Annotated in this window: 107 protein-coding genes, 1 pseudogene and 1 riboswitch (2 of these 109 only partly in view); of the genes and pseudogenes, 51 read left to right on the top strand and 57 right to left on the bottom strand. The window is 69.9% G+C overall.

What is annotated here, in order from left to right; genetic code table 11:
* The 3 genes from MRBLMX7_RS12540 to MRBLMX7_RS12530 all read right to left on the bottom strand — a co-directional run.
* On the bottom strand, positions 1 to 848 hold the 5' portion of the coding sequence (locus MRBLMX7_RS12540) for an ABC transporter permease (RefSeq protein ID WP_363368990.1). Its footprint begins 184 nt before the window's first position; 848 of the gene's 1,032 nt are visible here — the first part of the coding sequence; the start codon lies at positions 846 to 848; the stop codon falls past the left edge of the window.
* Entirely contained in the window at positions 848 to 2,350 is a 1,503-nt protein-coding gene (locus MRBLMX7_RS12535) for a sugar ABC transporter ATP-binding protein (protein WP_050722230.1), read from the bottom strand. The genes MRBLMX7_RS12540 and MRBLMX7_RS12535 overlap by 1 nt, the downstream gene beginning before the upstream one ends.
* A 229-nt stretch (positions 2,351 to 2,579) precedes the next feature.
* The gene (locus tag MRBLMX7_RS12530) at positions 2,580 to 3,449 is read right to left on the bottom strand and encodes a sugar phosphate isomerase/epimerase family protein (RefSeq protein WP_363368988.1); all 870 of its coding nucleotides are present in this window, start codon (positions 3,447 to 3,449) and stop codon (positions 2,580 to 2,582) included.
* A gap of 170 nt (positions 3,450 to 3,619) precedes the next feature.
* Here MRBLMX7_RS12530 and MRBLMX7_RS12525 point away from each other — a divergent pair, with 170 nt between their 5' ends.
* The gene (locus tag MRBLMX7_RS12525; RefSeq protein ID WP_363368986.1) at positions 3,620 to 4,621 is read left to right on the top strand and encodes a LacI family DNA-binding transcriptional regulator; all 1,002 of its coding nucleotides are present in this window, start codon (positions 3,620 to 3,622) and stop codon (positions 4,619 to 4,621) included.
* A 156-nt stretch (positions 4,622 to 4,777) separates the two neighbouring features.
* On the opposite strand, the gene MRBLMX7_RS12520 is transcribed toward MRBLMX7_RS12525, so the two are convergent.
* Positions 4,778 to 5,743 carry an aldo/keto reductase gene (locus MRBLMX7_RS12520; protein WP_363368984.1) on the bottom strand — a complete coding sequence of 322 codons (966 nt, stop codon included), beginning with the start codon at positions 5,741 to 5,743 and terminating at the stop codon, positions 4,778 to 4,780.
* Positions 5,730 to 7,025 (bottom strand): L-fuconate dehydratase, encoded by a 1,296-nt coding sequence (locus MRBLMX7_RS12515; RefSeq protein ID WP_363368982.1) that lies wholly within the window; start codon positions 7,023 to 7,025, stop codon positions 5,730 to 5,732. The genes MRBLMX7_RS12520 and MRBLMX7_RS12515 overlap by 14 nt, the downstream gene beginning before the upstream one ends.
* Before the next feature lie 132 nt (positions 7,026 to 7,157).
* Between MRBLMX7_RS12515 and MRBLMX7_RS12510 the strand changes: the two genes are divergently transcribed.
* Both MRBLMX7_RS12510 and MRBLMX7_RS12505 read left to right on the top strand, forming a co-directional pair.
* The gene (locus MRBLMX7_RS12510; RefSeq protein ID WP_363368979.1) at positions 7,158 to 8,018 is read left to right on the top strand and encodes a fumarylacetoacetate hydrolase family protein; all 861 of its coding nucleotides are present in this window, start codon (positions 7,158 to 7,160) and stop codon (positions 8,016 to 8,018) included.
* Complete coding sequence (locus tag MRBLMX7_RS12505) at positions 8,015 to 8,773, top strand: SDR family NAD(P)-dependent oxidoreductase (RefSeq protein ID WP_363368977.1); 759 nt, start codon at positions 8,015 to 8,017, stop codon at positions 8,771 to 8,773. Before MRBLMX7_RS12510 ends, MRBLMX7_RS12505 begins: the two co-directional genes overlap by 4 nt.
* A gap of 100 nt (positions 8,774 to 8,873) precedes the next feature.
* Here the strand turns inward: MRBLMX7_RS12505 and MRBLMX7_RS12500 are convergent, their stop codons facing one another.
* On the bottom strand, positions 8,874 to 9,845 hold the full coding sequence (locus MRBLMX7_RS12500; protein ID WP_363368975.1) for an amidohydrolase family protein: 972 nt from the start codon (positions 9,843 to 9,845) through the stop codon (positions 8,874 to 8,876).
* Positions 9,846 to 9,892: 47 nt separating this feature from the next.
* Here MRBLMX7_RS12500 and MRBLMX7_RS12495 point away from each other — a divergent pair, with 47 nt between their 5' ends.
* A complete protein-coding gene (locus MRBLMX7_RS12495; protein ID WP_363368973.1) occupies positions 9,893 to 10,570 on the top strand; it encodes a FadR/GntR family transcriptional regulator in 678 nt (225 codons plus the stop codon).
* 27 nt (positions 10,571 to 10,597) lie between these two features.
* On the opposite strand, the gene MRBLMX7_RS12490 is transcribed toward MRBLMX7_RS12495, so the two are convergent.
* Positions 10,598 to 11,260, bottom strand: coding sequence for a transaldolase family protein (locus MRBLMX7_RS12490; RefSeq protein ID WP_363368971.1), 663 nt, complete (start codon positions 11,258 to 11,260; stop codon positions 10,598 to 10,600).
* Between the two features lie 106 nt (positions 11,261 to 11,366).
* Here MRBLMX7_RS12490 and MRBLMX7_RS12485 point away from each other — a divergent pair, with 106 nt between their 5' ends.
* The 5 genes from MRBLMX7_RS12485 (at position 11,367) to MRBLMX7_RS12465 (ending at position 15,300) form a co-directional block, all read left to right on the top strand.
* Positions 11,367 to 12,320, top strand: coding sequence for a ribokinase (locus MRBLMX7_RS12485; RefSeq protein ID WP_050722222.1), 954 nt, complete (start codon positions 11,367 to 11,369; stop codon positions 12,318 to 12,320).
* A 51-nt stretch (positions 12,321 to 12,371) separates the two neighbouring features.
* Entirely contained in the window at positions 12,372 to 12,776 is a 405-nt protein-coding gene (gene rbsD / locus MRBLMX7_RS12480) for a D-ribose pyranase (protein WP_363368968.1), read from the top strand.
* Between the two features lies 1 nt (position 12,777).
* Complete coding sequence (locus tag MRBLMX7_RS12475) at positions 12,778 to 13,581, top strand: GntR family transcriptional regulator (protein WP_363368966.1); 804 nt, start codon at positions 12,778 to 12,780, stop codon at positions 13,579 to 13,581.
* Between the two features lie 37 nt (positions 13,582 to 13,618).
* Complete coding sequence (locus MRBLMX7_RS12470; RefSeq protein ID WP_363368963.1) at positions 13,619 to 14,677, top strand: PLP-dependent cysteine synthase family protein; 1,059 nt, start codon at positions 13,619 to 13,621, stop codon at positions 14,675 to 14,677.
* A gap of 116 nt (positions 14,678 to 14,793) precedes the next feature.
* A complete protein-coding gene (locus MRBLMX7_RS12465; protein WP_363368961.1) occupies positions 14,794 to 15,300 on the top strand; it encodes a glycine cleavage system protein R in 507 nt (168 codons plus the stop codon).
* Positions 15,301 to 15,411: 111 nt separating this feature from the next.
* On the opposite strand, the gene MRBLMX7_RS12460 is transcribed toward MRBLMX7_RS12465, so the two are convergent.
* Entirely contained in the window at positions 15,412 to 16,107 is a 696-nt protein-coding gene (locus MRBLMX7_RS12460; protein ID WP_363368959.1) for a FadR/GntR family transcriptional regulator, read from the bottom strand.
* A gap of 167 nt (positions 16,108 to 16,274) precedes the next feature.
* On the opposite strand from MRBLMX7_RS12460, the gene MRBLMX7_RS12455 reads away from it, so the two are divergent.
* The 4 genes from MRBLMX7_RS12455 to MRBLMX7_RS12440 all read left to right on the top strand — a co-directional run bounded on the left by MRBLMX7_RS12455 (position 16,275) and on the right by MRBLMX7_RS12440 (position 20,811).
* On the top strand, positions 16,275 to 17,510 hold the full coding sequence (locus MRBLMX7_RS12455) for an aminotransferase class V-fold PLP-dependent enzyme (RefSeq protein WP_363368957.1): 1,236 nt from the start codon (positions 16,275 to 16,277) through the stop codon (positions 17,508 to 17,510).
* Positions 17,511 to 17,614: 104 nt separating this feature from the next.
* A complete protein-coding gene (locus tag MRBLMX7_RS12450; RefSeq protein ID WP_363368954.1) occupies positions 17,615 to 18,931 on the top strand; it encodes an ABC transporter substrate-binding protein in 1,317 nt (438 codons plus the stop codon).
* Between the two features lie 3 nt (positions 18,932 to 18,934).
* Positions 18,935 to 19,900: a carbohydrate ABC transporter permease gene (locus tag MRBLMX7_RS12445; RefSeq protein ID WP_363368952.1), complete on the top strand. Its 966-nt coding sequence runs from the start codon at positions 18,935 to 18,937 to the stop codon at positions 19,898 to 19,900.
* A complete protein-coding gene (locus tag MRBLMX7_RS12440; RefSeq protein WP_200903823.1) occupies positions 19,897 to 20,811 on the top strand; it encodes a carbohydrate ABC transporter permease in 915 nt (304 codons plus the stop codon). Before MRBLMX7_RS12445 ends, MRBLMX7_RS12440 begins: the two co-directional genes overlap by 4 nt.
* 134 nt (positions 20,812 to 20,945) lie before the next feature.
* On the opposite strand, the gene MRBLMX7_RS12435 is transcribed toward MRBLMX7_RS12440, so the two are convergent.
* From MRBLMX7_RS12435 to MRBLMX7_RS12425, 3 genes are all read right to left on the bottom strand, one after another.
* Complete coding sequence (locus MRBLMX7_RS12435) at positions 20,946 to 21,959, bottom strand: aldo/keto reductase family protein (RefSeq protein ID WP_363368950.1); 1,014 nt, start codon at positions 21,957 to 21,959, stop codon at positions 20,946 to 20,948.
* A gap of 76 nt (positions 21,960 to 22,035) precedes the next feature.
* Positions 22,036 to 23,652 (bottom strand): DUF4407 domain-containing protein, encoded by a 1,617-nt coding sequence (locus MRBLMX7_RS12430; protein ID WP_363368948.1) that lies wholly within the window; start codon positions 23,650 to 23,652, stop codon positions 22,036 to 22,038.
* A 74-nt stretch (positions 23,653 to 23,726) separates the two neighbouring features.
* Positions 23,727 to 24,296, bottom strand: a complete 570-nt coding sequence (locus MRBLMX7_RS12425; RefSeq protein ID WP_363368946.1) for a TetR/AcrR family transcriptional regulator — start codon at positions 24,294 to 24,296, stop codon at positions 23,727 to 23,729.
* 64 nt (positions 24,297 to 24,360) lie between these two features.
* On the opposite strand from MRBLMX7_RS12425, the gene MRBLMX7_RS12420 reads away from it, so the two are divergent.
* Complete coding sequence (locus MRBLMX7_RS12420) at positions 24,361 to 24,999, top strand: NAD(P)H-dependent oxidoreductase (RefSeq protein WP_363368944.1); 639 nt, start codon at positions 24,361 to 24,363, stop codon at positions 24,997 to 24,999.
* Here the strand turns inward: MRBLMX7_RS12420 and rlmN are convergent.
* Positions 24,948 to 26,237 carry a 23S rRNA (adenine(2503)-C(2))-methyltransferase RlmN gene (gene rlmN / locus MRBLMX7_RS12415; RefSeq protein ID WP_363368942.1) on the bottom strand — a complete coding sequence of 430 codons (1,290 nt, stop codon included), beginning with the start codon at positions 26,235 to 26,237 and terminating at the stop codon, positions 24,948 to 24,950. The genes MRBLMX7_RS12420 and rlmN overlap by 52 nt on opposite strands.
* 137 nt (positions 26,238 to 26,374) lie before the next feature.
* Between rlmN and MRBLMX7_RS12410 the strand changes: the two genes are divergently transcribed.
* Genes MRBLMX7_RS12410 through MRBLMX7_RS12400 form a run of 3 tightly spaced genes read left to right on the top strand, consistent with a single transcriptional unit; the run spans position 26,375 to position 28,508 of the window.
* Entirely contained in the window at positions 26,375 to 27,013 is a 639-nt protein-coding gene (locus MRBLMX7_RS12410) for a bifunctional 4-hydroxy-2-oxoglutarate aldolase/2-dehydro-3-deoxy-phosphogluconate aldolase (RefSeq protein WP_363368940.1), read from the top strand.
* A gap of 42 nt (positions 27,014 to 27,055) precedes the next feature.
* On the top strand, positions 27,056 to 27,751 hold the full coding sequence (locus MRBLMX7_RS12405) for an ankyrin repeat domain-containing protein (protein ID WP_363368938.1): 696 nt from the start codon (positions 27,056 to 27,058) through the stop codon (positions 27,749 to 27,751).
* Between the two features lie 7 nt (positions 27,752 to 27,758).
* The gene (locus MRBLMX7_RS12400) at positions 27,759 to 28,508 is read left to right on the top strand and encodes a sulfite exporter TauE/SafE family protein (protein WP_363368936.1); all 750 of its coding nucleotides are present in this window, start codon (positions 27,759 to 27,761) and stop codon (positions 28,506 to 28,508) included.
* Positions 28,509 to 28,533: 25 nt separating this feature from the next.
* On the opposite strand, the gene MRBLMX7_RS12395 is transcribed toward MRBLMX7_RS12400, so the two are convergent.
* Together MRBLMX7_RS12395 and MRBLMX7_RS12390 are read right to left on the bottom strand one after the other, a co-directional pair.
* A complete protein-coding gene (locus tag MRBLMX7_RS12395) occupies positions 28,534 to 29,364 on the bottom strand; it encodes an SDR family oxidoreductase (protein WP_363368934.1) in 831 nt (276 codons plus the stop codon).
* Between the two features lie 29 nt (positions 29,365 to 29,393).
* Complete coding sequence (locus tag MRBLMX7_RS12390; protein ID WP_363368932.1) at positions 29,394 to 30,155, bottom strand: SDR family NAD(P)-dependent oxidoreductase; 762 nt, start codon at positions 30,153 to 30,155, stop codon at positions 29,394 to 29,396.
* Between the two features lie 149 nt (positions 30,156 to 30,304).
* Between MRBLMX7_RS12390 and MRBLMX7_RS12385 the strand changes: the two genes are divergently transcribed.
* Positions 30,305 to 31,030 carry an aminoglycoside 3'-phosphotransferase gene (locus MRBLMX7_RS12385; RefSeq protein WP_363368930.1) on the top strand — a complete coding sequence of 242 codons (726 nt, stop codon included), beginning with the start codon at positions 30,305 to 30,307 and terminating at the stop codon, positions 31,028 to 31,030.
* A gap of 10 nt (positions 31,031 to 31,040) precedes the next feature.
* Here MRBLMX7_RS12385 and MRBLMX7_RS12380 read toward each other — a convergent pair whose 3' ends face one another.
* The 6 genes from MRBLMX7_RS12380 to MRBLMX7_RS12355 form a co-directional block, all read right to left on the bottom strand.
* A complete protein-coding gene (locus MRBLMX7_RS12380; protein ID WP_363368929.1) occupies positions 31,041 to 32,060 on the bottom strand; it encodes a Gfo/Idh/MocA family protein in 1,020 nt (339 codons plus the stop codon).
* Positions 32,061 to 32,126: 66 nt separating this feature from the next.
* A complete protein-coding gene (locus MRBLMX7_RS12375) occupies positions 32,127 to 33,428 on the bottom strand; it encodes a hemolysin family protein (RefSeq protein ID WP_363368928.1) in 1,302 nt (433 codons plus the stop codon).
* A gap of 91 nt (positions 33,429 to 33,519) precedes the next feature.
* Complete coding sequence (locus tag MRBLMX7_RS12370; RefSeq protein ID WP_363368926.1) at positions 33,520 to 34,599, bottom strand: TerC family protein; 1,080 nt, start codon at positions 34,597 to 34,599, stop codon at positions 33,520 to 33,522.
* A gap of 164 nt (positions 34,600 to 34,763) precedes the next feature.
* The gene (locus tag MRBLMX7_RS12365; RefSeq protein WP_363368923.1) at positions 34,764 to 35,561 is read right to left on the bottom strand and encodes an energy-coupling factor transporter transmembrane component T family protein; all 798 of its coding nucleotides are present in this window, start codon (positions 35,559 to 35,561) and stop codon (positions 34,764 to 34,766) included.
* Complete coding sequence (locus MRBLMX7_RS12360; RefSeq protein ID WP_363368921.1) at positions 35,558 to 37,018, bottom strand: ABC transporter ATP-binding protein; 1,461 nt, start codon at positions 37,016 to 37,018, stop codon at positions 35,558 to 35,560. Before MRBLMX7_RS12360 ends, MRBLMX7_RS12365 begins: the two co-directional genes overlap by 4 nt.
* Complete coding sequence (locus tag MRBLMX7_RS12355; protein ID WP_363368919.1) at positions 37,015 to 37,671, bottom strand: ECF transporter S component; 657 nt, start codon at positions 37,669 to 37,671, stop codon at positions 37,015 to 37,017. Before MRBLMX7_RS12355 ends, MRBLMX7_RS12360 begins: the two co-directional genes overlap by 4 nt.
* Positions 37,665 to 37,774: riboswitch (TPP riboswitch) on the bottom strand. It overlaps the preceding gene by 7 nt.
* A gap of 82 nt (positions 37,775 to 37,856) precedes the next feature.
* Between MRBLMX7_RS12355 and MRBLMX7_RS12350 the strand changes: the two genes are divergently transcribed.
* Positions 37,857 to 39,353 carry a D-alanyl-D-alanine carboxypeptidase family protein gene (locus MRBLMX7_RS12350; protein ID WP_363368917.1) on the top strand — a complete coding sequence of 499 codons (1,497 nt, stop codon included), beginning with the start codon at positions 37,857 to 37,859 and terminating at the stop codon, positions 39,351 to 39,353.
* 78 nt (positions 39,354 to 39,431) lie between these two features.
* Here MRBLMX7_RS12350 and MRBLMX7_RS12345 read toward each other — a convergent pair whose 3' ends face one another.
* The 3 genes from MRBLMX7_RS12345 to MRBLMX7_RS12335 form a co-directional block, all read right to left on the bottom strand.
* Positions 39,432 to 41,666 (bottom strand): ABC transporter ATP-binding protein, encoded by a 2,235-nt coding sequence (locus tag MRBLMX7_RS12345; protein ID WP_363368915.1) that lies wholly within the window; start codon positions 41,664 to 41,666, stop codon positions 39,432 to 39,434.
* Complete coding sequence (locus MRBLMX7_RS12340) at positions 41,663 to 43,390, bottom strand: ABC transporter ATP-binding protein (RefSeq protein WP_363368913.1); 1,728 nt, start codon at positions 43,388 to 43,390, stop codon at positions 41,663 to 41,665. The genes MRBLMX7_RS12345 and MRBLMX7_RS12340 overlap by 4 nt, the downstream gene beginning before the upstream one ends.
* Positions 43,391 to 43,590: 200 nt before the next feature.
* Positions 43,591 to 44,652, bottom strand: a complete 1,062-nt coding sequence (locus MRBLMX7_RS12335) for an enoyl-CoA hydratase/isomerase family protein (RefSeq protein ID WP_363368911.1) — start codon at positions 44,650 to 44,652, stop codon at positions 43,591 to 43,593.
* A gap of 121 nt (positions 44,653 to 44,773) precedes the next feature.
* Between MRBLMX7_RS12335 and MRBLMX7_RS12330 the strand changes: the two genes are divergently transcribed.
* Positions 44,774 to 46,783 carry an ATP-binding cassette domain-containing protein gene (locus MRBLMX7_RS12330; RefSeq protein WP_363368909.1) on the top strand — a complete coding sequence of 670 codons (2,010 nt, stop codon included), beginning with the start codon at positions 44,774 to 44,776 and terminating at the stop codon, positions 46,781 to 46,783.
* A gap of 63 nt (positions 46,784 to 46,846) precedes the next feature.
* On the opposite strand, the gene MRBLMX7_RS12325 is transcribed toward MRBLMX7_RS12330, so the two are convergent.
* Positions 46,847 to 47,296, bottom strand: a complete 450-nt coding sequence (locus tag MRBLMX7_RS12325; protein ID WP_363368907.1) for a hypothetical protein — start codon at positions 47,294 to 47,296, stop codon at positions 46,847 to 46,849.
* Between the two features lie 197 nt (positions 47,297 to 47,493).
* Between MRBLMX7_RS12325 and MRBLMX7_RS12320 the strand changes: the two genes are divergently transcribed.
* Positions 47,494 to 48,909 carry a DUF222 domain-containing protein gene (locus tag MRBLMX7_RS12320; RefSeq protein WP_363368905.1) on the top strand — a complete coding sequence of 472 codons (1,416 nt, stop codon included), beginning with the start codon at positions 47,494 to 47,496 and terminating at the stop codon, positions 48,907 to 48,909.
* Between the two features lie 100 nt (positions 48,910 to 49,009).
* On the opposite strand, the gene MRBLMX7_RS12315 is transcribed toward MRBLMX7_RS12320, so the two are convergent.
* From MRBLMX7_RS12315 to hemE, 10 genes are all read right to left on the bottom strand, one after another.
* Positions 49,010 to 50,332, bottom strand: a complete 1,323-nt coding sequence (locus MRBLMX7_RS12315) for a glutamate-1-semialdehyde 2,1-aminomutase (protein ID WP_363368903.1) — start codon at positions 50,330 to 50,332, stop codon at positions 49,010 to 49,012.
* A gap of 178 nt (positions 50,333 to 50,510) precedes the next feature.
* Positions 50,511 to 51,488, bottom strand: coding sequence for a porphobilinogen synthase (gene hemB / locus MRBLMX7_RS12310; RefSeq protein ID WP_363368901.1), 978 nt, complete (start codon positions 51,486 to 51,488; stop codon positions 50,511 to 50,513).
* Complete coding sequence (locus tag MRBLMX7_RS12305) at positions 51,485 to 52,276, bottom strand: uroporphyrinogen-III synthase (RefSeq protein ID WP_050722193.1); 792 nt, start codon at positions 52,274 to 52,276, stop codon at positions 51,485 to 51,487. The genes hemB and MRBLMX7_RS12305 overlap by 4 nt, the downstream gene beginning before the upstream one ends.
* Positions 52,273 to 53,286 carry a hydroxymethylbilane synthase gene (gene hemC, locus MRBLMX7_RS12300; RefSeq protein ID WP_363368899.1) on the bottom strand — a complete coding sequence of 338 codons (1,014 nt, stop codon included), beginning with the start codon at positions 53,284 to 53,286 and terminating at the stop codon, positions 52,273 to 52,275. Before hemC ends, MRBLMX7_RS12305 begins: the two co-directional genes overlap by 4 nt.
* Positions 53,287 to 53,296: 10 nt before the next feature.
* Positions 53,297 to 53,971, bottom strand: a complete 675-nt coding sequence (hemQ, locus tag MRBLMX7_RS12295; RefSeq protein WP_363368897.1) for a hydrogen peroxide-dependent heme synthase — start codon at positions 53,969 to 53,971, stop codon at positions 53,297 to 53,299.
* A gap of 82 nt (positions 53,972 to 54,053) precedes the next feature.
* Positions 54,054 to 54,365 carry a hypothetical protein gene (locus MRBLMX7_RS12290; protein ID WP_363368895.1) on the bottom strand — a complete coding sequence of 104 codons (312 nt, stop codon included), beginning with the start codon at positions 54,363 to 54,365 and terminating at the stop codon, positions 54,054 to 54,056.
* On the bottom strand, positions 54,352 to 54,759 hold the full coding sequence (locus MRBLMX7_RS12285) for a phage holin family protein (RefSeq protein ID WP_363368893.1): 408 nt from the start codon (positions 54,757 to 54,759) through the stop codon (positions 54,352 to 54,354). Before MRBLMX7_RS12285 ends, MRBLMX7_RS12290 begins: the two co-directional genes overlap by 14 nt.
* A gap of 2 nt (positions 54,760 to 54,761) precedes the next feature.
* Positions 54,762 to 55,193 (bottom strand): hypothetical protein, encoded by a 432-nt coding sequence (locus MRBLMX7_RS12280; RefSeq protein ID WP_050722188.1) that lies wholly within the window; start codon positions 55,191 to 55,193, stop codon positions 54,762 to 54,764.
* Between the two features lie 185 nt (positions 55,194 to 55,378).
* On the bottom strand, positions 55,379 to 56,977 hold the full coding sequence (locus MRBLMX7_RS12275; RefSeq protein ID WP_363368891.1) for a protoporphyrinogen/coproporphyrinogen oxidase: 1,599 nt from the start codon (positions 56,975 to 56,977) through the stop codon (positions 55,379 to 55,381).
* Between the two features lie 61 nt (positions 56,978 to 57,038).
* Positions 57,039 to 58,058, bottom strand: coding sequence for a uroporphyrinogen decarboxylase (gene hemE / locus MRBLMX7_RS12270; RefSeq protein WP_363368889.1), 1,020 nt, complete (start codon positions 58,056 to 58,058; stop codon positions 57,039 to 57,041).
* A 62-nt stretch (positions 58,059 to 58,120) separates the two neighbouring features.
* On the opposite strand from hemE, the gene MRBLMX7_RS12265 reads away from it, so the two are divergent.
* From MRBLMX7_RS12265 to MRBLMX7_RS12255, 3 genes are all read left to right on the top strand, one after another.
* Entirely contained in the window at positions 58,121 to 59,428 is a 1,308-nt protein-coding gene (locus MRBLMX7_RS12265; protein ID WP_363368887.1) for a glutamyl-tRNA reductase, read from the top strand.
* 194 nt (positions 59,429 to 59,622) lie between these two features.
* The gene (locus MRBLMX7_RS12260) at positions 59,623 to 60,198 is read left to right on the top strand and encodes an HhH-GPD-type base excision DNA repair protein (protein ID WP_363368885.1); all 576 of its coding nucleotides are present in this window, start codon (positions 59,623 to 59,625) and stop codon (positions 60,196 to 60,198) included.
* The gene (locus MRBLMX7_RS12255; protein ID WP_363368883.1) at positions 60,195 to 60,620 is read left to right on the top strand and encodes a DUF1801 domain-containing protein; all 426 of its coding nucleotides are present in this window, start codon (positions 60,195 to 60,197) and stop codon (positions 60,618 to 60,620) included. Before MRBLMX7_RS12260 ends, MRBLMX7_RS12255 begins: the two co-directional genes overlap by 4 nt.
* 29 nt (positions 60,621 to 60,649) lie before the next feature.
* Here MRBLMX7_RS12255 and MRBLMX7_RS12250 read toward each other — a convergent pair whose 3' ends face one another.
* Together MRBLMX7_RS12250 and MRBLMX7_RS12245 are read right to left on the bottom strand one after the other, a co-directional pair.
* A complete protein-coding gene (locus MRBLMX7_RS12250; protein ID WP_050722183.1) occupies positions 60,650 to 61,132 on the bottom strand; it encodes a hypothetical protein in 483 nt (160 codons plus the stop codon).
* A 97-nt stretch (positions 61,133 to 61,229) separates the two neighbouring features.
* On the bottom strand, positions 61,230 to 62,375 hold the full coding sequence (locus MRBLMX7_RS12245; RefSeq protein ID WP_363368881.1) for an epoxide hydrolase family protein: 1,146 nt from the start codon (positions 62,373 to 62,375) through the stop codon (positions 61,230 to 61,232).
* 67 nt (positions 62,376 to 62,442) lie between these two features.
* On the opposite strand from MRBLMX7_RS12245, the gene MRBLMX7_RS12240 reads away from it, so the two are divergent.
* The gene (locus MRBLMX7_RS12240) at positions 62,443 to 63,402 is read left to right on the top strand and encodes a helix-turn-helix transcriptional regulator (RefSeq protein WP_363368879.1); all 960 of its coding nucleotides are present in this window, start codon (positions 62,443 to 62,445) and stop codon (positions 63,400 to 63,402) included.
* 6 nt (positions 63,403 to 63,408) lie between these two features.
* Here the strand turns inward: MRBLMX7_RS12240 and MRBLMX7_RS12235 are convergent, their stop codons facing one another.
* Both MRBLMX7_RS12235 and MRBLMX7_RS12230 read right to left on the bottom strand, forming a co-directional pair.
* Positions 63,409 to 64,794, bottom strand: coding sequence for a glycine--tRNA ligase (locus MRBLMX7_RS12235; RefSeq protein WP_363368877.1), 1,386 nt, complete (start codon positions 64,792 to 64,794; stop codon positions 63,409 to 63,411).
* Between the two features lie 181 nt (positions 64,795 to 64,975).
* On the bottom strand, positions 64,976 to 65,665 hold the full coding sequence (locus MRBLMX7_RS12230; protein ID WP_363368875.1) for a GNAT family N-acetyltransferase: 690 nt from the start codon (positions 65,663 to 65,665) through the stop codon (positions 64,976 to 64,978).
* 115 nt (positions 65,666 to 65,780) lie between these two features.
* Here MRBLMX7_RS12230 and MRBLMX7_RS12225 point away from each other — a divergent pair, with 115 nt between their 5' ends.
* Positions 65,781 to 67,250: a peptide MFS transporter gene (locus MRBLMX7_RS12225; protein ID WP_363368873.1), complete on the top strand. Its 1,470-nt coding sequence runs from the start codon at positions 65,781 to 65,783 to the stop codon at positions 67,248 to 67,250.
* Between the two features lie 18 nt (positions 67,251 to 67,268).
* On the opposite strand, the gene MRBLMX7_RS12220 is transcribed toward MRBLMX7_RS12225, so the two are convergent.
* Positions 67,269 to 68,594: an alpha-hydroxy-acid oxidizing protein gene (locus MRBLMX7_RS12220; protein ID WP_363368871.1), complete on the bottom strand. Its 1,326-nt coding sequence runs from the start codon at positions 68,592 to 68,594 to the stop codon at positions 67,269 to 67,271.
* A 232-nt stretch (positions 68,595 to 68,826) separates the two neighbouring features.
* On the opposite strand from MRBLMX7_RS12220, the gene MRBLMX7_RS12215 reads away from it, so the two are divergent.
* Positions 68,827 to 70,269, top strand: a complete 1,443-nt coding sequence (locus MRBLMX7_RS12215) for an MFS transporter (RefSeq protein WP_363368869.1) — start codon at positions 68,827 to 68,829, stop codon at positions 70,267 to 70,269.
* Between the two features lie 15 nt (positions 70,270 to 70,284).
* Here the strand turns inward: MRBLMX7_RS12215 and MRBLMX7_RS12210 are convergent, their stop codons facing one another.
* From MRBLMX7_RS12210 to MRBLMX7_RS12195, 4 genes are all read right to left on the bottom strand, one after another.
* Positions 70,285 to 70,680 (bottom strand): hypothetical protein, encoded by a 396-nt coding sequence (locus tag MRBLMX7_RS12210; protein WP_363368867.1) that lies wholly within the window; start codon positions 70,678 to 70,680, stop codon positions 70,285 to 70,287.
* A 37-nt stretch (positions 70,681 to 70,717) separates the two neighbouring features.
* Positions 70,718 to 71,641 carry a serine hydrolase gene (locus MRBLMX7_RS12205; RefSeq protein WP_363368865.1) on the bottom strand — a complete coding sequence of 308 codons (924 nt, stop codon included), beginning with the start codon at positions 71,639 to 71,641 and terminating at the stop codon, positions 70,718 to 70,720.
* A 233-nt stretch (positions 71,642 to 71,874) separates the two neighbouring features.
* On the bottom strand, positions 71,875 to 73,839 hold the full coding sequence (locus MRBLMX7_RS12200; protein WP_363368863.1) for a M13 family metallopeptidase: 1,965 nt from the start codon (positions 73,837 to 73,839) through the stop codon (positions 71,875 to 71,877).
* Positions 73,840 to 73,909: 70 nt separating this feature from the next.
* The gene (locus MRBLMX7_RS12195) at positions 73,910 to 74,479 is read right to left on the bottom strand and encodes a DUF1992 domain-containing protein (protein ID WP_363368861.1); all 570 of its coding nucleotides are present in this window, start codon (positions 74,477 to 74,479) and stop codon (positions 73,910 to 73,912) included.
* Positions 74,480 to 74,572: 93 nt separating this feature from the next.
* Here MRBLMX7_RS12195 and MRBLMX7_RS12190 point away from each other — a divergent pair, with 93 nt between their 5' ends.
* Complete coding sequence (locus MRBLMX7_RS12190; RefSeq protein WP_363368859.1) at positions 74,573 to 75,895, top strand: MATE family efflux transporter; 1,323 nt, start codon at positions 74,573 to 74,575, stop codon at positions 75,893 to 75,895.
* 131 nt (positions 75,896 to 76,026) lie between these two features.
* Positions 76,027 to 76,326, top strand: a complete 300-nt coding sequence (locus MRBLMX7_RS12185) for a hypothetical protein (RefSeq protein ID WP_363368857.1) — start codon at positions 76,027 to 76,029, stop codon at positions 76,324 to 76,326.
* 28 nt (positions 76,327 to 76,354) lie between these two features.
* Here MRBLMX7_RS12185 and MRBLMX7_RS12180 read toward each other — a convergent pair whose 3' ends face one another.
* Entirely contained in the window at positions 76,355 to 77,008 is a 654-nt protein-coding gene (locus MRBLMX7_RS12180; RefSeq protein ID WP_363368855.1) for a TrmH family RNA methyltransferase, read from the bottom strand.
* Between the two features lie 84 nt (positions 77,009 to 77,092).
* On the opposite strand from MRBLMX7_RS12180, the gene MRBLMX7_RS12175 reads away from it, so the two are divergent.
* The 6 genes from MRBLMX7_RS12175 (at position 77,093) to MRBLMX7_RS12150 (ending at position 81,066) form a co-directional block, all read left to right on the top strand.
* Entirely contained in the window at positions 77,093 to 78,361 is a 1,269-nt protein-coding gene (locus MRBLMX7_RS12175) for an Nramp family divalent metal transporter (RefSeq protein WP_363370916.1), read from the top strand.
* Positions 78,362 to 78,476: 115 nt separating this feature from the next.
* Positions 78,477 to 78,776: a hypothetical protein gene (locus MRBLMX7_RS12170; RefSeq protein WP_363368852.1), complete on the top strand. Its 300-nt coding sequence runs from the start codon at positions 78,477 to 78,479 to the stop codon at positions 78,774 to 78,776.
* Positions 78,777 to 78,823: 47 nt separating this feature from the next.
* Positions 78,824 to 79,456 carry a metal-dependent transcriptional regulator gene (locus MRBLMX7_RS12165; protein ID WP_363368851.1) on the top strand — a complete coding sequence of 211 codons (633 nt, stop codon included), beginning with the start codon at positions 78,824 to 78,826 and terminating at the stop codon, positions 79,454 to 79,456.
* A gap of 52 nt (positions 79,457 to 79,508) precedes the next feature.
* Positions 79,509 to 80,318: an HAD-IIA family hydrolase gene (locus tag MRBLMX7_RS12160; RefSeq protein ID WP_050722167.1), complete on the top strand. Its 810-nt coding sequence runs from the start codon at positions 79,509 to 79,511 to the stop codon at positions 80,316 to 80,318.
* A 14-nt stretch (positions 80,319 to 80,332) separates the two neighbouring features.
* Positions 80,333 to 80,902, top strand: coding sequence for a YdeI/OmpD-associated family protein (locus MRBLMX7_RS12155; protein ID WP_363368848.1), 570 nt, complete (start codon positions 80,333 to 80,335; stop codon positions 80,900 to 80,902).
* Entirely contained in the window at positions 80,899 to 81,066 is a 168-nt protein-coding gene (locus MRBLMX7_RS12150) for a hypothetical protein (RefSeq protein WP_363368846.1), read from the top strand. The genes MRBLMX7_RS12155 and MRBLMX7_RS12150 overlap by 4 nt, the downstream gene beginning before the upstream one ends.
* Before the next feature lie 25 nt (positions 81,067 to 81,091).
* On the opposite strand, the gene MRBLMX7_RS12145 is transcribed toward MRBLMX7_RS12150, so the two are convergent.
* Positions 81,092 to 82,258, bottom strand: a complete 1,167-nt coding sequence (locus tag MRBLMX7_RS12145) for an anhydro-N-acetylmuramic acid kinase (RefSeq protein ID WP_363368844.1) — start codon at positions 82,256 to 82,258, stop codon at positions 81,092 to 81,094.
* A gap of 211 nt (positions 82,259 to 82,469) precedes the next feature.
* On the opposite strand from MRBLMX7_RS12145, the gene MRBLMX7_RS12140 reads away from it, so the two are divergent.
* Entirely contained in the window at positions 82,470 to 82,733 is a 264-nt protein-coding gene (locus MRBLMX7_RS12140; RefSeq protein ID WP_363368842.1) for a hypothetical protein, read from the top strand.
* Between the two features lie 31 nt (positions 82,734 to 82,764).
* Here MRBLMX7_RS12140 and MRBLMX7_RS12135 read toward each other — a convergent pair whose 3' ends face one another.
* Together MRBLMX7_RS12135 and pyrE are read right to left on the bottom strand one after the other, a co-directional pair.
* Positions 82,765 to 83,667: an ROK family protein gene (locus MRBLMX7_RS12135; protein WP_363368841.1), complete on the bottom strand. Its 903-nt coding sequence runs from the start codon at positions 83,665 to 83,667 to the stop codon at positions 82,765 to 82,767.
* Positions 83,664 to 84,254, bottom strand: a complete 591-nt coding sequence (pyrE, locus tag MRBLMX7_RS12130; RefSeq protein ID WP_363368839.1) for an orotate phosphoribosyltransferase — start codon at positions 84,252 to 84,254, stop codon at positions 83,664 to 83,666. The genes MRBLMX7_RS12135 and pyrE overlap by 4 nt, the downstream gene beginning before the upstream one ends.
* Positions 84,255 to 84,309: 55 nt before the next feature.
* Here pyrE and MRBLMX7_RS12125 point away from each other — a divergent pair, with 55 nt between their 5' ends.
* Entirely contained in the window at positions 84,310 to 85,170 is an 861-nt protein-coding gene (locus tag MRBLMX7_RS12125) for an exodeoxyribonuclease III (RefSeq protein WP_363368837.1), read from the top strand.
* A 63-nt stretch (positions 85,171 to 85,233) separates the two neighbouring features.
* Positions 85,234 to 86,043: a Cof-type HAD-IIB family hydrolase gene (locus tag MRBLMX7_RS12120; RefSeq protein WP_363368835.1), complete on the top strand. Its 810-nt coding sequence runs from the start codon at positions 85,234 to 85,236 to the stop codon at positions 86,041 to 86,043.
* 525 nt (positions 86,044 to 86,568) lie between these two features.
* Here MRBLMX7_RS12120 and MRBLMX7_RS12115 read toward each other — a convergent pair.
* Together MRBLMX7_RS12115 and MRBLMX7_RS12110 are read right to left on the bottom strand one after the other, a co-directional pair.
* Positions 86,569 to 86,988: a hypothetical protein gene (locus MRBLMX7_RS12115; protein ID WP_363368833.1), complete on the bottom strand. Its 420-nt coding sequence runs from the start codon at positions 86,986 to 86,988 to the stop codon at positions 86,569 to 86,571.
* 280 nt (positions 86,989 to 87,268) lie between these two features.
* Positions 87,269 to 87,829, bottom strand: coding sequence for a hypothetical protein (locus MRBLMX7_RS12110; RefSeq protein WP_363368831.1), 561 nt, complete (start codon positions 87,827 to 87,829; stop codon positions 87,269 to 87,271).
* 41 nt (positions 87,830 to 87,870) lie between these two features.
* Here MRBLMX7_RS12110 and MRBLMX7_RS12105 point away from each other — a divergent pair, with 41 nt between their 5' ends.
* A complete protein-coding gene (locus MRBLMX7_RS12105) occupies positions 87,871 to 88,272 on the top strand; it encodes a hypothetical protein (protein WP_363368829.1) in 402 nt (133 codons plus the stop codon).
* Between the two features lie 331 nt (positions 88,273 to 88,603).
* Here MRBLMX7_RS12105 and MRBLMX7_RS12100 read toward each other — a convergent pair whose 3' ends face one another.
* From MRBLMX7_RS12100 to MRBLMX7_RS12085, 4 genes are all read right to left on the bottom strand, one after another.
* The gene (locus MRBLMX7_RS12100) at positions 88,604 to 90,331 is read right to left on the bottom strand and encodes an MSCRAMM family protein (RefSeq protein ID WP_363368828.1); all 1,728 of its coding nucleotides are present in this window, start codon (positions 90,329 to 90,331) and stop codon (positions 88,604 to 88,606) included.
* A gap of 146 nt (positions 90,332 to 90,477) precedes the next feature.
* Positions 90,478 to 91,104 (bottom strand): dihydrofolate reductase family protein, encoded by a 627-nt coding sequence (locus tag MRBLMX7_RS12095; RefSeq protein ID WP_363368826.1) that lies wholly within the window; start codon positions 91,102 to 91,104, stop codon positions 90,478 to 90,480.
* Positions 91,105 to 91,137: 33 nt separating this feature from the next.
* Complete coding sequence (locus MRBLMX7_RS12090) at positions 91,138 to 91,830, bottom strand: winged helix-turn-helix transcriptional regulator (protein WP_363368824.1); 693 nt, start codon at positions 91,828 to 91,830, stop codon at positions 91,138 to 91,140.
* Complete coding sequence (locus MRBLMX7_RS12085) at positions 91,830 to 92,267, bottom strand: VOC family protein (protein ID WP_050722158.1); 438 nt, start codon at positions 92,265 to 92,267, stop codon at positions 91,830 to 91,832. The genes MRBLMX7_RS12090 and MRBLMX7_RS12085 overlap by 1 nt, the downstream gene beginning before the upstream one ends.
* Positions 92,268 to 92,411: 144 nt before the next feature.
* On the opposite strand from MRBLMX7_RS12085, the pseudogene MRBLMX7_RS12080 reads away from it, so the two are divergent.
* From MRBLMX7_RS12080 to MRBLMX7_RS12050, 7 genes and pseudogenes are all read left to right on the top strand, one after another.
* A pseudogene (locus MRBLMX7_RS12080) lies at positions 92,412 to 93,185 on the top strand (histidine kinase); the annotation flags it as partial.
* Between the two features lie 160 nt (positions 93,186 to 93,345).
* Positions 93,346 to 93,681 (top strand): ATP-binding protein, encoded by a 336-nt coding sequence (locus MRBLMX7_RS12075; protein WP_363370914.1) that lies wholly within the window; start codon positions 93,346 to 93,348, stop codon positions 93,679 to 93,681.
* Entirely contained in the window at positions 93,678 to 94,373 is a 696-nt protein-coding gene (locus tag MRBLMX7_RS12070; RefSeq protein WP_363370911.1) for a response regulator transcription factor, read from the top strand. Before MRBLMX7_RS12075 ends, MRBLMX7_RS12070 begins: the two co-directional genes overlap by 4 nt.
* A gap of 37 nt (positions 94,374 to 94,410) precedes the next feature.
* Positions 94,411 to 95,607: a benzoate/H(+) symporter BenE family transporter gene (locus MRBLMX7_RS12065; RefSeq protein ID WP_363368822.1), complete on the top strand. Its 1,197-nt coding sequence runs from the start codon at positions 94,411 to 94,413 to the stop codon at positions 95,605 to 95,607.
* Entirely contained in the window at positions 95,604 to 96,785 is a 1,182-nt protein-coding gene (locus tag MRBLMX7_RS12060) for a hypothetical protein (RefSeq protein WP_363368820.1), read from the top strand. The genes MRBLMX7_RS12065 and MRBLMX7_RS12060 overlap by 4 nt, the downstream gene beginning before the upstream one ends.
* A gap of 117 nt (positions 96,786 to 96,902) precedes the next feature.
* Positions 96,903 to 97,796, top strand: a complete 894-nt coding sequence (locus MRBLMX7_RS12055; protein WP_363368818.1) for an ABC transporter ATP-binding protein — start codon at positions 96,903 to 96,905, stop codon at positions 97,794 to 97,796.
* A gap of 56 nt (positions 97,797 to 97,852) precedes the next feature.
* Positions 97,853 to 98,914 carry an ABC transporter permease gene (locus MRBLMX7_RS12050; RefSeq protein WP_363370909.1) on the top strand — a complete coding sequence of 354 codons (1,062 nt, stop codon included), beginning with the start codon at positions 97,853 to 97,855 and terminating at the stop codon, positions 98,912 to 98,914.
* A gap of 123 nt (positions 98,915 to 99,037) precedes the next feature.
* Here MRBLMX7_RS12050 and MRBLMX7_RS12045 read toward each other — a convergent pair whose 3' ends face one another.
* Positions 99,038 to 102,502, bottom strand: coding sequence for a bifunctional proline dehydrogenase/L-glutamate gamma-semialdehyde dehydrogenase (locus tag MRBLMX7_RS12045; protein ID WP_363368816.1), 3,465 nt, complete (start codon positions 102,500 to 102,502; stop codon positions 99,038 to 99,040).
* 143 nt (positions 102,503 to 102,645) lie between these two features.
* On the opposite strand from MRBLMX7_RS12045, the gene MRBLMX7_RS12040 reads away from it, so the two are divergent.
* Complete coding sequence (locus MRBLMX7_RS12040) at positions 102,646 to 103,554, top strand: LysR substrate-binding domain-containing protein (RefSeq protein ID WP_363368814.1); 909 nt, start codon at positions 102,646 to 102,648, stop codon at positions 103,552 to 103,554.
* Positions 103,555 to 103,676: 122 nt separating this feature from the next.
* Complete coding sequence (locus tag MRBLMX7_RS12035; protein WP_363368812.1) at positions 103,677 to 104,264, top strand: nitroreductase family protein; 588 nt, start codon at positions 103,677 to 103,679, stop codon at positions 104,262 to 104,264.
* A gap of 126 nt (positions 104,265 to 104,390) precedes the next feature.
* Here MRBLMX7_RS12035 and MRBLMX7_RS12030 read toward each other — a convergent pair whose 3' ends face one another.
* On the bottom strand, positions 104,391 to 105,110 hold the full coding sequence (locus MRBLMX7_RS12030; protein WP_363368809.1) for a FadR/GntR family transcriptional regulator: 720 nt from the start codon (positions 105,108 to 105,110) through the stop codon (positions 104,391 to 104,393).
* A gap of 78 nt (positions 105,111 to 105,188) precedes the next feature.
* Between MRBLMX7_RS12030 and MRBLMX7_RS12025 the strand changes: the two genes are divergently transcribed.
* The 3 genes from MRBLMX7_RS12025 (at position 105,189) to MRBLMX7_RS12015 (ending at position 108,482) form a co-directional block, all read left to right on the top strand.
* Positions 105,189 to 106,082: a proline iminopeptidase-family hydrolase gene (locus MRBLMX7_RS12025; RefSeq protein ID WP_363368807.1), complete on the top strand. Its 894-nt coding sequence runs from the start codon at positions 105,189 to 105,191 to the stop codon at positions 106,080 to 106,082.
* A 64-nt stretch (positions 106,083 to 106,146) separates the two neighbouring features.
* The gene (locus MRBLMX7_RS12020) at positions 106,147 to 107,556 is read left to right on the top strand and encodes an APC family permease (RefSeq protein ID WP_363368805.1); all 1,410 of its coding nucleotides are present in this window, start codon (positions 106,147 to 106,149) and stop codon (positions 107,554 to 107,556) included.
* Positions 107,553 to 108,482 carry an acetamidase/formamidase family protein gene (locus MRBLMX7_RS12015; RefSeq protein ID WP_363368803.1) on the top strand — a complete coding sequence of 310 codons (930 nt, stop codon included), beginning with the start codon at positions 107,553 to 107,555 and terminating at the stop codon, positions 108,480 to 108,482. The genes MRBLMX7_RS12020 and MRBLMX7_RS12015 overlap by 4 nt, the downstream gene beginning before the upstream one ends.
* A 124-nt stretch (positions 108,483 to 108,606) precedes the next feature.
* Here MRBLMX7_RS12015 and MRBLMX7_RS12010 read toward each other — a convergent pair whose 3' ends face one another.
* Both MRBLMX7_RS12010 and MRBLMX7_RS12005 read right to left on the bottom strand, forming a co-directional pair.
* Positions 108,607 to 110,067, bottom strand: coding sequence for a nucleobase:cation symporter-2 family protein (locus tag MRBLMX7_RS12010; RefSeq protein ID WP_363368801.1), 1,461 nt, complete (start codon positions 110,065 to 110,067; stop codon positions 108,607 to 108,609).
* A 65-nt stretch (positions 110,068 to 110,132) separates the two neighbouring features.
* Positions 110,133 to 110,801 carry the 3' portion of an 8-oxoguanine deaminase gene (locus MRBLMX7_RS12005; RefSeq protein WP_363368799.1) on the bottom strand. The gene runs 699 nt beyond the window's last position, so the window shows 669 of its 1,368 coding nt (coding positions 700–1,368); its start codon lies off the right edge, out of view; the stop codon is at positions 110,133 to 110,135.

Genomic DNA, 110,801 nt, shown 5'->3' with positions numbered 1-110,801 from the left:
CCGCCGATGATGACAGCCGCGATCGCCTGCAGCTCGTAGCCCATGCCGATCTGCGGTTGGGCGGAGTCGAGGCGGGAGGCGATCACGATGCCCGCGACACCCGTGAAGGCACCGGCGAACATGTAGATGAAGATCGTCCAGCGGCGGGTGTTGACGCCCGAGAGACGCGTGGCCTCCTCGTTGGACCCGATCGCGAAGGTGTAGCGACCGAGCAGTGTCTTCGACAGCACCAGCCACGCGACGACCGCGAGAGCGGCCGTGATGAGCACGGCGTTCGGGATGCCGGGGATGATCAGGCCGAGCGCGATCTTCTTGAAGTCGGGGGCCGAGCTCGAGAAGTAGATCGGCGCGACGTTCGAGATGACGAGGGCGAGACCGCCGGCGATCATCATCATCGCGAGGGTCGCGATGAACGGCGGGAGGCGGAGGAAGGTGATGTTGATGCCGTTCACGAGACCCATCAGGACTCCCGTGAGCACACCGCCGATCACGCCGATCCAGACCGGCAGCCCCATGTTCGTGACGATCACACCGGTCATCACGGCGCAGAGCGCCATGCCGGTTCCGATCGACAGGTCGATGCCGCCGGTGATGATCACGAAGGTCGTGCCGAGGGCGAGGATGCCGATGACGGCCGTCGAGAGCAGCACGGTCGAGATGTTGCTGAACGTGAAGAAGTTGGGGCTCGCGATCGAGAAGAAGATCACGAGCACGATCAGCGTGCCGAACGCGAGGGACTGCTGGACCTGGCGCTTGAGGAACCCGACGACGTCGCGTTTGTCGGTGTTCTCGTCGATGGCCGTCTGGATGATCGTCGTCGTGGACGATCCGTTCTGCGGAGCGCTCATCAGTCTTCCTCTCCGTGGGCTGCGAGTTGCATGATCTTCTCCTGGCTGGCGTCCTCGTTGCGGAGCGTGCCGGTGATGCGACCGTTCGCGAAGACCGCGATGCGGTTCGCGACGCGGAGGATCTCCGGGAGCTCCGACGAGATGACGATGATGGACTTGCCCTGATCAGCGAGCTGCTGCATCAGGCGGTAGATCTCTTCCTTCGCGCCGACGTCGATACCTCGGGTCGGCTCGTCGAAGATGAGGATGTCGCAGTCGCGCATCAGCCACCGGGCGATGACGACCTTCTGCTGGTTGCCGCCCGAGAGGAGCTTCACGACCTGGTTCACCGAGGGCGTCTTGACGCGCAGCTGCTGCACGTAGTCCTTGGTGCGGTTCTTCGCCTTGCCGTCGCCCATCCAGCCGATCGCGTTGGCGTAGGAGCCGAGCGAGGCGAGCACGGTGTTGAACGTCACGTCCTGCTCGAGCATGAGACCCAGCAGCTTGCGGTCCTCGGAGAGGTAGCCGACGCCGTGCTTGACGGCATCCGCGGGCTGGGAGATGCGCACGGAGCGTCCGCCGATCGTGACGACGCCCCCGTCGCTGCGGTCGGCCCCGATGATCGCGCGGGCGGTCTCGGTGCGTCCGGCGCCCATGAGGCCGGCGAAGCCGAGGATCTCGCCCTTGTGCAGCTGGAAGGAGACGTCCTTGAGGAGGGCCTTGGTCGACAGCCCCTGCACATCGAGGACCACGGGGTCGTTCGCATGCTCGCGCGCCTGCGGACGGGTTCCCTCGTCGATCACGCGGCCCACCATCATCTCGATGATCTTCGGGATGCTGACCTCGGACTTCTCCAGTGATCCGATGTATGTGCCGTCTCGGAGCACGGTGACACGATCGGCGAGGCGCCGTAGCTCGTCCATGCGGTGGGAGATGTAGACGATGCCGGTGCCGGCGGCCCTGAGCTGCTCGATGAGCACGAACAGGGTCTCGACCTCGGAGTCGGTCAGCGCCGAGGTGGGCTCGTCCATGATGAGGACCTTGGCGTTGAACGACAGCGCCTTCGCGATCTCGACCATCTGCTGCTCGGCGACCGTGAGCTCGCCGACCTTCTGCCGCGGGTCGAGCCGGATGTTCAGACGCGTCAGCAGCTCGGCCGTCTGCGCGTTGAGCTTGCGCTCCGACAGGAACGGGCCGGACGTGGGCTCGCGCCCGACGAAGATGTTCTGCGCCACGGTGAGGTCCGGCATCAGGTTGAGCTCCTGATGGATGATCGTGACGCCCAGCTGCTGCGCCTGCAGCGGGCTGGTCAGCTCGACCTCCCGGCCCTCGAACGTGATCGTGCCCTCGTCCTTGGTATAGATCCCCGAGAGGATCTTCATGAGCGTGGACTTGCCTGCACCGTTCTCGCCCACGAGAACCAGCACCTCGCCGGCGTGCACCTCGAGGTGCACGTCCTTCAGCGCCTGCACGCCCGGGAATCCCTTGCTGATCCCGTCCACTCGGAGGATGGGGTCGCCCATGCGCTCACCTGCTTCCTTGAAGGTCGTCTCCGCTGTTTCCGGTTCGAGCCGGAAACATCGGATCAATTCTGCGGCCTGCGGTGCCTGCACCGCAAGTTGTATCTAAATGTATCTAACTGACTGCGGAAAGGGAATATCTGTAATAACAAGTGGGTCACAGCTTGTCCGGGACCCGGCGGCCCAGTCTAAGTGAAATCGATTTCAGATCAAGCCCTCACCGATATAGCGCTCAGTGGAGCCGGATCGAGTCCACCGCCACGAGCTTGTCCCGGATGTACGCATTGGCGTGAGCGCCGAGTTCGACGTTGTCGGTCCACAGGTTGCGCCAGATGCCCAGCATCCGGCTCAGATCCGGAGCCACGACGGCCGAGGAGAACGACTCGAAGACGATCGGGCCCTCGTAGCCGATGCGTCCGAGAGCCTTGAAGAACGTGTCGAAATCGACCGTCCCCGTGCCGAGGTAGCCGCGGTGGCTCTCGCCGATGTGCACGTACCGCAGCGACGGTGCCGCGTCCAGCACGGGCGCGAACATGTCCGACTCCTCGATGTTCATGTGGTACGTGTCGAGATGGATGCCGAGGTTCGGCCTGTCCACAGCGGCGAGGTAGTCGATCGCCTGCCGAGCGGTGTTCAGCACGTTCGTCTCGTAGCGGTTCACGACCTCGAGCGCGACCTCGACGCCGCGGTCGGCGGCGTGCTCGGCGACCCTGGCGATCGTGCGGCGGCTGCCCTCCAGCCCCTCCGGCGTCACCGGCTCCATGTACTTCTTCATGGCGCTGTAGATCACCCCGCAGAAGTGGCGTCCGCCGAGCTCGGCCAGCACGTCGACCGCGCGCAGCAGCAGCTCCTCCCCCGCCTGGACGACCGCGGGATCCGCGCTCGTGATGTCCGTGGACTCGGAGAGTCCGAGCGAGGCGCTGACCGCGAGCTCGTGCTCCGCGAGCGCGTCCCGTGCGGCCTCGACGTCGAAGGAGAAGGGGTCCATCAGCGGGAACTCGATGAGGTCGAAGCCGGCCTGCTTGGTCTTCTCGACGGACAGGCGGATGCCCTCGGCGTCGAAGCGTCCGGTCCACACCAGTCCGTGGCATCCGATGTTCATGGCACCTCTCGGAGGCGGGTGTGCGGCACCGTCGCCTCCGTCGATTGGCACGTGCCAAATCGACGTGCGAGTCACGCTACGTGCGCGGCCCCACGACTGTCAAGAACTTTCTTGGCACGTGCCAAGTCCTGCACTAGCCTGGTCACGCACCGCATCAGCAGAGGAGCTCCATGCCCGCCAGCGTCAAAGACGTCGCCGCCCTCGCCGGGGTCTCCTCCTCGACGGTCTCGAACTACCTCAACCATCCGCACGTGCTCGGCGCAGCGAGCGCCGAGAAGGTGCGCGCCGCGATCGCACAGCTCGGCTACGTGCCCAACGAGTCGGCACGGCAGCTGCGCGCCGGGACGAGCAGTACCCTCGCGCTCGTGCTGCTCGACGCGTGGATCCCGTACTTCCAGGAGCTCTCCCGAGGTGTCGAGGACATCGCGCGCGAGGAGGGCTGGTCGCTGTTCTTCAGCAACAGCAGCCGTGACGGCGACCTCGAACGACGCAACATCGACATGTTCGAGGCGCACCGGGTGCAGGGCATCGTGATCTACCCGCTGGGCGACGTCGTACCGCGCCTCGAGCAGCTGGCGGAGCGCGGCATCCGCTCGGTCGTGATCGGGCCGACCAGCGAGTCCGCGGCGGTCGGGTCCGTGCTCTTCGACGACCGCGGGGGCGGGCGCCTCGCGGGCGAGCACCTGCTCGCGCTCGGCCGCCGCCGCATCCTGTTCCTCGGTGCGCCGTCGGTGAGCCAGTCGAACGACCGCCTGCGCGGGCTCCAGGATGCCGTCGCCGAGTCCTCCGCGACCGTCGAGGTCGACGAGGTCGCGCATCTCGCGACGGAGGACGGCCTGGAGGCGGGGGCGCGCATCGTCGCTCTGCCGCCGCACGAGCGCCCCGACGCGGTGTTCGCCGCGAACGACATGGTCGCGATCGGCGTGCTCGCACAGCTGCTGAGGCACGGCATCCGCGTCCCGGAAGACGTCGCACTCGTCGGATTCGACGACGTCGCGCAGGCCCACCAGTCCGTCGTCCCGCTCACGAGCGTGCGGCAGCCGGGGTACGACATCGGTCGCGCCGCGGGCGCCGCCCTGCTGCAGCAGCTCGCGAATCCGGGCGCGCCGCTGCCGGAGCCGACGCCGTTCGCGGCCGAGCTCGTCGTGCGGGAGTCGACCCTCGGGCGCTGACCCCCGTCGGCGCAGGCACCCCGCCGACTCCGGCCCGAGCTGTCGACTCCGTCTGAGATCCGGTCAACCGCGCCAGGTCCGGACGCCTCGCCCTCCGGCATCCGTATCTCGCACGGTTCACCGGATCTCGGCTGGGCGTCCCCACCCCCGCGGGCCTCAGTCTGGGATGAGCTCTTCCGCCGCGAGCTCCTGCCACAGCGCAGCCGGAATGTCCCGCGCTGCGTGCTCCGCGTTCTGCCGCAGCTGCTCCGGCCGGCTCCCGCCCACGACGACCGAGCGCACGACGTCGGACTGCAGGGGATACTGGATCGCCGCGGCAGGCAGCGGAACGTCGTGCGCGGCGCACACGGCGGCGATGCGCACGAGTCGGTCCCAGAGCTCGTCCGGCAGCTGCCCGTACTCATAGCGGCCGTCGCGACGCGGTTCGTCCGAGGCGAGCAGCCCGGAGTTGAAGACGGATGCCGCGACGATGCCCGTCCGGCGCTCGCGGCAGGCCGGCAGCACGTCCGCGGCCGCCGGCTGCTCGAGCAGCGTGTACCGGCCGGCGACCATCACGAGATCGAGGTCGGCTCCCCGGACGGCCGCGGCGAGAGCATCCGACACCATCGATCCGATGCCGACCGCGGCGACCTCCCCGGCATCTCGAAGACCTTCGAGGGCGGGAAGCGCTTCGGCGAGCGCGAGATCGAGGTCGTGCCGTTCGGGGTCGTGCAGGTAGAGCAGGTCGATGCGCTCGATGCCCAGCCGCTCGCGCGACTCGTCGAGGCTGGCGCGGATGCCGTCGGCCGAGAAGTCCCACACCCGCTGCAGATCGTCGGGTACGTGGAAGTCGTTCGCGGTGTCGAGTCCGCCCGCGTGGGCGGGGTTGGGGCGCAGCAGCCGGCCGACCTTGGTCGACAGCACGTACTCCTCGCGGGGCTTGGTCTGCAGGAACGCGCCGAGGCGCCGCTCCGACAGGCCGAGGCCGTAGTGCGGTGCGGTGTCGTAGAAGCGGATGCCGCTCTCCCACGCCGCGTCGAGCACGGCCCAGGCCTCGTCGTCGGTGAGCTCCCGGAAGAGATTGCCGACGTTGGCGGCGCCGTAGCCGAGCGTCGGGACGGTCAGTCGATCAGACCGTGACATGCGCGCCCGTCCACGTATAGTCCGCGATGCTGTCGGCCTTCATCTCCATGCCCGCTCCCGGCGCGGTGGGCGCCATGTACGAGCCGCCCTGGATGTCGGTGGGCACGACGAAGTGCTCGTGCAGGTGATCCACGAACTCGATCATGCGCCCCTCCCTCGTGCCCGTGACGGCGACGAAGTCGAACATCGACAGGTGCTGCACGGCTTCGCAGAGCCCTACGCCGCCCGCGTGCGGGCACACCGGCACGCCGAACTTGGCTGCGAGCAGCAGGTTCGCGATGTTCTCATTGACGCCGGCGACGCGCACGGCGTCGATCTGCATCACGGAGATCGCCTCGGCCTGCAGCAGCTGCTTGAAGATCACGCGGTTCTGGGCGTGCTCGCCCGTGGCGACGCGGATGGGCGCGACGCCGCGCGCGATCTCGGCGTGCCCGAGCACGTCGTCGGGGCTCGTGGGCTCCTCGATCCAGGCGGGGTGGAACTCGGCGAGTGCGTTCACCCACTCGATGGCCTCCGATACCTCCCAGCGCTGGTTCGCGTCGATCGCGATGGGGAAGTCGGGTCCGCACACCTCGCGGGCCTTGCGGAACCGGCGGATGTCGTCGTCGAGGTCGGCGCCGACCTTGAGCTTGATCTGCGTGAAGCCGTCGCCCATGGCCTCGCGGGCGAGTCGTTCGAGCTTCTCGTCGGAGTAGCCGAGCCAGCCGGGGCTGGTCGTGTACCCCGGGTATCCGGTCGCGAGCAGCTCGCGCTCGCGGTCCTCCCGGCCCGGCACGGCGGCGCGGAGTATCTCGAGGGCCTCCTCGCGGGTGAGCGCGTTGGTGAGGTAGCGGAAGTCGACGAGGTCGACGATCTCCTCGGGGCTCATCCGGCCGAGCAGCTGCCACAGCGGCAGGCCGGCGCGCTTGGCCTTGATGTCCCACAGCGCGTTGATCACGGCGCCGATCGCCATGTGCATGACGCCCTTCTCGGGTCCGAGCCAGCGCAGCTGGGAGTCGCCGATGATGTCGCGGAACGTCCCGCCCATGTCGTCGAGCAGCGGTTCGATCTCTCGCCCGACGAGGTGTCCGGCGAGCGCGTCGATCGCCGCGACCTGCACGTCGTTGCCGCGCCCGATGGTGAAGACGAACGCGTGCCCGTCGTGGCCGTCGCCGGCGTCGGTGCGCACGACGACGTAGGCGGCCGAGTAGTCGGGGTCCGGGTTCATCGCGTCGGAGCCGTCGAGGCTCAACGACGTGGGGAAGCGGATGTCGGTCGTGTCGAGGGCGACGATGCGGCTCACGGGTTCCTCTCGGGCACGGATGGGATTCGTGCGGATCTCTTGGAGTGTAAACATCCGATGTCTATACTGTCAACGAGGCCGGCCGCGTCGACGCAGCCGGTCTGCACGACGATCCGACTGAGCAGGAGAGACATGAAGTTCGCACGCCTGGGACCCCTCGGAGCCGAGATCCCCGTCCTCGTCGAGGGCGACGTCCACCTCGATCTTCGCCCCGTGACATCCGATGTCGACGGCGCGTTCCTCGCGAGCGACTTCTCCGCCCGCATCGCCGCCGCGCGCTCCGCGGGCGAGCTCGTACCCCTCGAAGGCGCTGCGGACCTGCGCATCGGCTCCCCCATCGCGCGTCCCAGCGCGGTCATCTGCATCGGCCAGAACTACGCAGCTCACGCCCGCGAGTCCGGCGCCGAGCCACCCACGGTGCCGATCATCTTCCTCAAGACCCCGAACACGGTCGTGGGGCCGCACGATACGGTGACGATCCCGCGCGGCAGCGAGAAGACCGACTGGGAGGTCGAGCTCGGCATCGTGATCGGCGCCCGTGCGGCCTACCTCGACTCCCCCGAGCAGGCAGAGGCCCACATCGCGGGCTATGTCACGGCCGACGACGTCTCGGAGCGGGCCTTCCAGATGGAGGTCTCCGGAGGGCAGTGGTCGAAGGGCAAGATCGCCCCGGGCTTCAATCCGACCGGACCGTGGCTCGTCACCCCCGACGAGGTCGAGGTCGACGCTCTGCGCCTGCGCAGCTGGGTCAACGGCGAGCCCCGCCAGGACTCGAACACCGACGACATGATCTTCGACGTGCGCACGATCGTGCACCACCTGTCGCAGTACGTGACGCTCGAACCGGGCGACCTCATCCTGACGGGCACGCCGCAGGGCGTCGCGTTCGGCGGGAAGTTCCCCTACCTGAAGGCCGGGGACGTCGTCGAGATCGAGATCGACGGGCTCGGGCGTCAACGCCACGAGTTCGTGGCCTGGGAGGCGCAGAAGTGAGCGAAGGACTGAACGGACTCGTCGCGGTCGTCACGGGAGGGGCCTCGGGACTCGGCGCCGCGATCGCCGCGCGCCTGCACGCCGACGGGGCGCAGATCGCCGTGCTCGACCGCGACACCTCGGGAGCGGATGCCGCGTTCGCGGCGTTCACCGCCGACGTGTCCGACCGTACGTCGGTCGACGCCGCGGTGGCCGCGGTCGCCGAGCGCTTCGGCCGCATCGACATCGTCGTGAACAACGCCGGGATCGGTGCGCAGGGCGACATCACGGCGAACGACGACGAGGAGTGGGCTCGCGTGCTCTCGATCAACGTGACCGGCATCGCCCGCGTCACGGCGGCGGCGCTGCCCTGGCTGCGGAAGTCCCCGAGCGCGGCGGTGTGCAACACGGCATCCATCGCCTCGACCACGGGGCTGCCGCAGCGTGCCCTGTACAGCGCGTCGAAGGGCGCGGTCGCGGCGCTCACCCGCGCGATGGCGACCGACCACCTGCGCGAGGGCATCCGCGTGAACGCGGTCAACCCGGGCACGGCCGACACCCCGTGGGTGGGACGACTGCTCGACACGGCATCCGATCCCGACGCGGAGCGCGCGGCGCTCGAGGCCCGGCAGCCCCACGGCCGCCTGGTCGCGCCCGAGGAGGTCGCCGCAGCTGTGGCCTACCTCGTGAGCCCGGACGCGGGGTCGACCACGGGCACGTTCCTCGAGATCGACGGCGGCATGGCGCGGTTGCGTCTGCGCCCCGTCGGCAGCTGACCCCGCCCGATCTGCGGGACAGGTCCCGATCCGCCGACGGCATCAGCCGATCCGTCCGCGGATCGGGACGAGGTCCGCGGATCGGGACGGCCCGCTCACGTCACTCCCCGCGGAGCCACCCCAGGATGCCGCGGCGCGGCCGATCCGACGCATCCGCGGCCTCGCGGCGCTCGCCGATCCGATAGAACTCCCAGGCGTTGCGCCAGAGGATCGCGTCGACGTCGTGACCGCGCTCCTCGGCCCACGCGGTCACGGTCTCGGCCCAGCGGTCGCGACCGTGCGGCTGGTACGCGGGCGATCCGTCCTCCGGCGCATGCGGGTCGTCGTGCTCCGCGGGACCGATGACCGAGACCGGCCAGTCGCTCCCCCACATCAGCCGGTCCGCTCCGAACGCGTCGGCCGCGGCATCCAGGAAGGGTTCGAGCTGCTCGCGCGTCCAGTTCCCCCCAGCCTCGGCCGGGAGCCCGGAGAGCTTGCAGACGGCGAGCGGATGCCGCGCGAGGTCGGCGAGGTCGCGCACCCATTCCGGGGTCGGCGTGAGCGGTGCGTCCGCCGTACCGACCGCGGGCTTGCCGAGGTGGTCGAGCGCGATGCGCAGTTCGGGCACCGCGGCGGCCAGCCGCGAGACCTCGGGCAGCTGGTCGGGGCGGATGCAGGCGTCGAAGGTCCATCCTCGGGCGGCGACCTCGCGCGCACCGGTCACGAATGCGGCCGTCCCGGCGAGTCCGTCGTCCGCGCCCTGCAGGAGGTGCCGCACGCCGACGACGAGCGGCTCGACCTCGAGCCCCTCCAGGTGCGCGGTGGTGTCGGTGCCGCGGTCGAGTCGCACACCCGCCACGATGCCGACCACGTCGAGTGCGGGCGCCAGGCCCGCGACCCAGCGGACCTCGTCGAGGAAGTCGTCCTCCACGGTCTCGGCCTGGACGAACACCGACGCTTCCGTGGTCGCCCGCTCGACGCGGGAGTGCTCGATCTCCGTGTCGGCGAAGCGCCACGCGAGGGGCCCTTCGAGCCAGGTGTAGTGCAGAACCTCGGGGTCCCAGAGGTGCAGGTGCGAATCGAGTACGCGCATGCCGACCATCCTGCCTCAGACATCCGATGAATCGCTAGGATGACGCCATGGCTGTGACAGACGAGGCGATCGAGAAGATCAAGGCGATGATCGTGTCGGGCGAGCTCGCTCCCGGCGATCGCCTCCCGCCCGAGAAGGAGCTGTCCGAGCGTCTGGGCCTGTCGCGCAACTCGATGCGCGAGGCCGTGAAGGCGCTCGAGGTCATCCGGGTGCTCGACGTGCGACGCGGCGACGGCACCTATGTCACGAGCCTCGAACCCCATCTGCTGCTGGAGGCGATCTCGTTCGTCGTCGACATGCACGACGACGACTCGATGCTGGAGATCTTCGCGGTGCGTCGGATGCTGGAGTCGCAGGCCACCGGTCTCGCCGCGACGCTCGGCACGGCGGATGCGATCGCGCACCTCGAGCAGGAGGTCGCCTCGGTCGACGCGAACGTCAGCATCGAGGAGCTCGTCGAGCACGACATCCGGTTCCATCGCGAGATCGTCGCGATGTCGGGCAACGCCTATCTCGCGAGCCTGATCGAGCACCTGAGCAGCCAGACCGTGCGGGCGCGTGTCTGGCGCGGACTCACCGAGGGCGGCGCCGTCGAGCGCACGCTGTCGGAGCACCGGGCGATCGCGGATGCCGTCGCGCAGCACGATCCGATCCTCGCGACGTCCCTCGCGACGGCGCACATCGCGGGCGTGGAACGGTGGCTGCGTCAGGCGGCGTCGGCCTGACACCCCGCGTCGAATCGCTGCCGGGCGTCAGGCCCCGAGCCGCACCATGGCCGCGTCGAACTCGGCGGCGGAACTGTCGCTGACCTCGTGGGACAGCACGGCGTCGAGCACGTCGGGAGCCGCCGTGAAGTAGGGCACCCCGGCGAGGCGGAGGCCGGTGATGTCGTCGGGTGAGCGCAGGCTCGCGGCGAGCACGTTCGATCCGCTTCCGGCGCACACCTCCTGCATCCGCGCGATCACGGCGTCGCCGTCGATCCCGGCATCCCGCATGCGACCCAGGTATGGCGCGATGTACTGCGCGCCGATGCTCGCGCACGCGAGCGCCTGCGCGACGGAGTACACGGCCGTGACGAGCACGGTCGCGCCGTCGCGCACGAGGGCGGATGCCGCCGCGAAGCCCTCCCGCGTCGCCGGCACCTTGACCGCGACGAGGTCGCCGAGCGCGCGGATCCCCTCGGCGTTGCGGAGGAAGGACGCGGTGTCGCCGCCCCAGGTCTGGAAGAAGATCTCGCGCGCGCCCTCGCTCGCCCACCGGGCGTACAGGTCCGGGATCTCGGCGGCGGTGCGCCCGCCGCGCTCGAGGATCGTGGGGTTGGTCGTGACGCCGTGCATGACGCCGGTCGCGAGGAGCGACGAGACGCGCTCGAGGTCGGCGCTGTCGACGTAGAGACGGGGGGACGGCGCGGTCATGGCTCTCCTCGATCGCAACCTGTCGTTACAGGTTCGGATTCGGCTAATGTAATGACAGCCGCGGACGATTGTCAAAGCCCGCGGATCGACGACGATCAGGAGCGCCATGACCCCCGCCGCCTCGGCCGACCGCACCGGAGTCGTGATCGTCGGAAGCGTCACCGCCGACGTCACCACCTTCTCGACCCGACTCCCCGCGCGCGGCGAGACGATCCTGGGCGACGAGTTCACGCTCATGCTGGGCGGCAAGGGCGCGAACCAGGCCGTGGCGGCCGGACGATCCGGGGCGCTCACGAGCTTCGTCGGATGCGTGGGCGACGACCTGTTCCACGACCTCGTCGTGACCGGGCTGAGCGACGCGGGCGTCGACCTCGCGCACCTGCGGACCGTGCCCGGCCCAACCGGCATCGCGCACATCCGCGTCGACGCCTCGGCGCAGAACGACATCGTCATGGTGCCTCTCGCGAACGCGGCGCTGAGCCCCGAGCAGATCGACGACGCCCTCGCCGCGCTCGCGCCGACCACGTCGGTGCTGCTCACGCAGCTCGAGACGCCCTCCGCTCTCACCGCGCACATCACGGCGCGCGGTCGCGAGCACGGCATGACCGTGATCCTCGATCCCGCCCCCGCAGCATCCCTCCCCGACGAGGTGTGGTCGAGCATCGACATCGTGACGCCGAACGAGACCGAGGCGACGCTCATCAGCGGCGTCGAGGTGACGGACGCCGACTCGGCCGAGCGCGCGGGTCGCTGGTTCCTCGACCGCGGGGTCGGGGCCGCCGTCATCACGCTCGCGGGTCAGGGATCGTGCGTCGTCACGGCCGAGGGCGCCACCGTGATCCCCCCGTTCCCGGTCGAGGCCGTCGACACCACGGCCGCGGGTGACGCCTACGCCGGCTATCTCGGGGCCGCACTCGCGAACGGCAGCACTCTCGACGAGGCGGTGCGCCTGGCGACCGCGGCCGGGGCGCTGGCTGTCACGAAGCAGGGCGCGTCGCCGAGCCTGCCGCTGCGCGCCGAGGTCGACGCGTTCCTGTCCGCCCGCGAAGCCGCCGCCTGAGCCGCCGCACCCGCCGCCCGACCCGCAGCATCAGCCGCCCGAGGAGCCCCCATGCGCAAGACCGCCACGACCATCAACCCCGCGCTCTCCCGCGTGATCAGCGAGACCGGCCACACCGACCTCATCGTGGTGACCGACGCCGGCCTGCCGATCCCGCCCGGCTCGGAGCGCATCGACCTGGCGTACCGGCCCGGCGCGCCCGCGTTCTTCGACGTGCTCGACACCGTGCTCGCCGAACTCGTGGTCGAGGGTGCGACGGTGTCGGCCGAGATCGCCGAGAAGAGTCCCGAGGTGCTGGCGGCGCTGCGCGAGCGGTTCGCGGACCAGGACTTCGAGATCACGCTCGTGCCGCACGTGGAGTTCAAAGAGCTCACGCACGGCGCCCGCGCCTTCGTGCGCTCGGGCGAGTTCACGCCGTACGCCAACGTGATCCTGCACGCGGGAGTGGCGTACTGACATGGAGGACTCGATCGACCGGCACTCCGCAGCGCCGATGTACGACCAGCTGCGGCAGCTGATCATCGAGGGCATCGCCCGCGACGGTCTGCAGCCGGGCGATCCGCTGCCCGGCGAGCACCGGCTGTGCGAGCGGTACGGCATCTCCCGCACGGTCGTCCGCCAGGCGCTCGCGCAGCTCGAGCACGAAGGACTCGTCGAACGCGTCAAGGGCAAGGGCACGTTCGTGTCGCGCCCGCGCACGGCGGAGAGCCTGGTGCACACGCTCGTCGGCCTGTACGACGACGTCGAGCGCCGAGGCGGCCACGTGCACAGCGACGTACTGCGGCACGAGCAGGCTTTGGCCGACGACGAGATCGCCGCCGCGCTGGAGGTGGCTCCCGGGACCCCTGTGGTCGTGCTCGAACGTCTGCGGCACGTGGACGACGAGCCGTGGTCGCTGTCCACGACGTGGATGCCGGAGCACATCGGCGGCGTCACGCTCGGCGTCGATCTGTCCGAGGCGTCGCTGTACCGGGTGCTCGCGGACAACGGGATCGTCGCGACGAGCGGTGTCCGCTCCGCCGAGGCGACGGTCGCGACGCACGAGCAGGCTCAGCACCTCGGCGTGAGCGCGGGCTCCGCCCTGCTGCGGCTGCGCAGTGTGAGTCGCGGCGCCGACGGCATCCCGATCGAGTACTTCGTGGCGCACCATCGCGGTGATCGTTCGCGCTTCGAGTTCCAGCTGCAGCAGGAGCAGTCGCAGGCGTCGCTGCTGCACATCGACGACGACGGCGCGGCGTCGAGGGCGGGCACGGTGAGCTGATCGGGCGCCGTCGGGAGCGCCGCGTTACGCTCGATGCATGAGCGACTGGACCAGCACCGCGATCGCCCTGCTGGAAGCCGACGCGAACCGCAGCGCCGACACGCACCTGCACCTGTTCCCGCTGCCGGCCGAGTGGGGCATCGACCTGTACCTGAAGGACGAGTCGGTACATCCGACCGGGTCGCTCAAGCACCGCCTCGCCCGCTCGCTGCTGCTCTACGGACTGGTGAACGGACGCATCACGGCGGACACGACGCTCGTCGAGTCCTCGAGCGGGTCGACCGCGGTCTCCGAGGCGTACTTCGCGCGGATGCTGGGCCTGCCCTTCATCACCGTGGTGCCGCGTTCGACGAGCCAGGAGAAGATCGACCTCATCGAGTTCTACGGCGGCACCTGCCACTTCGTCGAGCGCGCGGAGGACATGTCTCCCGAGGCGCGGCGTCTGGCGAGCGACTGCCACGGCCACTACCTCGACCAGTTCACGTTCGCGGAGCGCGCGACGGACTGGCGGGGCAACAACAACATCGCCGAGAGCGTGTTCAGCCAGCTGTCTCAGGAGCGGCATCCGATCCCCCGCTGGATCGTGGTGGGCGCGGGGACCGGCGGCACGAGCGCGACGTTCGGCCGGTACGTGAAGTACCGCCGCCACGACACGCAGATCGCGGTCGTCGACCCCGAGGGCTCGGCGTTCTACGACGGATGGGCCGGCACCCCCGAGGCACCCGCCGGACGCCCCAGCCGCATCGAGGGCATCGGCCGCCCGCAGGTCGAGCCGTCGTTCGTGCCGACCGTGATCGACGAGATGATCCAGGTGCCGGATGCCGGATCCATCGCCGCGATCCGGATGCTGCGCGAGCGCACCCTGCACCTCGCCGGCGGCTCCACGGGCACGAACCTGTACGGCGCGTTCCAGCTGATCGCCCGCATGCGCGCGGCCGGAGAGACCGGCAGCGTCGTCACGCTCATCTGCGACAGCGGCATCCGCTACGCCGGCACCTATTACTCCGACGACTGGGTCGCCGCGCAGGGTTGGGACCTCGCTCCGCACCGCGCGCGGCTCGACCGGTTCCTGGAGACGGGCGACTGGATCGAGTGAACAGCGCGCCGTAACTCCGGAGAAGCGGCGCGGCTGAGGAGTGCGCGCGCCCCGAGAGACCGGTATTCGCCCGATTCGCCGGAGTTGTGGCGGGAGTGCCCGGGTACGCTGGCCGCATGACCACTCTCATCCTCACCGTCGCGGGTGCTGACCGTCCGGGCCTCGTGGCCGCCGTCGCCGATGTCGTGGACGCCCACGGCGGCAACTGGGAGTCGAGCCAGCTCGCCGAGCTGTCCGGCACGTTCGCGGGTGTCATCGAGGTCTCGATCGCCCCGGAGCGGTCGTCCGAGCTGGAGTCGGCGCTGCGCGAGCTCGACGGCCTGCTCACGGTCGCCGTGCGCACGGGCACCGAGAACGTCGCCGCCCCGGAGCGGATGCTGGAACTGCGCGTGCTGGGCAACGACCGTCCCGGCATCGTGCGAGAGGTGTCGGCCGTGCTGCACGCGCACGCGCTGAGCATCGAGGAGCTGGCGACGGAGACGCGGGATGCGGCGATGGCGGGAGGCCGCCTGTTCGAGGCGACGGTCGCGGCGCGGGTTCCTGCGGACGTCGACGTCGACGCACTGCAGGCCGACCTGGAGCGTCTGGCGACCGAGATCCAGGTCGACATCACGTTCGAGTAGGCCCTCGGGGCGTCCCGATCCGCTGAGCCTTGCCCGATCCGCGGACGGATCGGCCGAGAACGTCCGCGGATCGGGCCGTGGTCCGCGGATCGGGACAGGCCGTGGCGCGGGTCAGGCGTCGGAGTCGTCAGGGGCGTCTGTGTACAGCCGCACCCAGTACTCGGTCGCGGCGACGTGCGACGATGCGGCTGCCGAGGCGGCGACCGGGTCGGCGGCGGCGAGTCCGCGCAGGATGGCCCGGTGCCCGGCATCCGAGTTCCGCTTGAGCTCGTTCGCGTCGTGCGCGTCGGGGATGCGGTAGGCGCGCGAGCGCGAGCGCAGCACGTCGATCAGGCTCGTGAGGGCGTCGTTGCCGGCGACCTCGGAGATCGTCATGTGGAAGGCGTGGTCGAGGCGCGAGTGCTCCTCGAAGTCGTCGCTCGCCTCGATCTCGGTGAGGATGCCGTCGAGCGCCGCCACCGTGTCGGCGTCGATCCGCGCGGCGGCGAGCGCCGCGGCATGCGGTTCGAGCACCCGGCGCAGCTCGGTGAGCTCCAGCACCCCGGCCATGGGCAGCAGCCCGACCGTGAGCGAGAGGCTGCCGATGAGGTCGGCGGCACGCAGCTCGCCGACGTAGCTGCCGGAGCCGTGGCGGGTCTCGAGCACGCCGAGGGCGGCGAGCATGCGGATGGCCTCGCGCAGCGACCCGCGGGAGACCCCGAGCCGCTCGCACAGCTCCCCTTCGCTCGGCAGGCGGTCGCCGGGGCGCAATGCGCCGTCGGCGATCAGCGCCCGCAGGCCGTGCAGCGCCGTGTCGAGTGCGCTCATCGTCATCCTCTCGGCCATCGCCCTGCTCCTCGTGAAGTCTGTCGGAATGTGCCGACCGTGGAAACTCGTATGACAACTATGTTTCATCTTCACCGATCCGTAGCCATTTCCGCACTCCTGTGGCAAAGTTGTGCAACAACTCGCCCCTGACTCACCGATGAGGATCGATGCCCGCACTGCCGTTCCCCGCACCGCTCACGCTGAACTCCGGCCTGAGATCGCGCGACGCCTGGCCCCTCGACCCCGAGGTGATCCACCTCAACCACGGATCCTTCGGCGCCGTGCCGACCGCGGTCGTCGCCCACCAGGACGCACTGCGCCGCCGGGCCGACCTCAGCCCGGTCGAATGGTTCCCGCGCATCGCCGAGCGCGTGCAGGAGGCGCGCGAGCGCACGGCCCCGTTCGTGGGTGCTCGCGCCGAGGACAGCGTGTTCGTGCCGAACGCCTCCGCCGCCGCGACCGTCGTCTACAACGCCCTCCGGCTCGAGGCCGGCGACGAGATCCTCGTGACCGACCAGGGCTACGGCGCCATCACGATGGGGGCAGAGCGCCTCGCGCGCCGCTTCGGAGCATCCGTCCGCACCGTCGCCCTGCCGCTGCTCGCCGCCGACGACGAGGTCGTGCAGCTGTTCGCCGACGCCCTCACCGCGCGCACGCGGCTGATCGTGGTCGACCAGATCACCTCCCCGACCGCCCGCCTGCTGCCCACGCGTCGCATCGCCGAGCTCGCCGCCGTGCAGGGTGTGCGCACCCTCGTCGACGGCGCACACGCGCCCGGCCTGATCGCCGATGCCGCGGCCCAGGCCGGTGGCGACTGGTGGTTCGGCAACCTGCACAAGTGGCCCTGCGCTCCGCGCGGCTCGGCGCTGCTCGTCACCTCCGCCCCCGACCGCGACGAACTCTGGCCGCTCATCGACTCCTGGGCCGCGCGCGAGCCGTATCCCGTGCGCTTCGACACGCAGGGCACGATCGACGCGACGACGTACCTCGCGACCCCGACCGCGATCGACTTCGTCGAGAGCGAGTTCGGCTGGGCCGATGCGCGTCTCGCGATCTCCGAGATCGCGGATGCCGGCGCCGAGATGATCGCCGAGGCGCTGCGTCCCTACGGCGACGAGGACCCGCTCACCCCGCTCCCCTCGCCCGTGCCGTCGATGCGCCTGGTGCGCCTGCCGCTCGGACTCGGCGCGACCCGCGAGGAGGCCGACGCGCTGCGCATGGACCTCCTCGACGCGGTCGGCGTCGAGACCGCGTTCACGAGCTTCCGCGGCATCGGCTACTTCCGCCTGTCGGCGCACCTCTACACGGAGGAGTCCGACTTCGCCGCGTTCGTCGAGCGCTGCGTGCCGCAGATCCTCAGCCGCGCCGGCATCCGCTCTGCGAACTCCCTCATCGTCTCCTGACCGCACGACCCGATCCCCCATCCGCACCCCCCATCGCCCGAACCACCACCACCCGAACCCATCACCACCCGAACCCACCACCACCCGAAATTGAGAGGCACCTCGTGAAGAAGAACCGCATCTTGACGACCGCAGCGGGAATCGGCACCGTCGCCGCACTCGCGCTCACCGGCTGCTCCGGCGGCAGCGGCGGCTCGTCCGCCGACGGCACCGTGACGCTGCAGATGGTCGAGAGCCTGACCAATCCGGCCCGCACCGACCTGATCCGCGGCCTGCTCGACGAGTTCGAGAAGGAGAACCCCGACATCAAGGTCAACCTGGTCTCGCCGCCGACCGAGCAGGCCGACGCGAAGATCCAGCAGATGCTGCAGTCCGGCAAGGGCGTCGACGTGCTCGAGGTCCGCGACATCACGGTCGGCCCGTTCGCGAACAACGGCTGGCTGTACGACATGACCGCCGACCTGGAGAAGTGGGACGGCTGGGACGCCCTGACCGACAACGCGCAGTCCGCGTCGGTCGCGGCCGACGGCAAGAGCTACTTCGTGCCCTACGGCTTCTACGGCCTGTCGCTGTTCTACCGCACCGACCTCGTCGCCGACGCCGGCTTCGACGGTCCGCCGCACAGCTGGAAGGACCTCCTCGAGCAGGCCAGCGCGATCCAGGACCCGTCGAACAACGTCTACGGCTACGCCTTCCGCGGCGGGGCGAACGCCAACAGCAACGTGGTCGCGGCGATCGAGGCCTACACGATCGACGGCCTCGACACCGAGGACGCGTTCCTCATGGAGGACGGCTCGACGATCTTCGCCGCTCCCGAGGCACAGGATGCCGTCGACGACTACTTCGACCTGTTCACCGAGGCGTCGCCGCCCTCGGCCGTCTCGTGGGGCTACCCCGAGATGGTCGCCGGCTTCACGAACGGCACCACCGCGTTCCTGCTGCAGGACCCCGAGGTCATCGCGACCGTGCAGGACTCCTCGCTCACCGAGGACCAGTGGGACACCGCTCCGCTGCTCGTCGGCCCTTCGGGCAAGGCTGCGCAGCCGCTGGCCGTCGCCGGCTGGGGCGTCGCCGAGAACAGCGAGCACCAGGAGGCCGCGGTGAAGCTCGTCGAGTTCCTCTCGTCGGCTGAGCCCGCAACGGAGTTCGCGCAGGCGAACAGCCTCGTGCCGATCATCACCGAGGCGGCCGACGACGAGTTCTACTCGACGGGCCCGTGGACCAGCTACGTCACCATGACGGAGGACCCCGAGACCTACGTGAACGTGCGCCAGCCGCGCGGAGTGAGCTGGTGGACCGAGTGGATCCAGAAGTCCGACCAGGATGTGCAGAACGTGCTGCTCGGCAACATGTCGACGAGCGAGCTGCTCGAGTCGTGGGACACGTTCTGGACCGAGAAGTACGCCGCGGAGAAGGGTTGATCCGTGTCATCCGCTCTTCGTGAGAGGGGTTCCGCCGGCACGGCTTCGAAAGAAGCCGCCGGCGGGGCCTCCTCCCCCGGTCCGCGTCGGCGTCCGTTCCGCGGGCGTCACGCGCTGACCCTGCTGGCCTTCATGGCCCCGGCGATCGTGTTCGTCGCCTGGTTCACGTACTGGCCGATGCTGCAGGGCGCGCGCATGGCGTTCCACGACTGGAACCTGTGGGACCTCACCTCGACCCCGTGGGTCGGCTTCGACAACTTCGTCACGGTCTTCCAGGACCCGGCCTTCCCGGTCGTGGCGTGGAACTCGATCCTCTGGGTCGTCGGCTCGCTCGTGCCTCAGCTCGTGATCGGCTTCCTGATCGCTCTCGCGCTGCGCAAGCGGTTCCGCTTCCGGGGCGTCTACCAGGCGCTGGTCTTCTTCCCATGGGCCGTCTCCGGCTTCCTCATCGGGATGCTGTTCCGCTGGATGTTCAACGCGGAGTTCGGGGTCGTCAACGACCTGCTCATGAAGGCCGGTCTCATCGACGCCCCACTGCCGTGGCTGGCCGACCCGAAGCTCGCGATGTTCGCGGTCATCGTCGCGAACGTCTGGTACGGCGTGACGTTCTTCGCGATCATGATCCTCGCGGCTCTCCAGTCGGTGCCCGACGAGATGCTCGAGGCGGCCAGCCTCGACGGCGCCGGCAAGGTGCGGCAGCTGTTCTCGATCATCATCCCGTACATCTCGGTGACGCTGCTGCTGACGATCCTGCTGCGCGTGATCTGGATCTTCAACTTCCCCGACATCATCTACGCCATGACGAACGGCGGACCCGCGAACCAGACGCACATCATCACGACGTGGATGATCAACTACACGCAACAGGGCAACTACGGCATCGCGAGCGCGATCGGCCTGATCGTCGTGGCGTTCCTGTTCGTGTTCTGCGCGTTCTACCTCATGGCGATGCGGAGGGCCCAGCGATGACCATCACCACCCCCACCGGCACGACCATGACCGAGACGCGGGTGCTGACGGTGCCGGACGCGGCGAAGGCTCCGCGCGGCCGTCGTCGCGTCACGGCCGGCGGCGTCGTCCGCGTGGTCGGCCTCGGCCTCTGGCTCGTGATCACGCTGTTCCCGCTGTACTGGATCGCGCTCACGTCGATCAAGTCGCCCGGCACGATCAACCGGTTCCCGATCGAGTACTGGCCCAGCGAGCCGTCGTTCGAGAACTACGTGAAACTGTTCCAGCAGAGCGCGTTCGCGACGTTCCTCGGTAACTCGGCGCTCGTCGCGATCGTCGCCGGAGCCGTGGCGACGCTGATCGCCCTGTTGAGCGCCTACGTGATCGCGCGGTTCGAGTTCCGGGGCAAGGGCGCGGTGCTGATCGCGTTCCTGCTCACGCAGATGATCCCCGCGTTCATCGCGCTCGGACCGCTGTACTCGATGATGACCGACCTCGGTCTCGTCGACACGAAGCCCGGCCTGATCCTCGTGTACATCGCGATCTGCATCCCGTTCTCGACGGTCATGCTCCGCGGATTCTTCGAGAACGTGCCCGACGCGCTGGAGGAGGCGGCGATGATCGACGGATGCTCGCGCCTCGGCGCCCTGTTCCGCGTGCTCGTCCCCGTGATGACGCCGGGCATCATCGCGGCGTTCATCTTCAACTTCGTGAACTGCTGGAACGAGCTGTTCCTGTCGGTCGTGCTGATGAACACCGACGAGAACCGCACCGTCCCCTCGGCGTTGAACGGCTTCATCTCGACGTTCAACATCGACTGGGGCTCGATGAGCGCCGCCGCCGTGCTCACGATCCTGCCGACCATGGCGATGTTCGCGCTCGCGAGCCGCTGGATCGTGCAGGGCCTCACCGCCGGCGCCGTGAAGGAGTAGCTCCCGCATCCGGCATCCCGCGCCGCATTCGCCGACGCCCCGCCTGGTCGCCGACGCCCCCGCTGAGTCACGTATCTCAGCGGGGGCGTCGGCATTCAGACGGGGCGTCGACGCGCGGGCGTCGGCGGGGGAAGTCAGACCAGGCGGGACTCCGGGGAGACCGAGTACGTGGCCTCGGCATCCCGGTTCACCGTGTCGCCCAAGGCCTCGTCGATCGCCGCGAGGGTGTCGGCGTCGAGCGTGACACCCGAGGCCTTGACCGTGTCGGCGAGCTGCTCGGGACGGGATGCTCCGACGAGCGCCGCGGCCACGTTGGGGTTCTGCAGCACCCACGCGATCGCGAGCTGGGGCATCGTGAGACCTGCCTGTTCGGCGATCGGCTTGAGCTTCTGCACGGCCGTGAGGATGTCGTCCTGCAGGAAGCCCTTGATGAAGTCGGAGCCGCTGTGCGGATCGGTCGCCCGCGAGCCCGCGGGAACCGGCTGACCCGGCAGGTACTTGCCGCTCAGCACGCCCTGCGCCATGGGAGACCACACGATCTGCGAGATGCCGAGCTCCTCGGACGCCGGCACGACCTTGCCCTCGATCACGCGGTGCAGCATCGAGTACTGCGGCTGATTGGAGATGAGCTGGATGCCGAGCTGGCGCGCGAGCGCGTGTCCGTCCTGCAGCTGCTCCGCCGTCCACTCGGAGACGCCGATGTAGAGCGCCTTGCCCTGGCGCACGACGTCGGCGAATGCCTGGAACGTCTCCTCGAGCGGCGTCTCGTAGTCGAAGCGGTGCGCCTGGTAGAGGTCGACGTGGTCCGTTCCGAGGCGGGTCAGCGAGCCGTTGATCGACTCCATGATGTGCTTGCGGCTGAGTCCGGTGTCGTTCGGGCCCTTCGGACCGGTCGGGAAGTAGACCTTCGTGAAGATCTCGAGGCTCTCGCGGCGCTGGCCTTCGAGGGCCTTGCCGAGCACGACCTCCGCGGCCGTGTTGGCGTAGGTGTCGGCGGTGTCGAACGTGGTGATGCCGGCATCCAGCGCGGCGTGCACCGTCTTCACTGCGGCTTCGTCACCGACCTGCGAGGCGTGGGTGACCCAGTTGCCGTAGGTGATCTCCGAGACCTTGAGTCCGCTGTTACCGAGGTAGCGATAGTTGACCATGAGGCCACGCTACTCGCGGATGCCGGGGCGCGGGCCGTTACGGCCGCGCGGCCCCGCCCGCGAGACCGGCGCGCGCTCAGGCCTGCGTCTGCAGCAGCCGCTCCTGATCCTCGAGCGTCTGCGCCTGCGCGCGCTGCTCGGCACGCTCGCGTTCCTCCGCTTCGGCCTTCTCCGCCTCGCGCCGCTCGGCGCGGGTCTGCGGCGCCGCGGCATCCGCCTCCGCCTGGATGCCGGAGGACTGCTCGTTCACGATCGCGGCGCGGTCGCGGAAGCCCTCGGCCGTGACCTTGTCGAGCGCGACCTGTTTGCGGATCGCCAGGGCACGCTCGTACAGCGAGGGATCGCCGTACGAGGTGAGCACCTTCACGAGCACGGGCAGCAGCTCGATCATGAAGAACAGCGCCGCGATGAGGATGTGCGCCCACAGGATCGTGGGCTCCTTCTCGCTCAGGCGGTTCAGCCCGCTGATCTGACTGAGCAGACCGATGGCCCCGGCGTTGCCGGAGGCGACCGACTCGGCCCGGGCGTTGTACGCGGCGAGCGCCGTCTCGTACGAGTCGCGGGCGGCGGGCAGCTGCGACTTCGCCTCTTCGCGGTTCTGGGTCTCGGAGGCGGTGGTGTTCTCCTTGGCCGAGGTGCCCGCGGCGGCGAGCTCCTCGTTCGCGGTGCGCAGCTGTGCGGCGAGCGCGTCGTAGGTCTGCTGCGCCTCGGCGAGCTGGGCCTTCGCGGCGTCCGAACTCGCGCCCTCGCCGTTCACGCCCGTGCAGCCGGGCACCGTCCCCGCGCCCTCGCCGGTGAGCTCGCACTGGTACAGCACGCGGGCCTGGTCGATCACGGCCTGCTGGGCGGTCATCTTGGCGGTGACGTCGTCGACGGTCGCCTGCGCGGCGGACTCGCTCGCCGACGAGGAGTCGGTGCCGGCGACGATGCCCGTCGCGGCCTGGTTCTCGAGCTCGGCGACGCGATCGGATGCCGCATCCAGAGCCTTCTTCTCCGGACCGGTCTCGAGTGCGTCCTGGTCGGACTGCGCCTGGGTGATGTTCGTCGAGGCGACCTCGCGGGCGATGTCGTTGTGGAAGATCTGCAGCACGAGAGGCTCCGCGACGACGAAGCCGATGATCGCGGCCATGACGATACGCGGGATCGCGAGGCCGATCAGGCGCCAGACGTTGCGGGTCGACGTCATGGTCGACGTGAGGAACCGGTCGAGGTTGAAGATGATCAGCGCCCACACGATCGCGAGGGGCACGGCCAGCCAGATCGCGGCCTGCACGCCCGTGGTGAGGGCGAAGAGCATAGAGATCGCCGACACGAGGGCGGTGCCTGCGAGCACGAAGAACATCTGCACGAACCGCGGGGTCTCCCCGGGCACGCGGTCGAGGATCTCGCCCTCCGCGCCGCCGAGGATCGCGAGCGTGCGCAGGCGGGATCCGGGGACCCGCGGCTTCTTCTCGCGGGGCTGACGACGCGGCTTCGGCTCACGGACGGGACGGCATGCCGCGGCATCCGTCTCATCCGTCGTCACCGCGTGCTCGTCGATCGGCGCGGTCGACTGCGCGTCGGCGCTGTCGGCGCCGCTCGGCTCGTAGGCGCGCAGGAAGTCGAGGTCATCCGTGTCGGCGTTCGGGTCGCTGTCGACGATGATCCGCCCCTGCGAATCGAACCGTCCGGGACGGTGAGCGGAATAGGGCATCCCGACAATCTACGAAAGGTCGCCTGTGGAAAACGTGGACGGTGCCTGTGTCTCCGCCGCGAGATCCCGCGGGCTCAGGCGGGGAGCATGCGGCGGAGCGTGTGCTCGTACCCGGCGAGCGCGGCGTCGAGGGGGAAATGCCCCGCGGCGCAGAGCGTCCCGAGGCCGTGCACGAGACCCCAGATCCCCGTGACGTCGTCCGCGGTACCGAGCCCGGCGGAGGCTGCCGCGCGGGACAGCTGCCCCTCGAGTTCGGCGATGAGGGGAGCCATCGTGTCGCTCGGCTCGCCGGGGATGCACACGGTCGGGTCGTAGATGACGTCGAAGCCGTGGGGGTTCTCGACCGCGTAGCGGATGTAGGCCGCGCCGCAGTCGATCGCGGCCGCGGTCGCGTCGGGTGCGCGCCCGATCGCGAGACGCACCGCCTCGACGAGGTCGGCCATGCTCCGCTCGGCCAGCACCTTGAGCAGCCCGCGGCGGTCGGAGAAGTGATGGTACGGCGCGTTGTGGCTCACGTCGGCGGCGCGGGCCACCTCGCGCAGGCTGATCTCCTGCGCCGGACGATCGGCCAGCAGCTGCATCGCCGCGGCCTCGAGGGCGTGCGCGAGGTCGCCGTGGTGATATCCGGATCGAGAACTTGACACGAGCAACATTGTTCCCTATCTTGACAGTGTCCACCACATTGACAGTGTCAACATTGGAGCAGCCATGACCACCGCCCTCGTCCTCGACGGCCACCCCGACGCCCGCTCGCTGACCGCCGAGCTCGCCCGGCGCTACGCCGCCGCGCACGGCTACGCGCGCGTTCTCGCGGTGCGCGACCTCGCCTTCGATCCCTCGCTGCGCTTCGGCTACCGCGAGCGGATGGAACTCGAACCCGACCTCGCCGATGCCAAGAGGATGCTGCGCGAGGCCTCATCCGTCACCGTGACGACCCCGCTGTGGTGGGGCTCCGTACCCGCGGTTCTGAAGGGCTTCTTCGACCGCGCGCTGCTGCCGCAGCAGGAGTACCGCTACTCGACGCTCGGGATCCCCGAGGGACTGCTCCCCGCCCGGCGCGGTCGGCTGATCCTGCTCGCCGACACCCCCTGGTACGCGGTGCCCTTCACGGGCCTGCCCGCGCAGACGCAGGTCGCCCGCAACACGATGCGGCTCTGCGGCATCCGCACGGTCCGCACGCACCGGATGCTGGGCGTCAAGACCGCGAGTCCGGAGCGGATCGCGTCATGGATCGCCCGCGCTGAAGAGCTCGGACGGCGCGACGGCATCCGGGATGCCGCAGACAGGGGATCCGCTCAGGCCAGGGCGGCCGCGGCGGCTTCGTCCTCGGTCGTCGCGACGAGCTGACCGCACGCGCCGTCGATCTCCTTGCCGCGGGTGTCGCGGAGGGTCGTCGGGATGCCGGCGTCGTTGAGTCGACGCACGAACTCGTCCTGCACGTCCTTCTCGGACGAGGTCCAGATCGAGCCGGGAGTCGGGTTCAGCGGGATCGGGTTCACGTGCACCCAGCCCCGTCCGCGCTGATTGAGCTTCTCGGCGAGGAGGTCGGCGCGCCACGCGTGGTCGTTCATGTCCTTGATGAGCGCGTACTCGATCGACACGCGACGACCCGTCTTGGCGTAGTAGTCGTAGGCGGCGTCGAGCGCCTCGTCGACTTTCCAGCGCGAGTTCACCGGGATGAGCTCGTCGCGGAGGTGGTCGTCGGGCGCGTGCAGCGACAGCGCGAAGGTCACCGGGATGTTCTCGTCGGCGAGCTTCTTGATCGCGGGTACGAGACCCACGGTCGAGACCGTGATTCCGCGCGCGCTCATCCCGAGACCGTCGGGCTGAGGGGCGACCATGGTGCGCACGGCATCCATCACGCGCTTGTAGTTCGCGAGCGGCTCCCCCATGCCCATGAAGACGATGTTCGAGACGCGCTCCATGGAGTGGTCGTCGGCCTTCTTGCCGCCCAGCCCGCCGTCGGCGATCAGGCGGTTGGCGCGCACGATCTGCTCGACGATCTCGGCCGTCGACATGTTGCGCGTGAGTCCCGCCTGGCCCGTGGCGCAGAACGGGCAGTTCATGCCGCATCCGGCCTGCGACGACACGCACAGCGTGATGCGGCCCGGGTAGCGCATGAGCACCGACTCGACGAGCGCGCCGTCGTGCAGACGCCACAGGAACTTGATCGTGTCGCCGCGGTCGGTCTCGAGGCGGCGCACCTCGGTCATGAGCGGCGGGAGCATGCCGGCGACGAGCTCCTCACGGATGCCGGCGGGGAGGTCGGTCATCTCGGCGGCGTCCGACGTGTAGTGCCGGAAGTAATGCGTGGAGAGCTGCTTGGCCCGGAACCCCGGAAGACCCAGCTCCTTCACCTTGTCGACGCGCTCGGCCGGCGTGAGGTCGGCGAGGTGCACGGGCGGCTTGCCGCGCTTGGGGCTCGCGAACTGCAGGAGCGGCCGCCCCTCGGCATCCTTCTGCTGCGTCCAGCCCTCGGTCGCCGGACGCACCTGCGTGCCGCCAGTGGCGCGGATCGTGGTCCCCGCGGGACGGGACGACGCGGTCGCGGGGCGCGTCTCGCGCGTGCGGGGCTTCTCGGTCATGTCTCCAGGGTACCGGGGGCCGGGTGGGAGGCGGCTGGGTCGGCGGGCGCGGGGCCTCCCTGCACTGATTGCCAGACGCAACTTGTAATGACAGGTTGACGTCCGCGAGAATGGACGCAGCCCATCGAAGGAGACCCATGTCCGACCGTCTCGACCGCGCCCGCGCCACCGGCGTCCTCGCCGTCCTCCGCGCCCCGTCCCCCGAGCTCGCGCTCGAGGCGTCCGAGGCGATCATCCGCGGCGGGGTGACCGGCATCGAGGTCACGTTCTCGACACCCGACGCCCCCGCCGTGATCCGCGAGCTCATCGCCCGCCACGGCGACGCCGCCTATGTCGGAGCCGGCACCGTCACCACGGTCGAGCAGGCGACGGCCGCAGCGGATGCCGGTGCCGAGTTCCTCGTGAGCCCCGGAAGCCTTCCCGCCCTCACCCGCGCCATGCTCGACACCGGTCGCGTCGTGATGACCGGCGCGATGACGCCGACCGAGGTCATGGGTGCGCTCGAGCTCGGCGTCGACGTCGTGAAGATCTTCCCCGCCTCCCTCGGCGGCCCCTCGTACCTCGGCGCGCTGCGCGGACCGTTCCCCGACGCTCCGCTCATGCCCACCGGCGGCGTCACGCCCGACAACCTCGCCGACTGGTTCCGCGCGGGAGCCGTCGCGGTCGGCGCGGGCGGCGACCTCGCGAACGGCGCCTCCATCGCGGGCTCCGACTGGGCCGACCTCGAGCAGCGCGCTGCTCGCTTCGCCGCCGCGCTCGCTGCCACGCGGAGCTGAGCTCGATCGCCCCCGCTGCCCTCCCCGTGGTAGACCGGAACCATGAGAACCGCCCGGATGCTGCTGTGGGGCGCTCTCGCGACCGTCGTCGCTCTCGGGCTGTCGGCGTGCGCTCCGGCATCCGTCCCACCCGCCCCTGAGGAGTCCGCCATGTCCGATGCCTCCCGTGATCTGCTCGCCGCGGCAGCCGGCGGAGACGCGGATGCCGTACGGGCAGCGCTCGACGCGGGAGCCGACCTCGAGGCGCGCGGCGGGGGCGGCATGACCGCGCTCGTCGCCGCGACCAAGGCGAACCATCTCGCCGCGGCCCGGGCTCTGATCGACGCCGGCGCCGACGTGAACGCGAAGGACGACATCCAGGACTCGGCGTACCTCTACGCGGGAGCCCGCGGCCACGACGAGATCCTGCGACTGACGCTCGACCACGGCGCCGACCTCGCGAGCACGAACCGCTACGGCGGTACGGCGCTGATCCCGGCATCCGAGCGGGGGCTCCTGTCGACCATCCGAATCCTGCTCGACGCCGGCGTCGACCCGAACCACGTGAACAACCTGCACTGGACGGCGCTGCACGAGGCGATCGTGCTCGGCGACGGCTCGCAGACCTACGTCGAGGTCGTGCGGGCACTGCTCGCGGGCGGTGCCGACGTCACCGTCCGCGACGGCGACGGCGTGCTCCCCCACGACCTCGCGACGGCGCGCGGCTACGACGCGATCGCCGCCCTGCTGGCGGGCTGAGCGCCCTGTGACCGAGCTCGAACCCTGGGCGTGGGCCGCACTCGGCCTCGCCGCCGTCACGATCGGCATCTCGAAGACCGCGCTGCCCGGCGGCAACATCCTCGCGATCGCGCTGTTCGCCGCGGTGCTGCCGGCCCGCACGTCGACCGCCGCGATGCTCCTGCTGCTCATGGTCGGCGACGTGTTCGCGCTGCTCGCCTATCGCCGTCATGCGCATTGGCCGACACTGCTGCGCCTCGCCCCGGCGGTGGTCGCGGGGCTCGTGCTCGGCTTCGCGTTCCTCGCGATCGCCGGCGACGGCATCGTGCGCCGCGCGATCGGCGTCATCCTGCTGCTCATGATCGCCGTGACCCTCTGGCGCCGCTGGCGACAGAGCCGGTCCGATGCGGTGGACACGCCGCGCGGCGGCATCCTGCTCGCCGGCACGTACGGAACGCTCGGCGGCTTCACGACCATGGTCGCGAACGCGGGCGGCCCGGTCATGTCGATGTACTTCCTCGCGACGCGGACGCCCGTGCAGGTCTTCCTCGGCACCTCGGCGTGGTTCTTCGCGATCATCAACCTCGTGAAGGTGCCGTTCCTCGCGGGCCTGGGCCTCTTCCACGGCCCCGTGCTGCTCATGGACGCCGTGCTCGCACCGCTCGTCGTGATCGGCGCGCTGGTCGGCATCGCCGTCGCGAAGCGCCTGGACCAGCGGCTGTTCGACCGGATCGTGATCGTCCTCACGATCGCCGGCGCGATCTACCTGCTGTTCTGACGCGGTCTCTCTCCCCTCCGGGCCTTCAGTCGAGGAAGATATCCGGGAAGAGCCGGTCGTCAGGGGTTCCGGGGATCGCGGCGTAGCCCGAGAAGTCGGTGACCCCGTCAGCCTCGAGCACGTCCTCCACGATGAGCGTCTGGCCCGTGTAGCCCGCCGCGGGCTTCGTGAGCACGGCGTACGCCGCATCGGCGTAGATGTCGGCCGTGCGGCTCGCGGCCATGACCTTGTCGCCGCCGAGGAGGTTCTGTACCGCGGCGGTCGCGATCGTCGTGCGCGGCCACAGCGTGTTCGCGGCGATGCCGTCGCGCGCGAACTCCGCGGCGAGACCGAGCGTGACCATCGTCATGCCGAACTTCGCGAGCGTGTACCCGGTGTGCGCGCCGAGCCACTTCGGCGTCGGGTTGAGGGGCGGGGAGAGCGACAGGATGTGCGGGTTCTCGGCATCCTTGAGGATCGGCACGGCAGCGCGCGACAGCATGAACGTGCCGCGCACGTTGACATCCTGCATGAGGTCGTACTTCTTGGCGCCGAGGTCGAGCGAACGCGACAGGTCGATCACGCTGGCGTTGTTGATGACGATGTCGATGCCGCCGAACTCGCCCTGCGTCTTGAGCACGGCCTCGGTGATGTCGTCGTCGTCGCGCACGTCGCCCACGATCGGCAGCGCCTGGCCGCCGGCCGCGCGGATCTGCTCGGCGGCCGTGTGGATCGTGCCCTCGAGCTTCGGATGCGGGGTGTCGGTCTTCGCGAGCATGGCGATGTTCGCGCCGTCGGCGGCGGCGCGCAGGGCGATCGCGAGGCCGATTCCGCGGCTGCCGCCCGACATGAGGATGGTCTTTCCGGCGAGGGACATGGGTTCTCCTGAGGTTGCGGGATCGGAGGTCACTTCGGCGCCATGCGGATCGCGCCGTCGAGGCGGATCGTCTCGCCGTTGAGGTAGTCGTTCTCGACGATCTGCTGCACGAGCGAGGCGTACTCCGCGGGGCGGCCGAGCCGCGAGGGGAACGGCACCTGCGTGCCGAGCGAGTCCTGCGCCTCCTGCGGCAGCCCCATGAGCATGGGAGTCTCCATGATGCCGGGCGCGATCGTGCAGACGCGGATGCCGTAACGCGCGAGCTCCCGCGCCACGGGCAGCGTCATGGCGTGCACTCCGCCCTTCGACGCGGAGTACGCGGGCTGTCCGATCTGCCCGTCGAACGCGGCGACGCTCGCGGTGTTCACGATGACGCCGCGGGTGCCGCCCTCGGTCGAGTCGTTCTTCGCGATCACGGCGGCGGCCTGCGACAGGACGTTGAAGGTGCCGACGAGGTTGATGCGCACGATGCGCTCGAAGTCGGCGAGCACGGCGGGGGCGCCCTCACGGTCGAGGACCTTGGCGGGCGGGGCGATACCCGCGCAGTTCACGACGATCCGCAGCGGTGCGGCGGTCTGGGCTGCGGAGACGGCTGCCGCCGCGTCCTCGGGGCTCGTGACGTCGCCGGGTGCGAATGCGCCACCGAGTTCCCGTGCGAGTTCGGCCCCGGCGGAGGAGGGGAGGTCGAGGATAGTGACGACGGCTCCGGCGGCGGTGAGCGCTCGGGCGGTCGCGAGTCCCAGCCCGGAGGCGCCTCCCGTGATGAGAGCGCTCGAACCCTGGATCTGCATGCGGTTCTCCTTCGAACGTGTGCGACTGGGTTTCAGCCTAACTGATTCCCGGTTTCATCCCGAGCGAGGTCGTCGCGCCGGGTGATCGGTCCGAGCCTAGGACACGGGCGCACCGCGCGCGCGAGCGAACTGCCGGGCAGGATGGAGGCATGAGCATCCCGGCAGGCGACGTCGACGTCCCCGTGATCGTGCACGCCCTCGCCGCCGGCGCACGGCTCACCCCGGTCTGGCGGAACGGCATCGGCGGGCTGACGTTCCGCACCGATGACGGACGCTACATCAAGTGGGGGCCGCGCGACCCCGAGGCGACGATGCGGCACGAGGCCGAGCGGATGCGGTGGGCGCGCCGCTGGACGCCGGTGCCCGAGGTCCTCGAGCAGGGCGAGGATGCCGCGCAGGAGTGGCTCGTGACGGCGGCACTGCCGGGGCGCAGCGCGGTCGACCCGCGCTGGATCGACGAACCCGCGACAGCAGTCCGCGCCGTCGGCATCGCCCTCAGGAATCTGCACGACGCGCTCCCCGTCGCGGAGTGCCCGTGGTCGTGGGATCCGGCGACCCGCATCGCGAACGCCAGCGACCGCGGCATCCGCGTGCCGGCCGAGCTGCGCACTCCCCCTCCTGTGGACCGCCTGGTCGTGTGCCATGGCGACGCCTGCGTGCCGAACACCCTGCTCGACGACGATGGTCTGCCTCTCGCACACGTCGACCTCGCAGCGCTCGGCGTCGCCGATCGGTGGGCCGACATCGCCGTGGCGTCCATGAGCACCGAGTGGAACTACGGTCCCGGGTGGGTGGACGCGCTCATCGCGGCCTACGGCGTCGAGCCCGACCCCGTGCGCCTCGACTACTACCGCCGGCTCTGGAACGAGACGTGACCGGGGCAGCTCAGAAGGCGTAGCCGAGGGCGGCGCGGGCGGCGTCCAGCGTCTCCATGACGGCGATCGACGCCGCCAGCGGATGCTCGGGCGCCTCGGTGCGCCCGTCGGCGATGTGCCCGGCGATGGCTGCCGCCTGCCAGCACAGCCCGTCACGCCACACCAGACCTGAGGGGTCCTCGTACTCGAGCGTGCGCCCGCCCGTCGAGAGCACGAAGCCCCCGGGGGCGAGGAAGTGGGCGCTCGTGAGCAGCCCCTCAGTGCCGGCGATCACGCCGGTGTTGTCGAGGGTGGCGAGAGCTCCGGAGACGCTCACTCCCTGCGCCCCGGGGTAGGTGAGGGAGATCACGGCCTGCACGTCGACGCCCGTCGCCCCCAGCGAGCCGACAGCACTCACGGCCGTCGGCGTGCCCAACGCGAACTGCGTCCACCAGACCGAGTAGGTGCCGAGGTCGAGCAGGCTGCCGCCTCCGAGCCGCGGATCCCAGATCCGCTCGACGTGCTGCGGGAACCGCGATCCGAGAGTCGCGGAGGCGAACGTGACGTTGCCGAGCGCGCCGTCGTCCAGCAGCCGAGCGATCACGGTGGACTTCGGCTGGAACCGCGTCCACATCGCCTCCATCGCGAACACACCGGCATCCCGCGCCGCCATCGCGATCTCTCGCGCCTGCGCCGCGTCCATGGCGATGGGCTTCTCTACCAGGACGTGCTTCCCCGCGGCGATCGCCGCCAGAGCGTGGTCGCGGTGCACGTTGTTCGGGGTCGCGATGTACACGATGTCGACGCTCGGATCGGAGAGCAGGTTCTTGTACGATGCGTGGCTGCGCTCCACACCGTGGTCCGCAGCGAACGGGGCCGAACGCTCCTCCGAGCGCGAGCCGACCGCGACGACGCGCTGGTCCGTGTGATCGTGCAGCGCCTTCGTGAACGCCGAGGCGATCTCGCCGGGCCCTAATACGCCCCAGCGGAGGACCGGACCTCCCCGAAGCGGTGCGGCGGTGGATGCGGGAAGGGAGAGGCTCGCTGTCACGCCGCCCACGCTACACGTCGTCGCTCACCCGCCTGCGGCTCGGCTCCCTGCGCCAGGCGTGTGTACCTACGCAGGCGCTTCGCCTCCGGCATCCGCGTCGTTCTCGTGCACCGCGACCCGGATCTCCGAGATCCGGCGGCGGTCGATGCCGGTGACGTGGATCGTCGCACCGGGCACCTCGACGGAGTCGCCCACGACGGCGAGGCGGCCGAGCATCTCCGTGACGAAGCCGGCGACGGTGTCGGACGCTCCGCGAGGCAGGACGATTCCCGTGATCTCGGCGAAGTCCTGCAGATTGAGGCGCCCGTCGAGAGGGCCGCCAGCCGCGGGCATCCGCTCCTCCGGGTCGTACTCGTCGAAGATCTCGCCGACGACCTCCTCCACGAGGTCCTCGAGCGTCACGATGCCGTCGGTACCGCCGTACTCGTCGACCACGACCGCGATCTGGTGGCCCGCCGCCCGCATGCGGGTCAGCGTGGGCAGCACGCGCGCGGTCGACGGCAGATACTCGACGGGCCGGGTGAGCGTCTCGACCGTGCGGCCCGCGTCCGCCGACGCCGCCTCGAACAGGTCGCGCACGTGCACGAAGCCGACGATGTCGTCGATCGAGGTGTCGACCACGGGGTAGCGCGAGAACGGCAGCTCGGTGACCTGCACGATCGCCTCGGCCAACGGAGCGGCGGCGTCGAGCGCGACGACCTCCGGGCGCGGGCGCATGACCTCGCTCACCTGGCGATCGCGCAGCGACAGCACGTCGTCGAGGATGCGGCGCTCGTCGTCGGGCAGGCTCTGGTGCGTCGCGACGATGTCGCGCAGCTCCTCCTCGCTCAGCTCGTCGGCCGTCTTGTGCGGATCACCGCCGAGCAGGCGCACGAGCGCGTTGGTCGAGACCGACAGCAGCCAGATGACGGGCCGCATGACGGTCGCGAAGCCGTCCAGCACGGGGGCGACCGCATAGGCGAACTGCGCGTTGCGCTGGATCGCGAGGCGCTTGGGCACGAGCTCGCCGAGCACGAGCGAGAGGTACGCGATCAGCAGGGTGAGAATGACCGTCGCGAGCGTGAAGGACAGCTGCTGGTCGAGACCCCACGACTGGAGCAGCGGAGCGACCGAAGGGGCGATCGAGGTGGCGCCGTACGCGGCCGACGCGAACCCGGCCACGGTCACGCCGATCTGCACGGCCGACAGGAACGTGTTCGGGTTGCGGGCGAGGCCCGCAACCTTCGCTCCACGACGACCGCGTGCCGCGATCGCGTTGATCTGGCTCTCGCGGAGCGTCACGAGCGCCATCTCGGTCGCGGCGAAGACGCCGCCGACCAGCACGAACACGAGGACCAGCGCGATGTTCCACAGCAGGTCGGCGGTCATCGGACCGGCTCCTGCGGTGCGGGGGTGCCCGAGGTCAGTCGGGCGCCGGGTCTGTCAGGGTCTGCGGACGCGTCGGAGCGGCGCGACTGGTTCACGAGTGATCCTTGTCTGTGTCGGTCGTGAGGGCGGTGTCGGTCGGGAGGGTGCCGTCGGTCGTGCGGGCGGAGTCGGTCGTGGGAGCCGTCGCGGGCGCGAGCGCCGCGCGCCGCTCGTCGGCGCGGGACTTCATGAGGCTCGCGACGGTCGCGACGGCGATCGTCAGCCCGATGAACACGAGCGAGAACCAGATCGGGATCTCGGGGGCCCACAGCATCGGCTCGCCGCCGTTGATGAACGGCAGCTCGTTGACGTGCATGGCGTGCAGCACCAGCTTGACGCCGATGAAGGCGAGGATCACGGCGAGGCCCTGGGCGAGGTAGACGAGCTTCTGCAGCAGTCCGCCGATGAGGAAGTACAGCTGACGGAGGCCCATGAGCGCGAACGCGTTGGCCGTGAAGACGATGTACGCCTCCTCCGTGAGCCCGTAGATCGCGGGGATCGAGTCGACCGCGAAGATCAGGTCGACGAAGCCGATCGCGATGATCACGAGGAACATCGGGGTGACGAAGCGGCGGCCGTCCTTCTTGACGGTGAGGCGGTCGCCCTCGTACTGGTCGCTCACCGGGAGGATGCGGCGGACGAAGCGCATGAACCGGCCGTCGGCGGGGTTGTGGTCGCCGTCGACGAATGCCTGACGGTACGCGAGCACGAGCAGCAGGGCGCCGAACAGGTAGAAGATCCAGGAGAAGTTCTCGATCAGCGCCGCGCCGACCGCGATGAACGCGCCGCGCATGACGAGCGCGATCACGATGCCGATCATCAGCACCTTCTGCTGGTAGATCTTCGGCACAGCGAAGCCGGTCATCACGATGAGGAACACGAAGAGGTTGTCGATCGACAGCGCCTTCTCGGTCAGGTAGCCGGCGAAGTACTCGCCGCCGAACTTCCATCCGGAGACGACGCCGATGCCGACTCCGAACAGCAGCGCGAGGCCGATGTAGAACGCCGACCAGCGGGCGGACTCGCCCACGGTGGGTTCATGCGGGGTGCGGACGTGCGCGAAGAACTCGTACACGAAGAAGGCGATCGTGACGAGGAGCGTGATGATCCACACGAGGGGGGTGATTTCCACAGGGTTCTCCAGACGAGGGCGTGACGATGTCGACGCCAAGGTCTTCTCCATCCTCGTGGACGAGGACCGGGGACCCGGGATGCAGAGACATCCGTAATGACGAGCCGCCCGTGGCGGAGTACTCCCCTTGGGTTACCTCGATGATACCAGGCGGTCGGGACCGCTCAGGCCGTGGGGCCGAGGATGAAGTTCCACGATCCCGTGAGCACGGCCACGGTGAGCGCCGTGACGGGGATCACGGCGGCGACGAGCACGAGGGCTGTGTCCCGTCGATCCCAGCGCGACTCCCGAGCCCACGAGCGGATGCCGGGGCCGCCGAACCCCCGGGCCTCCATCGCGGTCGCGAGGGACGAGCCGCGTCGGATCGCCAGCACGAACAGGGCGAAGGCCATGCCGAACGCCCGCCGCACACGGCCTTCGTCCGCGACGCCGCGCGCCCGTCGGGCCAGGGACAGCGCGCGCCAGTCGTCGACGAGCAGGCCGAGCATCCGCATCCCCGCGAGCGCCCCGACCACGAAGCGCGCCGGGAGGCGCAGCCGCTGCGCGAGATCGTCCGCCAGATCGGTCGGATCGACGGTGACGAACAGCACCACCGCGGGCAAGCCGATCGCGAGCACGCGCACCGCTGTCGCCGCGGCGAGCGCCAGGGAGCCGTCGCTCACCCGCATGACCAGCCACTCGAAGTGGATCGTGCCGCTCGTGGCGCCGTAGAGCGCGATCGTGACCGCCCCGAGGGGCGCTGCGATCCACAGCACGGCCGTGCGGGTCCAGAACTCCCGGGCGCGAAGACCCGCGAGCACGAGCAGCGGGATCTCCAGCAGCAGCGCCACGGCGGCGGAGACGACATCGATCGTGAGCACGAGCGGCAGCGCGATCAGCAGCGCCGCTGCGAGCTTCGCCAGCGCCGACCGCGGGGCGATGGGGCCGGGGCGCTCTATCCGCGCCGTGAGAGGGTCGATCATCGCCCGACCTCGATCCGCCGTGCGTGCAGCGCCGACAGCACGGCCTCGTCGTGGCTGATCGCGACGACGGCGGTGCCCTCGTCGCGCAGGCGGGCGATGAGGCCCACGAGCTCGGCCCAGGTCGCGGCATCCTGTCCGAACGTCGGTTCGTCGAGCACGAGCATCCGCGGACGTGTGGCGAGTGCGGCAGCGACCGTGAGCCGCCGTTTCTCGCCTCCGGAGAGCGTGTAGGGGTTCGCGTCGGCGAGAGCGCGGAGCCGTAGCCGGTCGAGCAGGTCGTCCGTGCGCGCGGCGGCCTCCGCGTCGGGCAGTCGCAGGGCCCGGGGCCCCACCGCGAGCTCCTCGCGCACGGTCTTCGCGAGCAGCTGATGCTCGGGCGTCTGCAGCACGGTGGCGATGCGCGTGAGCAGGGCGCGTGAGCTCCAGCGCATCGGATCGGGTCCGGCTCCGTCCGCGAGCACCGGCTGCGCCTCGACCCGGCCGCGCTCGGCCGGGAGGAGACCCGCGAGCGTGAGTCCCAGGGTCGATTTGCCCGCGCCGTTCGGTCCGGTCACGCCGAGCACCTCGCCCGCACGCACGTCGAGGTCGAACGGGCCGGCGACGGCGAGTCCGCGTCGGCGTGCGACCTCCAGCTCTCGGGCCTCGAGCAGCACTGGGCCGGGTGCGGACGACGGCGGTGCCGGCACACGAGGCGGATGACCGGGCACCCAGACGCCGGATGCCGCGAGCTCGGCGCCGCGCGCCCCGAGAACCTCGTCCGGGGAGCCGTCGGCGAGCACGACCGTCCCCTCGGCTTCCGCGCCGAGGACGATCACGCGGGTCACGAGCGGCAGCCACACGTCGATGCGGTGCTCGATCACGACGAGTGTCGCTCCCGTGGCATCGAGGGCCGACGCGACGGCATCCCGCACGTCCGCGACGCCCTCGGGGTCGAGATTGGCGGTCGGCTCGTCGAGCAGGATCGCTCCGGGTCGCATCGCGAGCACGCCGGCCAGGGCGAGGCGCTGCTTCTGCCCGCCCGACAGCGCAGCGGTCGACCGGTCGAGGTCGACGTCGAGCTCGACGGCATCCAGCGCCTGCCGCACCCGCTGCCAGATCTCCTCGCGTGGGACGCCCAGGTTCTCGCAGCCGAACGCGACGTCGTCACCGACCCGCGCGAGGATCGTCTGGGTGTCCGGATCCTGCAGGACCATGCCGACGCGGCCCCGCGCCTCGGTCGGCGCGCGCCCGTCGACGAACAGCGCCCCGAGGGTCTCCCCCTCGTCAGCACCGCCGAGCACGCCGCCGAAGCCCTGCAGCAGGGTCGACTTGCCCGAGCCGGAGGCGCCGAGCAGCAGCACGCGCTCCCCCGGCTCGATGCGCAGATCGATGTCGCGCACGGCCCAGCGGCGACGCGTCGCATACCGCCACCCCCAGCCGCGGGCGTCGAGGGCGGCCGGAGTCCCCGGCGCGGTCACACGCGTGCGGTGACCTCACGCCCGGCGGCGAACCGGCTGAGCGCTCCGGTCGCGGCGAGACCTCGGGCGATGAGCCAGGCTCCGAGGCCGGCGATGATCGCCCCCGAGATCGTCGTCGACACGATGTACACCGTCGTGAAGAGCGTGTCGGCGCCCGCGTACCAGAGGATGCGGTCGTTGATGCCGCACGCGAGGCCCGCGCCGGCGCCCGCGAGCATGGCCACCGGCAGACGCCACACGCCGTACAGGAAGACGAGGAAGATCAGCTCGGCGCCGAGACCCTGCACGAGACCCGACACGATCGTGAGCGGACCCCAGGCGTTGCCGACGAGTGCGGAGATGATCGCGGCCACGAGCTCGGTGTACAGCGCGGCGCCCGGCTTGCGGATGATAAGTGCGCCGAGGACGCCGGCGATGAGCCACGGTCCGGCCAGCAATCCCTGCACACCCGGCAGCAGCGGCTTCAGGATGCTGCTCGGCACCTCGTAGCCGACGTTCCAGAGCAGGAAGATCAGGGCGCACGCGACGGCGATGACGCTGGCGACGACGATGTCGACGACCCGCCAGCGCCAGAGCTCGGGGCGGCCGAGTCCCTTCGCGGACGCGCTGATGGCAGCGGATTCCGTGGTGGATCCGGACGTGGATGTGCTCATTGAATGCTCCTCCCTGCGCTGGCATGACCCAGATCAGGTTCGACGGTCGAAGCGCGATTCGCTCCCTCTCAGCCCGGCTCGCCGGACTCCCGTGGTTGTGCTCTCGATCCTAGCCGGGTTCGACACTCCTGTCTCGTCGGCCCGCAGCGCCGGGATTCCGTGCCGGGATTGGGTACCGTGAGGGGGTGACCGCTCCGCACTCCCCTGAGGCCGCCCCGGACACGTCGCCCACGGACGCGACGTCGGTGCTGACGCGCCCGCCGGTGGAGACCGCCGAGGCTGAGCCTTCCGGCGCCGAGAGCGCCCCGGAGACCCGATGGGCCGCGGCCGGGTCAGGCGGCACGGCTCTCACCTGGGTCGACCCGCTCGAGGTCGCGGAGCTCACGTCGACCGGACCTCTCACGCTGGACGCGGATCCGGAGGCGGCCAGCACTCTGCTGCGGGGCGCGCGGCTGCGTTCTCGGGCGGCGAGCCCCGGCATCCTCGTGCCCATCGGCGCCCTTCTCGGACTCCTGGGCACCTACGCGGGGGCGACCATGCTGTGGCCGTTGCATGAGCTGCCGCCGACCGTGCAGGCCGCCACCTTCACGCCGACGGCACCCGCACCGGCGGAGATCCTCTGGCCCGCGCAGGGCAGTGCCGCCGTCGGCATCGGCGGACTCGGCACGACCGCATCCTCCCTCGACCCGGCCGTGATCGCGAGCGTCACGAAGGTCGTCTCGAGCCTCATGGTGCTCGACCGCATGCCGCTCGCCGTCGGGGAGCAGGGGCCCGAGTTCGCGTTCACGCGTGCCGACAACCAGGCCTACTGGCAGTACCGCCGGTCCGATCAGTCCGCGCTCGACGTGCCCGTCGGCGGAACGCTCACCGAGTACCAGATGCTGCAGGGCACCCTGCTGGGATCGGCGAACAACTACATCGACCGTCTCGCCCGAGAGATTTGGGGATCGGATGAGGCGTTCGCCTCGGCGGCGACGGTGTGGCTGCGGGATCGCGGCCTCGACGGGATCACGATCGCCACGCCGTCCGGGTTCGACGAGCGCAACACGGCGACCCCGGCATCGCTGATCGCTCTGGCCGAGCGCGCGATGCAAAATCCCGTGTTCGCGAGCATCGTGAGCACGCCGTCGGTGGACCTGCCCGGGGCGGGAACGGTCGTCAACACGAACGGGATGCTGGCCGACGCCGGTGTCGTCGGCGTCAAGACCGGCACGCTCGGCGACAGCTGGAACCTCCTCACGGCGAAGGACATCGTGGTCGACGACACGACCGTCCGGATGTACGCGGCGGTGCTGGGGCAGGTGGATGACGAGCAGCGTCTGTCCGAGACGCGTGCCCTGTTCGCCCAGGTCGAGGCCGCACTCGCGGCACAGGAACCCGCGGTCGAGAAGGATGCCGTGATCGGCACCGTGACGACGTTGTGGGGCGAGACGGTGGACATCGTCGCGGATGCCGACACCCCCATCATCCTGTGGAACGGCGTGGGCGCGCAGGCGACCCCGACCTTCGATCTCGGCGATCGCCGGGAGGGTGGCGACGAGGCGGGAACGCTGCTCGTGTCCGGGCCTCTCAACTCCGTGGTGACGCCCCTCAGCCTCGCGGAGGATGTCGACGGGCCGAGTCCCTGGTGGCGTCTCACGCATCCGCTCGAACTCTTCGGCCTCACCGAAGCCCAGCGCTGACTCAGCCCCGTCGATGCGCTGACCGCGGACGCGAGAGCGCCGCGCCCCGGGAGGGACGCGGCGCTCTCGTGTTCCTGCTCAGGTCTGTGAGTCGCCGTCCGGGCGCTCGACCACGGCTTTCGCTGCCGCGGCTTCGGCGACCGGCTGCTGCGCTCCGACGGAAGCGCCCACCTGGGCCGCTGTCTGCTCTTCGGCTTCGCCGCTCACGACGACGGGCGTGGTGCCGGTGAGGGCCTCTTCCGCGTCGATGTCGGTCGCGGCCTGCTCGAACTGCGACTGGTAGAGGCGCCAGTACGCACCCTGCGCGGCGATGAGCTCGTCGTGCGTGCCCTTCTCGACGATGTCGCCGTGCTCCATCACGAGGATGAGGTCGGCGTCGCGGATGGTCGACAGACGGTGCGCGATCACGAACGACGTGCGTCCCTGACGGAGCGCAGCCATCGCGTTCTGCAGAAGCAGCTCGGTGCGCGTGTCGACGGCAGACGTCGCCTCGTCGAGGATCAGGATCGACGGCTGCGCCACGAACGCGCGGGCGATCGTGATGAGCTGGCGCTCGCCGGCCGAGACGTTCGACGCGTCCTCGTCGAGCACGGTGTCGTACCCGTCCGGGAGCGCGTGCACGAAACGGTCGACGTAGGTCGCCTTGGCCGCCTCGTACACCTCGTCGTCGGTCGCGGACGACCTCCCGTACCGGATGTTCTCGCGGATCGACCCTGCGAACAGCCACGGGTCCTGCAGCACCATGCCGGTGCGCGACCGCAGATCCTCACGGGTGATCTCCGCGATGTCCTGACCGTCGAGCAGGATGCGCCCGCCGTTCAGCTCGTAGAACCGCATGATCAGGTTGACCAACGTCGTCTTGCCCGCGCCGGTCGGGCCGACGATCGCGACCGTCTGACCGGGTTCGACGCGGAACGACAGATCCGTGATGAGCGGACGCTCCGGCGTGTACGAGAACGCCACGTTCTCGAACTCGACGACGCCCTTGCCCTCGTCGAGCTTCGGAGCGTCGACGGCGTCTGCCTCCTGCTCCGGGGCGTCGAGCAGCTCGAACACCCGCTCGGCCGAAGCGGTGCCCGACTGAACGACCGCGGCCATGCCGCCCAGCTCCGACAGCGGCTGCGTGAACTGCTGCGAATACTGGATGAATGCCTGCACGTCGCCGAGGCGCAGCTGGCCGTTGGCGACCATGAGGCCACCAAGCACCGCGATGCCGACATAGGTGAGGCTGCCGACGAAGGTCATCGCCGGCATGATGATGCCGGAGAGGAACTGCGCCTTGAAGCTGGCCTGGAAGAGCTCCTCGTTCTCGTCCTTGAACTTGTCGAGCGCGTCCTGCTCGCGGCCGAACACCTTGACGAGAGCGTGGCCCGAGAAGGCCTCCTCGACACGGGCGTTGAGACGACCGACCTTGCGCCACTGCGTGCCGAAGGCCTTCTGCGACCGCGGACCGATCACGCCGAAGATCACACCCATGAGCGGGAGGGCGACGAGCGCGACGAGTGCGAGCTGCCACGAGATCGAGAACATCAGCACGAGCACGCCCACGACGGTGAGCACGGCCGTGATGGCCCCGGACAGCGATTGCTGCATCGTCTGCGTGATGTTGTCGATGTCGTTCGTGACGCGCGAGATCAGGTCACCGCGCTGCACCTTGTCGAAGTACGACAGCGGCAGGCGGTTGATCTTCGCCTCGACCTGCTCACGCAGGCGCCACATGGTGCGCACCATGATGACGTTGATGACGTAGCCCTGGATCCAGCTGAGGAACGCCGCGACGATGTAGATCGCGAGCACCGCGATGATGACCCACCGCAGCGCGTCGAAGTCGACGCCGTCACCGACCTGGAAGCTGCCGAGTGCCGCCACCTGGTTCGCGAAGTCGTCCTGCCCACCCTGTCGCAGCGCGGCGACCACGTCCTCTTGCGGGGTACCTGCGGGGAATCCGGGGATACCCCCGTTCGTCTGCCCGAGCTGCACCGAGAGGAAGCCCTTGTAGATGAGGTTCGTGGCCTCGCCGAGCACCTTCGGGGCGGCGACGGTCAGCACCACGCCGATGGCACCCGCGATCGACACCAGGACGAACCACACCGCCGACGGCTTCAGCAGACCGATCATCCGGCTGAAGCTCTTGCCGAAGTTGTCGGCCTTGCCCGGCGCGACGCTGTCCCAGCCGCCGCCGTTCTGACGGGCCTGCTCGGCCAGTTCTGCCTCGTACTTCTCGTCCTCGGTCAGTTCCGGCTCGACGGTCGCGGCGGCCGCGTCCTTCGGCGCGCGACCGCGACGGGACGTGGGCGTGCTCTGCTCGCTCATGCGTCGACCCCCAACTGCGATTCGACGATCTCTCGGTATGTCGGGCTCGTCTCGAGGAGCTCCTCATGGGTGCCGACCCCGACCATCGTGCCGCCCTCGAGGACGACGATGCGGTCGGCATCCGTGATCGACGAGACGCGCTGTGCGACGACGATCTTGGTGACGTGCGGCAGCTCGCGCCACAGCGCCTGCCTGAGCCTCGCATCGGTCGTGAGGTCGAGCGCCGAGAAGGAATCGTCGAACACGAGGATCTGCGGCTGGCGCACGATCGCACGGGCGATCGCGAGACGCTGACGCTGACCGCCGGACACGTTCGTGCCGCCCTGCGTGATGCGCGACTCGAGGCCATCGGGCATCTCCTCGACGAAGTCACGCCCCTGGGCGATCTCGAGCGCATGCCACAGCTCTTCGTCCGTCGCGTCCTCCCGGCCGTACCGGAGGTTCGACGCGACGGTGCCGGTGAACAGGAAAGGACGCTGCGGCACGAGGCCGATGGTCGCCCACAGCGACTCGACGTCGGCGGTGCGCACATCGGTCCCGCCGACGAAGACCGCTCCGCCTGAGACATCGAACAGTCGAGGGATGAGCGAGACGAGTGTCGTCTTTCCGGCGCCCGTCGACCCGACGATCGCGACGGTCTCGCCCGGCTCGGCACCGAAGCTGATACCGGTGAGAACCGGAGAGTCCGCGCCGGGGTAGGTGAACTCGACGTCGTCGAAGGCGACGGAGCCAGGCCGCGGGAACGCGGTGACGCCGTCTGCCGGACGAGTCATGCTCGACTCGGTGTCGAGCACCTCGCCGATGCGCTCGGCCGAGACGGCAGCGCGCGGGATCATGATCGCCATGAAGCTCGCCATGATGACACCGCCCATGATCTGGCCGATGTACTGCATGAAGGCGAAGATGGTGCCGACCTGCACCGTGCCGCTGTTGACCTCGACGCCGCCGAACCACACGACCGCCACGACCGTGACGTTGAGGATCAGCATGAAGAGCGGGAACAGCAGGACGAACAGCGAGCCGACCTTGCGGCCGACGACCATGATGTCGGTGTTGGCCTCGCGGAAGCGCTCCTCCTCGATGCGCTCGCGGACGAACGCGCGGACGACGCGCACGCCGGTCAGCTGCTCGCGCATGACGCGGTTCACGGTGTCGAGCTTGCCCTGATAGCTGCGGAACAGCGGAACCATGCGGCTGACCACCAAGCCCGCCACGACCAGCAGCAGCGGAACCGAGACGGCGATCAGCCAGCTGAGGCCGACGTTCGTCTGCACGGCGAAGATGATGCCGCCGATCGCGAGCAGCGGGGCGGTGACGAGCATCGTCGCGCCCATCATCGCCAGCATCTGCACCTGCTGCACGTCATTCGTGTTGCGGGTGATGAGCGAACCGGCGCCGAACTGCGAGACCTCGCGCTCGGAGAAGCCGCTCACCTTGCCGAAGACGTCGGAGCGGATGTCACGCCCCGCTCCCATGGACGCGCGGGCGGCGAAGTAGGTCGCGATGATCGAGGCGATGATCTGACCGAGCGACACGGCGAGCATGAACAGCCCGGTGCGCCAGATGTAATCGGTGTCGGACTGCGCGACGCCCTTGTTGATGATGTCTTCGTTGAGACGGGGGAGGTAGAGCGTGGCGATGGCGCTGGCGAACTGGAAGACCAGAACGCCCACGAGCAACCACTTGTATCGGCGGAGATAGCGGAAGAGGATTTTTCCCAGCACAGGCGGACTTTCTAGGAAGGGTGACGCGGCGGATCTCCCGACGGGCGGACGCAGGCCGACGATCGCGCACATGCAAGAGTGCCACGAACCGACGACATTCGTATCCCCCTATGGGAGGACCTTCGCTCACAGCGAACCGATCCCCGGTCCGGCCGGGGTTTTCTGCACCGCGGCGAACAAAGGCCGGCCGACGGCACCCCCTAGAACAGCGAGCGCTCCGGGACGAACGAACGGGCCGGCGCCCCCGCATCCGACGCGAGCTCGGCGATCGTCGCCGGACTCCAATGCGGGTCGCGATCCTTGTCGACGATCTGCGCGCGGATGCCCTCCACGAGGTCGGGATGGTGCCGCACGAACCACATCACGCGGCGGTACTCCCCCTCCAGAGCCGCGCGGAGACCCGGCATCCCCCGCGCCTCGCGCACCGCGTCGAGCGTCACGGTGAGCGCGGTCGGCGCGAGCGTCTCGAGCAGATCGGCCGTCGCGACCGCATCCGACTCGGTGCGAGCGCGCAGCCGCGCGACGATCTCCGCGACCGTGTCGGCGGAGAACGCGTCCTCGATCCACTCGCGGGAGGCCGGCAGCGTCGAGGGGTCGGGTGTCTCGTCGAACAGCAGCACGATCTCCGCCGGCCCCGTGGGGTCGGCGCGGTACGCGAGGGCCTCGCGCAGCGCACCGAGCCGATCCGAGGGGACGAAGTGGTCGGCGAAGCCGAGCAGCACGGCATCCGCCCCGTTCATGGTCGAGCCCGTGAGTCCGAAGTACTCCCCGAAGCGCCCGGGAGCGCGGCCGAGCAGCCAGGTGCCGCCGACATCGGGGGTGAAGCCGATCCTCGTCTCGGGCATCGCGAGCTTCGACCGCTCCGTGACGATGCGGATCGCCGCGTGGCCGGTGAGGCCGATCCCGCCGCCCATCGTGATGCCGTCCGCCAGCGCGACCACCGGCTTGGGGTACTCCGCGATCATGGCGTCCAGGGCGTACTCGGAGCGGAAGAACTCCGTCGTCGTGTCCGCCTGGCCCGCGACGATCTGGTCGTAGAGAGCCCGAACATCGCCGCCCGCGCACGTGCCGCGGTCGCCTTCGCCGTCGATCAGCACGATCTGCACGTCGGTGTCGTCGCGCCAGGCCTCGAGCGCCGCCGTGAGCGCCTGGATCATGTCGACGTCGAGCGCGTTGATGGCCTCGGGACGGTTGAGAGTGAGTCGACCCAGCGCGCCTTCCGTGCGGACGAGGACGCGGGGCGAGGCGGTCGATGCGGTCACGCGTGCCAGGCTACCCCGTCATCCAGGGCTTGCTTCTGCACATGTTCCTGCGGTAAATGCGCGATCCGACGGCTTTTCCGGCAGGATAGACGGAACCGCCCATTGCAACGAGAGGTCGCGGATGCCCGACGGACAGGTGCTCGAGTTCACGCGCGTGACGAAGCGCTTCAATGACGTGACGGCGGTGTCCGACCTCTCCGCACGTGTCGAGCCGGGGATCGTCACCGCGTTCCTCGGCCCCAACGGCGCCGGGAAGACCACGTCTCTGCGCATCCTGCTCGGCCAGGTGCGACCCACGAGCGGAACCGCCACGATCGGCGGCGTCGCCTACGCCGAGCTGCGTCACCCGCTGCGCACGATCGGCTCCGTGCTGGAGGAGACCGTCTACCGACCGCGCCGCAGCGCCGCACGCCACCTGACCATCGCGGCCAAGGCCAACGGCATCCCGCTCTCCCGCGTCGACGAGGTGCTGTCGCTCGTGGGTCTCGAGCACGAGGCCGAGGGCCGCGTCGGAAGCTTCTCCCTCGGCATGCGCCAGCGCCTGAGCGTCGCGCACGCCCTGCTCGGCGACCCCGGCGCGCTCGTGTTCGACGAACCGGCGAACGGACTCGACCCCGAGGGCATCCGGTGGATGCGTCTTCTGATGCGGCGCCTCGCGGACGAGGGACGCACCGTGCTCGTCTCCTCCCACGTCCTCAGCGAGATCGAGCAGGTGGCCGACCACGTGCTCGTGCTGTCCAAGGGGCAGCTCGTGCTCTCCAGCGGCATCGAGACCCTCGCCGACCCGTCCGGCGGATCCGTCGTCGTCGACTCCGCCGACCGCGTCGCCCTGCGCACTGCGCTCTCGAGCGCGGGCTTCGAGGTCGAGGTGCTGCGCTCCGGACTCCGCGTGCGCGGCGGGGACGCGCAGACCGTCGGTGCGATCGCCGCCTCGGCAGGCGTCGCGCTCAGCACGCTCGTGCAGCGCGGACCCACGCTGGAGGACGTGTTCATCGAGCTCGTCCGCGGAGGGACGCTCGGACCGCGCGCGGTCGCGGCGGCGTCGGAGTACGTGGCGCCGTCGGAGGCTGCCCCTGCAGTCGTCGAGGCGGAAGCCGGTCCGGAGACGGATGCCGATTCGGAGGCGGATGCCGGTTCCGCGGCGGATGCTGCGGCGGACGCGGATGCTGCGGCTGAGGCGGATGCTGTCGCGGATGAGGATGCTGCGGTGGACCCGCTCTCGGGTGCTTCGGTCGAGGCGCAGGCGGAACCGACAGCGGAAGCCTCTGCGGTGGCCCCGGAGGCGGTGACCGCCGATGCGGCTCCGGATGCAGACGCCGCGCAGGCCGCTGACGCGGACACCGGCGAAGAGCAGGATCGCCCGGCTGAGGAAGGCGCGACCACGCAGTCCTTCGACGACATCCTGTTCGGCACCGGGACCGCGCCCGGGGACGAGAACGAGGACCGTCTCCCCGAGGTCGCCGACGCACCGACGACGGGCGAGGCGGACGCCGCGGCATCCGGTGTCGAGGTCTTCGACGACCTCGGCGAGCAGGATGACGTCGCCGACGGAGGCGACGAATCGGACGATCGCCCCGAGGGGGACGATCCACGCTCCGCGGCGGTGACGTCCATGCTCGCCGCCGCCGCTCGCGCCTACTACGACGATGAGCCGGCAGACTACCCGCTCGGCGACGCCGCGGCGTCCACCGATGCCGGCGCCGACGGCGAGGAGGGCGACGCGTCCGAAGGCGCTACGGGCGACGCGTCCGAGGACGAGACCTCGAACGAGGACGCGCACTGGTCCGTCGCGAGCACGGGCGTGATCGACCAGGTGCCCGCGTGGACACCCGACAGCGACGCAGCTGAGGAGAACGATTCGGCTGCGGAGGACGACTCGGCGTCAGGGGCGGCTTCGTCCGCTGAAGGCCGTTCGTCTGCGGATGACGAGCAGGGGCACCAGGTCGAGAGCGAGCACCCCGAGCGTGAGCACCAGAACCACGAGGGCGAGCACCAGAACCACGAGGGCGAGCACCAGAACCACGAGGGCGAGCACCAGAACCACGAGGGCGAGCACCAGAACCACGAGGGCGAGCACCAGAACCACGAGGGCGAGCACCAGAACCACGAGGGCGAGCACCGTCACGACTGACGCGCCCCGAGCGACGATGCCCTCCGTCACCGATCGGTGACGGAGGGCATTCTTGTCGAGGGCTCAGGCCGGTCGGGGACGGATGACCGGCCGGCGGCGCTGCTTGGACACGGGCGTCGGTGCCGTGGCGACGATCTCCTCGACGTCTGCGGGCTCCGCGGAAACGTCGAGGCGCAGGGCCTGGGTCAGGGCGAGTCCGTGGCGCGTCGTGAGGATCAGGCGACGGAACTGCGGATCTCCGTCGAGGTCGATCACGACGCTCGGACGGTGTCGGCGGATGAGCACGAAGTCGACGCTGCCCGCCGCCTTCCAGCTTCCCGAGGCGAGCACCCCGGGGATGTGCGTTCCCGGATTGGGCACGCCGCGCAGCCAGGTCCACGCATCGTCGGTGAGCTGCACTTTCGTGATCGTCTCGCGCGCGATGCGCAGGTTGTCACGATGGAAGCTGGCCGCGCGCTCGATGGGCGAGAGCACGACTTCGAGTTGCGTCTGGTCCAGCAGCAACGTCACCATGCGTCCAGTCTGCCAGCGGTACCCCGTCCGTTGCCTGCGTCTTCTTCACAGGACCACAACGATCCCTTGTCTGTTCCCACCATCGCGCGCTGTTCCATTCCGATGTTCTGCTCGAGTTTCGAACAAAGATACTAAACTCGAGGCATGGCAGCAATTCACGACACCGATCTCGACCACCGCCGGGCTCTGCTCGACGCGTGGGCGAGAAGCGGCGTCGGATCGCCGTCCTCGAGTCCGAGGCCTCGTCGCTGCTCGCCGATCGGATGGCGCTGAGCCAAGCGGATTCGGCGGAGTACCCCTTCCACCGGGATGCGATCCACCGCTCGATGGTCGCCGAGTACGCCGCGGCCGGTCGCTTATCCACCGGCGCGACGGAGCACGCGTTCACAGATGCCGCATTCCTGCGCCGGGGCCACCCCGAGGTGCTCGCTGCCTTCCGCACAGGCTCGATCACAGCCGCCCACGTGCGGGCCATCATCCGCGAGGGCGGCGTCGTCCGTGAGGCCGTCATGAACGGACGAGCGGATGCCGAGGCTGCGGACGACTACGACGCCGGGGCCGTGATCGTCGCGCAACGCGAGTCCCCCGCGCGCACCGCCGTGCACGTCCGTTCCCTCGCCGCGGTGCTGGCCGGAGCGACCCTGCGGGAGCGCCATGCACGCGCGCGGTCGGAGCGCACCGTCACGCTGCGCTCCGTCGACGACGGACTCGCACTGCTCACCGTGGTCCTGCCAGAACATCTCGCGGTCGCGATCATGGACCGACTCACCCAGCTCGCGCGCGGTGTGCTGGCCGCGCGCACGGACTCGTCCCGGAAGAATGCGCGCCTCGCCGGTGTCGCAGACGCTCGGGACGCCGGTGTCGCAGACGCTCGGGACGCCGGCGAGGAGACGACATCGGCCGATCGCGACGACCATGCGATCTTCGCCGGCGCGACGTTCACGGTGGACCCGTCGATCACAGCAGATACGCCGACGGTCTCTGCGGGAGGCGGCGAAGACATCAATGCCCTCCCACGACACCTGTCTGACGATCGCACCATCGACCAGGTCCGCACCGACCTGCTCACCGATCTCCTGCTCTCTGCCGCACCCGGCGACGCTCACGGAACCGCTCTCGACGGCATTCACGCCCGCATCCAGGTGACGGTCGCGGCGTCGACGCTCGCCGGCCTCGACGATCGTCCAGCCGAGCTCGACGGCTTCGGTCCGCTGCATCCCGACATCGCACGGGATCTCGCCGGGCGCAACAGCGGGTGGTCGCGACTGTTCCTCGACGCTCGAGGACTCGTCACCGAGACGGACACCTACACTCCGACCGAGCCGATGCGCCGATTCCTTCGAGCCCGAGATCAGCACTGCCGCTTCCCCGGTTGTCGGATGCCGGTGCACCGCTGCCAGATCGACCACACCCACGATCACGCCAAGGGCGGTCGGACCGAGGTGCACAACCTCGGGCACCTGTGTGCGACCCACCACGTACTCAAACATCCGGACATCGCCGACGACCACCGATGGACCGCGCGGCAACTTCCGGACGGGACGATCGACTGGCTCAGCCCGCTGGGCCGCATTTATCGCGACGAGCCACAGCGCCGGGTCATGTTCTCCTGACAGGGGGAGGTACTGCCCGCGGGCGTGATCGCGCCCCGCCGGATCACGCCAGTCGTGCGACCTGCAGGGCATGTGCGCCCGGCACCCGGTCAGGTTCGCATCATCCCCGCGCGTTCGCGGCAGCCCGGGCTGCCGCCGGGAGTGCTGCCTCGATCCGCTGCAGATCCTCCTCGTCGTGAGCGGCGGTGAGGAACCACGCCTCGAACACGCTCGGCGGCAGCGCCACGCCCTGCTCGCGCATGCTGTGGAAGAACGGCGCGTAGCGGAACGATTCCTGGGCCTGCGCTTCGGTGTAGTCGCGCGGGGCGGTCGGCCGGAACGACCCATTGAACAGGTTTCCGGCGTGGGCGACGGCATGGGTGACGCCTGCGTCCGCAAGCGCGCGGTCGAGGGCCGATGCGACGCGTGCAGCGGCAGCGTCGACAGCCGCATAGACCTCGGGCGTGGCGAGGCGCAGGGTCGCCAGACCGGCCGCGACCGACAGCGGATTCCCCGAGAGCGTACCCGCCTGATACACAGGCCCCAGGGGCGCCAGAAGATCCATGACCTCGGCGCGACCCCCCAGAGCGGCGAGCGGCATCCCGCCGCCGACGACCTTGCCGAACGTGACGATGTCGGGTGTGTACTGCTCGCCGGCCGCAGCCTGCAGACCCCAGAAGCCCGCGGGGTGCACCCGGAATCCCGTGAGCACTTCGTCGAGGATCAACAACGCGCCGTGCGTGTGCGCCGTGTCAGCCAGGAAGGCGTTGAAACCCGGGTCCGGCGCGACCACGCCCATGTTCGCCGCAGCGGCCTCGACGATCACCGCGGCGATGCGGTCGCCGTGCTCGGCGAACACCGTCTCGAGCGCGGTGCGGTCGTTGTAGTCGATCACCAGGGTCTGCGCCGCGATCGGCGCGGGCACTCCCGCGGAACCAGGAAGAGCAAGCGTCGCGACACCCGAGCCCGCAGCCGCCAGCAGCCCGTCGGAATGACCGTGATAGTGCCCCGCGAACTTCACGAGAAGGTCGCGACCCGTGGCACCGCGAGCCAGTCGGATCGCGGTCATCGTCGCCTCGGTGCCCGTCGACACGAGACGCACACGCTCGATCGGAGCGGCGTCGCCCACGCGCACACGACCCGCAATCAGCTCGGCGAGCTCGACCTCACCCTCGGTCGGCGCTCCGAAGGACAACCCGCGGGTGGCGGCGTCCTGCACCGCGGCGACGACCTCGGGATGTGCATGCCCGAGCAGCGCGGGCCCCCAGGACGCGACGAGATCGACGAACTCGACGCCCGCGGCATCCGTCACCCGCGCACCGCGAGCCGAGGCGAGGAAACGCGGGGTTCCACCGACGGACCCGTACGCCCGAACCGGCGAGTTCACCCCGCCGGGGATCACCGCTCGCGCGGCGGAGAACAGGTCGTCATTGCGGTCGGTCACAGCACACTCCTCGGACAGGGCACGGACGGCTCCGAGCACACCCTCCAGGCTATCCCCGGCGCCTGTACACAGGACTCAGGGCCGGGCGCACACGACTCAGGGCCGGTGCTCGCAGAGCGGAACGGGACGCGCGGACTCAGAGCGCGGTGAGGACATTCAGCGCGCCTCTCGCGCGCGCTCAGCCTCTCAGCAAGCGGGCCGCCTCGGTCGCCCAGTACGTGAGCACGGCGTCGGCGCCCGCACGGCGGATCGAGAGGAGCGATTCGAGGATCGATGCGCGCCGATCGATCCAGCCGTTCGCCGCTGCGGCCTCGATCATGGCGTACTCCCCCGACACCTGGTACGCCCAGACCGGGACATCGACGGAGTCCCGCACCTCGCGGAGCACGTCGAGGAAGGCCATCGCCGGCTTGACCATGACGATGTCGGCGCCCTCCTGCTCGTCGACGACGGCCTCGCGCACGCCCTCGCGCCGGTTGCCCGGATCGAGCTGATACGTGCGGCGGTCGCCCTTCAGCTGCGAATCGACGGCCTCGCGGAACGGGCCGTAGAAGGCACTCGCATACTTCGCCGCGTAGGCGAGCAGCAGCGTGTCGGTGAAGCCCTCGGCATCCAGAGCTCGACGGATCACGGCGACCTGACCGTCCATCATCCCCGACAGGCCCAGCAGCTGCGAGCCGGCGCGCGCCTGCGCGAGCGCCATCGACGCGTACCGCTCCAGCGTCGCGTCGTTGTCGACCGAGCCGTCCGGCGCCAGCACACCGCAATGCCCGTGGTCGGTGAACTCGTCGAGACAGAGGTCGGTCTGCACGACGATCGCATCGCCGACCTCCGCAGCGAGCGCCTCGGTCGCGACGTTGAGGATGCCGCGCGGGTCATCGGCCCCCGAACCCTGCGCGTCACGCACAGCCGGCACTCCGAAGAGCATCACACCGCCGACGCCCGCCTCGGCAGCCTCCGTCGCCGCGCTCTTCAGCGAGTCGAGCGAATGCTGCACGATGCCCGGCATCGAGCCGATCGGCTGCGCCTCCGTGACGCCCTCGCGCACGAACAGGGGCAGCACCAGCTGGCGAGGCTCGATCGAGGTCTCGCGGACCAGCCCGCGCACAGCCGGGGACTGTCGCAGCCTGCGCAGGCGCACGTCGGGGAAGCTCACGGCGCCAGCTCGTCCGCCGCGTGCGGAAGCGTGAACGTCGACACCGCGTCGATGAGCGCATCGACGGTCTGTCGATCGGCGACCACCGTGATGGGGAGCCCGGCCTTGTCGGCATCCCGAGCAGTCCGCGGGCCGATCGCCGCGAGCAGCGTCTCATCCGGGATCTCCGGGAATTGCTCGCGCACCTGCGCCGCGACAGAACCGCTGGTGATGAGAATCGCGTTGATCCGGCCGTTCTCCACGTCGCGCTTGATGCGATCCGTCACCGGCACGCCGACCGTGCGATACGCCACGACGCTGTCCACGTCGTGCCCGGCCTCCTGCAGCAGCACACTGAGCACCGGCTTCGCGATCTCGCTGCGCAGCGCGAGGATGCGTCGCGGCTCGGTCTCGAGAGCGATCAGCTGCTGCGCCATCCCCTCGGCGGAGTTGTCCTGCTCGGGCACGAGAGCGACCTCGTAGCCGACGGCCTGCAGGGCCGCGGCCGTCGTCTCGCCCACCGCGGCGATCTTCGTCCCCCGCGGCACGACCGCGCGATGCGCGAACATCACGTCGACAGTCGTCGCGCTCGTCACGGTCAGCCAGTCGTACGCGCCGTCGGCAAGCTGCGCGAGCGCCACGTCGAGTGCCGCCTGGTCCGTGGTCGGGGCGAAATTGATCAGCGGCGCGACCACCGGCACCGCGCCCTGGGCACGGAGGCTCGCGGCGACGCCGTCGCCCCACGGCCCCCCGCGCGGCACGAGGATGCGCCAGCCGCTCAGCGGTCGGTCCTGCTTCGATTCAGTCATGAAGAATGCTCTCGGGAAACAAGGTCAGCCGCCCCTTGTTCGAGCAGCCGACGGGCAACAGTCAACCCGAGCTCGCGCGCTGCGTGCATCGGGTCTGCACCATCGGCAGCATCCGCCCCATTGCCACTGCCGTTCCGACGAATATACTCCCCGTTCAGCACCTCGGTGACGTCGAGGCCGATCCGACGCTCCCCTTCGGGGGCGTAGACGACCGTCCTGACGCGGATCTCGTCGCCCTGCAGAACCGCGTGCGCGGCCATGGGGGCTTGACAACCGGCATCGAGACCCTCCAGCACCGCGCGCTCCACCGTGATGGCCACCCGGGTGTCGTGATCGTCGAGCTCTGCGAGCGCATCGAGCAGCTCCTGGGGCGCATCCGTGCGGGTCTCGATCGCCAGCGCACCCTGCCCCGGTGCGGTCGGCCACTCGGCGAGGCCGAGCTCCTCCCGCCGCAGGGGCGAGTCCGTGCCAAGACGCGAGAGACCCGCGGCGGCGAGGATGACGGCATCGAGCTCGCCCGAGGCGACGCGCTGCAGACGGGAGTCGACGTTGCCGCGCAGGTCGACGACCTTCGCGTGCGGCGACCGTCGACGCACCTGCGCGATGCGACGCGGCGAACCGGTGCCGACCGTGCTCCCCGATCGCAGCGCGTGGAGCGGTGTGCCCCCACGGGTGATCGCGACGTCCCGCGCATCCTCGCGCACGGGCGTCGCGGCGATCACGAGACCGTCGGGGATCGCCGTCGGGAGGTCTTTGAGCGAGTGCACGAGGAAGTCGCATTCCCCCGCGAGCAGAGCCTCGCGCAGGCGTGTGGCGAAGATGCCCTGCCCACCGATCTCCGACAGCGAGGCGCGGTTCGTGTCGCCCTCGCTCGTGATCGGGACGAGTTCCACCGCGCGGCCCGATACCTTCTCGAGCGCGGCTGCGACATGACCCGACTGCGCCTGCGCGAGCGCGCTGCGTCGGGTGCCCAGACGGATGGGGGCGGAGCGGTCGATCGAAATGCTCATGGACGACCTACTACAGGACGTCCGCGATCTCGTCGAACCGGAGTCGGCGCCCCGTGTAGAAGGGCACCTCCTCCTTCACGTAGAGGCGCGCATCCGTGTAGCGCAGGTCGCGCATCATGTCGACGAGGTCGGTGACGTCGTCCGCCTCCATCGGGAGGATCCACTCGTAGTCGCCGAGCGCGAAGGCCGCGACCGTGTTCGCGATGACGCCCGTGAACGCCGCACCCTTGCGGCCGTGATCCGCGAGCATCTTCCGACGCTCCTCCTCCGGCGCGAGATACCACTCCGGCGTGCGCACGAACGGATACAGGCACAACCAGTCCTTCGGCTCGACGCCGCGGAGGAATCCCGGCACGTGCGCGCGGTTGAACTCCGCGTCGCGGTGCACCCCCATGACGTTCCACACCGGCAGCAGCGAACGCAGCAGCTCGGTGCGACGCAAGCGGCGCAGCGCACGCTGCAGCTCCTCGGCGGTCTCACCGTGCAGCCACACCATGAGATCGGCGTCGGCCTTCAGACCGGATACGTCGTAGAAACCGCGCACCGTCACGCCCGAGTCCTCGATGTAGCCCGCGATCGTCTCGAGCTCCGTCGAGTCGGACTCGGTCACCGGGACATCGGGGTTGCGCCGCCACACGGCCCACAGGGTGAAGCCGGACGGGTTCTCTTCGCGCTCATCGGACATGTATCCAGTCTGCCCCCTTTGCGAAGGAGTAGCGAACGCGGAGGAACCCGGGTCGATCGCAGCCGGGAGAACCCGCTCTCACTCAGCGCGACAGCGCCCGGGCGATCACCCACACAGCTCCGCCGACGACGGCGGCGAGAGCGACGGATGCGGCAGTCGCCGCCGCGGGGTTGCGGTCCGCGAACGCACGGGCCTTCACCACCGCCCGCTTCGATGCCTTGTCGATGCGGCGCGGGAAGTTCCCCTTCACCTCGATCGCGGCGAGAGCCGCCTTCAGCTCCGCACGAGCCGACTCCACCGGATCGGCGATGCCCGCGGGCACGGCCGTCTTCGGCAGAGTCGCCATCGTGACGTTCGATCGAGACGAGCGCAGGGAGTTGTCAGAATTGGTCATCGCCGGCTTCCTTCACGAGTCGGAGGTCTGCGCCGACCGCCTGGGCGGGATTCTCGCGGCGGAGCACCTTGCGGAACTTCAGGATGCCGAGCAGCGCGAAGAACAGCACGGCGAGCAGGAGGATGCCGAACACGGCGAGCGCCGACAGCCACACCGGCCACCACGACGACAGACCCGCGATCGCGAACACGAGGATCACGGGCACCGCCCAGAACAGGAAGAACAGGGCGACGACGAACCACACGGCGCCGATCCCGGCACCCTTCGCGGTCTTCGCGACCCATTTCTTGCCGGCGTCGATCTCGGCCTTGACCAGGTTCCCGATCAGCTCGGGAAGGTCGCCGATCAGCGACAGCAGACTGTCATCCGCGCGATCGCGGTAGCCCCGGGCCATGGTCAGTCACCGGACTTCGTCGTGGAACGCGACGACGTCGATCGGCTGGATGCCGGCTTCTTCGCAGCCGGCTTCTTCGCGGCGGGCTTCTTGGCGGCGGACTTGGTCTCTTCCACCGCATCCTCGGTCGCGTCGACGATGTCGTCCGCGGCCTTCTTGCCGGCGGCCACGGCTGCGTCGAGGCGCTGCCCCGCCGTGCCGCCGCCGTTCGCCGAGCGCACGACCTTCTGCACGCCCGACCAGATCGCTCCCGGGACCGCGGCGGCCTTGTCGCCGACATAGCCCTTGACCTTCTCGACCTGCTCCTGCACCGGATCGAGGTGCCACACCTTGAGCCACTGCGTCTTGATCTGCTCGTAGCGCTCACGTCCGGCGCGCGTTCCGAGGACGTATCCCACGCCGAGTCCTACGACGAGTCCGATCTTCCCCTTCATGGGGTCTCCTCACGTTGTTCCGGTGCGATCGCCCGGGGGCGACCCGGCGGCTCGGCGCCGCCAGCCAGGTGTCCAGCGTAACGCCGTATGCCGATTTCGGCATCTATCGCGTAGAGGGTTGACAGACGAGCCCGGTTCGCGGTCAGAACGAGCGAGCCCGCGACACCGATCCCCTCCGCCCGAGTTCACTCCCAGAGGAGCGCCCGGCGCAGGCGGTCGGCCTCGTCGTGCGCGTCGGGGACGACCTGGGCGAGGCCGGTGCCGGCCATCCACGCGCCGACGACGGCCAAGCCGGGCACGGCGCGGACCGCCGCGCGCGCAGCATCCCGTCGGTCTCCGGAGCCGATGATCGAAGCCGGCTGGGCCTGCACGAACCGCGACCGATAGGCGGCGAGGAGATCCCCATCGGTGAACGACGTCCCGAGAAGCGCCCCGGCCTCCCGCAACGCCAGCCGCGCCGCGTCGGCGTCGTCGAGACCCGCCGTCGCCGCGGGCTCGCCCTGCGCGCCGAACGACACGCGCACGACGTGTCGATCTCCGGCAGACTCCTGCAGCCACGTCCACTTCGCGCTCGAGTGGGTGAGCGCCTTGGCGGTGTGGCTCCCGGGCACTGTGAGCACCCCGGTACCGCGCGGAGCGCCCTGCAGCGCCCCTGCCGACAGCAGCAGCGTGACGATCTCGATCTCGGGGGCCTCGGCGGCGTCGGTCTTCGCCAGCGCAGGGACGGCGGCGGCGAGCAGAGTGCGGGCCACGGTCTCGGACGTGGCGACGACGATTCCGTCGGCGTCGAGAACGAGGGGGTCGCTCTCATGCGTGCGTGACGCACCCGCAGCGTCCGGAGATACCGCAGCCGCAGCGTCCGGAGACAACGCTTCTGCATCGTCGGGCTGCACCATCGCGACGCGCCATGTCTCGCCCTCGCGGACCACACCCGTCACCGGTACCCCGGTGCGCACCTCGCCGCCGAGCTTCTCGATGTCGGCGACGAGCGCCTCGACGAGCACGCTCATGCCTCCGACGAGGCCCTCGACGGCAGCGCCGGGGGACTTCGCCTGCGCCGCCCGAGCGGCGCCCTCATCGCGCAGCACCTGCACCGCGCCCGACAGCGAGCCGACACGGGTGAGGGCCGCGTTCAGGCCGGGCGCCGCGACCTCCACGTCGACGTCCTCAGGCGACGCCGAGTACACGCCCGTGGTCACCGGAGCCACGAGACGGTCGCACACCCTCGCACCCATCCGGGTGCGGACGAGCTTGCCGAGGCTGTGATCGTGGCCGATCGTGAGCGGCGGGCGGATGCGGTCGAGGTAGGCGCGCCACACTCCCGACCACCCGATGATCCGGCGCACATCCTCCTGGAAGGGGTTGCTCGGGATGCCGAGGATGCCGCCGACCGGCAGCGGTGCGGCGCCGACGCCGGGGATCCCCGCGAGCCAGGCACCGCCCGCCGCGGGCGCGACGATGCGATCGGACAGTCCGAGCTCGGCGAGGAGCGCTCGCACATGCCCTCCGCGGGTCGCGTAGCTCTCGGCGCCCGCGTCGAGCACGACGCCGTCCAGCTCGGCGCGGCGGATCGCGCCGCCGACGGCATCCCCCGCTTCGAGCACCGTGACCCTCATGCCTACCTTGGCGCACTCCCGCGCGGCGATGAGTCCGCCGATGCCGCCGCCGATCACGACGACGCGTCGCTCCGCCGCGCGAGCGGCGCGTGCTTCGAGCTCGATCCGCGAGCTCTCCGCAGCGGAAGCCTCGTCGGGGCTCCCGGAACTCCCCTCGGCGCGGGTCATGAGCGCACCAGCTCCACGATGCGCGTGAGCTGGTCGGGATCGGTCTCGGTCTGCACGCGCGTCATGAGTGCACCAGCTCCACGATGCGCGTGAGCTGGTCGGGATCGGTCTCGGGCGGCACGCCGTGACCGAGGTTGAGGATGTGCCCCTTCGCCGCTCGCCCCCGCTCGAGCACATCGCGCACGTGCGCCTCGAGCACAGGCCAGGGCGCCGACAGCAGGGCCGGGTCGATGTTGCCCTGCACCGCGGTGTCCGGTCCGACGATCTCCGCGGCCTCGTCGAGCGGCAGACGCCAGTCGACGCCCACGCCGTCGGCCACGCCGTCGAGGCGCATGTCGGCGAGGAACGGACCCGTCCCCACGCCGAAGTGGATGGTCGGGACGCCGATGCCCGCGAGCGCGGCGTGCGAATGCGGGGCGACGAAGCGCCGGTAGTCGGCGGGGTTCAACGACCCGGCCCACGAGTCGAAAAGCTGCACGACCGACGCTCCCGCGTCGCGCTGGATCTCGAGGAACCGGCGCGAGACACGCGCGAGCCAGCCGGCGAGGCGGTCCCAGGACGCCGGGTCCGCGTGCATCATGGCCCTCGCCCGCAGGTGCTCCTTCGACGGGCCCCCCTCGACGAGATAGGCGGCGAGGGTGAACGGCGCGCCCGCGAACCCGATCACCGGGGTGTCGCCGAGCTCGGCCGCGACGATGCGCACGGCCTCGGCCACCGCCGTGCCGTCCAGGGACTCGGGGTCGATCGCGGTGATGCGCTCGACGTCCGCGGCCGAGCGCACCGGATTCGCGAACACAGGCCCGCGGCCCGGCTCGATCTCGACGTCGACGCCCGCGAGACGCAGCGGGATCACGATGTCGCTGAAGAACACGGCGGCGTCCACTCCGTGCCGTCGCACGGGCTGGAGGGTGATCTCGGCGGCCAGATCGGGGGTGAGGCAGGCATCCAGCATCCGCGTCCCGACCCGCAGTTCACGGTACTCGGGCAGCGAGCGACCGGCCTGCCGCATGAACCACACGGGGGTGCGATCGGGACGGGGACCGGTGAGGGCGCGCAGCAGCGGGGCGTCGGAGAGGGCCATGTCTCCATCCTCCCATCCCGCTCTCCGACCGACCTGTGCGTGAGGAGGGGTAGACTCGTGGGGTGCTGCTGTGTGTCACGGCGAGTCACAAGACCGCCTCCTTCGAACTGCTCGAACGCCTGAGCCGCACCCCCCACGACGTCGCCTCCACCGTGGTGGACGCAGCGTCGTGCGTGCAGGGTGCTGTCGTGCTGGCGACGTGCAACCGCTTCGAGGCGTACGTCGAGATGGACGAGCCCGTCACTGCGGCCGGCGCGATCGGCGTCGAGGCCGTGCTCGAGGCCGTCGAGTCCGCGACCGGCATCACCGTGGCCGAGCTGGACGGCGCCTACGAGGTCCACTCCGGCCGCCACGTGGCCGAGCACCTGTTCTCGGTCGCCTCGGGGCTCGAATCCGTGGTGTCCGGCGAGGGCGAGATCGCGGGCCAGGTTCGTCGCGCGCTGAAGAGCGCCCGCAAGGACGGCACGACGTCGCCGGAGCTGGAGCGCCTGTTCCAGCGCGCGAGCCAGGCTCAGCGCAAGGTCAAGAACGTGACAGCGCTCGGTCGCGCCGGCCGATCGCTCGTGCGCCTCGCCCTCGAACTCGCCGACAGCCGGATCGCGGACTGGTCGGCAGAGCGCGTGCTGCTCGTCGGCACCGGCGCGTACGCGGCCGTGACCCTGGCCACTCTGCGAGAGCGCGGTGCCGTCGACATCTCGGTGTACTCGCCGTCCGGACGCGCCGAGAAGTTCGCGGCGAAGCACGGCCTCCGTGCCGTCGCGGCTGCGGACTACGCGCGTGTCGCCTCACGATCGAGCCTGCTGATCACCTGCACGACGGCCACGGAGCCGGTGCTGACGTCCGCGCAGCTCGAGGCTCCGGCCGGGCTCTCCGCCGTCGGCTGCCCCGTGACCTCCCACAGCCAGCTCGTGATCGACCTCGGCATGCCGCGCAACGTCGATCCGGCCGTCGCCACGCTCGAAGGCGTCTCGCTGCTCGACCTCGAGACGATCAGCCTGCACGCGCCGCTCGAGGAGCTGCAGGCGACGGATGCCGCGCGCTCGGTCGTCCGCGAGGCCGCCGACACGTTCCACGTGGTCGGCAGTCGCCAGAGCGTCACCCCGTCGGTGGTCGCACTGCGCTCACACATCTTCTCGCTGCTCGACTCCGAGATCGACCGCGCCCGCGCGCGCGGAGACGAGGACGGAAAGGTCGAGCAGGCGCTGCGCCACCTCGCCGGGGTGCTCCTCCACGCACCGACGACGCGCGCCCACGAGCTCGCCGACGCCGGTCGCGCAGACGAGTTCGCCGCCGCTCTCTCGACGCTGTACGGCCTCGAGCCGGTCGAGCCCGCGCAGACCGCGATTCCGGACGACGCAGCGACCGCCTGAAACCCGGGGCTGGGCGAGTCCCTCCCTCCACAGCCGCTCCCGAGCGAGACTTCTCCACGGAGACCCACGTCCGCGCATCCGCGCTCCGCGGTCCGGGCCGAGAACGCCGACGTCAAGATCTCGATCGCTCGGGTCGAGGGGCCGATCGTACGCAGACTGCAGCGTCTGTGAACAGGGACTGTCACACTGGACGCATGGCCCTTCACATCACCGGAGACACCGCCGCCGACGCGCTGCTGACCGACAACCCGCTCGCCCTCCTCGTGGGCATGCTGCTCGACCAGCAGGTGCCGATGGAGACCGCGTTCGCCGGGCCCCTCAAGATCGAGCAGCGCACCGGCGCGGCCGACGCCGCATCCATCGCCGGCATGGACCCCGAGGAGTTCCTCGAGGCGTTCAAGACCACCCCGGCCGTGCACCGCTTCCCCGGCTCCATGGCGACCCGCGTGCAGACGCTGTGCCAGGACCTCGTCGACCACTGGGGCGGTGACGCGGCGGCGCTGTGGACCCAGGGCGACCCGAACGGCGCCGAGGTTCTGAAGCGCCTGAAGGCCCTGCCGGGGTTCGGGGAGCAGAAGGCGAAGATCTTCCTCGCCCTGCTCGGCAAGCAGTACGGGTTCGCGGGCGAGGGGTGGCGCGAAGCGGCCGGCGCCTACGGCGAGGAAGGCTCGTTCCGCAGCGTCGCCGACATCGTCTCCCCCGAGTCCCTCGCCAAGGTGCGCGAGCACAAGAAGGCCATGAAGGCCGCGGCCAAGGCGGCGAAGGCGTGAAGCCCACGGGCGACGACGTCGCCGGCCTGATCGCTCGCGCCAAGCCGGCGACCCGGCGACGCGACGCCGAGACCCTCACCGCACTCATGCAGGAGGTCTCGGGCCGCGAGCCCGCGACCTGGGGGACGATCATCGGCTTCGGATCCTGCCACTACCGCTACCCCACCGGCACGGAGGGCGACAGCGGACTCCTCGGGTTCGCGCCCCGGGCGGCGGCGACGACCATCTACCTGTTCGAGGGCACCGACGCGCACGCGGAGGCGCTGAGCACTCTCGGCCCGCACACCACCGGCGCGAGCTGCGTCTACATCAAGGACCTCGAGCTGATCGATCTGGACGTGCTCCGGGGGATCCTCGAGAGGTCCCTCGCTTGGATGGAAGCCGGCGGCTCGCCCGAAGCGCGCATCACCGTCACGGGCTGACGGCCAGCGTTCTCAGCCCACCGAGACGCTCAGCGCAGGACCTCGACGAGGGCCACCCACGACACGACGATCGCGGAGACGATCGCGAGCAGACACCCGGCAGCGGCCGCGTACAGGCCGGAAGGATGCCCCACCGCCACCAGCACGCCGGCGACGAGATACGCGGTGAGCGGCAGGAAGCCGATGAGGTACTTGAGCGGGCGCGCGCGGTCGGCCGGATCCGGGTCCCGTGCGATCAGCCGCGTGACGTTCACCTGGAACACCGACATCAGCAGCGTCGCCAGGACCATGAGGATGCCGTACCAGACGAGGTCGATATCGGGGACGAGTCCGAGCGCGGAGACGGCGAGTGCGAGCACGAGCGCGGCGATCCCCGCGAGCAGCCGAGCCGTGAGCGTGCGCGACTTCACGATCTCGGCGATGTTGACGCTGGCCGCGACGATCACGAGGCCGGCGAGGGCGGCGGTCGCGCCCGCCATCGCGACGTTGAACTCGCTCCACTCCTCGATCATGAGACGTCCCCGATCATGAGGACATCGTAGGCCTGGGAGCACCCGCACGCCGAGCCCCTCGCGTCAGCGGACGCGAGGGGCTCGGCGGGGACGCGGTTCAGCGGCGATCGGCGAAGAAGGCGCGGATGTCGCCGGCCAGCACGGCCGGACGCTCCAGGGCTGCGAAATGGCCGCCCTCGTCGAAGCGGCTCCAGTGCACGATGTTCGAGTTGTCGCGCTCGGCGAACACCCGGATGGTCTGGAAGTCGTCGGCGAACACGGCGACCCCGGTGCGCGCGGCGTTGATGCGCGGCGCGGCCTCCTCCCCGGCATCCGCTCGGGCGTTCTCCAGATAGCTGCGGTTCATGCCGGAGGCCGCGTTCGCGAACCAGTTCACGCTGACTTCGAGCAGGATCGTCTCGAGCGGCACGAGCGAGGTGCCGTTCCCGAAGGAGTTGAACAGCTCGCTGTAGGCGAGGAGTCCGACGGGGGAGTCGCTGATCCCGACCGCCACGGTCTGAGGCCGGGACGAGTTCATCGCGTTATAGCCGCCGACCGACTGGAACCACTGCATGTGCTCGAGACCGGCGTAGTCCTGCGGCTCGAGGCGCTCGAACTCCGACGGGTCGCCCGACGGGAACGAGAACAGCTGCAGCACGTGAAGTCCGAGGAACCCCTCGGGCTCCCGCAGCCCCAGCTCGCGGGCGACCATCGCGCCGTTGTCGGAGCCGTGGATGCCGTAGCTGTCGTAGCCGAGTCCACGCATGAGGCGGTCGTAGGCCTCCGCGACGCGGGCGGTGGTCCATCCGGACGACGCGAGCGGCTGTGAGAACCCGTAGCCCGGGGCGTCAGGGATCACGACGTCGAACGCATCCTCGGCACGACCTCCGTGCGCGACCGGGTCGACGAGCTCGTCGATCAGGTCGAGGTAGTCGACGGACGACCCCGGATAGGTGTGCGCGAGCAGCAGTGGCGTGGCGCCCTCGTGCCGGGAGCGCACGTGCAGGAAGTGGATTGTCTGGCCGTCGATCTCCGTCGTGAACTGGGGCACGGCGTTGATCCGGTCCTGAGCGGCCGACCAGTCGAACGCCCGCCAGGCGGCGATCGCCTCGCGGAGGTAGGAGTTCGGCGTACCGGCATCCCAGTCGTCCGTGGGCGAGGGCTGCGGCAGTCGGGTGCGGGCGAGGCGATCGTGCAGATCGGCGACCTCGGCGGCGGAGATCGAGACCGTGAAGGGGCTGAAGGTGAGGTTCGTTTTTTCCATATCTCCACGGTAGGAACCCATTAGGTTGAATATGTTCCTAATGGAAGCATCGATTCTCGGAGATGTCATGACCGATCCGACCGCCCGCCTGCTCGCGCTCCTGGCACAGCTGCAGACCGCGCCAGGGCGCTCGGGCAGCGAGCTGTCCGCACGGCTCGGAGTCTCCGCTCGCACGATCCGTCACGACATCGAGCGCCTGCGCGACCTCGGCTACCCCGTCGACGCCACGCGAGGATCGACGGGCGGCTATCGGCTCGGCGCCGGAGGCAAGCTCCCGCCGCTGCTGCTCGACGACGAAGAGGCCGTAGCGGTCACGGTCGGACTCCGCGCCGCGGCCGGCATCGCAGGGATCGCGGACTCGGGCGCCCGTGCCCTCGCGAAGCTCGAACAGGTCCTGCCCTCGCATCTGCGCCCCACGGTCGACGCCCTGCGGTCGAGCGTCGACAGGGCACCCGAGAACAACGACACCGACGCCCCCGACCCGGAGGTCGACGCCGCCGCGCTGCAGGCCATAGCCACCGCGATCCGCAACGAGGAGTGGCTGCGCTTCGACTACGACGACGCGGCCGTGCTCATCGAGCCCTACCGCCTGCTCACCTGGCATCGCCGCTGGTACCTCGTCGGCCGGGACCCGCAGAGCGAGGAGTGGACGACGTTCCGCGTCGACTGGATGGGACTGCGGATGCCGACACGGCGACGCTTCGCACCGCAGCCTCTCCCCGGCGGCGACTACACCGCGTTCGCGATGCGCACGATCGCCGTGAGCGGATGGGTCGTGCACGCGCGGCTGCGCATCGACGCCCCCGCCGAGGTCGTGCTCGACCGCATCCATGCCGCCGTGGGTGTCGTCGAACCGGTCGACGACACCCACTGCATCCTCGTCACCGGCGCCGACAGCCTCGACACGGTCGCGGCGTACATCGGGATGCTGATGATGGACTTCACGGTCGAGTCGCCGCCCGAGCTGATCCCGCGACTGCGCGTGCTGTCGGAGAGATACGCGCGCGCGGTCGCCGGATCGAGGTGAACCGGCTCAGGCGCCCCGGAGACGCTCCGCGAGGTAGGCGTGCAGCTCGTCGATCGCCACGCGCTCCTGGGCCATGGTGTCGCGGTCGCGCACCGTCACGGCGTGGTCGTCGAGCGAGTCGAAGTCGACCGTGACACAGAACGGCGTGCCGATCTCGTCCTGACGGCGATAGCGGCGCCCGATCGCCCCGGCGTCGTCGAAGTCAACGGCCCAGGAGGTGCGCAGCGTGTCCGCGACCTCGCGGGCGAGGGGCGACAGACGCTCGTTGCGCGACAGCGGGAGAACGGCGGCCTTCACGGGAGCGAGACGCGGGTCGAGCTTGAGCACGGTGCGGACGTCGGTGCCGCCCTTCGCGTTCGGCACCTCCTCCTCGACGTACGCATCGACGAGGAACGCCATCATCGCGCGAGTCAGACCGAACGAGGGCTCGATCACGTACGGCGTGTACCGCTCACCCGAGGCCTGGTCGAAGTAGGTGAGGCTCTGGCCGGAGGCCTCGCTGTGACTCGACAGGTCGTAGTCGGTGCGGTTCGCGACGCCCATGAGCTCGCCCCACTCCTTGCCCTGGAAGCCGAACCGGTACTCGACGTCGATCGTGCCGGCGGAGTAGTGCGCGCGATCCTCTTCGGGCACGTCGAACTGGCGCATGTTCTCCGGGTCGATCCCCAAGTCGATGAACCAGTTCCAGCAGGCCTCGACCCAGTGCGCGAACCAGTCCGGCGCGTCGGCAGGAGGGGTGAAGAACTCGATCTCCATCTGCTCGAACTCGCGCGTGCGGAAGATGAAGTTGCCGGGGGTGATCTCGTTGCGGAAGGCCTTGCCGACCTGGCCGATGCCGAACGGCGGCTTCTTGCGGCTCGCGGTGAGCACGTTCGAGAAGTTCACGAAGATGCCCTGGGCGGTCTCGGGACGCAGGTAGTAGAGGCCGGACTCGTCGTCGACCACGCCGAGGTACGTCTTCACGAGACCCGAGAAGTCCTTCGGCTCGGTGTACTGCCCCTTGGTGCCGCAGTTCGGGCACGGGACGTCGGCCAGACCGTTCTCGGCCTTGCGGCCCTTGCGCGCCTCGAAGTCCTCGATGAGGTTGTCGGCGCGGAAGCGCCTGTGGCAGCTCAGGCACTCGACCAGCGGATCGGTGAACGTCGCGACGTGACCCGACGCCTCCCACACGCGCTTCGGAAGGATGATGCTCGAGTCGAGGCCGACCATGTCTCCGCGACCCCGCACGAACGTCTGCCACCACTGGCGGCGGATGTTCTCCTTGAGCTCCGTGCCGAGGGGTCCGTAGTCCCAGGCGGACCGGGAACCGCCGTAGATCTCACCCGCCTGGAAGACGAACCCGCGGTGGCGGGCGAGGGCGATGACCTTGTCGAGACGAGACTGTTCGGCCACGGTGGCTCCAATGGTCGGATGGGGAAGGATGCGGAGAAACCCGGGAACCCGGGCACGTCAATCCTATCCGCGCTGGATTATGCGCGAGTGAACAGGTAACCCCGTCACGCAGTGAACAGGTAGCCCCGCTCGACGTCGAAGCCCGCGATCCGCAGACCGCTGCCGAGCAGGCCCTCACCCCTCACGCAGTGAACAGGTAGCCCCGCTCGACGTCGAAGCCCGCGATCCGCAGACCGCTGCCGAGCAGGCCTTCCATCTGCGCGCGGAGGCGGGTGCGCCATTCGTGCGCGGCTGCGGGATCCGACTCCCGCAGGGCCTCGATGTCGGAAGGGATCTCGAGCGTCTCGACCACCAGGTCGGGTGCCGGGGCCTTGGCGATGTCCGCGAGGGCCCACTCGACGTCGAGACGGTCGCTCTCGTCACCGGCATCCCCTCCGCCGAAGATGCCGTAGCGGTTGATCGAGTACCCGGTCACGCGGGCGCCCAGCACGGAGAGGAAGAAGTGCGCGTTGCGTGCGACGAGCGGGTCGAACGTCCAGGTGATGCGGCCGACGTCGCGCGAGAACGCCCACTGGCGCTGGTGCTCCTTGAGCTCGCGCCCCCAGCCGCGCCCCCGGTACTCCGGAAGCAGCGCCGTGATGTGGGAGTGCATCGCCCGCTGGGCCGGAGCGCCGAAGAACGCGATCGAGGCTCCGACCATGCGCTCTTCCCCGCCTTCGCCGTCGAACAGGCCCACGACGTAGTTGCCGGACTGCTGCAGCGCGCGCAGAGTGCCGGCGTCGATCACGCGTTCGGGGCCGCGGATGGAGTCCAGCACGCCCTGCGCGTCGATGATGAGTTCAACGGTGTCGAGATCACGGATGGTTCGCACCCTCACAGTCTGTCCCTCATCGCCTCAGGTGCGAAACCCGACCCCGGGGTGTCAGCGGTTCGGGTAGGGGAAACCACTCGCCACATCCAAGGCGTCTGCGGAGTACCGTCGGAGGATGAGCACCGCAGAGCAGACCAGCGCGAGCGACCGCCAGGACACCCGCTTCTTCGGGCAGCCGTGGGCGCTCGTCCACGTCTTCGGCGTCGAGATGTGGGAGCGCTTCAGCTTCTACGGCATGCAGGGCATCCTGCTGATCTACCTGTACTTCTCCGTCACAGAGGGCGGGCTCGGACTCCCACAGGCCGTCGCGGGCGGGATCGTCGGAGCGTACGGCGGCTCCGTCTACCTCTCGACCATCCTCGGCGCCTGGATCGCCGACCGGATGCTGGGATCCGAGCGCGTGCTGTTCCTCAGCGCGATCGTGATCGTCGCCGGCCACGTCGCTCTCGCACTGCTGCCCGGTTTTCTCGGCGTCGGCGTGGGACTCGTGCTCGTCGCCCTCGGCTCGGGCGGACTCAAGGCCAACGCGACCTCCGTCGTCGGCACGCTGTACAGCGCCGACGACACCCGTCGCGACGCCGGGTTCTCGCTGTTCTACCTCGGCATCAACCTCGGCGCCTTCCTCGGCCCGATCCTCACCGGAATCCTGCAGTCCACCCTCGGCTTCCACTTCGGGTTCGGACTCGCGGCGATCGGCATGACGCTCGGCCTCGTGCAATACGCCTTCGGACGCCGAGGGCTGCCCGACGAGGCGCGTCGCGTGCCCAATCCGCTCCCCGCGAAGCGCTACCCGCTCGTCGCGGTCGTCACGGTGGCCGCGATCATCGTGATCGTCGCCCTGGTGCTGCTCGGCGTGATCAAGCCCGACAACCTCTCGACCATCGTGATCATCGGCACGGTCGTCGCGGCGATCGCCTACTTCGCGGTCATCCTCAGCAGCCGCCGGATCGATGCGACCGAGCGCTCGCGCGTGTGGGGCTTCCTGCCTCTGTTCGTCACGAGCGTCGCGTTCTGGTCGCTGTACCAGCAGCAGTTCACGGTGCTCACGGTCTACTCGGACGAGCGCCTCGACCGCAACATCTTCGGCTTCGAGATGCCGGTGTCCTGGGTGCAGTCGATCAACCCGGTGTTCATCATCATCCTGTCGGGGGTATTCGCCGCCATCTGGACACGGCTCGGCGCCCGCCAGCCCTCGACACCGGTGAAGTTCGCGCTCGGCGCGATGATCATGGGGTCGGCGTTCCTGCTGTTCCTGATCTTCGCGAACGGCGCCGCGAACTCGACGCCGCTGCTCGCGATCGTCGGCATCCTGCTCGTGTTCACGATCGCCGAGCTCCTGATCTCCCCGGTCGGGCTGTCGGTCACGACCAAGCTCGCACCCGAGGTCTTTCACACGCAGATGGTCGCGCTGTTCTTCCTCTCGATCGCGCTGGGCACCGCGATCTCCGGCTGGCTCGTGCGCTTCTACGATCCGAAGAACGAGGTGCCGTACTTCGCGATCCTGGGCGGCATCGCGATCCTCGTCGGCGCCGGCCTGCTCCTCTCGGTGAAGCCGGTGCTGCGGCTCATGAAGGGTGTGAGCTGAGGGATCCGTTCTGGGCGGTCACACCGCGCGGAGCGTGTCCCGGTCGAGTTCAGCCACGGCGGTGAGACCCGCGAGGCCGAGGGTGATGTCGAGCTCGGCCAGCACATTGCGCACGACCTGGCCGACCCCGACCTCGCCGGCGATCCCGAGCCCGTAGGCGTAGGGGCGTCCGAGCGCGACGGCCGTCGCCCCGAGCGCGAGGGCGATCGCGGCGTCCGCGCCGCCGCGCACACCGGAGTCGAACACGATCGGCACCCGCCCGGCCACGTGCTGTGCGATGTCGGGCAGCACATCGAGGGTCGGGACGGAGCGGTCGATCTGGCGGCCGCCGTGGTTCGAGATCCAGACGCCGTCGGCCCCGGCGTCCAGCGCATGCTGCGCGTCGTCCGGGTGCACGATGCCCTTGAGGATGATCGGCAGGGTGGTCCACTCACGGGCCTTCGCCAGGTCTCCCCAGGTGAGCGCCGGCGTGGAGAACACGTCGAGGAAGGTCTCGACGGCCGCGCGCGGGAGCGGAGAGCGGATGCTGTCGCGCAATCCCGCACCGGTGAGCGGTGCTCCCTTGCGTGCGATCGTCATCGCTGCCGCCACGGCTTTCGGCGTGACCTTCACGGCGGGCGCCCCGCCATGTGAAGGACGCGCTGCGCGCTCGCGCACCAGGCGCTGGAAGACCGGATCGCTCGTGTACTGCGCGATCCCGAGGCCGCGCGTGAACGGGAGGTAGGCGAGGTCGAGGTCGCGCGTGCGCCAGCCCAGCAGATGCGTGTCGAGCGTGACCACGATCGCCTCGCATCCCGACGCCTCGGCCCGCGCGAGCAGCGAGGCGTTGAGCTCGTCGGACGCCGACCAGTAGAGCTGGAACAGGCGGGCGCCACCGGGCGCGGCATCCCGCACCTGCTCCATCGGGAACGACGCCTGGTTCGACAGCGTGTACGGCACGCCGAGGGATGCCGCCGCCCGGGCGACCGCGAGATCCGCGTCCCGGTGCGCCAGCTCCATGACACCGAGGGGCGCGAGCAGCAGCGGCGTCGGCCGACGACGGCCGAGGAACTCGATCGACAGGTCGCGCTCGGAGACGTCGCGGAGCGGTCGCGGCCACACCTGCCAGCGGTCGAACGCGGCGCGGTTCGCGCGCACCGTGGACTCGGCCCCGGCGCCGCCCGCGATGTACGCGAACGCCTCCGCGCTCAGCGCCCGGCGGGCGGCTCGCTCGAGAGCGCTCGGATCGACCGGCACGGCCGGGCGGGTGCCGCTGATCCCCGCGCGGTAGACATCGGACTGGGTGCGCCGGGAGATGCCGCGGCCCGCGGCGGGATCGTCCGGAGCGACGCTGCTCGTGACCATTCCCACATGCTAGTCACCGGGACTCGTCCGGGCCCTGCCCTGCCCCGACTGCTCTCGCCGATCCCGCCCCTGCCGCTCTGCCGCTCCCGAGGGTCCGCGGCTCGCCCTGCCGCCCCGGCCACTGCCGCCCCTGCCCCTGCACTCGCCCCTCGCGCTCCGCCCCTGCGCTCGGCCCCTGCGCTCGACCCTTGCGCTCGGCCCCTGCGCCGCCCAGCGCCGATATGTTGGAATGATGGGAGAGAACGACGATCGCGCACGCAGACGGCTCTCCCGACAGGTCCCCCGCTGGGCGACGATCGCCGTCCTCGCCTTCACCGGCCTGTGCGCGTCCTTCATGTTCACCCTCGTCGTGCCCCTGCAGGCCGAGCTCCCCCGCCTGCTGAACGCCTCGCGCGAGGACACCACCTGGGTCGTCACGATCACTCTGCTCGTCGCGGCCGTCGCGACGCCGATCTCGGGCCGCCTGGGCGACATGTACGGCAAGCGACGCGTCGTGATCGCGCTGCTCGCGCTGCTGATCGTCGGCTCCCTCATCGCCGCCCTGTCGGGTTCGATCGTCGGCGTCATCATCGGCCGGGCCCTCCAGGGCGCCGTGACGGGCGTCGTGCCGCTCGGCATCGCGATCATGCGAGACGTGCTGCCGCCCGAACGTCTCGGCACCGCCGTCGCCCTGATGAGCGCGACCATGGGCGTCGGCGGAGCCGTGGGGATGCCGGTCGCCGCGCTCCTCGCCGAGAACGCCGACTGGCACTGGCTGTTCTGGCTCGCCGCGGCGCTCGGGCTGATCGGGCTCGCACTCGTGCTCCTCGCCGTGCCGGAGGACGTGCTGCGCACCCCTGGTCGGCTCGACGTCGTCGGCGCGATCGGACTGGCCATCGGCCTCACCGGCATCCTGTTGTTCGTCTCCCGCGGAGCGCAATGGGGCTGGACCTCTCCGCTCACGCTCACGTGCATCTTCGGCGGACTCGGCGTGCTGCTCCTGTGGGGCTGGTACCAGCTGCGCACGACCGACCCCCTGCTCGACCTGCGCGTCGCCGCACGACCCGCAGTGCTGTTCACGAACATCGCCGCGATCGGCATGGGGTTCGCGCTGTTCGCCTCGAACGTGACCTTCCCGCAGCTGCTCGAGATGCCGGTCGCGACCGGTTCCGGCTTCGGGCTCGACATGGTGTCGGCGGCGCTCGTCGTGATGCCCGCCGGACTCGTCATGATGGTGATCTCACCCCTGTCCGGATGGCTCGAGCGTACGGTCGGACCACGTCCGCTGTTCACCGTCGGCGCGACCGCGATCGTGCTCGCCTATCTGTTCGTGCTGCTGTGGTCGAGCGAGGTGTGGCACATCCTCGTCGGCAACATCCTCATCGGCGTGGGCATCGGGTTCACGTTCGCCGCCATGCCGATGATCATCATGCGGTCCGTGCCCGCGAACGAGACCGGTGCGTCGAACGGCCTGAACGCGCTGTTCCGCTCGGTGGGCACCTCGAGCGCCTCGGCGGTCATGGGCGGGGTGCTCGCGGCGATGAGCGTGGAGGTCGACGGCGTCGCCATCCCCACGCGCGCCGCCTTCGACCTGTGCTTCTGGCTCGCGATCGCCGCGGGCGTCGTCGCCGTGCTGCTGTCGCTGTTCATCCCGCGTCAGCGCGCGAGCGAGCAGCATCCGTCACTGCCCGGCTGACGACGAGTCCCCCGCTCAGAGCACCCGCGGGTCCGGGTCGTCGTGACGCGGCGGACGAAGACGCGCGGGGATCGGCCACGGGAGCGAGAATCGCTGCGTCGGGGGCCGGGTCACGTCCCCGAGATCGTCGACCTTCACCACGATGCGCCCCGGGTTCCCGTCCCCATCCGGAGTGACCTCGAGGATCCGCACACGCAGCGCCCGGTCGGCCTCCCCCTCAAGCATCCAGGGTTCCGCGAGCCACGCGATGCCGTGGTCCTCCAGAGCGACCTCGGCCTCGAGCCAGTCGACCGGCGCCGACACCGGGCGACCGAGCACGTCGACCGCGACCCAGCCGTCGCCGTCGGGGTGGATCCACCCCAGCAGCTCGCCGTCGTCGCGGCGGTGCGGGGTCCAGTCGGAGCGGGGCATAACCAGATAGCGTACTCCGACAGTGCGTGTTCTCCGGCTAGTGCGTGTATTCCATGAGCTCGACGCCCAGGACGCGGAACGCGTCGTGAGCCCGCAGGCGGTGCGTGATCGAGAGGTCGTCGAAGCAGACGATCATCGAGTACCCGACCCCCGCGCGCGGGCCCGCGAGCACTCCGGCTTCGGCCCGCACGCCTCGATCGCGACCCGTCTTGTTGATGAAGAGCAGCCCATGGGCGTCGTGGTCGTGCGCGAAAGGATCCAGGCCCGTCGAGGCCGCCACGAGGCTGAGGTCCTGGTTCAGGCTGAGCCACTCCGCGACCTGCGCGCTCACCGGCGCATCGACCACCTGCGAGTTCACGAGGGCCGAGAACAGCCCCGCGAACTCCCGTGCCGAGCCCACCGCGACCTGCGGCGCGTCATCCGGGCCGCGCTCATCGCGGAACCGGTCGAGCAGCGCCGTGCGGCGCAGGCCGAGGTCTTCGATGCGCCGACGCACCCGGTCATGGCCCACACGATGCAGAAGGGCGTTCACCGCGATCGGATCGCCCGCGGTCGCCGCGAGGACCGCGAGATCCTCGAGCGGGAGCGCCGGGGCGTGCAGATGCCGCCAGAGACCCGACGTCGACACGGAGTCGACCGCGCTGCGCTCGACGATCTCGAGCGGATCGAGCGTTCCGGCCTCGAAAGCCGCGGCGACCTCGATCAGCAACGGGACGACGCCGAGCCCCGCGACTGGCATCGTCACGTGGTCGTCGCCGGACAGGACGTGCACGTGGTTGTCGAGATCGACGACGTGCACCGACACCTGCGCCCCGGCGTCCGCGAGCTGCTCGAGCGCCCGCAGCGTCGCCGTGAACGATCGACGTCCGGCCGCGGCACGGCGTGGCAAGCGGCGGCTGGCTCGCTGAGAGCGGCGCAGCGAGGCCAGAGGTGGCCCATCGACAGGCTCGGGAGCGCCCACGCGTGATCCTTACAGGGGGGTGTGGATTGGCGGGTAGCCGCGGGGTTCGTCCCCCGCGGCACGGATATCGTAACCCCGTCGGATGTGGATGCCCCACAGACGGCGGAGATTGGTCACCAGAACGTCACGCGGCGGAAACGGGAGAGCTCGCCGAAGGATGGGGAGCGCTCCCGCAGGACTCCGGAGCATCGGACTCCGGGACAGGAGCGCTCACCGGATCGTGACGCGCGAACTCACCAGATCGTGACGCGCGAGCCCTCGGGGAGCCACAGCGCATCGGACTCCGTGACCCCGAAAGCGTCGTAGAACGCGTCGATGTTGCGGACGATCTGGTTGCAGCGGAACTCGTTCGGGGAATGCGGGTCGATCGTCAGCAGCCGCAGGGTCTCGGCCTCACGGCTCTTCTGCTGCCACACCTGAGCCCACGACAGCAGCAGGCGCTGCACGCCCGTGTAGCCGTCGACCACCGGGGCCTCCGCACCTTCGAGCGAGAGCTCGTAGGCCTTGAGGGCGATGCCCAGTCCGCCGAGGTCGCCGATGTTCTCGCCGATCGTCAACGCGCCGTTCACATGGTGCTCGGAGTCGAGCCCCTCCGGCACGAGCGCGTCGTATTGCGCGATCAGGGCCTTCGTGCGCTCCTCGAACGCCGCGCGATCGGCATCCGTCCACCAGTCCTCGAGCTTGCCGTCTCCCGTGTAGCGGCTGCCCTGATCGTCGAAGCCGTGCCCGATCTCGTGGCCGATCACGGCGCCGATGCCGCCGTAGTTGGCGGCCGCGTCACGAGACGCATCGAAGAACGGGTACTGCAGGATCGCCGCGGGGAACACGATCTCGTTCATCGACGGGTTGTAGTACGCGTTGACCATCTGCGGCGGCATGTGCCACTCGGTGCGGTCGATCGGCTTCCCCACCTTGTCGACGTGGCGGTCGTGCTCGAAGATCGCCGCCCGACGCACGTTGCCGAGCAGGTCCTCACGGTCGATCGTCAGCGTCGAATAGTCGCGCCACACCTCGGGGTGGCCGATCTTGGGCGTGAACGCATCGAGCTTCGCGAGCGCGCGCTCGCGGGTCTCGGCCGTCATCCATTCGAGCTCCGTGATGCTGCGCCGGTACGCCTCGATGAGGTTCGCGACGAGCTCGTCCATGGCGGCCTTCGCCGTCGGCGGGTAATGCCGTTCGACGTAGACCTTGCCGATCGCCTCGCCGAGCGCCCCTTCCGTGACCGAGACACCGCGCTTCCAGCGCTCGCGGATGGAGGGCACGCCGGAGAGCTCGGTGCCGTAGAAGGAGAAGTTCTCCTGCACGATGTCGTCGGTCAGGTACGGCGCGGCCGCATGCACGACCTGGGCGCGGAGCCACGCCTTCCATTCATCGAGACGCTCGGCGACGAGCAGCGTGCCGAGTCCCTCGAGGAAGCTCGGCTGCGACACCACCGCCACGGCGAAGGCCGAGGGGTTGCTCGGCGCGACCGCATCGCGCCAGGGCGTCAGGTCGACGCCGATGAGCCGCTGGACCTCGTCCCAGGTCTTGAGGTTGTAGGTCGCGACCGCATCGCGGCTGCGCACGTTGTCCCAGTGGTGCGTGGCGATCTCGCCCTCGAGAGCGATCGACCGCCCGGCCTGCGCAGCCGCATCCTCGACGCCGGCGAGCACGAGCAGGCGCTCGAGGTGGGCCCGGTACGCCGCCCGCGTGCCCTCGAACGTGTCGAGGCGGTAGTAGCTCTCGTCGGGGAGGGACAGCCCGGCCTGCAGGATGACCGGGACGTAGCGCTCGGGGTCGCCGGGGTCGCCGTCGACGTAGAAGCCGAGGAGGTGGGCCCTGCCGTCACGGTCGTACTCGCCGAGAACGCGCAGCAGCTCGGGGATGCCGTCGATCGCGTCGATCTCGGAGAGCGTCGCGGCGAGCGGAGTCGCGCCCGCCGCCGCGATGCGCTCGGTGTCCATGAAGCTCGCGAACAGGTCGCCGATCTTGCGTGCGAGCGTGCCGTCGGCGGCATCCTGCGATTCCTCGATGATGGCCCGCACGTCCTTCTCGGCCTGCTCGGCCAGCAGGTGGAAGGATCCCCAGCGGGCCTTGTCGCCCGGGATCTCGGTGCGGTCGAGCCACGCGCCGTTGACGTGGCGGTAGAGGTCGTCCTGCGGACGGATGTCGGAGCTGAACTCGGTGGTCTCGAGGCCGGAGGGAAGCACGTCGGTCATGCGACCAGCCTAGGCCGCGGTCCGACATCAGGGACGGAACGGATCCCCGGACGCGGAGGATCTCGGCGCCTCAGGTCCGGCGACGGATGCCGAACCGGCGGCGGCGAGGCGCGACAGAGGCCTCGTCGGCCGTGACCGCGGTCCGCGCGGCACGGCGTTCCCGCCATGCCGCGATCTCGATCTCGACGTCGCGTGTCGGGGTGACCACGGGAGGGCCGCCCTGCAGCTGGCGACGCGCCTCGATGACGCGGCGGTTGAAGTCCTCGAGCAGCTCGCGGACATCGGCCTCGCGGCCGAGTGCGTCTAGCTGCGCGTCGAGGTCGCGATCCTCGGCGCGCAGCATGATGGCGGGAGGCCCGAGCCCGGTGAGGTTCTCGGTCTCGATCTTGCGACGGAGCCACCAGTCCGGGTCGTGGTGCCCGCCGAGCCCCTCCAGGGGCTTGCCCGCGCCCGGCAGGTCGTCGAACTCGCCGCGGCGGATCGCGACCTGGATCGCGGTCTCGATGTACGCCGCCCGATCGACGGCGGCTGCGACTCCGGGTGCGGATCCCGCCTCCGCGTCCTCCGGGCCGCGCTCGTCCGCGCTCTCGGCCCGCTGCTGAGCGCGATACCGTGCCGCGGCCTCCCGGGGATCCGACATGACACACCTCCGCAGCATCGTCGACCCTGCCCGCGCTCCAGCCTACGCCGCGCTCCTGAACCGGGCGTCGCCGGCAGCCCATAGGCTCGGAGGATGACCGAGCGCCCCCTCAACCGCGAGATCCTGCGGCTCGCCGTGCCGGCGCTCGGTGCCCTGATGGCGGAGCCCGCGTTCCTGATCGTCGACGCCGCACTCGTCGGACACCTCGGGACCACGCCCCTCGCGGGCCTCGGCATCGCGGGCGCGGTGCTGCAGACGATTGTGGGCCTGATGGTGTTCCTCGCGTATTCGACGACCCCGGCCGTCGCACGGCATTTCGGCGCGGGCCGTCCGGGCGACGCCGTGTCCGTGGGCGTCAACGGCATGTGGCTCGCGCTCGCGCTCGGCGCGATGCTGGCCGCGGCGGGCGCGGCCTCCTCCCCCTGGCTCGTCTCTCTGTTCGGGGCGAGCGAGGCCGTGTCGGCCGAGGCGAACGCGTACCTCGTCGTCTCGATGTGGGGCCTGCCCGCCATGCTGATCGTGTTCGCGGCCACCGGTCTGCTGCGAGGGATGCAGGACACCGTGACGCCCCTGTGGATCGCGGGCCTCGGCTTCGGCGCGAATGCGCTGCTCAACCTGCTCTTCATCTACGGGTTCGGGTGGGGCATCGCCGGGTCGGCTGCGGGCACGGTCGTGGCCCAGTGGGGCATGGTCGGAGCCTATGTGCTCGTGGTGCGCCGACTCGCGGCACGCCATACGGCCTCCCTTCGGGTGCAGCGCGAGGGTCTCGGTCGCACGGCCCGTTCGGGCGGGTGGCTGTTCCTGCGCACGGTCAGCCTGCGCGTCGCCCTGCTCGCGACGGTCGCGGTGGCGACCGGCATCGGCACGTCCGAGCTCGCGGGGTGGCAGATCGTTTTCACGATCTTCTCGGCCGCCGCGTTCGCGCTCGATGCGCTCGCCATCGCGGCGCAGGCGCTGATCGGCAAGGAGCTCGGCGCCGGCGACGAACGCCAGGTGCATCGCGTCCTCCGGCGCACTGTGGCCTGGGGCGTGTGGTTCGGCGTCATCGTCGGCGCGATCATCGCGGCACTGTCGGGTGTGCTGGGCATCGTCTTCACGGGCGATCCCGTCGTCGCGACGCTCGTCCAGCCGGCACTGCTCGTCCTGGCGGTGGCCCAGCCGATCGCCGGAGTGGTCTTCGTGCTCGACGGCGTGCTGATGGGAGCCGACGATGCCCGCTATCTCGCGATCGCGGGCGGTCTGAACCTCGTGCCGTTCCTGCCAGTGCTGTGGATCATCGCGGCGAGCGGCGTGGACGCCGCACCGGGGCTGGTCTGGCTCGCCGTGGCGTTCTTCGGCGTCTACCTGCTCGCGCGGCTCGCGACCCTCGGCTGGCGTGTCCGCTCGGGCCGATGGGTCACCGCCGGCGCTCGGTGACCCGACACTCCCCCTCCACCGACGGGGTCGCCGGCCGGGTTCTCCCCAGGCCCGGAAGTTTCCCGGAATACAGCACTGCCGCCCCCTGGCGAGTTCCGCCATGATCGGCGGACACTGAAGGGATGCTGGGGATGAACGAACCACAAGTGTGGACAGCGATCGGCGTCTTCGCCGCGGGGATGTTCGGGACGATCACGATCGTCCTGACGTCGTTCACGCACATCATGAAGACCGAGTTCGCGAGCGTGCGGAAGGAGCTCGGAAGCGTGCGCACGGATCTGCAGACCGAGATCGCGAGTGTGCGCACCGAGATGCGGAGCGAGTTCGCGAGTGTGCGCACCGAGATCAGCGCCGTGCACGGACGGATCGATCATCTGGATCGCGACGTCAACGCGATCTACCGGCACCTGTTCGGCATCGATCGCGGCTGACCGCCTCTGACCCCATCCGACCGCACGCTCAGCCAGCGTGCCGCCGGCACCACTCGTACATGATGACCGCGGCGGCCGCGCTCGCGTTGATCGAGCGGGTCGAGCCGTACTGGGTGATCTCGACATGAGCGGATGCCGCGGCGAGCGCCTCCTCCGACAGCCCCGGCCCCTCCTGTCCGAACAGCAGCACGCAGCGCTCGGGCAGGTCGGCACGGTCGACGGGCACGGCGCCGTCCACGTTGTCGACAGCGATCACGGAGAGGGCGTCGGCCGCGGCCCAGGCCGTGAACGCCGCGACGTCTTCGTGGTGCACGACGTGCTGGTAGCGGTCGGTGACCATCGCTCCGCGTCGGTTCCACCGTCGACGCCCGATGATGTGCACGGTGTCGGCGAGGAACGCGTTGGCACTGCGCACGATCGAGCCGATGTTCATGTCGTGCTGCCAGTTCTCGATCGCGACGTGGAACGGATGCCGACGAGTGTCGAGGTCGGCGACGATCGCGTCCATCCGCCAGTACCGGTAGCGGTCGACGACGTTGCGGGTGTCACCCGTGGCGAGCAGTTCGCGGTCGTAGTGCTCCTCGGTCGGCCATGCGGCTTCGCCGCCGGGCCAGGGGCCGACCCCGTAGCCGGGCTGAGCCGACGATCCGTCGCGAGGCTCGTCGGGGTTCTGGGGCTCCATCCGGCCAGGCTATCTCGGCACGTCGCGAACGATATTTAGGTAGACCGAAATATCCGCTATGGTTTCGGTGTGCCTAAAAATTCCATGATCGAGACGCCCGCTCCTCGCACGACCCCGCCGCGCAGCCTCTGGCTGCTCGGACCGGCCCTCGTCGCGGGTGTCGCGTATCTCGATCCGGGCAATGTCGCCAGCAACATGACGGCCGGCGCGCAGTACGGCTACCTCCTCGTGTGGATCGTCGTGGCCGGGAACGTCATGGCCTGGCTGATCCAGTACCTGTCGGCCAAGCTCGGCGTCGTCACGGGGCAGAGCCTCCCCGAGGTGCTCGGTCAGCGCCTGCGCCGACCCTGGGCACGACGCGCGTACTGGCTGCAGGCCGAGCTCGTGGCGATGGCCACCGACATCGCCGAGGTCATCGGCGGCGCAGTGGCCCTCAACCTGTTGTTCGACATCCCCCTGCTGGTCGGAGGCGTCATCACGGGCGCGGTCTCCATCGCCATCCTCCTGGTGCAGAGCCGCCGCGGTCCGCGTCCCTTCGAGTTCGTGATCATCGGACTCATGGCGATCATCACGATCGGCTTCGTCGCCGGGCTCTTCATCGCCCCGCCCGACCCGGCCGGGGTCGTCGGCGGTCTGGTCCCGCGCTTCCAGGACACGGGTTCCGTGCTGCTCGCCGCCTCGATCCTCGGCGCCACGATCATGCCGCACGCGATCTACGCGCACTCCTCGCTCGCGCGCGACCGATTCGGCGCCGCGGCGCCCGGCTCCCCCGGCGAGACGGCCCGCACCGAGACCTCCCGCATCCGGCGGCTCCTCACGGCGACCCGCTGGGACGTGTCGATCGCGATGATCATCGCCGGATCCGTCAACCTCGCCATCCTGCTGCTGGCCGCCGCGAACCTCGCCGGCGTCGACGGCACCGACTCGCTCGAAGGGGCGCACGCGGCACTCGCCGCCGGGCTCGGCCCGGTCGTCGCGACGTTCTTCGCGGTCGGCCTGCTTGCCTCGGGCCTCGCCTCGACCTCGGTCGGCGCGTACGCCGGCGCCGAGATCATGCACGGCCTGCTGCGCGTCCGCGTCCCGCTTCTCGCCCGACGCCTCGTCACGCTGATCCCCGCGCTCCTCATCCTGGGGCTCGGCATCGACCCCACGCTCGCACTCGTGCTCAGCCAGGTCGTGCTGTCATTCGGCATCCCCTTCGCCCTCATCCCGCTCGTCGCCCTCACGGCGCAGCGGCGCACCCTGGGCGCGTGGACGAACAGGGCGTGGACCACCGCGGCCGGCATCGTGGCCTCGGTCCTGCTGATCGCATTGAACGGCGCGTTGCTGTGGTTGGTGCTGACGGGGGCGTGAACGGTCCTCGAATGCCGACTCGCGCACCCCGGATCAGGCTCGGAGCATGTCCGCCGATCCCGCTCGCCGCACCGTCGGGTCCTGGCTCCCTGCGCTCCCGGATTAGGCTCGGAGGATGTCTGCCGATCCCGCTCGCCGCACCGTTCGCATCCTGACCTGGATCGGGGTCGCGACCGGAGTGATCGGCGGCCTGCTCGTCGCCTTCCCGACGGTCCTCCCGGTGGGTGGGCCGTGGGTGCAGCTCGCACTCGGCATCGCGACGCTCGTGCTGGCGTTCCGCGCCCGCAAGCTCGGCATCGCCGAGGTCGAGGGCTTCGACGGCCGGCTCTCGCTGTTCGCCGCACTGCTCGGGTTCCTGGTCGTGTTCTTCGCCGGGCAGGTCGCGTTCGGCATCCTCGTCGCCGTCGCCAACTGAGCCTTCCCCGGGTCGGGGCGCGGATCGGGCTCGCCTAAGCTGGATGGGTGGCCTCCCCCGCAGCAGACGACTACCTGAAGACGGTGTACGCGCACACCGAGTGGCAGGATGCGCCGATCACCCCGTCTGTGCTCGCGGCGAAGCTGGGCATCGCCCCCTCGTCGGTGACCGAGATGGTGAAGAAGCTCGCCGCCGCCGGTCTCGTCTCGCACGTGCCCTACGGCGCCGTGCGGCTGACGGATGCCGGGACGCAGCGCGCCCTCGCGATGGTGCGTCGCCACCGGCTGATCGAGACCTGGCTCGTGCAGGAGTTCGGCTACGGCTGGGACGAGGTGCACGACGAGGCGGAGGTGCTCGAGCACACGATCAGCGACCGCCTGCTCGAGGGCATCGACGCGCGCCTCGGACGACCGCGCTTCGATCCGCACGGCGATGCGATCCCGGATGCCGAGGGCCGGGTCGACCGCGAGCCGTTCGTGCTCCTCGCGGATGCGCCGACGGGGCACAGCGCCAGAGTGCTGCGCGTCGACGACCGCGACCCGGACCTGCTCCGCAGCCTCGAAGCGCTCGGACTCGTCGTAGCGGCGGCCGTGACCACCACGGCATCCGGCATCACGATCGACGGCGCGGACGTCGACCTCCCCGAGGGCGCCGCCGACGTGGTCTGGCTGAGCGCATAGCCCGGGCCGAGACCGTCACCTCCCGGCAACACTCGCCCAGTACGCTGAGCACATGGGACACCGCGACGACATCGAGTGCTGGCTGACCGACATGGACGGCGTTCTCGTGCATGAGAACACCGCCATCCCGGGCGCATCGGAGCTGCTCGCCGGCTGGGAGCAGAACGAGATCCCGTACCTCGTGCTCACGAACAACTCGATCTTCACGGCGCGCGACCTCTCTGCGCGACTGCGCGCGAGCGGCCTCACCGTGCCCGAGGAGCGCATCTGGACCTCGGCGCTCGCGACCGCGGACTTCCTCAAGCAGCAACTGCCCGGCGGTTCGGCGTTCGTGATCGGCGAGGCAGGCATCCTCACGGCGCTGCACGAGGCCGGGTTCATCATGACCGAGACGCATCCCGACTTCGTCGTCGTGGGCGAGACGCGCAACTATTCGTTCGAGGCGATCACGAAGGCGATCCGCCACATCATCAACGGCTCGCGCTTCATCGTCACGAATCCCGACGCGACGGGGCCCTCAGCCGACGGCGTGCTCCCCGCGACCGGTGCGATCGCCGCGCTCATCACGAAGGCCACGGGCAAGGAGCCCTACGTCGTCGGCAAGCCGAACCCGATGATGTTCCGCTCGGCGCTCAACAAGATCGGCGCGCACTCGAAGAAGACGGGCATGATCGGCGACCGCATGGACACCGACATCGTCGCGGGGATCGAGGCGGGCCTCCACACCGTGCTCGTGATGACCGGCATCAGCGACCAGGCGGAGATCGAGAAGTACCCGTTCCGCCCCGACGAGATCGTCGACTCGGTCGCCGACCTGCTCCCCACCGTCACGGAGTCGATCCCGACCCTCGACGAGGACTGACGGAGACGCGGACCATGGGCGCACTCGACGAGGGCGAGCGCATCAGCGCGGCGGACGCGGCCGTGTGGCGCGCCTGGCTCGAGCAGAACCACGAGCGCGCGGCGGGCGTCTGGCTGCTGAGCGTGCGCGGCGGCCGGGGCGAGGGCGTGGGCTACGACGACGCCGTCCGGCAGGCACTGTGCTTCGGCTGGATCGACGGCCCCGTGCGGACCTTCGACGACACCACGGTCGGGCAGTGGTTCTCGCCCCGGCGGCCGGGGAGCGGCTGGGCGGCCACCAACAAGGCGCGCATCGCGGAACTCGAGGCGGCGGGGCTGCTGGCTCCCGCCGGCATCCGAGTGCTCGAGACCGCCAAGGCCAACGGATCCTGGACGGTGCTCGACGGTCCGGAGGCCGGGATCGAGCCGCCGGAGCTGACCGCAGCGCTGGATGCCGTCCCCGAGGCCCGCGCGCACTGGGACGCGTTCCCGAAGTCCGTGAAGAAGTTCGGACTCACGCACATCGCGATGGCGAAGCGCCCCGAGACGACGACGGCACGCATCGCGAAGATCGTCACGGACGCCGCGGAAGGGAAGCGCCCATGACCCAGCAGGACCTGCTGTTCCTCGTCCTGATCCTGATCGGGGTCAGCTCGCTGACGATCTTCGTCGTGCAGTTCGTGCGTTCCCGCCGACGAGGTCCCGGCGACGACGACGGCCGCGCGGGCTGGTGGGAAGGTCCCTGGGAGGACGACGACCGCAAGCGCTGAGCGAGCGCAGCGAGACGAAACGCCCTCAGCGCAACGTCAGGCTCCGCACGGACTCGACGGGTTCCGGCATCCGCAGCGGTCCCCGGCCCGGCGTGATGGTCCCGAGGATGCGCGGTTCGCGTGCCCCGGTGCCGCCGGCCGTGACGGCGGGGACCCCGTGCATCGTGCACCACCCGATCAGCGCGAAGAGGATCGCCTCCTTGCTGTCGACCGGGGCGCCCAGCTCGTCGGCGAGGACCACCTCCACGTCGGGGAGCGCATCGCGCAGCCCCTGCAGGATCAGCGGGTTGTGGCAGCCGCCGCCTGAGACGGCGAGGAAGCGGATGCCGGACGCGGCGACGTCCTGAGCGACAGTGCGCACCGTGAGCTCGGTGAGGGTGCGCACGAGATCGGATGTGGTGATCTCGTGTCCCCGGCGGTGAGCGTCCTCGAGGTGCGAGCGCACGTAGTCGAGGTGGAAGTGCTCCTTGCCCGTGCTCTTCGGGGCCGGGAGCGCGTAGTACGGGTCGGCGAGGAGCGCCTCGAGCAGGACCTCGTCGACCGTGCCGGTGCGTGCGATCGCGGCGTCGGCGTCGTAGCCGCGCTCGTCGAGCCCCTCGGAGACGACGACCGCATCGACGAGGGCGTTGGCCGGGCCGATGTCGTACGCGACGAGACCCTCCGGGCCGACCACGGTCATGTTCGCGATGCCGCCGAGGTTCAGAGCAGCCGAGATCCCGGCGCGACCGCGGAGGAGCAGTTCGTCGAGGAAGGAGACGAGCGGGGCGCCGTGGCCGCCTGCCGTGATGTCTCGGATCCGGACGTCGGAGACGACCGGGGCGCCCACACGCTCGGCGATCCACGCGGGCTGGCCGATCTGCAGCGTGCCGAGCGCGTGCCCGCGGTCGACCCAGTGGAAGACGGTCTGCCCGTGCGTGCAGACCGCGTCCACTCCCCCGACCGCACCCGCCGCTCCGGCGGCGACCTCGGCGAACGCCTGGCCGATCAGGGTGTCGAGCTCGCACATCTCGGCGAACGTGGTGTGCGCAGGTGGAAGAGCCGCCACCAGTCGCGCTCGGAACGTGGGCTCGTAGGGCACGCTGTCCTCATGCAGGACCGTGCCATGCAGCATCCCGTCGTTCTCGCGGAAGTCGACGACCGTGACGTCGATCCCGTCGTGCGAGGTGCCGGAGAGCAGTCCGAGTACGCGCATGTGCAGCCCTTCTGACGGCGGTGGATGTGCTGGTCCGAGCCTACGGGAATTTGTTAGGGATGCAGACGGAAACGAGTGACTCTCCTCCACATCCCGCCGTCACCGGCGGCTCTTCACAGCGTCCGTGCTCTCCCATCACGCCGCGCGCGATCACGAACATCCCGCAGCTAGCATTCTGCGAACCCCACCCTCGCGAGGTCAGAATGGGAGCATGTTCGTGTCCGCAGAGATCATCGCCGTCGTGCTCAGCGCGATCGGCATCGTGCTGACCCTCGGCACGAGCATGTTTCTCGGGTTCGCATGGTGCGTGCGCCGGACAGATGCCGTCGACCATAAGCTCAGCGCACGCATCGACGGCGTCGAGACGAGACTCGGCGAGCGAATCGACAACCTCGCACACGAGGTCACCGAACTCAAGATCGCGGTAGCGCGCCTCGAAGGACCCGTTCCGCACCTGCTCACCCGGTCACGCTGAGCCCTACCGTCACCGGGTCGACTGAGCAGGATCAGCGCAGCACGAGCGCGGCGGCGCCGATCAACGGCCCTTCGTCACCCAGCCCCGAACGCACCACTCGCGTGCGGCGGGAGTACTCGTGTGCGGCGCTCGTCGTGAGCGCGGCCTGCACGAGGTCGATGTAGTCGTCGGAGACCCGCGAGAATCCCCCGCCGATCGCCACCATGTCGAGGTCGACCAGGGTCGCGGCATCCGCGAGCGCCTCGCCGACGGCCGTCGCGGAACGCACGATCGCGGCTCGCGCGATCTCGACGCCCGCGGCGGCATCCCGCGCGAGGTCCTCGCCGGTCGCGCCGTTCCAGCCCTGCTGCTGCGCCCAGGCGGCGCTCGCCGGACCCGAGGCGATCTCCTCGAGCGTGAGCCCGCCCTCGCGGCGCACCTGACCGAGGTGCCCGGCGTTGCCGGTCGCGCCGGGGATGTACGCCCCACCGACGACGAAACCGCCCCCGACGCCCGTCGACACGACGATCGACAGGGATGCTCCCGCGCCCTGCGTCGCGCCCCGCCAGGACTCGGCGAGAGCGAGGGCTCCGCCATCGTGGCCGAGTACGGTGGGCACCTCACGGCCGAGCGCGGCCGAGGCGCTCGCGCGCACGGACTCGGCGAGACCGAAGCCGCGTGCGAGGGGCATGTTGACGGGAACGATGGCCCCGGCGGCGCGCTCGATGGGACCAGCGCTTCCCGCCCCGGCACCCACGAGCTCCGCATCCGTCGGCAGCGCGGACAGCGCGTGCGCGACGACCGCGGCGACACCGCGATCGAGCGACTCGAACGTCGCCTCGCGACCGGTCGCCTGGCGCGAACGGCTGCCCTCGACGAGTACGCCGTGCTCGCTCACGAGCGCGGCCTCCATCTTCGTGCCGCCGACGTCGACGGCGAGTGCGTACCTGGTCACTGCGGGTCGAGCCCGAGGTCGTCGAGGTCGAACGCGGCGCGCCACTCCAGGCCCTCGGCCTCGATCGCGGCCTGCGCTCCGGTCTTGCGATCGACGATCACGGCGACCGCCACGATCTCGGCACCCTCCTTGCGGAGGGCTTCGACGGCCTTGAGGGCGGACTGGCCGGTGGTCGAGGTGTCCTCGAGCACGACCACGCGCTTGCCCTTCACGTCGGCGCCCTCGATCTGACGCCCGCGACCGTGGTCCTTGGGCTCCTTGCGCACGACGAAGGCGTCGAGCGGGCGATCGGTCGCGACCGAGGCGTGCAGCACGGAGTTGGCGATCGGGTCGGCGCCGAGCGTGAGTCCGCCGACGGCCACGACGTCGAGGTCGGAGATCAGGTCGAGCATGATGCGGCCGATCGCGGGGGCGGCCCGGTGGTCGAGCGTGAGCTTGCGCATGTCGACGTAGTACGTCGCCTGCTTGCCGCTGGAGAGGGTGAAGTCTCCGTGGAACACGGCCTCGTCTTTGATGAGGTCGAGGAGTGTCTGGCGGTCTGCGTCGAGTGCGGTCACGGCTTCCAGTGTAGGAGGCGCGAGCGGCATCCCCCGCAGATGTCACGCGAAGTCCGGTGTCGGTGCCCGCAACTAGGCTGGACCCATGCGCTTGGCCACCTGGAACGTCAACTCCATCCGCACCCGCGTCACCCGCACCGTCGAGTTCGCCGTCCGTGAAGACGTCGATGTGCTGGCGATGCAGGAGATCAAGTGCAAGCCCGAGCAGTTCCCGTACGGGCCGTTCGAGGAGGCCGGGTACCACGTCGAGGTGCACGGACTGAACCAGTGGAACGGCGTCGCGATCGCCAGCCGCTTGCCCGTGACCGACGTTCGCACCTCGTTCGACGGGATGCCGGGCTTCGCGAAGGGCCACGAGGGTCCGGATGCGCCGCTCGAGGCGCGGGCGCTGGGCGTGCTCGTCGACGGCGTGCGCGTGTGGAGCCTGTACGTGCCGAACGGCCGTGCGCTGGGCGACCCGCACCTCGCCTACAAGCTGCACTGGCTCGAAGCCTTGAAGACCGCGACGGCGGCCGAGCTCGCGGCCAACCCCGAGCAGGCGCTCGCGCTGGTCGGCGACTTCAACATCATCCCGTTCGATAAGGACAACGGAGACCCCGACATCGTCGAGGGCGTCTCCACGCACGTCTCCCCCGAGGAGCGGCAGGCGTTCTTCGCGTTCGCCGACGCGGGACTCACCGATGTCGTGCGCCCGCTGATCCCCGAGGGCTTCACCTACTGGGACTACCAGCGCCTCAAGTTCCCGCGCAACGAGGGCGTGCGCATCGACTTCATCCTCGGCTCGAAGACGCTGGCGGATGCCGTGACCGCGGCCTCGATCCACCGCGACGAGCGCAAGGGCGAGCAGCCGAGCGACCACGTGCCGGTGCTCGTCGACCTCGACGACAGCCGTCTCGGCACGAGCGCCGCCGAGGACGACGACGACCTCCCGATGATCTTCTCCTGAGAGCCGGTCGTTGAGCAGCAACCACTTCCCCGGTCGTTGAGCGAGCGAAGCGAGACGAAACGCATGAACCCGCGCCTGATCGCGACCGACCTCGACGGCACGCTCCTCACCTCCGCGGTCGAGGTGAGCCCGCGAACGCGCGCGGCGCTCGACGCGGCGAGGGCCCGCGGCATCCACGTCGTCCCGGTCACCGCGCGGCAGCCGATCGGTCTGCGTGCGATCGCTGGCGGGGCGGGCTTCGACGGGTGGGCGCTGTGCAGCAACGGCGCGTTCGCGACGCACCTCTCCGACGGACGGATGCTGTTCACCGAGGAACTGCCCTCCGACACGATCCGCACCCTGGCCGCGGCGCTGCGCGAGAGCATCCCCGACCTGCTGTTCGCGAGCGTGCGCGAGGGCGGTGAGGGCTTCGTCGCGCAGCACGGTTACGCGGAGATCGCCGATCTGACCGACCACAAGCGCGACCCGCGCACGATGGGCGGCGTCGACCTGGAGCACGTGCTGGCGGCACCCAGCCTCAAGCTCGTGATCCGGCATCCCGAGCTCGCCCCCGCGGCCGTCTTCGACGCCCTGCGCGCTCTCGGGCTGACCGGGTTCGAGGCCACGCTCTCGGGCGCACCGTTCGTCGAGGTCATGGCCGAGGGCGTCACGAAGGCGACCGGGCTCGCGCGCCTGTGCGAGCACCTCGACATCGACCGGGCAGACGTCGTGGCGTTCGGAGACGCCCTCAACGACGTCGAGATGCTGCACTGGGCCGGACACGGCGTCGCGATGGCGAACGCCGAAGACGCCGTGAAGGACGCCGCCGACGAGACGACCGCGTCGAACGACGACGACGGCGTCGCTCGGGTGATCGAGCGGATGCTGGGCTGAGGCTCTGCTGCTCGTGAACGCCGCGGACACGCGAGGCCGAGTCGCGCCGTCCGCGATGCAGTCGTCGAGTTCGGCGACGCCGTCAACCAGCAGCTACGACTGCACATCGGGAACTCGATCACCCCGGCGTCCGTCGCGCCGCATCGCAATGGAACGGGCGACCGAACGGCGAACGGCCCCCTCGTGCTGGCTCCCGGTCCCGACAGCCTGCGATTCATCGGACTGATTGCGAACCCCGTGATGGTCCCCGGAGTCATCGACCACAATCAGCTCGCCTGCCTCCACGCGTTCGAGTTGCCCTTCACGGGTTGAGGAGATCGGCTCAAGAAGTAAAGGACATGCCCCGTCGGGTGAGCGGAGGGGCATGTCCTTGACTGAAGTCAGATCTGAGGAAGGGGCCTGCCGCGGTCCCCTCGCTTCGCGTAAAGTCGCCGCCGACAGTCGCGGACGCCCGAACTCGCATGCTCCGCAATGCGCAGGGCGCATCGCTCGGTTCGACGTACAACCTACCCGTTCGCGAATCTCTCACTGATGGCGGCGACCGGGGGCCAAGCGATCGAGTCTCGCTGACGCGATCGCGATGAGGGCGAACGCCGCAAAAATAACGGCACACGAAAGCCCCACGAAGGCAGTCAATATAAACGATAGGGCGATCGCCTGTGGGAATAAAACGAAGGTCATGAAGAACAGTAGGACGGCCATCACGACAGGCCCGGTCCAAGAAGTCGCTAATACTCGCGCCGCGGTCGACGACGGTCGCCCTCTAACGGCGAAATAATATGAAATCGTGTACGCCGGCAGACCGCCAATTAGCGCGAAGATCAACGGCCCGAAGGCGACCGAGACGGTTGAAGTTCCGCCACTGCGAAGCACGGCCGGGAAGACGTGTTCAACGCAGAACTTGATGACCGTATCGGTAGCGAATCCGCCGACGAGAGCCGCCACAGCGTATGCGACCGCGATTATCCAGCGGGGTACGTCTCTGTGCAGAAAGATAAGACTACTCATTTCAGTTGGTCTCGAAGATTTATCGCTTGGATGTTCCAGGTGTGTTCGGCCAGAACTTGAGCCCCGGCCCAGCTCGCCAGCCCTGATCCATTGACCTGCGCGTGCTGTTCCAACCAAACCATCCCTGACGAGTCCTCATAAGTCGAAAACTTGATCGTGGATCCGGGAGAGTCGAAGTAGTCGGGATTCAACACTGTGAATGTTACTGACGTGCGAGTTACATCGACACCGACGACCCCCCCCTGCTGTTCGTGGGGTTGGGGATGTAGCCGACGACTTGGCGTTCTTCAAATCCCATTGGTGCCTGCTCCCGGAGAGTGAGCATATTTGCGGTCGTGGTTCCGCTTGCTTGATCCGTATGCAGGATGCACTCTGAACCTTGAGTGAACGAACTACACCCCTTCACGACGAACGGGAAGATCTTGGCTGGCTGAGTCTTGAAGACGTTCATCACTTCAACCGCGCTGGCGCTGGATGTGATGGCCCACCGTTTGGTATAGGTGTAGGAAATCGGGCCGGAGAGAGCCCTGTCGCACAGTCTCGGATGACTCCGATCTCCGCACGACTTCGCCTCCTCCTTGATTCGGCAGCCCCAATCTCCACTTTTACAAGCCTGCCCCTTCGAGAAACTCGGCTGAGCCCCCTTCGAGCCACCCGCCTTCGTCGCTGCCGGTGGATCGATCGCGAACTTCAGACCGGTGGGGTCGTTGTACGTGGTGGGGTTGTTGCCGGAGTACGTGTAGCCGGTGTTCTGCTGGGGGAGGTTCGTGTCGATCACGGGGGTCGACGGAGAGGAACTTCCCGAGCACCGGGTCGTACGTGCGGGCGCCGACCGTCGTCAGACCCGTCGACGCGGTCGCGGGCTTGTTCATGTACCCGGTGCCGCTCGCCCACACTCCCGACGAGCCGATCGGCGCACCATACGGGTCAGGGATCGTCCGCGTGGTGGTTCCCGTGGCGTTCGCCACCGTCTGCACGTCCACTGTCCCCTCCAGGTTCGAGAACACCCACGTCAGGATCGTCCCGGCCGTGCCGGTCTTCGCAGACTTCTCCGCGATCGGCTTGCCGTCAGCCCCAGAATACGTCCGGACACCGGACACCACACTCGAGCCCGCCGCCTGCGACAACACCGTGTCGCCCACGAACAGCGTCGACCCCTCCGACGATCAGGTAGCGACGCTGAACCTAGAGAATGCTGGCGGAGCTCAAGACCATCAATGATCCAAAGACCATGAGCGCGCAACCGACGACGATGACGTGCGTGCGCAGATGTCGCGTCCGCACGGCATCGTCCGCGACGGGTTCGCCGTAGAAGATCCGGAGACCGGTGTGAATCAGTCTTGGAATCTGAGGGCTAAGTACGATCGCGAGAATTCCCACGCAGACAGCTATCGCGCCGACTATGAACTGCGCAGCCAATGATGACTCCTATCCGGAGCATTCTCTGATACCAACGGAGCATCCTCCACCGCCGTCGACCTCCCCGACCCGCCCATCGAATCACGAACCCGGCCGCCCGCGAGGGACGACCGGGTTCATGAGGTGATCCCGGTCAGCTGTGCGCGCGGCGGCGACGTGCGAGAGCCGTACCGACGACAACGAGGAAGAGTCCCGTGAGCAGGGCCGCTGCGGGGAGTTCCCCACCCGTAGCCGCGAGGGCTCCGCTGCTCGTCGCGGATCCGCTCGCCGCTCCGGCTGCGGGAACGGTGGCCGCCGCGGCGGTGACCTGAACCGCCACGCTCGCCTGGATCGCGCCTCCCGCGCCGAGCGCCACCAGAGTGTGCGCGCCGGCGGGCGCGGAAGCGGGAATCAGCAGCGTCCCGCTGAGCCGTCCGTTCTGATCGGCGGTGAGCGACCCGAGGGCGATCGGGTCGGAGTGCAGCTCGAAAGCCACGACCTCGCCCGCAGCGAATCCCTCACCCGCGATCTGGATGGCACCGCCGGCGCGGATCGTGGATGCCGTGAGCGAGAGCGCGGGCTTCGGCTCGGGTTCCGGCGTCTCCGTGTCGACGGTGAGCGCGAAGTCCACGCCCGTCACGGACTGCCCGGGCACGACGGTGATCGGCGTCGCCTCCTCGGCGGTATCGACCCCGTCGAAGTACTGGGACTTCGCCGTGATGCTCCCGTCCGCGAACTCGATCCGCGCCTTGAGGATGTACGGCCCCTTGGCGACGTGCATCGTGTAGGCGCCGGTGGTGGCGTTCGCACCGATCGCGCGCACGTTCTGCCCGTTCTGCCACGCCTCGACCACGATCTTCGATGGTGCGGCGGAGTCGACGGTCACCGTTCCGGTGATGGTGGCGCTGGGCTCGAGAATCGGATCGATGCCCGTGACCTCCTGCCGCGGCGCGACCGTGATCGTCGTCGCGGTCTCCCAGATCTCGGCGTCGTCCCAATACTCCTGCTTGAGTCCGTCCGACAGGAAGAGGACCTTGTACGTGCCGGGTGCGACGGGCGCACGGAACACGCCGTCGAAGCCGGGGTAGGCCGTCGGCTGGTCGTATCCCTCGATGGCGTCGTAGATGAGGACCCAACCGGGCACAGGCTGACCATCGGATCCGCGGGTCATGGTGCCGTTGATGAAGCCGGCGACCACGAGCGACGCGTCCATCCCGGAGACGGTCTGCCCCTCGACGGCCGACACCGGAGTGGCGTAGGAAAAGTCGTAGCCCCCCTCCCAGAACTCGGACATGAGGTCGGAGTCGGGTGCACCGAAGCGCACGCGATACTGGCCCGTGGGGAGTCCGCCAAGGTGATACGCGCCCGACGCATCCGTCGTGGTCGCCCCGACGATCTCGTTGCGCGAGTCGAGCGCCTGCACCGACACGTCCTGGATCGGACTGCCGTCGTCCTCGCGGGTGATGGTCCCTTCGAAGGCAGCTCCTCGGTCGAGCGATGCGTCGATACCGGGGACGACCTCACCCTCCCCGACGACGACGGGGGTCGCCTGGTCGTAAGCGAAGGCACCCTGCCAGTACTCGCGCTTCAGGTCCGTCCCCTCGGGGAAGAAGCTGACGACGTACGACCCAGCGGCGAGTCCGGGCAGCGAATACGCCCCCGTGGAATCCGTCGTCGTCGAGGCCCACGTCGGGCCGTCCGCCGACACCGTGACACCCGCGACGGGGGTGCCGTCGTCCGCGCGCATCACCGCACCGCTGATCGATCCCCCGGCGGGAGCCGGATCAGGCTCCGCGATGGCCGTCGTCGCTCCGCCGAGCGCGAGCGCGAACGCTGCGACACCGCCCAGCACCGCTCGAATGAATGCGCGTCGTCGCGCCATGATTTCCCCTCCCGAATGGAGGTCGGGCGCGCACTCTGACGCTGTCGCGATCGACCTCGAGCTCCTGCCGATCACGCGGCAACGTCTCAGAGCAATCTACGGGAAGAGACATGGGAGAGGAATAGTCGATATGACTGATATATCAGTCAGTCCTCGAAGGTGTCGACCTTGGGCGTGCGATCCGTGCGGCCGTAGCGGAGGAGCGTCACGCCCTCGGCATCCGTCACCGGCTTCTCGATCAGCTCGAGCACCGAGGGCAGAGCGTCGTCGCGGAACACCTTCTTGCCCGCGCCGAGCAGGATCGGGTAGACCCAGAGGTTGAGCTGGTCGAACAGCCCCTCGGCGAGCAGGGTGTGCACGAAGTCGATGCTGCCGATCACATGCACCTCACGATGACGTTCCCGCAGGTCGGCGATCTCGGCGGCGAGGTCCGCCCCCACGCGGGAGCTTCCCTGCCAGGCGAGGGGGAACTCGGGGTCGCGCGTCGCGACGTACTTCGGCACACGGTCGAACAGCTGCCCGATCTCCCCCGAGGGACCGTCGGTGTGCTGCGGCCAGTACGCGGCGAAGATGTCGTACGTGCGGCGGCCCAGCAGCAGCGCATCGAGGCCCTCCATCCCCTTCGCGATCTCGGGGCCGACGCCCGACGAGGGATAGCCGGCCTGCCAGCCGCTGAAGGTGAAGCCGCCCGAGGTGTCCTCCCCCACGCCGCCCGGCCCCTGCGCGACGCCGTCGAGGGTGGTGAACAGGTCGATGAGAATGCGTCCGGTCATGATGAGCTCCTTTACGCGAGGGAACAGCGGGTACTACACGGCAAGGGGGGCGCCCAGCGGCGCGATGTGGAACGTGCGGGCAAACGAGTCGAGGTGCGCGGCGTCGCCGCGGACGACCGCGACCACCTCCTGCGCGATCGCCTCGGCGGGCGTGATCTCTCCCCCGATGAGACGACGGATGCCGGGACCGGCGACGATCACGGCATCCGGCTCCTCTCTCACGGGCTCCCGTCCACCGACGGGCGGGGCGGGCGGCGAGATCTGCGTGACCGTGAGCTCGCCGCCGCGCACGGAGGCGTGCAGCGCGACCTCGCCCACGTGCAGCTCGTACTCGGCGTCGTCCGCGACATCCGCCTGGAACGCCGTGCGCAGCGCCATCGTGAGCGAGTCGGCGGTGACGACGTCGCCCTCCTCCGGGTCGCCCATGGTCTGGAAGCCCCACCTCCCGAGCGCGAGGATGACGGGCTCGAGCGCCTGGCCGTAAGGGGTGAGCTCGTAGGCGAGGCCGCGGAGCAGCGGGATGCGGCGCACGACACCGCCGTCCTGCAGTTCCTTGAGCCGCGTGGACAGGATGTTCGTGGGGATGCGCGGCAGGCCCTGCTTGAGGTCGGTGTAGCGACGCGGCCCGACGAGCAGATCGCGGACGATGAGCAGCGCCCACCGCTCCCCGATCAGCTCGACGGCCGTCGTCACCCCGCAGTACTGGCCGTAGCTGCGCGCCGCCATCAGGAGCCGGCGCTCTGCTCCGCGACGTGCTCCGGGCCGTTCTCGATGGCCTCCGGGGTCATGTAGAGGAAGCCGAGGGAGTTGCCGTCGGGGTCGTCGATGTCGCGCGAGTACATGAACCCGTAGTCCTGCGCGGGCTTGGGCTCGGTGCCGCCGGCGGCGAGGGCCTTCTCGGTGATTGCATCGACGTCCTCGCGCGACTCACGACTGAACGTGACCGAGACCTGTGCGACCTGCGTGGGGTCGGCGATGGGCTTGTCCGTGAAGGTCTGGAAGAACTCGCGCTTCAGGACCATGAAGTAGATGGTGTCCGACCAGACCACGCACGCGGCGTTCTCGTCGGTGAAGTTCGGATTGATCTCGCAGCCGAGGGCCGTGTAGAACGCCTTGGCGCGTTCGAGATCGGTGGTGGGCAGGTTGACGAAGACGCTGGTCACGATGACTCCCTTGTCGGTTTGTGGATGGTTTGATACTTGCAAAAAGCAACCGCACTTGTCAATAGCAAGTTTCCGACGAGTGTGAGAAGACGCGTCCGTCGCGCGGGGGATGCCGCGGCATCCCCCTCCCCGTACGGTGGGGGAATGCCCGTCGTGCCGTTCACCCGCACCCCGAGCGTCCGCGACCGCCGCAGCGACCTCGTGCTCGCGGCCATCATGTTCGTCGGCGCGATCCTCAGCGCCGCGCTGTCGACGATCTCCGAGATCTACGGCGACACGCGGGCCGAGCCGTGGACCGCGATCGTGTACGCCGCCGTCATCACGGCGCCCCTCGCGTTCCGCCGTCACTTCCCTGCCCCGGTGGCCGTGGTCGTGTGTCTCGCCTACTTCGCGGCGGTCTCGTTGCAGGTGCCGGAGATCTACGTCGGCAACATCGCGATGTTCGTGTCGCTGTACACGGTGGGCGCATGGATGAACAATCGACGGGCCGCGACGATCGTCCGGATCGCGATCATCGTCGGCATGTTCGTGTGGCTGCTCATCTCGATGTACCGCACCGCGCTCGAGCAGGCGGACGAGGCCGACATCGCCGCCGGGCTGCTCTCGCCCTACGTCGCGTTCATGCTGCTGCAGATCCTGCTGAACGCCCTGTACTTCGGCGGGGCGTACTACTTCGGCGACCGCTCCTGGAACGCGGCGCAGGCCCGCGAGGTCCTCGAGCACCGCACGGCCGAGCTCGAGCGCGAGCGCGAGGTCACCGCCGCGCAGGCCGTCGCGCTCGACCGGGTGCGCATCGCCCGCGAACTGCACGACGTGGTCGCACACCACGTCTCGGTCATGGGCGTGCAGGCCGGGGCCGCACGGCTCGTGATCGACCAGGACCCGGAGAAGGCACGCGGCATCCTCGCGGGGATCGAGGGGTCGGCGCGCGACGCGATCCACGAGCTCCGCCAGCTGCTCGAGACCCTGCGGGCCCCCGGGGGGGGACACGTCGGAGGCATCGTCGACGGTCACGCTCGACGACATCGCCGACCTCGTCGCCGCCTCGGCCGAGGCAGGGCTCCCCACCGACTACGCCGTGATCGGAGACCCGGTGCCCGTCCCCTCGGTCGTCGCCGTCAACCTCTACCGCATCGCGCAGGAGTCGCTCACGAACGCCCGCCGTCACGCCGGGGTCGGCGCCACAGCCGATGTGCGCGTGCGCTACGACGACGCGGCCGTCGAGGTCGAGGTCGTCAACACCGGCCGCACGGTCGCCGCTCTCCGCCCCGGACTCGGCCAGCTCGGCATGCGCGAGCGCGCCGCAGCCTCGGGAGGGACGCTCGACATCGCACCACGCTCCGCCGGCGGGCTCCGGGTACGGGCGCGGGTACCGCTGCCGGCTGCCCCCGTCACGATGGGAGACCCGGCATGACCGAGAACACGATCAGGGTCCTGCTCGTCGACGACCACGCGATGCTGCGGGCCGGGTTCCGGACCATCCTCGACACGCAACCCGACATCGAGGTCGTCGGCGAGGCGGCCACCGGCGCAGAGGCCGTGACCGCGGCATCCGCTCTGCATCCCGACGTCATCACGATGGACGTGCAGATGCCCGACATGGACGGCATCGAAGCCACACGCCTGCTCGTCGCCGACCCCGCGATCACAGCGCAGATCGCGATCATCACCACGTTCGACCGCGACGACTACCTCTACCGGGCGCTGGATGCCGGAGCCAGCGGATTCCTGCTCAAGAACGCCGGTGCCGACGACCTCATCGCCGCCGTGCGGGCGCTCGCGGCGGGCGACGGGATGCTGGCGCCCGAGGTCACGCGCCGCGTGCTGTCGCGGTTCTCGGCCGGCCCCGTGCCGACACCCGCACGCGCCGCATCCGTCGAACCGCCCGCGCTGCTCGAACCGCCCTCGCTGCTCGAACCGCTCACCGACCGCGAGGCCGAGGTCCTGACCCTGCTCGCCGACGCGCGCAGCAACGGCGAGATCGCGGCCGCGCTGTTCATCGGCGAGGCCACCGTGAAGACCCACGTCTCCCGCATCCTGCAGAAGCTCGGCGCCCGCGACCGCGTGCAGGCCGTCGTGCTCGCGCACCGGATGGGCCTCGCCTGACGACGGATCGACCACGGCCTCCCGCTACTCTCGGAGGGTGCCCGCTCCCCCGTCCCGCCCCGCATCCGCTCGCGCGGTCCTCGCCGGGGTCGTCACGGCGCTGGTCGGGTTCACGAGCTCCTTCGCGGTCGTGCTCACGGGGCTGCACGCTGTCGGAGCCTCCTCGGCCGAGGCGGCCAGCGGGCTCCTCGCGCTGAGCCTCACGATGGGGCTCGCCTGCATCGTGCTCGCCTGGCGCTACAGGATGCCGATCACCTCGGCGTGGTCCACGCCCGGCGCCGCCCTGCTCGCGGCGACAGGCACGGTCGAGGGCGGGTGGCCCGCCGCGGTCGGCGCTTTCCTCGTCGCGGCGGCACTGATCCTGCTGACGGCGCTGTGGCCCGCGCTCGGGACGCTGATCGCCCGCATCCCGCCGTCGATCGCGCAGGCGATGCTCGCGGGCGTGCTGCTGCCCCTGTGCCTGGCGCCCATCACCGGCCTGGTCGCGAACCCCTGGGGCGTGATCCCCGTGGTCGTCACCTGGCTGGTGTGCGCGCGCCTCGCGCCGAGGTGGGCCGTTCCGCTCGCGTTCGCCGCCGCGGCCGTGGTCGTCGGGGTGTCGCTCGCGCAGCAGGGCGCGTCCGTCGACCCCGGCCTGCTCGTCCCCCGCGTCGAGCTCACCGCTCCCGTCTTCACGGTCGGCGCCCTGGTCGGCATCGCCCTGCCGCTGTTCATCGTGACCATGGCCTCGCAGAACGTGCCGGGAATCGCGATCATGCGCAGCTTCGGCTACGAGGTGCCCTGGCGTCCGGCCATGCTCGTGACGGGACTCGGCACGGCGCTCGGCGCCCCCGCGGGCGGTCATGCGATCAATCTCGCGGCGATCAGCGCGGCCCTCGCCGCCTCGCCCGAGGTCGATCCCGATCCGCGTCGCCGCTGGGTCGCCGGCGTCTCGACGGGAGTGTCGTACCTGGTGCTCGGCGGGTTCTCGGCCGCGTTCGCCGCGCTCGTGCTTCTCGCGCCGGAGGCCGTGATCCCGGCCGTCGCGGGTCTGGCGCTGTTCGGCGCGTTCGGCTCGTCGGTGCAGCAGGCGATCGACGACCCGGGCGAGCGCCTCCCCGCGGTCGTGACGTTCCTCGTCGCCGCCTCGGGCATCGCGGTGCTCGGCGTGAGCGCGGCGTTCTGGGCGCTCGTCGCGGGACTCCTCGTGCGCACCGTGCTGCACCTCGGGACGCGGCGGGAGGCCGGATCGTGACGGCAGGACACTTCGACGCCCGCGCCCTCCTCGACCCGGTGGACCCGGCCGAGGTCGACGCCTTCACCCGGGCGCATCGCGCGGCGCACCCGACCCCCGCATCGCACATCGCCGCCTGGGTCGTGGCGATCGTCGCGCTGGCGCTCGTCGTGCCGATGATCGGGGTGTTCATCCTCGGCCTCGGCTACGCGATCGGACGCGGCACGGGTGTGGCGGTGACGGGTGCGATCGGCCTGATGCTGCTCGCCGGACTCGTCGTCGGGCTCGTGGCGCTCGTGCGCCGCGCGATGCGCGCCCGTGCCCTCGCCCGGTTCCGACTCTCCCGCTTCGCCGCTGCGAACGCGATGACGTACCTCGACCGGATCGACGCACCGCCGCTGCCCGGCATGATCTTCCAGGCGGGGTCGGGGCGGATGTCGACGGATGTGCTGAGGGGCACGGAGCCGCGCTTCGTGGAGTTCGGCAACTACCAGTACACGACGAGCAACGGCAAGAACTCGCAGACGCACCGGTGGGGCTACGTCGCCGTCAAGCTCGACGTGCCGCTGCCGAACATCGTGCTCGACGCGCTCGGCAACAACGGCCTGGGCGGCAGCATCGCGACGGGCTTCCGCCGCGACCAGCGCCTGTCGCTCGAGGGCGACTTCGACCGGTACTTCTCGCTGTTCTGCCCCGAGGGCTACGAGGTCGACGCGCTCTACCTGTTCACGCCCGACGTCATGGCCCGCTTCATCGACCACGCCGCGGAGCTCGACGTCGAGATCGTCGACGACTGGCTGTTCCTGTACACGCGGCGCGAGGCGTCGACCCTCGACCCCGCGACGTGGGCGTGGCTGTTCGGTGCGGTCGGCGCGCTGCTGGTGAAGCTCGACCAGTGGGCGCGGTGGCGCGACGAGAGGCTGCGGCTCGCGGCCGGTCCACCGGCTGCTGCAACGGGGCCCACGCCGGCGCAGCCGCAGCATCCGTCCGTCGCACCGGCTACCGGCGGCGCGCCCGCGCTACCCTTCGCCGCCCCTTCCGGCCTGCTCACCCCGCCGCCGATCGGCGTCGCCCCGCCCGGACGACGCCTCCGGCGACGGAGTCCCTGGGTCATCCTCGGCATCGTGTTCGGCGCGCTGCTGCTCGTCGGACTCGCCCCTTTCGCGCTCGGGATCTTCGGCTTCCTGTTCCTGCGCTGAGCCCCGAACGCGTGATCTCCCAGCATCCGCCGCACGACGGATGCCGAACAGGAACCGCGCCGCTGATCCGCCGCACGGGGGATGCCGTCACCGCCGGCCCGGTCCTAGCGTGAAGGCATGACAGGAAACCTCGTACTGACTGGCATCACCAAGAGCTACGGCTCACGGCGCGTGCTCGACGACGTCTCGTTCGAGGTCGCCCCCGGGCGCCTCACGGGCTTCGTCGGGGGCAACGGCGCCGGCAAGACCACGACCATGCGGATCGTACTCGGACTCCTCGGCGCCGATTCCGGCTCCGTCGAGCTCGACGGCCGTCCGCTCACGGGCGCCGACCGCAGCCACTTCGGGTACATGCCCGAGGAGCGCGGCCTCTACCCCAAGATGAAGGTGCTCGAGCAGATCGTGTACCTCGCGCGCCTGCACGGCTTCTCCAAGACGGATGCCGCCACGAGAGCCACCGCGCTGCTCACCGAGCTCGGTCTCGAGGAGCGCCTGAACGACACGATCGAGTCGCTCTCGCTCGGCAACCAGCAGCGCGCGCAGATCGCCGCGGCGCTCGTGCACGACCCCGAGGTGCTGATCCTCGACGAGCCGTTCTCGGGCCTCGACCCGCTCGCGGTCGACGTGGTCGCCTCGGTGCTGCAGTCCTCCGCGGCGCAGGGCGCCTCCATCCTCTTCTCGTCCCATCAGCTGGACGTCGTCGAGCGCCTGTGCGACGACCTCGTGATCCTCGCCGGCGGGCAGATCCGCGCCGCCGGCTCCCGCGACGCCCTGCGTGCCGAGCACTCGGGAAGCCGGTACGAGCTCGTCTCGGCGGGCGACGCCGGCTGGCTGCGCACCGAGCCCGGCGTGACGGTCGTCGACTTCGAGGGCGGCTACGCGCTGTTCGACGCCGACAGCGCCGAGACCGCGCAGCGCGTGCTGCGCGCGGCCGTCGAGCGCGGCGACGTCGCGAGCTTCGCGCCCCAGCATCCGTCCCTCGCCCAGATCTTCAAGGAGGTCATCCAGTGAGCACCCCCGTCCGCACCGGCGCCGGCTCCGGCACGAGTGCCCCCAGCCAAGCATCCATGATCTGGCTCGTCGCCGAACGGGAGATCGGGTCGAAGCTGCGCAGCAAGGCGTTCCTGATCTCCACCGGCATCCTGCTGCTGATCGCGCTCGCGGGCATCCTCATCGGCGGTTTCGCGAGCAAGAACGCGGCCGCCGAGACGACTCCCGTCGCCGCGACCTCCGCGACCGTCTCCACCGTGTCGGCACTGCCGAACGTCGAGGTGACCGAGGTCGCCGACACCGCGGCCGCCGAGGAGCTGCTGCGGTCCGAGAAGGTCGACGCCGCGGTCGTCCCCGGCGAGGGCGCGACCGGCCTGACCGTGATCGCCCTGAAGGATGCTCCGAGCGGGCTCGTCTCGGCGCTGTCGCAGACCCCGACGGTGGAGATCCTCGAACCGGCGACGACCAACCCGCTGCTGCGGTACTTCATCGCGATCGGCTTCGGCCTCGTGTTCATGATGGCGGCGGCGACCTTCGGCGGCACGATCGCGCAGAGCGTCGTCGAGGAGAAGCAGACCCGCGTGGTGGAGATCCTGCTGTCGACGATCTCGGCGCGCACACTGCTCGCGGGCAAGGTGATCGGCAACACGGTCCTCGCGATGGGGCAGATCCTCGCGCTCGCGGCGATCGCGACGATAGGACTCACCGCGACGGGTCAGAGCGAGGTGCTGGCCACGCTCGGCGCGCCGATCATCTGGTTCGCGGTATTCTTCCTGTTCGGGTTCATCCTGCTCGCGTCGATGTTCGCGGCGGCCGCGTCGATGGTGTCGCGCCAGGAGGACATCGGCTCGACCACGACGCCCATCACGATGCTCATCATGGCGCCGTACATCCTCGTGATCGTCTTCAACGACAACCCGCTGGTGCTGACGATCATGTCGTACGTACCGTTCTCGGCCCCAGTGGGCATGCCGATGCGTCTGTTCGTGGGTGAGGCGCAGTGGTGGGAGCCGCTGCTCAGCCTCGTGATCCTGCTGGCGGGCTGCGTCGCGGCGATCGTGATCGGCGCCAAGATCTACGAGAATTCGCTGCTGCGCATGGGCAGCCGGGTCAAGCTCGTGGAGGCGCTGCGCGGCTGAGTGCCCGCTCCTGCCTCCTGGCCGCCAGCCCGTCCCGAGCCCGAGCCCCCAGCCCGTCTGTTTGTGCCGAATGACGCGAATCCCCAGCGGATTTCTGCCATTCGACACAAATAGACGGGCTTTTCAGATCACGCCTTCGGAGAGGGTCGTGGGGTTGCCGAAGCGGTGGTTCGTGATCGACACGGCCTGCTCGTGCAGGAACGGCAGCATCTCGACGCGTCCGGCCCCCGTCACCGCATGCGACCACACCGCGACGTCGGGCGTGCCGCCCAGCGCCTCGAACAGCGCCGCGGGGTCGCCGCCCACGAGCCGCACGCGTCGCCATGTGTGCGCGGCCTTCGCCGCCGCCTTCGCGAAGCCCTTGACCCAGGCCGCGTCCTTCTCGTGCGAGACCGTCACGCCCGCCGCGCGCAGCGCCTTCTCGACGCGGGAAGGCAGCGCAGGGGCCGATACGGTGAACGGCGAGCCGCTGCGCAGCGCGGCGGCGATCACGCGGATGCCGTCGGCGAGCGCCGCGTCCTCCGCGATGCGCACGTCGACCTCGACCGGACGGTACCGGAAGACGTTGCGCTCGACGCCGAGGCCGGACTTGTCGGAGGTCACGCCGAACTCGGAGGTCCAGGCGCGCTCGTCGGCCGCGGCGGCGCGGTGCAGCCACTCGATCTCGAGCGCGTCGAGGTCGGCAGCCGCGGCGGCCAGCACAGCGTCGACCGTGGGGATCGTGGCGGCGTCGGATGCGGCGGCAGGCAGCTCCGCCCGCGTCCACTCCCCCAGCCCGAACAGATAGTTCGGGCCACCGGCCTTGGCTCCCGCTCCGACCGCCGAGCGCTTCCAGCCGCCGAACGGCTGACGCTGCACGATCGCGCCGGTGATGCCGCGGTTGACGTAGAGGTTGCCCGCCTCGACCTCGTCGAGCCAGGTCGCCACCTCGTCTGAGTCGAGGGAGTGGATGCCGGCGGTGAGGCCGTAGTCCACGGCGTTCTGCAGGCGGATGGCCTCGTCGAGGTCCTTCGCGCGCATGATGCCGAGCACGGGGCCGAAGAACTCGGTGAGGTGCGTGGTCGATCCGGGTGCGACGCCGATCTTGACGCCGGGCGTCCACTGGCGGCCCTCGGTGTCGAGCTTCTTCGGCTCGACGAGCCAGCGCTCGCCCTTCTCCAGGGTGGTGAGCGCGGTGAGCAGCTTGCCGTTCGCGGGCTCGATGATCGGCCCCATCTGGGTCGCGGGGTCCTCGGGCAGGCCCACGCGCATCGAGGTGACGGCATCCACCAGCTGGCGCTCGAAGCGCTCGGAGTCGGCGACCGACCCGACGAGGATCGCCAGCGACGCCGCCGAGCACTTCTGCCCCGCGTGACCGAACGCGCTGCGGGCGACGTCGGCGGCCGCGAGGTCGAGGTCGGCCGAGGGCGTGACGATGATCGCGTTCTTGCCGCTGGTCTCGGCGAGCAGCGGCAGATCGGAGCGGAACGAGCGGAACAGCTGCGCCGTCTCGTAGGCGCCCGTGAGGATGACCCGGTCGACGGATTCGCTCGCGACCAGCTGCGTGCCGAGGTCGCGGTTCGCGAGGTCGACGAGCGCGAGGAGCTCGCGGGGCACACCGGCCGCCCACAGCGCCTCGACCATGACGGCACCGCAGCGCTGAGTGAGCTTGGCGGGCTTGATGATGACGCCCGAGCCCGAGGCGAGGCCCGCGAGCACTCCGCCGGCGGGGATCGCGACGGGGAAGTTCCACGGCGGGGTCACGACCGTGACGGTCGACGGCACGAACTCCGCGCCCGTGACGTTCTCGAGGTCGAGCGCGCGCTCGGCGTAGTAGTGCGCGAAGTCGATCGCCTCGCTCACCTCGGGGTCGGCCTCGGCGATGGTCTTGCCGGCCTCGTGGGCCATGATCTCGATGAGCTGGGCACGGCGGGCGGCGAGCTCATCGCCCGCACGGTGCAGGATCTCGACGCGCTCGGATGCCGGACGCGCGGCCCATGCGGCCGCGGCGGCCGTCACGTCGGCGAAGACGCCGTCGAGCTCGTCAGCGGTCTCGACCTTCGCACGGGCGATCGCGTCGAGGCCGAGCGTGGAGTCCACGGAGCGCTGCAGGATCTCGCGTCCCCAGGCGCGGTTCGCGCCGATCGCCGGGTCGGAGTCGGGCTGGTTGTGGAAGCCGGCCGTACCCTCGAACACCTCGGTCGTGCGATCCTGCACGCGGTGCGGCGCGGGGACGGCGGGGTCGGCGGCGAGCGCCGCGAGCGAGCGCTCGAACCGCTCCCGCTCACGGGTGAGCAGCGTGGGGTTCGAAGCGAGCTCGAACACGGCCGACATGAAGTTCTCGGGGCTCGCGTTCTCCTCGAGTCGGCGCACGAGGTACGCGATCGCGACGTCGAACTCCGCGGGGTTCACGACCGGCGTGTACAGCAGCAGGCGTCCGACGTCCTTGCGCACGGCCTCGGCCTGGCCGGTCGCCATGCCGAGCAGCATCTCGTACTCGACCGCGTCGGTCACGCCGCGCTGCGAGGCGAGCAGCCAGGTGTAGGCGATGTCGAAGAGGTTGTGACCCGCGACGCCGATGCGCACGGCATCCAGCCGCTCGGGGGTCATGGCCCAGTCGAGCACGCGCTTGTAGTTCGTGTCGGAGTCCTGCTTGGTGCCGTAGGTCGCGAGCGGCCACCCGTGGACCTTCGCGTCGACCTCCTCCATCGCGAGGTTCGCGCCCTTGACGACGCGCACCTTGATGGGCGCGCCGCCCTTCGCGCGGCGGGCGGCCGCCCACTCTTGCAGGCGCTGCATCGCGGCGAGCGCGTCGGGCAGGTAGGCCTGCAGCACGATGCCGGCCTCGAGATCCTCGAGACCGGGCTGGTCGAGGATGCTGGTGAACGCGGCGATCGTGAGATCGAGGTCGCGGTACTCCTCCATGTCGAGGTTGATGAACTTGGCCTTGCCCTTCGACTCCGCAGCGGCGGCGAGGCGGTAGAGCGGGGTGAGCTTCTCGACGACGTCGGCGACGGCCTCGTCGAACGACCACATCGACAGCTGGCTCACGACGCTCGACACCTTGATCGACACGTAGTCGACGTCGTCACGGGCGAGGAAGTCGCGCGTGCCCTGCAGCCGCCGGCCGGCCTCGCGCTCGCCCAGCACGGCCTCGCCGAGCAGGTTGAGGTTCAGGCGGTTGCCGGTCTTGCGCAGCTTCGCGATCGCGGGGCCGAGCTTCGACGGGGTCGCGTCGAGCACGAGGTGGCCGACCATGGCGCGGAGCACCCGCCGCGAGATCGGCACGACGACGCCGGGCAGCTTGGGCGCCCAGAAGCCGCCGGCCTTGATCGCCAGGCGCAGATAGCCGGGCAGCAGCGCGGGGGTGATGTCGGCGAGGCCCGCGAGGGTGCGGCCGGCGACGCCGAGGTCTTCGGGGCGCATGACGCCGTCGACGAAGCCGACCGTGAAGGCGAGGCCGTTCGGGTCCTTGAGCACTTCGGAGAGACGCTGAGCGGCGGGCTCGACGGGGTGGGTCTCGCTCTCGGCGAGCCACTTCTCGACGAGGGCGGCGACGTCCTCGGTGCGCGGGTGGGTGGTGGTGGTGGCGTCGGCGGCGACAGTCATCGGGATACCTTCCGGAGAGCGCACAACCGGGACCGTGTGCGACTCGATCATTCTCAGACGGCGCAGTAGGCTACGTCTATCAATCGATTCGGAGCATTTCCGTTCGGTTTTCCTGAACTGTTCGAGGGGGGTGGAGAGAGCGGATGCTGGACGTCAACCGCTTGCGGATGCTGGTCGAGTTCTCGCGACTCGGCACCCTCTCCGCCGTCGCCGACGCCCTGTCGTACAGCAAGGCGTCGGTGTCGCAGCAGCTCAGCACCCTGGAGCGCGAGGTCGGCGTCCCCCTGCTGCGTCGAGTGGGCCGGGGTGTGCAGCTCACGCCGCAGGGCACGGTGCTCGTGACCGAGGCCATCGGCATCCTCGACCGTCTCGAGCAGGCCGAGGTCGCGGTCGCCGAATCCCTGACCGAGGTGACAGGCACCGTGCACCTCGCGGTCTTCCAGTCCACCGCCCACTCGCTGCTGCCCGGCGCCCTGGCGGCGCTTCGCGCCGAGCATCCGTCGCTCCGCGTCGAGGTCACCGAGAGCGACCCCGAGACCGGGCTCGTCGGGGTGTCGAGCCGCGACTTCGACCTGATCCTCGCGGAGCAGTATCCCGGACGCACGCGGCCGATCCATGCCGATCTCGACCGGGTGGCACTCGCGCACGACGCGATCGCCCTGGCCCGGCATCCAGGCGCCGCGTCGGCATCGGACCCCGTCGCTGCCCTCTGGGCCACCCGCGACGAGCCCTGGGTGCTGGAACCCGCCGGCACGGCCTCGCGCGCGTGGGCCGAGCAGCTGTGCCGCACGGCGGGCTTCGAACCCGACGTACGGTTCGAGGTCGCCGACCTCACGGCGCACGTGCGATTGATCCGCGCCGGACTCGCGGTGGGGCTGCTGCCCGAACTGGTGTGGGCGGGCGAGACGCCGACCGTCGAGCTCACGCCGCTCCCCGAGGAGCCCCGGCGCGAGATCTTCTCCTCCGCGCGGCGCGTCTCGGCGGCCGCCCCGTCGATCCGCGCCGTGCGGCGGGCGCTCGCCTCGACGGCATCCCGCAACCTCCTCGACTGACCCCGGCCGGGGTCTCGATGACGTCACAGAACGTCACGGGAATATGCACACACATGGATCCGTTGAGACCCTCGTACCCGGACGAAGGAGTCCGATCCGACTCCTTTCTGAAAGGCATCACCGTGAGCACTCCCGTCATCGACCGCACCGCCCCCACCGAGCACCCCGTCCTGGACGTTCTCGCCGGACGCTGGAGCCCCCGCGCCTACGACGCGGACACGACGATCGACGACGCCAAGCTGAACGCCGCCCTCGAGGCCGCGCGCTGGTCGCCCTCCGCCTACAACCTGCAGCCCTGGCGTTTCATCGTCGCGCGTCGCGGCACCGCGCTGTTCGACCAGGTCACGAGCGCTCTCGTCGAGTTCAACCAGCTCTGGGCCAGCAAGGCCTCGGCCCTCGTCGTCGCGATCGCCGAGACCGAGTCCGAGGACGGCAAGGCCATCAGCCACGCGATCTACGACCTCGGCCAGGCCGTCGCGCACTTCTCGGTGCAGGCTCACCACGAGGGCCTGCTCGTGCACCAGATGAGCGGCTTCGACCCCGAGGTCGTCCGCGAGTTCGCCGACCTGCCCGCGCGCTTCAGCGCCATCACCGTGATCGCCGTGGGCGAGCTCGGCGACGCCTCCGGCCTCCCCGAGGGCCTGCAGCAGGGCGAGACCGCTCCGCGCGTGCGCCGCCCGATCGACGAGACGGTCATCCTCAGCGCCTGACCGCACGTCCGGATCTCTCCGCCGACGCCCCTGCTGAGTGCCGACGCCCCTCCTGGTTCACGCAAACCACGAGGGGCGTCGGCGGCAGACAGGGGCGTCGGCGTTCGCCGGCGGGAGCGAACGCGATCAGCGCGCGAGGGCTCGCTGACGGGCGGCGTCCAGCAGCTCGAGGTCGATCTCGACGTGATGCTGCGCGATGCGACCAGCATCCTCGACGCGCCCGTCGGCGATGGCCGCGACCAGGTCGGCGTGCTCCCGCGCGGCTCGTTCCTCCATCGCGGGCCGACTGTCGGAGTCGCCCCACAGGTGCGCCGGCGCCACGATCGACAGCCTTCCCTCGTGCTCGCGTACGAGGGTCGCCAGGGTCTCGTTGTGGGCCGCGTCGATGATGGCCAGGTGCAGCAGGCTGTCGGCCTGCTGTCGGCCGGCTCCGGACTCGGCGGCGAGGAAGTCGTCGAGACGGGCCCTCATCAGGTCGATGTCGGCTTCTGTCCTCGAGGCCGCGGCAAGACGGGCGATCGCTCCATGCAGGTGGGTGCCAGCGATCGTGGCATCGACGAGCTGAGGCCACTGGTCCTCGAGCCAGCGCGTCACGGCAGCGGACTCCGACGCCGGCCATTCCTCGCGCACGAACGACCCACCCGTGCGACCGCGCTGCTTCTCGAGGATGCCACGGTCGACCAGGCGCTCGAGCGCCGCTCGGGTGGTCGTGCGGCCGACCCCGAGCGACCGGGCGAGATCGCGCTCGGCCGGCAGCCGGGTCCCGGGCAGGAACTCGCCGATCGCGACGGCCGTGACGAGGCGGTCGGTGATCCGGTCGATGAGGGTGTCGTCGGTCTCCGTCATATCCCCTCCAGTGTTACATCGATGTGAAATCGCGAATCAATGGTTTACTCGCAGACCATTTAGGTCCACGATGTGCTCATGCGCTTCCATGAGTCCTCGTCCCCGTTCCGCGACGGCTTCACGTGGTTCCGGATCACCGAGCCCGACACCCCCCGCGATCTCGACCCCGTCTTCATCCTGCACGGCGGCCCCGGCATGGCGCACGACTACGTGCGGAACCTCGACCACCTGGCCGACCTCACGGGCCGCACCGTCGTGCACTACGACCAGATCGGGTGCGGACGCAGCTCCCACCACCCCGACGCCCCCGCCGACCACTGGACCCCCGAGCTCTTCGTCGACGAGTTCCATGCCCTCCACGAGCACCTCGACATCGACGCCTACCACGTGCTCGGCCAGTCGTGGGGCGGGATGCTGGGTGCCGAGATCGCCGTCCGCCGACCGCAGGGTCTCCGCGGACTGATGATCTGCAACTCCCCGGCATCCATGCCGCTGTGGACGAGCGAGGCGGCTCGGCTGCGCGCCGACCTCCCCGCGAGCACGCGCTCCGCGCTCGACCTGCACGAGGCCGACGGCACGACCGACCACCCCGACTACCTCGCCGCCACGCAGGTCTTCTACGAACGCCACGTCTGCCGCATCGTGCCGACCCCGCAGGACTTCGTCGACAGCGAGCGGCAGATGCTGGCCGACCCGACGGTGTACCACACGATGAACGGACCGAACGAGTTCCACGTGATCGGCACACTGCGGGACTGGTCCGTCATCGACCGTCTGCTATCGATCGACGTGCCGACGCTCGTCGTCGCCGGCGAGTTCGACGAGGCCACCCCCGCCACCTGGCGACCGTTCGTCGACCGCATCCCGGATGTCGCGTCGCACGTGTTCCCCGACACCAGCCACTGCGTCCACCTCGAACAGCCCGAGGCGTTCCTCGGCGTCATCGCCGACCATCTCGCCGATCGCCCCTGACCCGCCGGGCCCCGCCGTCTCCCCCGCTGTACCCCTCACCTCTCCCTACCCTCCAGGAGTTCCGATGACCTCGACCACCTCGTCCGGAGACCAGCCACGGCTGGAGTCCTTCGGCTACAAGCAGGAGCTCAAGCGCTCCGTCTCGACCGTCGACCTCGTCATCTACGGTCTCGTCTTCATGGTGCCGATCGCTCCGTGGGCGATCTTCGGCGTCGTGTTCAACGAGTCGAAGGGCATGGTCCCCCTCGTCTACCTCGTGGGTCTGATCGCCATGATCTTCACGGCGCTCGGGTACGCGCAGATGGCGAAGTCCTTCCCCCTCGCCGGATCCGTGTTCTCCTATGTCGGACGCGGCACGCATCCGATCGCCGGGTTCTTCGCGGGCTGGGCGATCCTGCTCGACTACCTGCTGGTCCCCACTCTGCTCTACGTGTTCGCCGCGTCCTCGATGCGCGGGATCTTCCCCGAGTCGCCCGAGTGGCTGTGGGCCATCCTGTGCGTCGCGGTGAACACCGTGATCAACGTGCTCGGCATCGGCTCGATCACGGTCGCCAACCGCATCTTCCTGGCGATCGAGCTCGTGTTCGTGGCGATCTTCGTCGTCATCGCCGTCTCCGCGCTGACCGGCGAGACCATCGCAGGGTCCTCGTTCTCCCTCGCCCAGCTGTGGGACCCTGCCAAGGTCGACCCGCCCCTGATCGCCGCCGCGCTGTCGATCGCCGTGCTCAGCTTCCTGGGGTTCGACGGCATCTCGACGCTCTCGGAGGAGACCACCGGCCGGAAGAACCCCGCGGGCCGCGCCATGATCATCGCGTTGTTCATCGTCGCGACGCTCTTCATCCTGCAGACGTGGCTCGCGAGCGCTCTCGCCGCCGGCACGATCGCGTTCGACGACGACGAGGTTAACAACGCCTTCTTCTCGATCGTGGCGCAGGCGGCGGGCAGCGGATGGGCGACCGCGTTCCTCGCGGTCAACGTCGTCGCGGTGGGCATCGCGAACGCGATCGCGGCACAGGCGGCCACCTCGCGTCTGCTGTACTCGATGAGCCGCGACCGACAGCTGCCCGGGTTCTTCTCGAAGATCAACGCCCGCCAGGTGCCCGTGTACGCGATCCTGGTGGTCAGCGCCCTGAGCGTCATCCTCGTGCTGTTCTTCGTGGGGCAGATCGGAGTGATCTCGTCCCTGGTCAACTTCGGAGCCCTGTTCGGCTTCCTCCTGCTGCACGTCGCCGTGTTCTGGCACTACATCGTCCGCAAGCGCTCGACCAACTGGCTGCTGCATCTCGTCGTGCCGCTGTGCGGGTTCCTCATCATCGGCTACGTGCTGGTCAACGCCTCCGCCGAGGCGAAGATCGGCGGAGTGATCTGGCTCGCCGTCGGCGTCATCGTGTTCATCGTCTTCCGCATCCGCAACGGCGCCAACCCCGAGATTCTGTCGGAGCACGCGGCGACGAACGAGGAGAAGACGGAATGACAGGAATCGATCACTTCCTCGGCAAGGATCTCGGCAGGCCCGGATTCCGCTCCGACGTCGAGCCGGTGCTGCGCATCCGCCCGGGGACGGGCGAGCGGATCGGCTTCGAGACGGATGACGCGGTCTACCGGGAGCTCCACGACCATCATGACCTCGCCGCGCTCGCGGCGCCCATCAACCCGGTCACGGGTCCGGTCTGGGTGGAGGGGGCGAAGCCGGGCGACGCCCTAGCCGTCACGGTGCACGAGATCCACCTGAAGGACTGCGGATGGTCGGTGAGCCTGCCCGGCACGGGCGCGCTGCGCCACCGCATGGGCGATTCCGTGCTCACCCGACAGGTGCCGATCGATGACGCGGGCGTGCATCTCACGGCTCGGCACGTCGTCGCCCCGCAGCCCATGATCGGCTGCATCGGCACCGCCCCGGCATCCGGAGTGCACTCCACGGTCATGCCGACCACGGCCCTCGGCGGCAACATGGACGTGACCGACGTCGCCCCTGGAGCGACCGTGTACCTGCCGGTCGAGGTCGAGGGCGCGCTCCTGTCGATCGGCGACATCCACGCGATCATGAGCCAGGGCGAATCGTCGTTCGTCGCGATCGAGGCCGAGGGCATCGCGGTCGTGAGCGTCGACGTGGTTCCGGGGCTCGCGCTGCGTGCTCCGCGGATCGAGACGCCCGACGCCTGGGTGTTCGTCGGCCTGGGCGACCCGGTGCAGGAGAGCATCACGCGCGGCTACGAGGACGCCTACGACTTCCTCGTGACCGACAACGGGTGGGACCGGATGGATGCGTACGCCGTGATGAGCGCGCTGGTCGACTCGACTCTGGGCGGCCCGACCGGGTCGAGCGACCCCGACCCCCTGCATCCCTTCATGGCGATCGGCGCCGTCACGCTGCATCGGGTGCCGAAGTCGGTGCTGTAGAGCGAGCCGATTCCTGAGCGCGACGCCCCTGCTGATCGTCGACGCCCCTCCTGGTTCACGTGAACCAGGAGGGGCGTCGGCGGCAGACAGGGGCGTCGGCGAATCGGTACGGGCGCCCCGCGCCTCAGTGCCCGGTACTCTCGGCGCGCACCTCGTTGCCGTGTCGGTCGACGACCCTGCCGTCGACGATCGAGTCGCCGTCCTCGAAGGCCTCGAGGTACACGACGGGGATGCTGCGCGTCGGCGCCGCCGCGAACACCGAGGCGTCTTTGCCGGGCCCGCGACCCAGGTGGTTGAAGAGCAGGTTGAGCAGGATCGCCGTGACGGCGGCCGAGCTGATGCCCGAGTGGAAGATGGTCGTGAACCAGTCGGGCATCCCGTCGTAGATCGTGGGCGCCGCGATGGGCAGCATGCCGATCCCGATGGCGGACGCCACGATGACGAGGTTCATGTTGCCCCGGTAGTCGACCTTGGCCAGGGTGCGGATGCCGCTCGCCGCGACGCTGCCGAACAGTACGATGCCCGCCCCGCCGAGCACCGGCGCCGGTACGGCCGCGACCACGCGTCCGAGCACGGGCAGCAGGCCGAGCAGGACGAGCACCACGCCGCCGGCCGTCACCACGAACCGGCTCTTCACGCCGGTGATCGCGACGAGCCCGACGTTCTGCGCGAAGGCCGACTGCGTGAACGAGCCGAACACGGGCGAGACGGCGCTCGACAGCATGTCCGCCCGGAGGCCCGCCGCGATGCGCTTGGAGTCGACCTTCGTTCCGACGATCTCGCCGACCGCGAGGATGTCGGCCGTCGTCTCGGTGAGCGTGACGAGGATCACGATGAACATCGAGATGATCGCGGCGACCTCGAAGGTCGGCATCCCGAACGCGAACGGGCTCGGCAGCGCGAAGATCGGCCCCTCACCCACGGCGCTGAAGTCGACCCGGCCGAGCACCGCCGCGACGATCGTGCCGACCACGATCGCGAGCAGGATCGACAGGCGGGAGATCGCGCCGACGGGCACCTTGCTCAGTGCCACGACCACGACGAACGTGATCAGCGCGAGCAGCAGGTTCGACGGGTCGCCGTAGTCGGATGCCGTGCTGTCACCGCCCATCGCCCAGTTGGCCGCGACGGGGAGCAGCGTGAGACCGATCGTCGTGATCACGGTTCCGGTGACCACGGGTGGGAAGAAGCGGATGACCGTCGCGAAGACCGGCGCGATCACCAGGCCGATCACCGAGGCGACGATCACCGAGCCGAAGACCGCGGGCAGCCCGCCGCCGCTCGTGACGATCGCGCCCATGGTCGCGACGCCCGCGAAGGAGACGCCCTGCACGAGCGGCAGCTGCGAGCCGAAGAACGGGATGCCGACGGTCTGCAGGATCGTCGCGAGGCCGCCCATGAACAGGCAGGCGGTGATCAGCACGCCGATCTCCGCCCCGTTCAGGCCGGCCATCGAGCCGATGATGAGCGGCGGGGCGATGATCCCGCCGTACATGGTGAGCACGTGCTGGATGCCGTAGGCGACCGTCACTCCGAGCGGCAGCCGCTCGTCTTCGGGGCGGACGGCGGTGGTGCGTTTCTTCATCTCGACCTCTTCGTCGTGTGTGCGGGGTGGGGGGTGCTGGTCGTGGTCGGCCGTGCGGGTGCGGGTCAGCCGTGTCTGGCGAGCAGGCCGCGGGCGGCCTCGCTGTGGTGGGCGATCAGGCGATCGACGTCGAGTCCGACGATCTGCCCGTCGAGCACACGCCAGGAGCCCGCGACCATGACCCGGTCGGCGCGTTCGGCGCCGCACAGGAGCAGCGCGGCCACGGGGTCGTGGCTGCCCGAGAAGCGCAGCTCGTCGAGTGTGAACATCGCGAGGTCGGCCTGCCGCCCCACCTCGAGCACGCCGATGTCGTCGCGGCCGAGGGCCCGCGCCGAGCCGGCGGTCGCCCAGTTCAGCGCGCGCTCCGGGGTCACCGCGGCGGCGCCGTAGCGGAGACGCTGCAGGTACAGCGCCTGGCGCACCTCCTGGATCATGTTCGATCCGTCGTTCGAGGCCGAGCCGTCGACGCCGAGGCCGACGGGCGCGCCGGCCTGCTCGAGTTCGAGCGTGCGGGCGATCCCGGAGGCGAGCCGCATGTTCGACGTCGCGCAGTGCGACACCGCCGTCCCCGCGGCGCCGAGGCGCGTGATCTCCGCATCGTCGAAGTGGATGCCGTGCGCCAGCCAGGTACGGTCCGACAGCCAGCCGACGCTTTCGAGATAGTCGACTGTGCGGAGGCCGAAGGTCTCGTGGCAGAAGTCCTCCTCGTCGAGCGTCTCGGCGAGGTGGGTGTG

This window comes from Microbacterium sp. LMX7-1.2 (assembly GCF_040675935.1).
GTDB lineage: Bacteria > Actinomycetota > Actinomycetes > Actinomycetales > Microbacteriaceae > Microbacterium.
This window is presented reverse-complemented; position numbering and strand designations above follow the sequence as displayed.

What these genes read in the sequence shown, in the direction of transcription:
- MRBLMX7_RS12015 (WP_363368803.1), top strand. Translation starts at nt 107,553, where the DNA reads ATGACAGGAATCGATCACTTCCTCGGCAAGGATCTCGGCAGGCCCGGA.
- hemQ (WP_363368897.1), bottom strand. Translation starts at nt 53,971, where the DNA reads ATGTCCGATGAGCGCGAAGAGAACCCGTCCGGCTTCACCCTGTGGGCC.
- MRBLMX7_RS12495 (WP_363368973.1), top strand. Translation starts at nt 9,893, where the DNA reads ATGGCTGTGACAGACGAGGCGATCGAGAAGATCAAGGCGATGATCGTG.
- MRBLMX7_RS12245 (WP_363368881.1), bottom strand. Translation starts at nt 62,375, where the DNA reads ATGGAAAAAACGAACCTCACCTTCAGCCCCTTCACGGTCTCGATCTCC.
- MRBLMX7_RS12200 (WP_363368863.1), bottom strand. Translation starts at nt 73,839, where the DNA reads ATGACCGACGTGCTTCCCTCCGGCCTCGAGACCACCGAGTTCAGCTCC.
- MRBLMX7_RS12190 (WP_363368859.1), top strand. Translation starts at nt 74,573, where the DNA reads ATGACCGAGCGCCCCCTCAACCGCGAGATCCTGCGGCTCGCCGTGCCG.
- MRBLMX7_RS12070 (WP_363370911.1), top strand. Translation starts at nt 93,678, where the DNA reads ATGACCGAGAACACGATCAGGGTCCTGCTCGTCGACGACCACGCGATG.
- MRBLMX7_RS12440 (WP_200903823.1), top strand. Translation starts at nt 19,897, where the DNA reads ATGACCATCACCACCCCCACCGGCACGACCATGACCGAGACGCGGGTG.
- MRBLMX7_RS12465 (WP_363368961.1), top strand. Translation starts at nt 14,794, where the DNA reads ATGACCACTCTCATCCTCACCGTCGCGGGTGCTGACCGTCCGGGCCTC.
- MRBLMX7_RS12305 (WP_050722193.1), bottom strand. Translation starts at nt 52,276, where the DNA reads ATGACTGAATCGAAGCAGGACCGACCGCTGAGCGGCTGGCGCATCCTC.
- MRBLMX7_RS12055 (WP_363368818.1), top strand. Translation starts at nt 96,903, where the DNA reads ATGACAGGAAACCTCGTACTGACTGGCATCACCAAGAGCTACGGCTCA.
- MRBLMX7_RS12185 (WP_363368857.1), top strand. Translation starts at nt 76,027, where the DNA reads ATGAACGAACCACAAGTGTGGACAGCGATCGGCGTCTTCGCCGCGGGG.
- hemC (WP_363368899.1), bottom strand. Translation starts at nt 53,286, where the DNA reads ATGAGCATTTCGATCGACCGCTCCGCCCCCATCCGTCTGGGCACCCGA.
- MRBLMX7_RS12040 (WP_363368814.1), top strand. Translation starts at nt 102,646, where the DNA reads ATGCTGGACGTCAACCGCTTGCGGATGCTGGTCGAGTTCTCGCGACTC.
- MRBLMX7_RS12095 (WP_363368826.1), bottom strand. Translation starts at nt 91,104, where the DNA reads ATGACCGGACGCATTCTCATCGACCTGTTCACCACCCTCGACGGCGTC.
- MRBLMX7_RS12325 (WP_363368907.1), bottom strand. Translation starts at nt 47,296, where the DNA reads ATGGTGACGTTGCTGCTGGACCAGACGCAACTCGAAGTCGTGCTCTCG.
- MRBLMX7_RS12290 (WP_363368895.1), bottom strand. Translation starts at nt 54,365, where the DNA reads ATGACCAATTCTGACAACTCCCTGCGCTCGTCTCGATCGAACGTCACG.
- MRBLMX7_RS12220 (WP_363368871.1), bottom strand. Translation starts at nt 68,594, where the DNA reads ATGGTCACGAGCAGCGTCGCTCCGGACGATCCCGCCGCGGGCCGCGGC.
- MRBLMX7_RS12485 (WP_050722222.1), top strand. Translation starts at nt 11,367, where the DNA reads ATGACCCCCGCCGCCTCGGCCGACCGCACCGGAGTCGTGATCGTCGGA.
- MRBLMX7_RS12155 (WP_363368848.1), top strand. Translation starts at nt 80,333, where the DNA reads ATGGGCGCACTCGACGAGGGCGAGCGCATCAGCGCGGCGGACGCGGCC.
- MRBLMX7_RS12045 (WP_363368816.1), bottom strand. Translation starts at nt 102,502, where the DNA reads ATGACTGTCGCCGCCGACGCCACCACCACCACCCACCCGCGCACCGAG.
- MRBLMX7_RS12225 (WP_363368873.1), top strand. Translation starts at nt 65,781, where the DNA reads ATGAGCACCGCAGAGCAGACCAGCGCGAGCGACCGCCAGGACACCCGC.
- MRBLMX7_RS12050 (WP_363370909.1), top strand. Translation starts at nt 97,853, where the DNA reads ATGATCTGGCTCGTCGCCGAACGGGAGATCGGGTCGAAGCTGCGCAGC.
- MRBLMX7_RS12355 (WP_363368919.1), bottom strand. Translation starts at nt 37,671, where the DNA reads ATGAGCACATCCACGTCCGGATCCACCACGGAATCCGCTGCCATCAGC.
- MRBLMX7_RS12520 (WP_363368984.1), bottom strand. Translation starts at nt 5,743, where the DNA reads ATGTCACGGTCTGATCGACTGACCGTCCCGACGCTCGGCTACGGCGCC.
- pyrE (WP_363368839.1), bottom strand. Translation starts at nt 84,254, where the DNA reads ATGCCGCTCGCGCCTCCTACACTGGAAGCCGTGACCGCACTCGACGCA.
- MRBLMX7_RS12490 (WP_363368971.1), bottom strand. Translation starts at nt 11,260, where the DNA reads ATGACCGCGCCGTCCCCCCGTCTCTACGTCGACAGCGCCGACCTCGAG.
- MRBLMX7_RS12215 (WP_363368869.1), top strand. Translation starts at nt 68,827, where the DNA reads ATGGGAGAGAACGACGATCGCGCACGCAGACGGCTCTCCCGACAGGTC.
- MRBLMX7_RS12460 (WP_363368959.1), bottom strand. Translation starts at nt 16,107, where the DNA reads ATGAGCGCACTCGACACGGCGCTGCACGGCCTGCGGGCGCTGATCGCC.
- MRBLMX7_RS12475 (WP_363368966.1), top strand. Translation starts at nt 12,778, where the DNA reads ATGGAGGACTCGATCGACCGGCACTCCGCAGCGCCGATGTACGACCAG.
- MRBLMX7_RS12010 (WP_363368801.1), bottom strand. Translation starts at nt 110,067, where the DNA reads ATGAAGAAACGCACCACCGCCGTCCGCCCCGAAGACGAGCGGCTGCCG.
- MRBLMX7_RS12390 (WP_363368932.1), bottom strand. Translation starts at nt 30,155, where the DNA reads ATGCAGATCCAGGGTTCGAGCGCTCTCATCACGGGAGGCGCCTCCGGG.
- MRBLMX7_RS12150 (WP_363368846.1), top strand. Translation starts at nt 80,899, where the DNA reads ATGACCCAGCAGGACCTGCTGTTCCTCGTCCTGATCCTGATCGGGGTC.
- MRBLMX7_RS12455 (WP_363368957.1), top strand. Translation starts at nt 16,275, where the DNA reads ATGCCCGCACTGCCGTTCCCCGCACCGCTCACGCTGAACTCCGGCCTG.
- MRBLMX7_RS12375 (WP_363368928.1), bottom strand. Translation starts at nt 33,428, where the DNA reads ATGACCGCCGACCTGCTGTGGAACATCGCGCTGGTCCTCGTGTTCGTG.
- MRBLMX7_RS12330 (WP_363368909.1), top strand. Translation starts at nt 44,774, where the DNA reads ATGCCCGACGGACAGGTGCTCGAGTTCACGCGCGTGACGAAGCGCTTC.
- MRBLMX7_RS12345 (WP_363368915.1), bottom strand. Translation starts at nt 41,666, where the DNA reads ATGAGCGAGCAGAGCACGCCCACGTCCCGTCGCGGTCGCGCGCCGAAG.
- MRBLMX7_RS12510 (WP_363368979.1), top strand. Translation starts at nt 7,158, where the DNA reads ATGAAGTTCGCACGCCTGGGACCCCTCGGAGCCGAGATCCCCGTCCTC.
- MRBLMX7_RS12180 (WP_363368855.1), bottom strand. Translation starts at nt 77,008, where the DNA reads ATGGAGCCCCAGAACCCCGACGAGCCTCGCGACGGATCGTCGGCTCAG.
- rbsD (WP_363368968.1), top strand. Translation starts at nt 12,372, where the DNA reads ATGCGCAAGACCGCCACGACCATCAACCCCGCGCTCTCCCGCGTGATC.
- MRBLMX7_RS12170 (WP_363368852.1), top strand. Translation starts at nt 78,477, where the DNA reads ATGTCTGCCGATCCCGCTCGCCGCACCGTTCGCATCCTGACCTGGATC.
- MRBLMX7_RS12260 (WP_363368885.1), top strand. Translation starts at nt 59,623, where the DNA reads ATGGCCCTTCACATCACCGGAGACACCGCCGCCGACGCGCTGCTGACC.
- MRBLMX7_RS12125 (WP_363368837.1), top strand. Translation starts at nt 84,310, where the DNA reads ATGCGCTTGGCCACCTGGAACGTCAACTCCATCCGCACCCGCGTCACC.
- hemE (WP_363368889.1), bottom strand. Translation starts at nt 58,058, where the DNA reads ATGGCCCTCTCCGACGCCCCGCTGCTGCGCGCCCTCACCGGTCCCCGT.
- MRBLMX7_RS12030 (WP_363368809.1), bottom strand. Translation starts at nt 105,110, where the DNA reads ATGACGGAGACCGACGACACCCTCATCGACCGGATCACCGACCGCCTC.
- MRBLMX7_RS12395 (WP_363368934.1), bottom strand. Translation starts at nt 29,364, where the DNA reads ATGTCCCTCGCCGGAAAGACCATCCTCATGTCGGGCGGCAGCCGCGGA.
- MRBLMX7_RS12275 (WP_363368891.1), bottom strand. Translation starts at nt 56,977, where the DNA reads ATGACCCGCGCCGAGGGGAGTTCCGGGAGCCCCGACGAGGCTTCCGCT.
- MRBLMX7_RS12020 (WP_363368805.1), top strand. Translation starts at nt 106,147, where the DNA reads ATGACCTCGACCACCTCGTCCGGAGACCAGCCACGGCTGGAGTCCTTC.
- MRBLMX7_RS12175 (WP_363370916.1), top strand. Translation starts at nt 77,093, where the DNA reads ATGATCGAGACGCCCGCTCCTCGCACGACCCCGCCGCGCAGCCTCTGG.
- MRBLMX7_RS12100 (WP_363368828.1), bottom strand. Translation starts at nt 90,331, where the DNA reads ATGGCGCGACGACGCGCATTCATTCGAGCGGTGCTGGGCGGTGTCGCA.
- MRBLMX7_RS12195 (WP_363368861.1), bottom strand. Translation starts at nt 74,479, where the DNA reads ATGTCGGATCCCCGGGAGGCCGCGGCACGGTATCGCGCTCAGCAGCGG.
- MRBLMX7_RS12470 (WP_363368963.1), top strand. Translation starts at nt 13,619, where the DNA reads ATGAGCGACTGGACCAGCACCGCGATCGCCCTGCTGGAAGCCGACGCG.
- MRBLMX7_RS12250 (WP_050722183.1), bottom strand. Translation starts at nt 61,132, where the DNA reads ATGATCGAGGAGTGGAGCGAGTTCAACGTCGCGATGGCGGGCGCGACC.
- MRBLMX7_RS12280 (WP_050722188.1), bottom strand. Translation starts at nt 55,193, where the DNA reads ATGAAGGGGAAGATCGGACTCGTCGTAGGACTCGGCGTGGGATACGTC.
- rlmN (WP_363368942.1), bottom strand. Translation starts at nt 26,237, where the DNA reads ATGACCGAGAAGCCCCGCACGCGCGAGACGCGCCCCGCGACCGCGTCG.
- MRBLMX7_RS12240 (WP_363368879.1), top strand. Translation starts at nt 62,443, where the DNA reads ATGACCGATCCGACCGCCCGCCTGCTCGCGCTCCTGGCACAGCTGCAG.
- MRBLMX7_RS12145 (WP_363368844.1), bottom strand. Translation starts at nt 82,258, where the DNA reads ATGCGCGTACTCGGACTGCTCTCCGGCACCTCGCACGACGGGATCGAC.
- MRBLMX7_RS12405 (WP_363368938.1), top strand. Translation starts at nt 27,056, where the DNA reads ATGAGAACCGCCCGGATGCTGCTGTGGGGCGCTCTCGCGACCGTCGTC.
- MRBLMX7_RS12140 (WP_363368842.1), top strand. Translation starts at nt 82,470, where the DNA reads ATGTTCGTGTCCGCAGAGATCATCGCCGTCGTGCTCAGCGCGATCGGC.
- MRBLMX7_RS12435 (WP_363368950.1), bottom strand. Translation starts at nt 21,959, where the DNA reads ATGGTCAACTATCGCTACCTCGGTAACAGCGGACTCAAGGTCTCGGAG.
- MRBLMX7_RS12420 (WP_363368944.1), top strand. Translation starts at nt 24,361, where the DNA reads ATGACCACCGCCCTCGTCCTCGACGGCCACCCCGACGCCCGCTCGCTG.
- MRBLMX7_RS12525 (WP_363368986.1), top strand. Translation starts at nt 3,620, where the DNA reads ATGCCCGCCAGCGTCAAAGACGTCGCCGCCCTCGCCGGGGTCTCCTCC.
- MRBLMX7_RS12025 (WP_363368807.1), top strand. Translation starts at nt 105,189, where the DNA reads ATGCGCTTCCATGAGTCCTCGTCCCCGTTCCGCGACGGCTTCACGTGG.
- MRBLMX7_RS12160 (WP_050722167.1), top strand. Translation starts at nt 79,509, where the DNA reads ATGGGACACCGCGACGACATCGAGTGCTGGCTGACCGACATGGACGGC.
- MRBLMX7_RS12285 (WP_363368893.1), bottom strand. Translation starts at nt 54,759, where the DNA reads ATGGCCCGGGGCTACCGCGATCGCGCGGATGACAGTCTGCTGTCGCTG.
- MRBLMX7_RS12365 (WP_363368923.1), bottom strand. Translation starts at nt 35,561, where the DNA reads ATGATCGACCCTCTCACGGCGCGGATAGAGCGCCCCGGCCCCATCGCC.
- MRBLMX7_RS12210 (WP_363368867.1), bottom strand. Translation starts at nt 70,680, where the DNA reads ATGCCCCGCTCCGACTGGACCCCGCACCGCCGCGACGACGGCGAGCTG.
- MRBLMX7_RS12090 (WP_363368824.1), bottom strand. Translation starts at nt 91,830, where the DNA reads ATGGCGGCGCGCAGCTACGGCCAGTACTGCGGGGTGACGACGGCCGTC.
- MRBLMX7_RS12530 (WP_363368988.1), bottom strand. Translation starts at nt 3,449, where the DNA reads ATGAACATCGGATGCCACGGACTGGTGTGGACCGGACGCTTCGACGCC.
- MRBLMX7_RS12410 (WP_363368940.1), top strand. Translation starts at nt 26,375, where the DNA reads ATGTCCGACCGTCTCGACCGCGCCCGCGCCACCGGCGTCCTCGCCGTC.
- MRBLMX7_RS12535 (WP_050722230.1), bottom strand. Translation starts at nt 2,350, where the DNA reads ATGGGCGACCCCATCCTCCGAGTGGACGGGATCAGCAAGGGATTCCCG.
- MRBLMX7_RS12120 (WP_363368835.1), top strand. Translation starts at nt 85,234, where the DNA reads ATGAACCCGCGCCTGATCGCGACCGACCTCGACGGCACGCTCCTCACC.
- MRBLMX7_RS12430 (WP_363368948.1), bottom strand. Translation starts at nt 23,652, where the DNA reads ATGCCCTATTCCGCTCACCGTCCCGGACGGTTCGATTCGCAGGGGCGG.
- MRBLMX7_RS12500 (WP_363368975.1), bottom strand. Translation starts at nt 9,845, where the DNA reads ATGCGCGTACTCGATTCGCACCTGCACCTCTGGGACCCCGAGGTTCTG.
- MRBLMX7_RS12385 (WP_363368930.1), top strand. Translation starts at nt 30,305, where the DNA reads ATGAGCATCCCGGCAGGCGACGTCGACGTCCCCGTGATCGTGCACGCC.